The organism is Shewanella electrodiphila, from assembly GCF_023283985.1.
Lineage (GTDB): Bacteria > Pseudomonadota > Gammaproteobacteria > Enterobacterales > Shewanellaceae > Shewanella > Shewanella electrodiphila.
In genome coordinates, this window is record NZ_JAKIKU010000006.1 from 230,686 (window position 1) to 334,739 (window position 104,054).

Below are 104,054 nucleotides of genomic sequence, written 5' to 3' on the forward strand. Positions count from 1 at the left end.
AATGACTCGCCCCTAACAGTTGATGCTGTCGGGTATTTTTAAGCGGTAAGCTGCCATCGGTTAAAATAACCGCAACAGCACCGGAGCCACCAGTTAGCGTCGCCAATGATTGAGCAAAGTTTTGCATCGTCGGCTCATTCAACATATTGTCGATAGTGACTTCAACGATATCGCGGGCAGATTCACACGAAACCACCATGCCAGCTTTGATTTGTCCTAACTCAATGCGGTTAGCAATATCTAAAATGCCTGATAGCACGCCAAGACATGCGTTACTGATATCGTAAATCGCAGTATCTTTTGAAACACCTAGCTCAGCCGCAACACGACAAGCCGTAGCAGGTTCATGTTGGTCGCGACAGACACCGGTGTAAACCACAGCACCTAAATCACTAACACTGATACCTGTTTCATCTACAGCTTTACGCGCTGCACATAATGCGCCGTCAGATAATCGATAGCCTTTTGGCCACCAACGACGTTCTTTGATACCAGTTAATGCAGCTAATTGCCCCATTGGAATACGAAACTTTTGATAAAGCGGCGCAAGACGAGATTCTAGGTCTAGGCTAGACACCACTTGGGGTGCTAACTCATAAGCCATACTATTAATAAAAACGCGGGAATATTTCATGAAACCGTATCAATCGCTCACTTTAAGGTCGCTTACAGCAACCATATTTATTGGTATTTGTTATTAACCCGCCATTTGAGCAAGAAAAACCCAAATATTCAATATAAAACCACTTTTAGTCGTAGATAAATCTACCTACGCCACAGTTTATGGCAGTTAATTTTGTGATGGCATGAGTTTGTTTAAGTCTTAAGCTAGCAATTTAAAACTATATAACAGCAAGTTAGCTAACTATTCGAACAAACAAAAAATCAATTATCGCTTTTTAGCCTGAATAAGGCTATTTCTTGGAGTAATACTGTTCGAACAAAATTCAAGCACATCCACTTGGTAGTTATGTTGTTCTAAAAAACACATTCTATCTAAAATTAACCACTGTTCTAAAACGCGTCTAAACAGGTGTGCGACCAAATCAATTCTCTGTGTCAGTCTTTGTCTTTGCTTACCGATTTCTAAATAGTGTTCAATATCTGCAACCGAGGTTATATCGACCTGTTTTTGTACAGCTGCCCAATGACAGAAGTCCACAAAACGACCTGAAAGCTGACTACGTTTAATGCTTGGGATAGGTAAGTAGCATTTATTACCTGATGCGGCTCTTTGCAGGCTATCAAAGCCCAAACGCCAAGCAACTTCTTGATGCCTTAACGTTAACTGCCTTTCATTGGCGATAACGCTTTGCTGCAGAGGCAACTGCAAATCATGGCGAGAAAGCGTAAAACCCACTTGCTTAGCCACATCAGAAAGTGGCTGATATTGCTGCGCTTCAATTAAATGATAACAACAAGGTGAAAATGAAATGGCTTGTGTAGATGACTGAACGGCCAAATCAATTAACCTCACATGTAAATCACCGCATGCATGCAGTGCAATGGCATGTTGCTCAGCCTTTAAAGGATTCTCTGATAACTTAAATACATCGGTGCAACGAAACTGCTGTTGTAATTGCCAATGTTGAGCAAACTCATGACCTTGATCGCACAAGTTCTGTTGCCACTCTAAACTGGTCACCGGCAAGTTACGGCTTTTGGCGAGATAACGCCCTAAATGTCCTTTACCTGCACACCACTCTACAATCGGTAGGCGATCATTTGGAACATGTGCTGCAAACTGAGTGATCTGTTGCCATTTACGGCCTTTAATATGGGCACTAAAATGACTCAGCTCTGTTTCAGTAAGTTGTAAGTCAATCGGCTGATGGCTCGATGTCTCGCTTTGATTAGTATTATCGATACAACTAGCCGTAATGCCTTCAGTCAACAACGCGGCAAGCTCTTGTTCACTCCATTTAAAACAAGAGTTTGACGATAAATCTTCTATTAGACTCGGCAGTAAATAATTAACTAAGTTTTGTTGCTCAAGATCTAGTGTCTCAATATCAGCGTCATCTATTTGCCATACCGTTTTTGCTAACTTCGGAAACGCTTGTTGCCAAGGCAAAACCTCGCATTCAAACGCTTTTACTTGCCACAGAGCCTTGAGTGACGATAGACATTCACTGATCTGCGCAAGTTTAAGCTTGTTAGCTGAACGAATAGACAATACTGAACCCTTTTATGCTTGTTTTTTTACAGCCATTCGTTTGCCTAACCAGACACCGAATCCTAATGGCGCAAAAAATACCGCGATTAAGAACAAAATGAAATACAAAATCAAACTTTTAAGAGTTTCAGTGATTTGCTTAAACACTTGCTCAACTGTTTTCTGGGTCAAGTCATCAATATCTTGCACTGCAGCAATCCGTTCTCTGGTGACCATTTCGACTAAAGCTTCACGCTCATTAGTCAGTAGCAGAGTTAAGGTTTCACGCTCTTTACTGAGTTGCTGTATTTTATCATCGGTTAACTCACTTAACTCTGCCAGTAAAGGGCTAAGTTCAGTGCGCATATCCGTCGCCAACATAGTCATCATCTCAGGCGTTTGCTCCATTAACGCTTGAAATTTAACAGTAGTCTCACTGATATTTTTAAGGGCTTGTTCTACATCTGCTGCATTTACATCAGCATGCAAAGCATACAGCTCCGCTTTCCAGCCTAGAATTTTAGGCATTTGCTGAGTCGTCATGGCCATTCTATCGGACATATCACTCATCACTTCAGGCATCGAACCAAAAGTGGTTATGGCTTCAAATTCAGAAATATTGCTATAAGTTAACCAATCTTGAAAAGCAGAAGAACGGCTAAAACTGATATCTTTAATTGGATTATCAGCAACATATTGTTTTACAAATGCTTGATGCTTTCTAAAACTGCTTGGATCAACAAAGCCTTTTACGGTTTTAGCAAATTTAGTCGACAGCATCTGGCTAGCTTCAATGGCGATTGATTGTTGCTGTCCAAATACATCGCTACCTGCGCCGTCAGAAAAGTATTGATTCATCTGCTCGGTAAACACCCATGTATCTACCATTGCGGCAACTGGAGATGCTTGAAAAATAGCACGCTGAAGGTTTTGCTCAGAGTAAATTTTCCACATCAAAGTATTTGATTTTATAGCAACATCGTCAGTGCCATTAGCAATCAAATCGGCACTCGCCTCTACCTGAGTATAGAAACTATAACTAAACTCTCGGCTAAACATTCTCATGTTAATTTGCTCTTTAGGAAGCGGCTCTACGCCACTTTCAAGCTTAACTTCAAGTAATGAACAACCTGTCATTAACACTAAGCTTAAACTCATCAACAACATAAAAGAGCCACGTTTTACTGCTGAACATAGCGATGATTTCATGGTATTCTCCACACCAATTCTTAGCAATTTAGTTATTCCAAGCTAACAATAATTAGTCTAATGCGTTTACATCAAACACAATAATTAGACAAGCGAGCATTAAAAGTAACTAACTGATATATAATACATTTAATTCACACGAGACTAATTTTTATGACGTTTAGTGTCTAGTGTTATTCATAAATATATCAGCGTAATTGCGCCTTTAACTGTTAATTATAGGATGTTTATATGCACTCACCATGTGTTGCCAAGTGCGGGCTGAACGATGATGATTTTTGTATGGGGTGTTTTAGACACATCAATGAAATTGTTGGCTGGGGACAAGCCAGTGAAGAGAAAAAACAAGCTGTATGGCAACAACTACCACAGCGAAAAGAGCAAATGAAAGGTGGTAATAATAGCCAGATCATTAGCCGTGATAAGTGGATAAAAGCCCAGACTGAAATTGAACAAGCTTAAAGATAGAATAACGAACAGATTTAAATAGTGAACGGTTAGATTAATAAAAAGTTTAGCTAATTATTGTCATGTTTACCTTTTACTCATAACTAAACGTTAGATATGTAAAAAAAGAGCATGAATCAACATTAATTGCTCATGCTCTTTTAAATGACTATTTATTTTTTAACTGTTCTAAGTTATTAAATAACGTATAGAAAAAACCAATTGAGCGACCGTATTCTTTAACTAAAATACGCTCATTAACGCCATGAAAGCCTTTAAACTCTTCAGTATTTTCTAATTGAATCGCTGTCATAGTATATACATCAGGTGCAAAGCTTCTGGCTTGAAAATGTTTAGAATCAGATCCACCGACCACAAAAAATGGTGACACGATTAAGTCATTCCCCCAAGTTTGGCGAATGGTTTTTTCCAGCATTTTGTAACCAGGGCCACCTGCATTGGCAACATTGGTAGCAGGTGTTGACGCTGAAATATCTTTAATTTCAATGCGTTCGTCTGCTATTGCTTTTTTCACATGAGCAATAATAACTTCTGGAGTATCACCCGGCATTGGTCTGAAATTGACTATAGCTGCAGCTGTTGGTGGCAATACATTATCCTTAATCCCTGCATTAAACATAGTAACTGCAATGGTGGTGTGGATCATGGCTCGTGTCAGTTCATTCTTTGACATTAGGTCAATGAATTCTTGCTCCAACGGGGTAACTTCGCCATCTTTACCAAATGCTACAGCCGAGTATAAAGGCTGATTCGCTTTATCTAATTCAGGTCCCATATAGCGGTACTGAGCCCGCACAGCAGGGTGAATTCGGTAAGGGAATTGGGCTTTCTCTAATTTGGTTATCGCTTCAGCGACAATACCAATATTTGACTCCTCTGGTGGCATTGATGAATGTCCACCAATACCATTAATCGACAATTCTAGACTTATGAAGCCTTTCTGTGCAATTCCAATAAGTGCGGTATTTTCTTTAATCCCAGGGAAAATACCCGGTGTAATTGGTGCAGATTCATCCATTACGAATGCAAATCTTTCAATACCACGTTTTTCTAAAACATCGGCAATGTACCTAGCACCTTCAGGCCCGCCTACTTCTTCATCTTGTCCAAATACAAAATATAACGTGCGTGATGGCTGCCAACCTTCTGTTATCTTCATTTCAGCGGCTTCTAAAATGGCATGGATCTGGTTTTTATCATCTAATGATCCCCTTCCCCAAATGTAGCCATCTTTAATGGTGCCGGCAAAAGGATCGGCTTTCCATTGATCTCTTGAATCGGCAGGTACAGGTACTACATCTTGATGAGCATAAAAAAGCGCCGGTTGTAATGTTGGGTCTGTGCCTTCCCATGTATAGAGCAAACTGTAAGGTCGAGGATCTCCTAACACTTCCTTTTTCAATTTTGCATGTACCTTAGGATAACTTTTCTCGAGGTACGCGTGATAATCGGTAAAAGCTTTGGCATCAAAATCGTTTCGATCTTGATTAGAAATGGTTTTAAAGGTGACCGCCTTTGATAAACGTTTTGCAGCACCATCGAGGTCGACTTTGACCTCAACTTTTTCAACATTTTTCATCTGCATTGATGAAAATTCTTGTTCGCTAGCTGCGCACACTGAAACTCCAGCGCTCAAGGCGATTGCTGAAATAAGCCCAGTAAAAATTTTAGTATAACTAAACATGCATATTCCCTTATAAGTTGAGTAGTAAGTCCATATTTTTCTGATCAGTTTGCGATGTCCAAATATATTGCTTTCAACAATTATCGCGATAGCCAGTGAAACCATAATGACGCACTAGACACTACAAATATAGTCAAAATTTAACCATAAGTCTGACATTTACTTATCAAGCGGCCTGTTGGTTAAATCCTTTTCAAATAATCACCATTAACATGGTTAAGCCACGATTATGATGCAATAGCTGAGTTAATCCAATTCAACCATTTATTCGTTAATTCAACATCTTGGATGAATAAGTTCACAAATCAGCTTCGCAATAAAATGCAAAAAAAAGCCCATATAAATATGAGCTTTCTATTTAAATATGAGCAAACAATACTACTTTTTCATCATTGCTTTTAAATCAGCAAACGGATTATATGTCGCCGCTTCTTGTTTAACTTCGGTAGTGCTGCCGTAACGGATCAACTCTTCAAAACGAGAATGTTCATTATCGTGGCAATACAAACACAATAACTCCCAATTAGAACCATCTGATGGATTGTTATCATGGTTGTGATCCACATGATGAACTGTCAGCTCTGATAAATTTTTGTGGGTGAACTCACGGGTACAGCGGCCACACACCCAAGGATACAGTTTTAACGCTTGCTCGCGGTATCCCTTTTCACGGCTGGCTTTATAGTCTCTTGCTTCCGCTAATACTTTATCTAATTTACTTTGTGTGCCCGACATCGACTTTCCAACTTTGGTTGATGAAACATTGATTGATGAAACATGGGTTGATGAAACAACATTGATTAGTTCTAAAACATTACCCCAAGAATAATCTCAGTTATCACTCGGGGCAATGTTTTCTATCACAAACTGAATTTAATGATGACTGACAAACAAAATGGCCAACATTTTCTTTCAAGCTGAACGAGATTGAGTTAATGAAAATAAAATGACACTTATTAGTGCGGTTTATTTTTGAAACCGATTATTGCTTATTTGACGATATTTTTGTTCAAAAAACACAGCCACCCATAATGGATAAAAGCCTGTAGAGGCGCATTAACATTAATGACAAAGGGTAATACTTTAATCATTAATGCTATAAATTATGAATATTGTCACAAGCTGATGATGACAAAAAATAAGTGGTTATTGCGGTTTATCTGCAGGGGCATCTTGTTCAGAATTAGCCGTTTTAATGGCTTTTTTGTCATTCACAGCCGTTATCGATTTAGCGGAAATCCCTGCTGTTAAATTAAAACGCATCGCATCTTCAAAAGACCAATCCACTTCAATTAAATCTTCACGTTTTACTAAACTAGTGACACCGGCCATTTGGTAACTTAACTGGAATAAAACTGGCACCCATTCCCCTTCAGGTAGCGCATCAGTCAATGGTTTTGGCGCTGTTTGATTCATAATAAAGCCAACGACATAGCCACCATTTGCTTGTTTAATTAATACCGTCTTTTGGTTTTTCGGTTTTCCGTCGCGTTTCATCAAACCTGCAATATCTCGGATACTGCCATATACAGATTTAAACAAAGGAAACTTCATTAACTGCTGTTCAAGCCAGCCGTAAAGCCAAGCGAATGGGCTAAAAGAAAACAGCAGACCTGAAATAAACACTAACACCGCAACTAAGATAAACCCCGCACCGACAAAAGTGTTATCAAGCTCAACAATATCCAGTAGTAAATGGCCTAAACCATCTAACGAAATGAATAGCGACCAAAATAGCCAAAGGCTTAACACCATAGGAAGTAAATTGGTCAAGCCACGGGACAGGGTATTTTTCATTTAGCTCACGGAAAAGAAGAATCAAGACGAAAATGTTAACACAGTTTGCTCATTAGTCACTTCGCATATACCCCATGACTAATTAAGCAAACATGACATTGTGATCACTGTCACGCACAGAACCTACTAAGCGGCTGAACTGCTAAGCCAATAAGCAACGTCATTTTGTCTTTGGCGTGGATAGTGATTGCCATTGGTGACGTCCTAGCTCTAATACGACACCAACTGCTAAACCTGCTGCTGTATTAATCGCAAGGCAAGCTAATGCAGTGGTAAAAATTACGAATATACAAAATGGTTTGCCATCAATGAATCGTTTAGACCAGGCTAATTGGGTGCCAGCAATTGCAAGTAAGCTACCAAGCACAGCAAGTGGGATTAACGAAAGAACAGTGGCAATCCCCTGCCCCCAAAAAATAGCTATCAGCACACAAGTGGCGCCAAATATTGCTGGTGCTAACCAGGTACGCGCACCAAAATGATACTGAACAGCTAACCCGCCAGCGCCATGGCACATTGCTGCACCGCCAAATGGCGCCATTAATAAATTGGTCCAACCCGAGCTTTTTGCAAAAGCTTGTGGGGTAAACTTATCGCTATCTTCAGGAAATTTATCTTTTGCCATTGCAGAAATCGCAATCACCGCATTAGTTAAGGTGAGTGCTAATTGCGGCAAGACCAATAGTACAGCTGCCGAGCTCCATTCATAGCTCTCTGGCCAGCTAAACTGCCAAGGCGCGGCTTGCGCAAAATTAAAACTAGGGGCACTTTGACTCAGATACTGCCAAACTATGCCAAAAAAGATAACCAAGGGCATGACAATGTATTGCATTGGCATAAATCGACTTAAAAATAATGCCGCGAAAGCAAGTAAGCCTACGCCCCAAGTTTCACTCATCATAAAGCCACCCATCCACATTAACTGAATGCCAATAGCTAATTGGATGCCAATACTAATCGCGGGTGATAGTTGCTTTGCCATCCATTGAATGATGCCACTGTATGCCAATATCAGTAATATGACGCCCATTAACATTGCCGAAGCTTGTAACATCCCAGGCGTCAGGCCTTCAGCAATGACCAGCGCACTGATGACTTTCATCGGCTGGGTTGGAATAGGCCTTCGATAATAAAATGCGCTAAAAAGCGCAAAAAAGCCAAAGCCAAGAAATATGCCTTGGGGTGAGAATTGATTAAGCGCAATCAGGCCTAATACAAGTGGAAGGAAGGTACCTAAGTCAGCGAATGCACCGCTTAACTCTCCTGAAAGTTTGTTGACGTTATTTAAGCTATGGGTCTTACATCTCATATATCTTGCCGCAGGGATTGGATATATAAAGATAGCAATTTAAATGCCAATTATTTCTGTGATCGAGTTCAAAAAATATTGTGGTGTTAGTGACTTACAAAAAACAGTGCGACAAAGTGACTCAATTTTAATATTCAGACAAGGTCATTTTGTCCAACTCTAACTGTATTTTATTTTGCTTTGGGTATGTACTTATTGCTTAAAATTTCTTATTTAAGGCTTTCTGCTTGAGGTTTACTGCAGGTGTTTAGGGCGGCTGTTTAGGGTTATTGCTTAGGGCTTGTGTTTAGGACTGTTGCTTAGTGCTTTTGTTTAGGTTTAGGTTTAGGTTTAGGTTTAGGTTTAGCCAACAAAAAAGCCCCTAATTTTCATTAAGGGCTTTGAGATGCAAACCAATCAGTTTACATGTTTAAATCTTTTTCCATGTCTTCATAAGAAGTATGGCGAACATCTTTACCTTTCACGAAGAAGATAATGTACTCACAGATATTCTTACAGCGGTCACCGACACGTTCAACCGCACGAGCAGCCCAAAGTACGTCTAATACCGCTGGAATAGAGCGAGGATCTTCCATCATGTAAGTCATTAGCTGACGGATAATACCTTCATATTCTTTGTCTAGCTTAGCATCTTCTTTATGCAGCTCAAGTGCATTGTCAGCATCCATACGCGCTAGCGCATCAAGTGTTGCATGGAGTGTGCGCGTTGCATGACGCCCCATGTTTTCAATGCTCACAAGTAATGGCTGTTGATTATTTAAACGCTTATCTAAAGCAGCCTTTGCAATACGTACACAAGCATCGCCAATACGTTCTAGATCAGTAATGGTTTTGCCAATCGTAATAATTAAACGTAAATCACTGGCAGCAGGTTGGCGCTTAGCAATAATACGGGTACATTCTTCATCAATAGACACTTCCATGCCATTGACTCTGTGATCGCCGTCAATTACCTTTTGCGCAAGCTCTGCGTCAAGTGATGCAAGTGCATCAAGTGACTCTTCAAGCTGACGCTCAACTAAACCGCCCATAGCTAAAACACGGTTACGGATATCTTCTAATTCAGCATTAAACTGACCAGAAATATGCTTATTTAAACTTTTGTTTTCCATTACTGTATCAACCTTTATTCTTTAAAATATTGACCGAAGTCTCGGCTATTAATGCCTGTACTATTAGCCGTAACGACCCGTAATGTAATCTTCTGTCTTACGTTTTTTTGGCGTCGTAAAGATAGTATTGGTATCAGCGTACTCAATTAACTCGCCCATGTACATGAAGGCAGTTTGATCAGATACACGCGCAGCTTGTTGCATGTTGTGCGTAACGATAACCACTGTGTATTTTGATTTTAGCTCAGTAATTAGCTCTTCAATCGTTAATGTTGAAATTGGATCCAATGCTGATGTTGGTTCATCAAGTAACAAAACTTCTGGTTCAATAGCAATTGCACGGGCAATCACTAGACGTTGTTGCTGACCACCAGATAAACCAAAGGCGTTATCATGTAAACGGTCTTTCACTTCATCCCAAATTGCCGCGCCGCGCAGTGAACGTTCAGCTGCTTCGTCAAGTTCACGACGATTACTTACACCTTGTAAACGTAGCCCGTAAACCACATTTTCATAAATTGACTTAGGAAACGGGTTAGGACGCTGGAACACCATACCAACATTACGACGAAGCGCAGCAACGTCGACTTGCTTGTCATAAATATTTTGACCGTGAAGTAAAATCTCACCACTTGTATGACAGGTTTCAACTAAGTCATTCATACGGTTAATACAACGTAATAATGTTGACTTACCACAACCACTTGGGCCAATAAATGCTGTCACTTGGTTTTTCGGGATTTTCATGCTCACATCGAATAGAGCTTGTTTATCACCATAACGTAAATCTAAGTTACGAATTTCTAACGCAGTATCCTGTGCAGGTAGGTTAGCTAAATCGACAACTTCAGATTTAATAGCGCTTTGATCAATAGAAATCATTTTTCTTTTTTCCTCAGGATATCGCTAATTAATGTTCTAGCGAACGGAATTTTTCACGTAAGTGATTACGTACACTAATAGCTGTTAAGTTAAGTGTCACAATCACAGATACTAATAAGAATGAAGTAGCGTAAACCAGTGGTCTAGCCGCTTCTACGTTAGGACTTTGGAAGCCAACGTCGTAAATATGGAAACCTAAATGCATAAACTTACGTTCTAAATGGATAAACGGGAAGTTCATATCTATCGGTAACGTCGGTGCAAGTTTTACCACACCCACTAACATCAATGGCGCGACTTCACCCGCTGCGCGAGCTACAGCCAAAATAAGGCCTGTCATAATCGCAGGACTTGCCATTGGAATAATAATGCGCCATAAGGTTTCAAACTTTGTCGCACCTAACGCTAAACTGCCTTGACGAACTGCACTTGGGATACGGCTTAAGCCTTCCTCAGTAGATACAATCACAACTGGCAATGTCAAAATAGCTAAGGTCAGTGCAGACCAAATCACACCTGGCGAACCAAATGTCGGTGCAGGTAATGCTTCAGGATAAAATAGCTGATCTAACGAGCCACCAAGCATATAAACAAAGAAGCCTAAACCAAACACACCGTATACGATAGATGGCACACCCGCTAAGTTAATCACCGCAATACGGATCATCTTAGTAATTGGGCCCTTTTTAGCATATTCATGTAAGTAAATCGCGGCAATCACACCAAATGGCGTCACAATCACAGCCATCAGCATCACCATGAACACGGTACCAAAGATAGCTGGGAATACCCCACCTTCAGTATTCGCTTCACGTGGGTCGTGGCTAACAAAGCGACCTATTCCCACAAACCAATGAACCACTTTATCAAAGCTGTTCATTCGGTTGACATAACTCACATCTAAGACTGAATCTAACTTCAAGGTAACTTCTTCACCGCGCATATCACGGATAATGACAGAATCTCTTGCTGCTTCATCACGCAATGCAAACAAGTCTTTTTCCATCACTAAGTAGTCTTGGTTTAACTGCTCAGCTTGTGCGTCTAAATCTGCTTTTAATTCAGGGGTTAACTTGCCGTCTAACTCTAATCCACGCTCTTTTAAGCGAAGACGCTCTAGCGCATAGTTAACTGAACCAATTTCAGACTTTTGTAGTTTAAGCGCTTGCTCACCGATATCAACAGAACGTTCAATATGTTCTTCTAATGACGTTTCGATTTGCTCGCCATCAAGCGATAAACGTTGGCCATCTTCGATAACAGCAACAGGGTAACCATAAAAATTACCATTTTTAGTTCGCTCAAACATCGCTATATCTTCAGGCTTTTCACGACTAACAATGTCAGTTGCTAAAATCCAGCGGAAATCTAAGCCTACAAACTCACGGTTACCTGTTTTCACAAGGTAGCGAGTGACAAACTCACCCGGATGTTCATTAAACTTATGACCCGCTGAGATTAAGCGTTCAGTGGGTACTTCTTCACGGTCGTAGATCTCGCCTATTAGCGTTGATTTAACTCCATTGTTATCTTCAAGTTGCCATTGATAAATGTCAGCAGGCCAGAAGTAACTTAAGCCACGCCAAGCAATCAACAACAACAAACCCAGTACTGCAATCAAACTGATACTTACTGCACCACCAGTCATCCATATCCATGGAGATCCTGATTTAACCCACTTACCCATTGCTCGAACCTCTCAAAGCGATTGGCGAAATATTAACTATTGTTTTCATCTTCATTCCTTAAAGTGAGCTGTAACGTTCACGTAGACGTTGACGTACCACTTCTGCAATGGTGTTAAAGACAAAGGTAAATACAAACAAAACGAATGCAGCAAGGAACAATACGCGGTAATGCGAACTACCAATGGCTGATTCAGGCATTTCGACAGCAATGTTCGCGGCTAAGGTACGCATACCCTCAAACACACTCCACTCAAGGATTGCAGTATTACCCGTTGCCATTAATACAATCATGGTTTCACCTACTGCTCGCCCTAACCCCATCATCACTGCAGAGAAAATACCTGGGCTTGCTGTTAATAAAACCACCCGTGTTAATGTCTGCCAGTTCGTTGCACCTAGTGCTAATGAACCATTTGATAGATGACGTGGCACTGAGAAAATCGCATCTTCAGCAATCGAGAAAATCGTTGGAATCACCGCAAAGCCCATCGCAATACCGACAACAAACGCGTTACGTTGGTCGAAAGTAATCCCTAGCTCATTAGTAATAAATTGACGGGTGTTACCATCAAAGAAGGCGATTTCAATCACTGGGCTGATTTCAAATGAGAACCAACCTACAAACAAAATCACTGGGATCAACATGATCTCTTGATATGTTTCAGGTAAACGCTGCTTCCATTTAGCTGGTAACTTGCTCCAAGTAAATGCGCTGACCAAGATACTGGTTGGCAGTAATGTCAGTAACACTAATATGCCAGGTAAATGGTCTTCGATTAATGGGGCTAACCATAAACCCGCTAAGAAACCTAAAATTACTGTTGGCAATGCTTCCATAATTTCAATGGTAGGCTTAACAACACTACGCACTTTCGGTGCCATAAAGTAAGCCGTGTAAATCGCACCTGCGATAGCAATTGGCACAGCAAATAACATGGCATAAAAAGCCGCTTTCATGGTGCCGAATGCTAAAGGCATTAAGCTTAGTTTTGCTTCAAAATCATCAGAACCAGATGTTGACTGCCAAACGTACTGTGGCTCAGGGTAACCTTCATACCAAACTTTCTGCCACAATGCGCTCCATGACACTTCAGGATGGTCATTGTCGACAGCAAAAATATTCAGGCTGTTATTCGCTTCAACGATTAATGCATTTGAGCGAGGGCTGAAGGCCATTTCACCGGGTTGCGCAATATTGAATGTTTCAGTAAATAAGTTACGTTGACTGGTGGTATACAGTAGCGATAGTTCGCCCTCTGCACTGACAACAGCAAAACTCTTACGATAAAATTCTGTGGCAATGGTTTGCACAGGCGAGTCAATTTCGAAGTCACGAATTTTCTGGTACAAACGACCGTTGCGGCTACTTACCTGAAAATACTGGCTAATTGTGCCATCTTCATAATTAACTAATACCGAGCTCGCACCCGCTAATAAACTGACGTTAGATACCTTATTGCTGCCATCTTTTACATCAATCACTTGCAGCAAACTTGGCGTATCAGTATCGCGGATGCTGTAGATAAATATTTTACCTGACGTCGGTAAGATCAATTGGCGATGGTCTGGCGTCATTAATGCAGTGAAAGCCTCTTTTGGTGCATCTTCAATCACCGCTAAATCTGAATACCATTCAATTTCTTCGGTCATCATGTTTTCTTCGCCCTCAAGGCGATTCAATTTCCATGCACCGTCATTATCTTGATACGCAAAGCCAATACGACTATCGATATAATCAAACACCAAATTGTTCAATGGTTGACCTTCGTCGACCATTATCGGTGTTTCACCAAGTGGATAACGTAAACGAGGCGTAATTGTGCGGACGTTGTCTGGATAAGTCACACCAAAATCAACACCTACAACCAATGCTTCCCCTGAGCTTAACCCCAGTGCAAAACGTTGTTCATTCGGTTTTGCTTTAGTACTACTTACCACGGTTGCACCCGCCGGTAGAGGAGGATTAAAACTTTGGATTAGTTGTTTACTTGCAACTGAATAAAAATCAACTTGTCCATCAATTGTCACGCGATAAGCGATTTCATTCTGCTCATCACTACCGACCATTAATGTTGCTACATCCGTATTTTGATAGCTAATGGTTGAAACAGGCTCAACATCTGCACCATCAAAAATAGGTTTGATAACATACAATAAGTAAAAGAAAATCAACAACAAAGCGACAAAAACCATGGTACCACCCACAGTTACTCCGACTTCAGCTGCCTTATCCGTAAATGCTCTTCGATTCGTACGTCTGCTGACAAGCAAACTTTTCGTCTCAGAACCAGGCTGACTTACCTGACTTTCCATTCAGAACCTCTATAATTAATCGTCAGCGAAATTTCGCTATGATTGTTTAATCCGCTGTGTTACTAAATAAATAGCTGTTTTATTTACCTAAACTGACTGTTTTTCATTCCCAAGCGAATCGCTGGTTTAAAAAGTTGCAGTTTAGCGAGCTTATATGACATTTTTTGGATGCCAATTTTAATTGGCTGAATTATATGACGTAAATATGACAGTAGTGTTACAGCAGATTTATTTGTTAATAATTTGGGAGTTTCAATTATGTTGCGTTATCTCGTCACCTTGCAAGCCCCTGATAGAAAAGGACTAGTTGAGCAAATAGCAAATGTTATAAGTCGTCACAATGGTAATTGGCTTGATTCAGAAATGCGTCATATAGATGGTATCTTTGCCGCTATATTACAGTTAGAAGTTTCTGCATTAAAATGGGACGCCTTGCTAGAAGCATTAGAGTGTATTGACGGACTTAATTGCACTTATTGTAAAACAGGCCATATAGCACAGCCAATCAAACGCTTAAGCTTTAATCTGGTTGCTTATGATCGCGAAGGATTAGTGCTTGAAATATCTAATAAAATAAACGCTCTTGGTATTAACATTGAGCAATTTAGTAGCCAACAGGAAACAGCAAGCCACAGCGGTATTGCCCTCTTCAGAGCAACGATGGGCCTAGGCTTATCTGATCCTAGCCAAGAAGAACAGTTAACAGAATCACTTTATGAACTGGGTGATGATGTTGTATTAGATAAACTGAGTAAAAGCGCATAAAGCTTGCATTATCTGATACGCAAACACGACTAATATCCTGCTAAGCCATTCATCTTCAAGCTATATCACCAGCGTATTGGCCAATGCATTCGCTGGTGTTATAAGCATGATTCCAACCGCTTTACCCTCTACTCACTTCTATACAACCTCGTCTATAGACAAACTTAAAGTTTCATATAAGTGTCATAAACATCAACTGCACTTAACGGCTTATTCAATCTAAAAAACCGTTTAAATATCCCTACAAGCATCTGTTAGACTAAGCTCAAATGATAAAAACAATGAGTAAATGATGTTAGGAACGCTATCAAAAATGCGCACTCAGCTTGATGAGCAGAATGAAGTGCAATACAAACTGCCTGTGGGCGATGAAACCATTGACCTTAACCCTTTGATTGGTCAATCACTGACACTAACTCACACGGGCAATATCTTTTGTTGTAGTTGCGGTAAAAAAACCAAAAAAAGTTATTCACAAGGCCATTGCTACGTTTGCATGTCTAAGCTTGCCAGCTGTGATTTATGCATCATGAAGCCTGAAACTTGCCACTTTGATAAGGGGACTTGCCGCGAACCTGAATGGGCTCAAACTCACTGTTTTGTTCCTCATTATGTTTACCTATCAAATACCTCAGGGATCAAGGTTGGTATCACCCGCTACACTCAAATTCCAACGCGTTGGATAGATCAAGGCGCAACCCAGGGCTTACCTATCATTAAAGTTTCCACTCGCCAACTCTCTGGTTTAGTGGAAGTTGAGTTAGCTAAACTGATCAACGATAAAACGAATTGGCAAGCCATGCTCAAAGGCAATAATGAGGATGTGGATCTCATCGAGATGGCGAATCAATTAATCCCAGTTATTGAAGAGCGCTTATTAGAAATTAAGCAGCAGAACCCAGATTTTGTCATTGAACGTTTGGATAACTCAATTCAAGGAATTAAATTCCCAATCACTGAGTTCCCTAAAAAAGTGAAATCACATAACTTTGATAAAACGCCTGAAGTCACTGGTATTTTGCAAGGAATTAAAGGCCAATACCTGATCTTTGATACTGGTGTCATTAACATTCGTAAGTTTGGTTCTTATGAAGTGGATGTTTCTGTCTAGCACAAGTCAGTATATGACTAAAAAGGCCGTTGATAACAATCAACGGCCTTTTTATTTTGTAGCATGAAACCAGATGATTTACCCGATAACATTACATAACATGATTCGGGATTGAATTAAGCATCATCGAAGTGAGTTTATCAAAACGTTGCTCTCTATCTTCAACCGGTCTATCGGTATCAGTAAAGCCTTGCGCTAGGACCTTCCACACTGGTTGAATACTATTGGGATTGAATAACGCCACCAGCACAGAGCCTTTTTCATAATCGTCATCAACGCCTTTGGTAGATAAGCCTGCCACTAATCCCGCGCGTTTCATAATTTCTTTATCACTGATTTCAGACTCTAATGCCATACCAAAGCCCAATATAAGACTTGGAGACTGATCAGCCGACACATAATGATAACCCTTAGCATTCATTATTTTAGTAATCGATTGACGCATATGTCTGACTAACTCAGCATCATCTATCTTATTTGCACTATGGACAGTAAACATCGTTGGATGCCAACTAAAGGTTTTAGCATGTTCTGAAATCATGCCTAAATCACCTGAAGTCACCATAGTAATGCGACTTGGGACAGGATCGATTATTGTTTCATTACTTGCACAACCGCTTATTAATACGGCAACTAAGCTTATCCATAAACACCATTGTTTATTTATCATTTATCCGTTAATCCTATAATCAGAAACTGGCAAGTACCGCACAGGCAAGCACAATCGGTATAAAGCGCGAACTCTCGCATCAAAATTAATTTAACATATGAACCCTAACCTAACCTGACTCAAATTTAATAACAACAAATCCGAATATTTAAAGTATATTTTAAACACTTGAGAACAAATATTAAAAACACTTCCAACCACTTCGCCACATTTGTAACTCAGCAAAATCGATATAAATGCACTTTTTGCTTGTTCACTATGGGATAACGGCTAAAATGCAGGCCTGATAAAAAATTTCCGATTAAGAAAAACTCAATTTATGGAACTCGTCATTACCATTGCATTATTTGCCTTTTCTGCAGGTATTACTCCTGGTCCAAACAACATAATGTTGATGACTTCAGGGGTCAATTTTGGTGTAAAAAGCAGTATTCCACACTTATTGGGCATCATTGTTGGTTTCCCGAGTATGGTGCTTGCTATAGGACTTGGTCTTAGTGCTGTGTTTCAAGCTTACCCTGTCGCTCACCAAGTCATTAAAGTAGCCGGTATTATCTATTTACTGTATCTGTCTTGGTTAATTGCCAATAGCTCAAGTAATTTAGAAGGCAAGAAAACAGTCAAACCGTTTAACTTTTTTCAAGCTGCCGCGTTTCAATGGGTCAACCCAAAAGGTTGGATTATGGCCGTGGGCGCTATCGCGACATTTACTAACATTCAGCAGCCGTTGGCACCACAAATTATCACCATTGCAGTGGTGTTTTTCTTTGTCGCACTCCCTTGCGCGTCCATTTGGTTAAGTTTTGGGATTGGACTGAAAAAATTACTTAAAAATGCTCGTCAGCAACGCATCTTTAATATCAGCATGGCATTATTATTAGTGCTATCCATCATACCTATGGTGCTACCTAATTAACGCGTCGCCAAATAGTCATCAATATATCAAGAGCAACCAGCAGGAAGTCAGATGTCAGAATTAACCGAATACCACATTGAAACGGCTAACTGGGTCAGTAAAGTGATCATGAAATATAATATTTGCCCGTTTGCCCGCCGCGAAGTCGAGCGCAACAGTATTCGTTATTTTTGCAGTGAGCAGACCAAAGTCAAACAAGTGATGAAAGACTTTCTCAGCGAATGTCAGTTTTTAGACAACAATCCAGACGTTGAAACCACATTGTTTATCATGCCCCGTGGCTTTGAAGGGTTTTACAGTTATCTTGATATCGTTGACTTAGCTAATGACAAATTATTTGAACATGAGTATGAAGGGGTTTATCAACTGGCAAGCTTTCACCCTGACTACTGTTTTGAAGGCGAACCACAAGATAGTGCAGCTAATTACACTAATCGCTCACCTTATCCAACAATTCATATTATTCGCGAAGCCAGTATGGAAGCAGCACTAGCAGAATATGATGAACCCGAAACCATTCCTGAGCGCAATATTGCTTTTGCTGAGCGAAAAGGCAGTGATTTTTTTACTGCATTATTAAAACAATGTCAGGTCAATAAATAACAGACATAGGTAGCCGATATAGGTAGCTGATATAGTTGCAGATATAGATAACAAGGATAAACCTAAAGAGAATGAGTCAGGGTAAGTAATCGGTGAAGTTCAACTTAAGAGTATCAAATTGAAAAATCCACAATCGATACTGGGTCAAACCGGTATGCTATTTTTTCTCGTCATTATTAGCGCATTTCCGCCATTGACTATTGACTTGTATTTACCTGCTTTGCCCACCATGGTTGAGGCGTTAAACACTAATCAATCTATGGTCAACTTAACCCTGAGTAGTTACTTTGTCACCTATGCCACGGGTCTACTTTTTTGGGGACCACTAAGTGAAAAGTTCGGTAGAAAACCCATTTTACTCATCGGTATCTGTGGTTACATTCTTGCGAGTATTGGTTGTGCGCTTTCAGCTAATATTGAACAACTTATTGGTGTTAGAGTCTTACAGGCATTTGCAGCCAGTGCTGTCACTGTGGTTGCCACTGCCATTGTAAAAGACAGTTTTACTGGTCGAGAGCGCGAGAAAATCATGGCCACCATCATGTCTTTAGTGATCATCGCCCCCATGGTTGCGCCAGTGATTGGCGCTTTTTTGCTTCAAATAGCCTCATGGCGGATGATGTTCGTAGTGCTCGCCATATATGGCACATTTGCAGCAATATTAGCCCTGTGTTACCAGGAAACCTTAGAGAAAAAATATGTTGGCTCAGTGCTTCGCTCTTGGGGAAGACTGGCTGTGATAATTAAAAACCCGAGATTTGCTATTTTATTAGTGGTCTTTTCGATGACATCAATGGCATTAATGGGGTTTCTAGCAGCGGGTTCTTACATCTATATAAATGACTTTGGCCTCACTGAGCAGCAATTTAGCTATGCATTTGCCTTTAACGCTATGTGCGCCGCATTCGGGCCAATGATTTATATGCACTTGTCACGCTATATCACTGTAAAAAGAATCATTACCCTGTGCTTTATTTTACTTACTATCGCTGGTGTATTAACTCTCAGTATCGGTCATATGTCAGCATTAACTTTTGCGGTAATTGCGGCCCCTGCAACAGTGGCCATTATTACCATGAGAGTACCAGGTACTAACTTAATGCTAGAGCAACAAACTCAGGACACTGGCTCTGCAGTCGCCCTGATCCAATTCAGTAGCATGATGAGTGGTGCCTTGGGGATGGTTTTAGTCTCATTAAGCCAAGCATCTTTAATTAGCAACTTAGGCATAATCCAACTCAGTGTCGGTTTACTCGGTGCTACTTTATGGATAGTTATCAAGAACAAACCCTTCGTTACTGATAACTTAATAAATAAACATTAAACAAGTTTAGCCGATTTAGTGCTGATCACTTCATCGGTTAAATTCATCGATTAATTCTTGAGTTAACTCAAGAATTAGCTCAACGTTTATATCAAGATTTATATCAAAGTTTCATTGCTAATTGTTTGGCTTAAGGATTTGATGACAAATTTTCAGCCATTTTTGCAGCTATATTTTCGAACAACGCAAGCTCCTCTTCTGTAATTCCATTTGTCATTTGCTCATGTATTTTTTTATCTATTAGAGCAATATCCTCCATTATCAACTGGCTTTTTTCAGTTAAGCGTAAACATTGGCTGCGTTTATCTTCTGGATTAGGTTCTTTGACAATTAATTCTTGCGCTATTAATCCATTCAACAGTCGAGTGACTTGAGCTTTGTCACGATTTAAAAACTGCGCAATGTCTATTGCAGTACAGGGGATTTTTTTATTAATCACCTTAAGTACCCGCACATTCATCGGCGCCATATCTAGATTAAGTTTCTCAATATTATTATGTAATTGACGCTTTAAGCCATGTACCAATTGAAACAAGCTTTCTAAGGATTTTCGATCTTGCATAAATTAGCTCCGAATAAATTAGTTGACTTTATCAACTAAATCTTTATAGTTGACATTATCAACCATAATGATGGTTTTTTCAAGGTAGGAGTTACACAATGAACAATCAAACATCCATAACGTCGACCCTCGTCGCTGAAACTAAAACCCCGGTCTCTGTAAAAGTTCTGACAGTGTTAGGCATGATGACACTAATGGGTGGCACAATAACGGGGGTCATGACCTATATTAATCTCGGATATAGCAGCAGTTTTTTCAATCAGTGGTTAAGTGCTTTTTTACTCGCGACGGTAACTGTCATGCCTGCTGGTTTTATATTGATGACAGCATTGACAAAATTTGCTGAAAAGTTTCTACCTAAATTGAATAAGAAGTTTCAAAACATACTGATAGGTATCGCCATGGCGCTGATAATGGAATCAGGTTTAGCGCTATCGACGACCATCAATAACATCGGGATGACTGACCTTAATCAATTATTTTCAACTTGGTTTAATACAGTCACTGCCGCCCTACCATTTGCAGTAGCAATGATGCTGCTCGTGTCACTCACCATAAAACCTAAGGTCGAAGCTTTATTGAAAAGCTAAACAACCGTTACTTCATTGTCATATCAACATAAGGAATTCCCCATGAGTTCAATTATCCGCAAAAATCATCAATACCGTATTACCATTGAAGAAATCAACCTACCAGCACAACAAACTGGTCAGCAATTGGATTTTGAATTACAAGATAGAGAAGACTTGTTTAATGTCGTTAAAAACTTGCAAAAAGGAAGCGGCCTCGAAACATCGCTGGCGACCAAAGTTGCTGTTTCACTGCGTTTACTCGGACCTATAATGATGGAAAATAGAAAGCATCCATTATTTGTCGATTTTATGCCGCATTTTAAAGCTTTTATGCATAACCTTAAAAGCACAGTAAAAAGCGCCATCAAATAATCAAGCCAGACGTTACCGAAACACTCAACTTATATCTTTAGGAGCCAATCAATGAACATCGCTATTACTGCAGCAAGCGGACAATTAGGCAGCGCAATTGTTAACGCACTTTTAGATATCAATCCTAAAGAAAACATCATTGCTTTAGCGCGAACTCCTGAGAATGCTAAAGCCTTAGGTGTTGAAGTGCGTTCTGGAGATTACAATAACTCGGCGCAATTAGCCCAATCACTACAAACTGTAGACGTATTACTATTGGTATCAGGGATGGATGCACCAGATAAGCGAATACAGCAGCACCGTAATGTCATTCATGCTGCAAAAACAGCAGGCGTAAAAAAGATTGTGTACACCAGTGTTCAAGGTGCTGAAGAAAATACTGCTTTCTCACCTGTGATACAAAGTAACCGTCAGACAGAGCAAGACATTCGTGAAAGCGGTGTAGACTGGGTCATTGGCCGCAATGGGATCTATATTGAACCCGATATTGAATATATAGACAGCTACAAAAAATCAGGTGTGATTGCCAATTGCGCTAATAACGGAAAATGCGGTTACACCACTCGCAGCGAACTTGCCTACGCCTATGCCCGAATGCTTACCGAGAGTAAACACAATGGGCAAACATATAATCTCCATGGTGAATCAATGACTCAATACCAGCTGGCTGATTATATGAATCTAGCCTTTGGCACCTCATTGATTTACACCCCAATGACGGTTGAAGAATATCAGCAAGATAGAGTGGCAGAGTTGGGTGACTTTATTGGGACTGTTATTGCGGGGATTTATCAAGGTATTCTTGAAGGTAAAGCAGATAATCCAAGTCATTTTAATCTAGCTGCAGGCAGAGCGCACATCGGCTGGGATAAATACTTTACCGACTTGAAGCAAAGTTTGGCTTAATTCAGCGTGCTATACAGAGTACTGATTGAACCAATAAAAACGCCCTGCAATTGCAGGGCGTTATAATCAATGGAAGTTTTTTATTTACGAATGCTGAATAATTTCATAAAGCTTACTTCTTTCTTGCTTCTTGCTCACCCACTAAAGAAGCATTGCTAGCCCCTTCTGAGCCAATAACGAGTTTATCTTGCTGTACTAACCAAAAACCTAAGCCAACAAATACACCGCCACCGACAATATTGCCCAAAGTAACAGGAATGAGATTATTAAATACAAAGTTTACCAAGGTTAAATCGGCATACTGCTGTGGGTTAATATTTAACCCAAGATAAAAGCTCTCAGGTGCAAAAGCGTGAATCGCGACACCTAAGGGAACCATAAACATATTAGCAATACTATGCTCAAAACCACTACTGACAAACATAGCTACCGGTAGAATCATCAAAAAAGATTTAGTTAACAGATCTTTAGTGGCAAATGTCATCCACACAGCTAAACACACGAGCATGTTGCATAAAATCCCCAAAGTGAATGCTTGTAGCCAAGTATGATGAATTTTATGTTGGGCAATATTCAAAGCGTTTACCCCCCATTGTCCACCATTGAGCTCAAACATCCGCGACATCATAATCAACAACACCATAATCAATGCGCCAACTAAGTTCCCCGCGTATACACGTGCCCAGCACTGCAACTGCGTCGACGTTTTAATTTGTTTTTGTGCCCAAGGTATAGAGGTTAATACCGTACTGGTAAATAGCTCCGCACCGCATACCACAACAAGAATAAGACCTAAACTAAACGCAATACCGCCGATGAAACGCGTCATACCCCAACCACCGGTACTGCCCGTGGTCACAGTGACATAAAATACAAATGCAATGGCAATAAAGGCACCGGCAAATATCGACAAAATAAACGACTGCCAAGGACTTTTAGCCACCTTTGCTAAACCAAACTTTTCAGCTTGTTCATAAGTTGTTGGCGCTGGCGACTTATTTGTTAACTCGGTCGTTGAATTCGCCGAACTCTGGCGCTCTTCACCGGTTAATTTCTGCATATAAACCTCAAAACTTTTAACACTAAAATAGGATTAACAAAGTAAATCGCTTGTGCTATTTACCTAAACAAACTTGCGCTACAGACTTGAACTGAATCATTGCTTTATAACGTCATTTATAAATCATACAAATAAATTGGTAATACCAAGATTTCTCATATGAACTTAGCTAAGCACTTTCTTATATCTGCTAAGTTTTCGCTAATAAATGATCAGCTTATCTAAAAGATGCTATAAAACAGTATAGCAAAGCTATATAGCGATAAGAAGGCAACACAAAGCTAGCTAACAATAAGCTGCAAGAGTAGTGACTAATGAGTGATTAAAAAACTTTTTGCGCAAAAAGTGTTAGCCAGATAACATTTTTGTCCATATCTTATTCGATTTTGATTTAATTAAGTGAAGTTGCATAAAACCTATGCTAATATTCTTTAGGTAAATTGGTCTTACCAATTTACATTTGATGAATTATTCGCTTCTACAGTAACGATTTTATTGTAAAAGCTAACAGATTAGATGCCCTATCAATTATCCATTTATAGGGGTCTCAATTTTTTGATATGCCAATTGGTTGTAACAGTTATCCACTACCATCATATGGCACATCAGCAGTCAATTAACGAGAAGGTAAATTACCATGACCGATAAAACAGAATTATTTGCAAACGCTTGGCAAGGTTTTGAAGCTGGCGATTGGAAAACTGAAGTTAATGTTCGTGACTTTATTCAGAAAAACTACACACCTTATGAAGGTGATGAGTCTTTCCTAGCAGGTGCTACTCAAGCTACTGAAACACTTTGGGAAAAAGTGATGGTCGGTATCAAGCAAGAGAACAGCACTCACGCTCCTGTTGATTTCGACACTAAAATGGTTTCAACCATTACTTCTCATGATGCTGGTTACATCAACAAAGATTTAGAGACTATCGTTGGTTTACAAACTGACGCGCCGCTTAAACGTGCAATGCTACCTAATGGTGGTATTCGTATGGTTGAAGGGTCTTGTAAAGCATACGACCGCGTATTAGACGAAGATGTTAAGTACACTTACTCTGAATTACGTAAAACCCATAACCAAGGTGTATTCGATGTCTATACGCCTGAAATTATGGCATGTCGTAAATCAGGTATCTTAACGGGTTTACCTGATGCATACGGCCGTGGTCGTATCATTGGTGATTACCGTCGTATCGCGCTTTACGGTATCGATTACCTAATGCAAGATAAATTCGCTCAGTTCTCTTCTCTGCAAGCAGGTTTTGAAGCTGGCGAAGATTTATCAAGCACTATGCAACTTCGTGAAGAAATTGCTGAGCAACATCGTTCATTAGGTCAAATGAAGAAAATGGCAGCAAAATATGGCTGTGATATTTCTTTACCGGCAACGAATGCTAAAGAAGCAATTCAGTGGACTTACTTCGGTTACCTTGCTGCAGTTAAAAGCCAAAATGGCGCGGCAATGTCATTAGGCCGTACTTCATCATTCCTTGATATCTTCATCGAACGTGACATCGCTAACGGCGTTATCACGGAAGAACAAGCGCAAGAAATGGTTGACCATTTTGTGATGAAATTACGTATGGTTCGTTTCCTACGTACTCCTGAATACGATGAGTTATTCTCTGGCGACCCAATCTGGGCAACTGAATCAGTTGCAGGTATGGGTTTAGATGGCCGTACTTTAGTGACTAAGAACAGCTTCCGTTTCTTACACACTTTATACAACATGGGCCCAAGCCCTGAGCCAAACATTACTGTTTTATGGTCGAATGCTTTACCACAGGGCTTTAAAAACTTCTGTGCCAAAGTGTCTATCGATACAAGCTCAATCCAGTACGAAAACGATGACTTAATGCGTCCAGATTTCGAATCTGACGATTACGCAATCGCTTGTTGTGTCAGCCCTATGATTGTAGGTAAACACATGCAGTTCTTCGGTGCTCGCGCTAACTTAGCGAAGACCATGCTTTACGCTATCAATGGTGGCGTAGATGAAAAAATGAAGACACAAATTGCCCCCGTTGCTGACAAAATCACTTCAGAAGTATTGGAGTTTGATGATGTGATGGGTCGTTTAGACGGCTTAATGGATTGGTTAGCGACACAATATGTGACAGCACTTAACTCTATCCATTATATGCATGACAAATATTCTTATGAAGCAGCGTTAATGGCACTTCATGATCGTGATGTTCGTCGTACTATGGCATGTGGTATCGCTGGTCTGTCAATTGCTGCCGATTCATTATCTGCAATCAAATACGGCACAGTTAAGCCAATCCGTGACGAAGACGGTATTGCAATCGACTTTGATATTTCAGGTGACTACCCGAAATTTGGTAACAATGACCCACGCGTAGATGACATTGCTTGTGACTTAGTTGAGCGTTTCATGGCTAAGATCCGTAACAAGAAAATGTACCGCAATGCGATTCCAACACAGTCAATCTTAACCATCACTTCTAACGTTGTTTATGGTAAGAAAACAGGTACAACACCTGATGGTCGTCCAGCTGGTGCACCATTTGCTCCAGGTGCAAACCCAATGCATGGCCGTGACGAAAACGGTGCTATCGCTTCACTGACTTCAGTAGCGAAACTACCATTTGCTCACGCTCAAGATGGTATTTCATACACTTTCTCTATCGTGCCAAATGCGTTAGGTAAAGATGAGACTGGACGTCGTTCTAACCTTGCATCGCTAATGGATGGTTACTTCATGAGTAACGCTAACAGCGAAGGTGGTCAGCACTTGAACGTTAACGTTATGAACCGTGAAATGCTGGAAGATGCGATTGTGAACCCTGAAAAGTACCCACAATTAACCATTCGAGTCTCAGGTTACGCTGTACGTTTCAACGCGCTAACACCTGAACAGCAACAAGATGTAATTACTCGTACTTTCACTAAAGGCTTGTAATACTTCTTAAAATTGGTTGTACTAATATACCGTTATGTTCATCCATAACATTTAGTACAACCATTTTTTTTTTGCTTGTTTGGAGACATCATGACCACAGGTCGTATCCACTCTATTGAATCTTTTGGCACCGTTGACGGTCCTGGTATCCGCTATGTCGCGTTTATGCAGGGATGTTTAATGAAATGCCAATACTGCCATAATCGCGACACTTGGGATTTAGACGGCGGTAAGGAAGTCACTGTTGATGAGCTCATGGGGCAAATCATCAGTTACAAACCTTTTCTACAATCTGGTGGCGTCACAGCAACAGGTGGAGAAGCCATTCTCCAAGCTGAATTTGTGACAGAACTTTTCAAAGCCTGCAAAGAAAATGATCTCCATACTTGCCTTGATACTAATGGTTTTGTACGTAAATACACTCCGGTGATTGACGAGTTACTCGATAATACCGATTTAGTGTTACTGGACATTAAACAAATGGATGATGCCAAGCACATCGATTTAACCAAGGTCAGCAATCAGCGCACGTTGCAATTCGCAGAATATTTAGCCAAACGTAACCAAAAGACCTGGGTAAGATATGTCGTTGTAGATGGCTTTACTGAAGATCTCGTTTCAGCGAAAGCATTAGCCGACTTTATTGAACCAATGAAGAATGTTGAAAAGGTAGAGTTACTGCCATACCACCAACTCGGCACCCACAAATGGGAAGCATTTGGTGAGACTTACTCATTAACTGATACCAAACCACCTAGTAAAGAAACCATGGAATCCATAAAGGCTGTATTCACTGAGCGCGGTATAAAAGCTGACTATTGATAAATTAACCGAAACAGCGATTAAAGCTGTTCCCAGTAACTTTTATCTAAACGTTCAAACGCCGTTTTTAAAATAAGCGCCATATCTAAATAACACGCTTTAGCCCCTAAAGGTTGGCAAGTTATGCCCATGGAACTCATTTTGGTGGTTAATTGGTTGGTCCAATCAAACAGTGTTATTGGTAATGGGTGTTTAGCTCGTAAACCTAACCATAACAAGCCTTGAATAGGCAAACTGATAAAGAATAACAGTATCGCAATCGCCTGAGGCAGAAACGCCCAGCCATTGACATACACTTGGCTAATTGCAGCCAAGATAGCGAAAAATGGCATCAACATAATGCCAAGATGGGTTGCCCTAACAACGCGGTATTCAGGGAAATAAAACCCAAGTTGTCGAACCATAGGCCAAGCTTTCATATAACGACGGCCGTCACCTATGATTTTGAACACTTTTACGCTCAACGTTACGCCCTATAAGATTTGAAATATATATGCACCATAGCACACAGCGATAATTAGCCCCAAATTTACGGTAAATTTATCGGTTGTTTAGTCATTAATTAACTATGATTGATAGTTGAAATAACACATTTCACGTCAATTTAAATTTTGCACGACTCAGACGAAAAGGTCTCAACATGTCACAAAAACTCGTACTAGTACTCAACTGCGGTAGCTCATCTTTAAAATTCGCTGTAATTGATGCTGTTTCAGGTGATGATCACATATCAGGACTTGCTGAATGCTTCGGTTTAGAAGATTCACGCATCAAATGGAAAGTTAACGGCGCAAAAAATGAAGCCAAACTTGGCGCATTTACCGCTCACCGTGAAGCTGTTGAATACATAGTTAACAATATTCTTGCTGACCAGCCAGAATTAGCGGCTCAAATTGAAGCAATCGGTCACCGTATCGTTCACGGTGGCGAAAAATACTCTCGCTCTGTGATCATTAACGAAGATGTCATTACAGGTATTGAAGATTGTGCTTCATTAGCACCGCTTCATAACCCTGCGCATTTAATCGGTATTCGTGCTGCAATGGCTTCGTTCCCGGCTCTGCCGCAGGTCGCCGTGTTTGATACTGCATTCCACCAAACCATGCCTGAGCACGCTTATATTTACGCACTACCTTATAAGCTATATCGCGAACACGGTATTCGTCGCTACGGTATGCACGGAACTAGCCACTTATTTGTTAGCCGTGAAGCCGCTAAAGTGCTTAATCAAGACATAGCTGATACTAATGTAATTGTTGCCCATTTAGGTAATGGCGCTTCTGTTACTGCAGTTAAAGGCGGTAAGAGTGTTGATACTTCTATGGGATTAACCCCACTAGAAGGTTTGGTTATGGGCACACGTTGTGGTGACATGGACCCTTCAATTATCTATCACTTAGTTAACCAACTCGGATACACCATTGATGAAGTCAACAACCTACTAAACAAACAAAGTGGTTTGTTAGGTATATCTGAACTGACTAATGATTGTCGCGGCATTGAAGACGGCTATAAGGATGGTCATAAAGGCGCAACCTTAGCATTAGAAATCTTCTGCTACCGTTTAGCGAAATACATTGCTTCTTACACAGTGCCTTTAGGACGTTTAGATGCAGTGGTATTTACTGGTGGTATCGGTGAAAACTCTGACATTATTCGTGCAAAAGTATTGAACATGCTAGCTATCTTTAACTTCAACGTGAACGAAGAGAAAAACCTAGCAGCACGTTTCGGTAAAGACGGCATTATTACAGAAGAAGGCAGCACAGTCGCGATGGTTATCCCAACTAATGAAGAGTGGGTTATCGCAGAAGATGCTATTAAGCTGATCACTGCTTAATCACCATTGCCAATTCGTAACAGCCTGCCAAGCAGGCTTTACTTACGCTAAATTTAGAGGTCTTTATGTCTCGTAATATTATGTTAATCCCAATTGGGACCGGTGTTGGTTTGACTTCACTGAGCCTTGGGATGGTGCGCGCGCTTGAACGAAAAGGTGTTAAAGTTCAGTTCTTCAAACCAATTGCACAAATTCGCAATGGTGATAACGGCCCAGAACGTTCAACCACTATTTTAAGCCATTCACCGACTGTTAATCCGCTTGAGCCATTTTCAATGGAACATGCTGAGAACTTAATTCGTTCTGAGCAAATCGACGTATTAATGGAGCAAATTATTGCTCGTGCAAGCGAATGTGCAGCCAACACTGAAACGATTGTGATTGAAGGTTTAGTACCGACTCGCACTCACCCTTTCTCTGACGATATCAATTTTGAAATAGCTAAAGCACTTGATGCCGATGTGATTTTCATTGCCACACCAGGTAACGACTCTCCTAACGGGCTAATGAACCGATTAGAGATCGCTTACAACTCATGGGGTGGTCACAAAAACAAACGTCTTATTGGTTCAATTATCAATAAAATTGGTGCACCTGTTGACGATGAAGGACGTGCTCGCCCTGATCTTTCTGAAGTCTTTGATCACGCTGAAGCATCAACTAATGATACGTCTGCAATGTTCCAGCTTCCAGGTAAAAGCCCACTGCGTATTCTAGGTAGTGTGCCATATAACCTCGATTTGGTTTCACCTCGCGCATCTGATTTAGCTAAGCATTTAAATGCTAAAATCATCAATGCTGGTGAAATGAATACTCGTCGCCTGCGTAAAGTGACCTTCTGTGCTCGTAGTATTCCAAACATGGTCACGCACATTCGAACAAACTCTTTACTAGTTACCTCTGGTGATCGTTCTGATGTGATTGTGTCAGCTTGTCTTGCTGCAATGAATGGCGTGAAAATTGGCGCACTTTTATTAACCGGTGGTTACGAGCCTGAGCCTGAAATTATGGCCTTATGTGAACGCGCTTTTGAAACAGGTTTACCTGTATTCTTAATCGACAGTAACACTTGGCAAACCTCGCTTAATATTCAACGTTTTGATCATGAAGTACCTGTCGATGATGCAGTTCGCATTGATAGCGTTCAAGAATATGTCGCAAGTCATATTGACCAAAGCTGGATTGAAAGCGTGACTCAAAACTCACCACGCGAGCACCGTTTATCACCACCAGCATTTAGATATAAGTTAACTGAGCTTGCTCGCGCAGCAAAGAAAACCATTGTATTGCCTGAAGGTGAAGAACCTAGAACCATTAAAGCTGCATCTATTTGTGCTGAACGTGGCATTGCCCGTTGTGTACTGTTAGGTAACGTTGAAGAAATTTTACGTATCGCTTCATCTCAAGATGTCGTGTTAGGTGAAGGCGTACAAATTATCGATCCTCTAGAGGCTCGAGGTCGTTACGTTGAAGGTATGTTGGAGTTACGTCGCCACAAAGGGCTGACTGAAGTTGTTGCTAAAGAGCAATTAGAAGACAACATGGTACTAGGTACTATGATGCTTGCTCAAGACGAAGTAGATGGCATTGTCTCTGGCGCGGTAAACACCACTGCCAACACGATTCGTCCACCACTACAACTGATTAAAACCGCACCTGGTTCAAGCTTAGTATCATCAATTTTCTTCATGCTGATGCCGGATCAAGTTTTGGTTTACGGTGACTGTGCAATTAACCCAGATCCAAACCCAGATCAACTAGCCGATATTGCGATTCAATCAGCAGAATCTGCTGCTGCATTTGGTATTGAACCACGTGTTGCTATGATCAGTTACTCAACGGGTACTTCTGGTACGGGTTCTGATGTTGATAAAGTACGTGAAGCCACTCGAATCGCGAAAGAGAAGCGTCCTGACTTAATCATCGACGGTCCTTTGCAATACGATGCAGCTGTAATGGAGAATGTCGCTCGCTCTAAAGCACCAGACAGTCCTGTAGCAGGTAAAGCCACAGTATTTGTATTCCCAGACTTAAACACGGGTAACACAACTTACAAAGCGGTTCAGCGTAGTGCAGATCTCATCAGTATTGGCCCAATGCTGCAAGGTATGCGCAAGCCAGTAAACGATTTATCACGTGGCGCTTTAGTCGATGATATCGTTTATACGATTGCATTGACGGCTATTCAAGCCGCTCAAAATGAGCAATAAAAGCTAGTAAACTACCCAGTTCCATAAAATGGAAGCCTGGGAAGACAAAAAAGCACTCTCGTTAACACGTGAGTGCTTTTTTATTGTCTTTGATTCAAGCTGATTATAAAGAAACTAAACCTAACAAGTTAAAGGCCAAAAACGAGAGTTAACAACTTGATATTAGAGATTAGAGATTAGAGATTAGAGATTAGAGAATAGAGAATAGAGAATAGAGAATAGAGAATAGAGAATAGAGAATAGAGAATAGAGAATAGAGAGCTAACCTATTATGCAATTCACCAAATTGATTCTCATCTTAATAAACCACTTTCTATTCAAAAGAACACTTCTCATTCCTACAAACCAACAGTCATTTCAATAAGCTTTTATCAACAAATAGGCATTCAGCCGCAGAGTTTGGGTCAAAAAAGTTTCATCATACTTGGGATAAATATCACGTTATTAAACTGAGTTAATAATGGTATTTCAGAAAGTAGTTTTAATATAATTGCAAGGGGGAAAGAGGATAAAAAAGAAGAAATATTGAGATAATCTTAAAAACTTACACAAGTAAACTGAAGGGTGTTATTTTTTAACCACCACTTAAACTTGTTAAATATTATAACCTTACAAACACGGCTAATAGTATTCAACAAAGTTGTCCACAGATTTTGTGGATAACCCAAAGTTATCCACCAAACTTTATCAGCAAGTCAGGAATGGATAATAATACTTATTTTATAACTACTCTTAAGGTATGACATGTCTCCTTTTATCAGTCAAGATATTTATACAAAATTTGCAAAATCTAGTTTGAAACTTGTTTCTAGCTTCTGAAATAGCGATACTGGCTTATCACGTAGAAACAGCAATAAAATCATGCATAAATATTTTGTCATCTTCAGCTTATTACTCATAACGGCTTGCTCTCCAGCAGAAGACAGTCAACAAGGCAGATTAGAAAAAGCCTTAAGTCCTGAACAGGTCTCCATTGGTTTTTTTACTGCAATCTATGTTGAGCGTGATATAGAGAAAGCCAAAGTCTATGTAAGCCAAGAACTCAAAGATATCATGTCTCATTACCATATCGCTTCTGCGGTACAGCGGCATGTACTCGGTTTGTCTATGACTGACGTCAATATGAGTATTGATGATATCGATATTGACTTCTTTCGAAAATTCACCGACGAGGTTGATGTAAAGGTAAAGATGGAGGGTTTACGTGGTGGTAGCCCTTGGGTAGATGACCGCACCATTAAGCTGGTAAAAAATGGCAAACGTTGGACGATAGTTGAAGTATTAACTGAGAAAGGTCGTATAGACCTATAACATGCACTAGCTTTCATATCGCGTTACTGTGACAACAAGAAGCATTAATAAATGTCATTATTTAGAAATCGTCACAGATAGAACACCGAAGGTTTTAACTGTAAATAATCAAATTTTAAGCATAAAAAAAGCAGCTAGGCTGCTTTTTTTATGCTTGAGAAAGAGCTAATAGTATTAGTTCAATCTACTTATTCTTCATCAGTAGGTAGTGACTCTAGAACGTCATCTTTTACTTGATAATAAGCATTTTCGTATTCATGAACTTCCATAGTAACTCCTATCAACCTAAGGTCGTTTTGTAGGGGGTAAGGAATGTCTATTATTTAGGGGGTGACATTTTCCTTTACAGAGAAGCAGTAGCCATCATTACTTCTTGGTTCTGATTATACCAAGCATATAGTTCCAATCCCACCAATAATTACAAAAAACTTTCAGAAATGTATGTTCAATTTGTAAATAACTCGTTTTATAGTGCTTTTTAGTAGGGTAAAACTGTAAGTCTTACAAAAAAGATCACGAAAGCAGCATACTTATGTCACATTCAATCATCTCACCACACAATCTACTAACAACAGGTCTTTTTGTTTAAGATAATAAAAAGCGAATAATAGCGTACAGACTATTACTCGCTTAATTATCATTTAGGTGATAAATCTCTGAGTCGTTAAACTTGATTTATGTGCATCACAATCCGTTTTTCTGAAATAGGATAAGCTGTGCCAAGGACTTGGGCGAAACAAGATACGCGGTACTCTTCTATCATCCAACGAGCTTCTAATAAAGACTCAGGAATTGGCTGCATTTTAGGTACTTTAGCCAGCTGCGCTTTAAGCAAGTCTTCCACTTTAGCAATGCTTTGCATGTGCAATCGATCACGAGTAGGATCAACGGGTAACTTATCTAAGCGGTTTTCAATCGCCTTTAAGTAACGAGCGACATCGGCTAATCGACTCCAGCCACAGTGCTCAACAAAGCCTTTAAATACCAATTTATCCAGCTGGTTATTAATATCACTCATTGCAAAAGCAATATCTAAACTGATCTTGCCTTTTAAACGCTTTTTAATCCGCTGATAAATCGTCAATACTTGCTCAACTTGCAGTGAAATTTGCTCTGCATAGCCGTTTAGCTCTTGTCTAACCCAATCTTTAGCTTGTTCAAATTGCGCTTCATTTCGAACATCTAATTTTTTCTCATCAAGTAGCTGCTGCACCGATGCAGAAATAATGTCGTCAATCAGCAATTGCACTTGCCCGAATGGATTGAAATACATCGCAAGCTTAGCTTTATTTGGCAGCGCCTTTTGTAAATGCTTAACAGGAGACGGTATATTGATCAGTAATAAGCGGCGTAAACCAATACGATGTTGACGCTCAGCTTCAAATTCATCATCAAACAACTTAATTGATACTTGGCTTTTCTCGTCAATTAAAGCCGGATAAGCTTTAACTTCATAATTACCTTTACGTTTTTGATATTGCTTAGGTAAATCACCAAATGACCAAGTGGTTATCTCTTTCTTTTCAATACCATCTTCAGCCACGTTACGAATCGCTTTTGCCACAACGCCTTGTAATTTATCTTTAAGGCTGTCTAAATCGCGCCCTTGATCCACAAGGCGATGCTTATCATCCTCAACTTTGAAGTTAACGGCTAAATGAGCGCTTAACTGAGTTAAATCGAAATCATCACCGCTGATACGAGTACCTGTCATACGAAGTAACTGCTTACACATCGCATCAAGCAAAGGCATCGAAAACGGCTCCATTGCTTGTACACATGCGCGGGCATAATCTGGTGCGGGTACGAAATTACGGCGTAGATTTTTCGGCAGTGACTTAATCAATGCGACAACTTTTTCTTCTCTAAGCCCTGGTACTAACCAATCAAAATCATCAGTGTCGATTTGGTTGATTAACGCCACTGGAATATGCACTGACACACCGTCATCAACAGCTGCTGGCTCAAAGTGATAACTCACTTGTAGCCCTAAATTGGCTTTGTGCCACACTTCAGGGAAATCCAATGCTGAAATATGATCTGCACTGCGCTGCATTAATAAATCTTGATTGAAATCTAATAACTCAGGGTTTTGCTTACGGGCTTCTTTCCACCACTTAAAGAATAATGGCGCGTTATAAATACCCTGCGGGACTAATGGATCATAAAAGTCCACCAACACTTGCTCATCAACCAAGATATCGCGGCGACGAGACTTATGCTCTAGAGACTCGATATCATTCAGCAGTTGCTGATTCTTGATAAAGAAAGGTTCTTTAGTCTGTAATTGCCCTTCAGCTAATGCACTGCGAATAAATATTTCACGTGATTCCACAGGATCGATTGGGCCATATTGCACTCTGCGGCGATTCACCACTGTCAGCCCATAAAGCACTTGATTTTCAAAGGCGATAACACTGGCTGGTTTGGCCTCAAAATGAGGTTCTAAATGGTTTTTCTTAATGAGATGCGCCGCTAATGGTTCTAACCATTCTGGCTGAATTTTGGCGCAGCAACGAGCGAAAAGACGAGACGTTTCGGTCATTTCAGCCGCCATAATCCACTTTGGCCCTTTTTTCGCCAAAGGAGAACCAGGGAATACAAAGAACTTACGATTACGCGCGCCTAAATATTCGTTATTCGCATCTTTAAAACCAATGTGGCTTAACAAACCTGATAATAAGGCTTTGTGCAGGTCGTCATAGCTAGCAGGAGTATCATTTAAACGCCACTTTAAATCATGAACCGCTTGTTTTATTTGAGTGTATAAATCCTGCCATTCACGTACACGCAAATAGGCTAGGTACTCTTCACGACATTGTTTTCTAAACTGGCTTGCTGATAGCTCGTGTTTTTGATCTTTAATATGATCCCAAAGGTTCACCCAACTGACAAAATCTGAGTCCTTGTCGGCATAACGGCGATGACACTCATCGGCGGCTTGCTTCTTTTCAATCGGTCTTTCGCGCGGATCTTGAATCGATAAACCTGAAGCAATCACCATTACCTCATGTAAACAATTCATATCTTTAGCTTCAAGCACCATACGTGCTAAGCGAGGATCTAACGGTATTTTCGCTAAATTACGCCCCAGATTAGTCAATACTAAATCTTTGCGCTTTTGCTTAACGGCTTGCAACTCTTCTAGGAGTAAAAAACCATCACGAATATGTTTTTGTTCTGGTGGCTGAATAAATGGGAAACCAGCAATATCTCCTAAGCCAATCGCGAGCATTTGCAAAATAACTGAAGCAAGATTTGTTCGCAAAATTTCAGGATCGGTAAATTCAGGACGTTGAATAAAGTCAGTTTCATCGTACAGACGAATACAAATACCTGGACCAACACGACCACAACGCCCCTGTCGCTGATTAGCACTGGCTTGTGAAATTGGCTCAATTGGTAAACGTTGTACCTTGGTGCGATAGCTATAACGGCTAATTCGGGCGGTACCTGGATCAATCACATAGCGAATACCTGGCACGGTTAATGACGTTTCGGCGACGTTAGTTGCTAATACAATACGACGGCCTATGTGGCTCTTAAAGACTTTTGATTGCTCGCCATAAGACAGGCGCGCATAGAGCGGTAAAATTTCAGTATCGCGATATTTCTGCTTACGCAGCATTTCAGTGGTGTCACGAATTTCTCGCTCACCATTCATGAAAATCAAAATATCGCCAGGGCCTTCAGCAATCAACTCGTCAACGGCTGAGAAAATGCCATCACTGACATCTAAGTCAGCATCGGTATCGCGCACCAATGGACGATATCGGGTTTCTACAGGGAATGTACGGCCCGAGACTTCAATCACGGGCGCATTATTGAAGTGTTTTGAAAAACGTTCGACATCAATAGTTGCCGAAGTAATAATCACTTTTAAGTCAGGACGTTTTTTAAGAACTTGTTTTAGATACCCTAAAATAAAATCAATGTTTAAGCTACGCTCATGGGCTTCATCGATAATAATCGCATCGTACTGATTTAAGAATTTATCTGAGGTCAATTCTGCAAGCAAAATACCGTCAGTCATCAGTTTAACGTAGCTATCTTGACTAATAGAATCAGCAAAACGCACCTTAAAGCCAACAACCTCGCCTAGCGGACTATTAATTTCTTCAGCAACGCGATTAGCGACGCTGCGGGCAGCGAGACGCCTAGGTTGGGTATGACCAATTAATCCACGGGTACCTAAGCCCAGCTCTAAACATATTTTTGGTAACTGGGTTGTTTTACCTGAGCCTGTCTCACCCGCAACAATCACCACTTGGTTATTGGCTATCGCATCGGCAATATCGCCGCGTTTTTGTGAAACAGGTAACGCATCTGGATAGGTCACTGCAGGGCTATTTTTAAGCCTTAACTGCGCCTTTTCATAAGCTTGAGTCGCTTGCTCGGTTAACTTTGCTAAGACTTGATCTTTCTTTTCAGACTGAGGCTCTTTATTTAATTGATACAAACGACGACGAATTCTTGCTGCATCGGTTTGATAACAAGAGTTTAGGTATGCTTTAGAGAGCGGGTGTTGGTCCGAATTCAAATCTAATTCCTAGCAAGTATTTCAAAAACTGCGATCCTAGCAAGGAACTAGACTGAATGGTATTAGTTTAAAAAAAACAGCGGCGTAAATACTTAGATTATGCAGGCGTTAAGTAACATTGCTGCATATAGATATTCATTGCTTTGAGTACATCGGTACGATTAATGGTGCCGATAACTTTCGAGCCTTGTACTACGGGATAAATTTTCGGTTTAGCACCAAGCATTTGTTCTGCTAACTGTAAAATACTGCCATCAGGTGATGCGGTTAATACATCTGTCTTCATGCAATCTTTCACTGTTTCTGTCATATCACAGTGATAACTACTTTTAAGCATCACAGACAAACAATCTTGCTGTGATAAAAAGCCCACCAAGGCGCCGTCATTATCAACCACTGCAGCACCTGCTTTATTCTTGCCTAATAAATGTTCCACCGCCGTAGCCAGTGACATATTGGCTTTTAATAAAACTGGCTGACGATCCATATATTCTGAGATTTTGATTGAATCCATAGTGATACCCCTTAAACCTTTACTTGCGCAAGCCACATGAGTTAACAACAAAAGCTAACAACACGCTCTAGTATTATTTTTGGTCTTCATATTGATTGTAGTCAAAATCCTAATAAAGCGATGATTGAATTAATAGATTGTGATATTCGATTAAACCTTTCTTTGACTAAAGCATCTTTGAATGGACCATAAAAAAGCACCAGGTAATCTGATGCTTTTCATTTAGCTAAGCCCAATCCATTCTAACCATTAACGGCAGTATGAGCTCATTACTGGTCACGCCAAATCATAATGTTAGCTTGTTCGCCACTTTTTCGAGTCGCGCGGTACATGCCTTCTGTATTGAATAGCGTGGCAATATTACCGCGATGGTCAATAGCAATAACCCCGCCTGTTCCACCAGCAGTGATTAAGCGTTGGTTAATCACTTCATCAGCGGCTTGAATAATCGATTTTTGTTGGTATTTCACTTTAGCGCAAATATCACCTGCCACTTGGTAACGGATGAAATATTCACCGTGTCCTGTAGCTGATACTGCGCAAACACCATTTTCAGCATAGGTGCCAGCACCAATAACAGGGGCATCACCAATTCGGCCATAGCGTTTGTTTGTCATTCCTCCAGTTTAAGTCAAGGCAATTAACCCTAACATTGCTATCTAAAATAATGGGACATTAACGCTCTAGCAAGAGAATGACTGTTTCACCAAGTAATTGATGTAGTACTACTATTCTGCTGGTGTAAAAGCAATAAACAGAACCATAGAACTAGGAATGCCAATTAGGAAACAAGCTACCTAATTCGATAAATCAGTTGGGATCGTTGCGATTTGAGCAACAACGTTTATTTCAGACACAAAAAAGCCCTAGCTGTTTGGGCTAGAGCTCGAATTGTTTATAATTTATTCAGGTGCATGTTTAGCACATAAGGGATTATCATCATAAGTTGAATATGTTCTTTCGTAACATCCTTCATGTTTACATTGCAAGCTCATATCTAACTTTAATTTACCTTTTTTTGTTATTTTAGCTGCTACTTTTTCTTTAACTTTGGGAGTACTAGATATTGTTTCACCTGTTGCTGTGTTCTCTGCTATCTGTACAGCACAGTAACCAACACCTAGTACTAGGTTTATCAAAATATAGAAAATACCAGCACCTAACACAGCAAAAACTACAGCAATTGGGTTTCCACTAGCCCCAATGATTCCGACAGCCAAAATTAAAATAACAATCACCCAGTTCACTACTTTAAATATATCTAATGCAGATTTAAATTTTCTAACTTCATTCATTATTCTTTATCTCTGTTTAAAGAGGTTAGAGTTCCGCAGCAGTTGCTTTACAAGCCTGTTGTTCTAACTTCACTTATTTCACGATCTGGACTAGACCTAAAACCCTGATAATATGATTAATTATCATCATATTATAACATAGCCGCAAACCATCAGTATACACACCTGTCTAACCAGTAAAGCGTTCACGCTTCAACATATTGAAATAATTATTTATCTCGCCAAATCATCACTTGTGCTTCTTCACCATTCTTGCGAGTCGCGCGGTACATGCCTTCGGTATTGAATGGCGTGGCAATATTACCGCGATGATCAATAGCAATAACCCCGCCTGTACCACCAGCAGTGATTAAGCGTTGGTTTATGACTTCATCAGCGGCTTGAATAATCGATTTTTGTTGGTATTTCACTTTAGCGCAAATATCACCTGCCACTTGGTAACGGATGAAATATTCACCATGTCCTGTGGCTGATACTGCACAAACACCATTTTCAGCATAGGTGCCAGCGCCAATAACAGGGGCATCACCAATTCGGCCATAGCGTTTGTTTGTCATTCCCCCTGTTGAGGTACCTGCGCTAATGTTGCCTTGTTTATCTAATGCCACAGCGCCCACGGTGCCCACTTTGTATTCTGTGTCTAATTGTTGGTGCGCCGCTTGGTAATCAGCACTACTCTTGGCTTCGGCCATTTTAGCTTTAGCTCGCTGTAATCCTTCATAGCGTTTTTGAGTATTAAAGGTTTCATTGGCAACCAATGGCACACCTTGGGTTAAAGCAAACTCTTCAGCACCTTGGCCGTACAACATAACGTGCACAGATTCATCCATAACTAATCTTGCCAAATCAATAGGATTTTTTATGTGCTTAACGCCCGCAACTGCGCCTGCATTCATGGTATTACCGTCCATGATAGACGCATCCATTTCATGCTCTTCATTATGGGTATATACCGCACCTTTACCTGCATTGAAATACGGTGAATCTTCAAGCACATTGATGGCTGTTGTGACTGCTGTAAGGCTTGAACCACCCTTTTCTAGTACCGTGTAGCCAGCATCTACTGCCTCTTTTAATTTGGCACGATAGGCTTGTTCTTGTTCTGGCGTAAAACTGGATTTTTTGATCGTACCAGCCCCACCATGAATGGCTAATGCAAATGGCTTGTCATTATTAGCAAAAGATATACTGGAAAAAAGTGTCATTGAAATAGCGAAAGCGAGCGTTATTGTTTTCATTTTAAGCAAGTCCTTGATCGGTTTGTATCTTTGTAACCATTTCAGGCGGTAATTTCAATCATAACCTTGCCTGTTAGCAGTATTCTGGCGACAATAGGTTATAAGTAATTGGCCGTTGATAAGCATTCATTCATTGTTATCCAAATCGTTTAAGTATTGCCTAGTCATATGCGTTGCTCTCGTTTCGATAGCATCGAATTTCGCTTGGGCAAAAGATGATTGGCTAAATATCAAATTAACAGGTGCCTCTGACAAGCTTAACAAGAATATTCGAGCTCATCTGGGTGAAAGCCCCAACTCTGCAGTACAACGCCGTGCCTTCTTATTTACCGTCGAAGACAATGTTAATGCCGCTTTAGAATCGATGGGGCATTATCACGCAAAAGTCGATATTGAAGTAACCGAAGCAGAAAAAGGCCCGTGGACATTAAATGTGTCGATTGATGAGGGCAAACCTACCATCATTGAATGGATAGACATAAAGTTCAGTGATGAGATGCTCGATGACAGCAGTTTTAATCGATGGATGAACCTGCTGACAATCAAACCTGGCGATGTATTAAATCATGGTGTTTACTCTGAGCTTAAATCTCAACTGGTTACCTTAGCGCTAGCTCGCGGCTATTTTGATGGTTCATTCACACGCTCAGACATTGAAGTCAATCGAGATTTGAATACCGCACGGATCCACCTCTATTTTGAATCTGGTAAACGCTATTCAATTGGTAATGTCGAATTTTCAGGTCAAACCGTTAACGACGATATTTTAGAAAACCTTATCCCGTTTGATCCCCATGCCAAATATTCAACTCAGCGGCTAAATCGTTTAAATCGAAACCTGATTGATACAGGGTATTTCGCTGGCATTAAAGTCTTACCGCAACTTGATGGAATGTCGAATACTGAAATACCCATTAAAGTAGAATTAAGCCCGCGCCCGACACATTCATTTGAAGTGGGTTTAGGTGCTGACATTGGTAATAACGCCGAGAAATCTTCGATTGATCCAAGAGTACGACTCACTTGGCGTATGCCGCAGATTAACCGCTATGGACATACTCAAGAAACCACCATGGAGTGGTCACCGGATAAACCTAAATTCTTAACCACCTACACTATTCCATTGACTCATCCTTTAGATGACCAACTGAAATTTCGAGTGGGTTTATTACGAGATAAATACGGGGTAACACAGGACTATAATCCTGATGACCGTAGTTACGATTACACGGGCCAGCTTGAGTCAGAAAAACGTTTAATAGGGGTGATCAGACAACAGAGGTTAGATAATGATTGGTTGTTTGGCTACTCGGTAGAATTTAACCAAGAGTTTTATAACCAGTCCGACACCGATTATGATCCAAAGTTTTTATTATTTGGCATCGGGATTGGTAAAACCACTCGAGGCGATAATACACTCGACCCTAAATCTGGTTTCAGGCAGGTCTACAGTATTGAATACGGTAACTCAAGTTTAGGCTCAGAAATTAATTTGACTAAAATTGAAGCTAAATTTAAGTGGATTGACACTTTTTTTGACCGTCACCGCATTGTCACTCGACTCGATATGGGTGCAAATATCGCTGATTCTGATGAGATTGCTCAAATTTCACCTTCTTTGCGATATTTTGCAGGTGGCGACCAAACCATTCGTGGTTATGGTTACCAAGAACTTGGTCCTTACATCGAATATATCAACTCTGAAGGCGGTGTATCACGTCAGGTTGTAGGTGGACGTTATCTCGTGGTGGGTAGTTTAGAATACCAGTACTATTTAACAGATACATGGCGAGTCGGCACTTTTGTTGATGCGGGTAATGCATTTGATACAGAGCAGTTTGAACCTGTTGTGTCAGTCGGCGGCGGGATCCATTGGATTTCACCTATTGGTCCGATCAAATTGGACGTCGGCGTCGGCCTAAAAGAAACCACCACGATTGATCGTTCTTGGCGAATTCACTTAACAATGGGGACAGATCTATAATGACTGAAAAATCTTCCCCAACGGCAGACAATACACGTTCAACGAATGGGACAATTCCTGCGGCGACACCGCCAAAGTCAGCTTTAAAAAGATGCTGGAGTGCTTTTAAACTGTCCACGCGTCTTTTTATCTACATTCCTTTACTGATACTTATCATTGTAGCCGTCTTACTTGGCACCCCTATCGGCGCTCGGATTAGTGTTTTGCTTGCCAATCAATTTGTTCCTAATCTTGAATTGGATATTCGTTCGGGCACCATTAACAAACACCTCGAGTTTGATTATGCCAGTTGGTCAATGAATGGGGTATCCGTTGAAGTTGAAGATTTATCTTTATCCTGGGTACCTACTTGTTTGTTCAATAAACAAATTTGTGTCGACAGCTTAACAGCGAGCAAGGTCAATGTACGTGTTGCAACCGATGAATTTGATGAAGCACCTGAAGCACCTGAAGCACCTGAAGCACCTGAAGCACCTGAAGCACCTGAAGCACCTGAAGCACAATCAATTGATGCTGAACGTCTTAATGCTGTCAACATTACACAAGACGATAATCAGCAAAGCGTAAATATACAAAACTTGGATGCAAGTGTAATTGATGCTGCACTTAATACTGATGAAACTGATGAGCCCTCACCTCTTATTTTGCCAGTGATCATCGGACTTAACCATTTGGACTTGAATAACGTCAAAGTCAGTGTCAATGATATGCGTTACAACGCTGGACGTCTGCAGGGCAAAGCACTGTGGAATAAAAGTGGCCTTCGTGTCAGTTACCTTCACAGCCAAGATTTATTGGTAGATATTCCACTTGGCTCTGATGAGACTGATATTGATACCAAATCTGAGCAAAGTAATGCGACAGACAAGCAGGATATAGAAGAATGGGCAATGGCAAATTTGCCGGCTGTTTACATGACCTTCCCTATCTATGTTGATGAATTAACGACCACAGATAGTGTGATGCTTTTAGGCGAACGTGAAGATACTTTTGCTCATATTGCTTTAAAAGGTAGCTACGTAGAATACTTAATCGATATTCAAGAGTTAGCAGTTACTCACCAATATGGCGATGCAAAACTGATTGGCGATATCAGTTTAAATGATGATTACCCGATGACAATTGATGCTCAGTTCTCACTCAACAATGTCACAGAGCTTCCTGAGTTATCCAATCAAACCTTAAGCATTCAAGCTGAAAATGGCTTCGATGATTTAGCCGTAAAAGTCTCAGCATCAGGTGATATCAATATCGACTTTGAGGGTACTATTGCCTTAAGTCGTCCTGAAATGAATTATCAATTAGAAATAGCAAAGGCAGATCTGCAGTGGCCATTGGATAAGCCTGACTATTTTGCCAAGATTGATAAGTTAACCAGTAAAGGCGATATCAACAGTCAATCAGCCATATTTGACGCCGAATTATTAAGCCCTTTTCATCCACTACTGGATGTGAACGCCAACATTAGTTTTGAAAGTGAACAACTCATTATCTCAAGCATTAATATCCTATCTGATGCAGGTAACATCAAAGGTAATGGTTTACTTAACTTCAAAGATGAATTTAGCTGGCAAGCAGAACTTGAAACTGAAACCTTACAATTAGAGAAAATCAGTTATCTATACGAACTCACCGAGTTGACCAGTAACATCAATGGTCAATTATCATCTGCCGGCACCATTGGCGATGAAACATGGCACATTGAAATCGCTGATGCCGCGCTCGATGGCTCGTTAAATGCGTTTCCATTAACTGTCAGTGGCAATATTGAGTTAAATGAGCAACTGGCGGTCAATGCCGATAACTTACATGCAACCGCACTAGGTGCTGAGCTTATTATTAATGGTCAAGCCAATAAAATTTGGGATGTCGACGCAGAGCTTACTGTGCCCGACCTTAGCCAGTGGTTGCCCCAATCTACTGGCGGCATTTACGCAAAAATTGATGTGACTGGTGATGATCAACAACCGATTGTCGATATCACAGGTAAGGTGTTTGATTTTGAATACCTAGATATGGAAGTTGAACTGTTAAATCTTAATGCTCACTACTTACCGTTAAGCCAGCATCAATTTAAACTTAATATCACTAATGACCAGTTTACTTGGCAAGAAATCGATTTATCACAGCTGTTAATCAACGCATCAGGAAACCTAAATCAACAACACCTTGAGTTTTCTACCGCTGGTGAATTCGCTATCAATACCATTATCGATAATAAATTCGATGAGAATAGCCAAGTATTTGATGCACAGATAAAGTCTTTATCAGTCACTCACTTTTTAGGTACATGGGCCACTGATAGAATTGTGGAGGTTATGTGGGATCAAAAAAATGGCCAAGGTAGCGTCAATCCTTTTTGTATTAACCACCCCAACAATCACTTATGCATAGAAACTCCTGCGACGTTTGGCAAAATGGGGGATATTCAATTAACTGCTCAAGGTACGCCAGGGTTACTATTAAAGCCTATATTGCCCACTAAATTCTCTTGGACTGGGGATTCAGATATTTCAGTCTCAGCAACTTGGTCTGAGACAGAAAAGCTTCAAGCAAATGCTGATATCAATTTTTCAGAAGGTCAACTTGAGCTTAGGCGCACCAGCAAAGATTTTATCAATTTACACTACGATATTATACAACTCACCGCATCGCTAAACGAACAAGTACTGCAAGCAAAACTTATTGTAGAGGCTGAAGAAATTGCCACTATCAACAGCCAAGTTACCGTCAACACAGATCCAAGTCGGGCATTAAAAGGCAATATTAATGTTGATGCATTAAACCTATCTCACTTACAAGGTTTTTTCCCAAAACTTGAAACACTCGAAGGGATATTTGCCGCTGACTTATCACTTGAAGGCAACCTTGAAAAGCCAATGGCTAAAGGCAGTATTTCATTATCTAAAGGTGCTATTGCAACCACCAGTAATCCAACGCTTATTAATGATATAAATCTCGCCATGGCGTTAAAGGGGCAAAAAGGCTTGCTTGATGGCAGTGTAGCGATGGGAGACGGCCAAGCACAAATCAATGGCACTTTATCTTGGCCTCAAGGCAGTTTCAGCGGTGACATTGATATTAACGGCGACAAACTGGCTGTTATCGAGCCGCCTATTGCTATTTTACAAGTATCCCCAGATATCAATCTCAAATTCAATAAAGAACAACTTACTTTAACCGGTAAAGTTGACATCCCAACGGGTGAAATCGCCGTTGTGCAGCTTGCTGAAGGTGGTGTGGCGGTGTCATCTGACGTCGTATTTAAAGACTCTATCTCTGAACAAGAGCAAAGGGTTAGCCCTTATGCCATCGTCTCAGATTTAAACATTAACCTTGGCCCAGAAGTATCCATTGACGGTATGGGGCTTAGCGGAAAACTAAACGGAACCATACTGTTGCAACAACAAGCTTTTAAACCACCGTTACTGTTTGGGGACATTAGAGTTAGCCGAGGTACTTATAAGTTTATGGGGCAAACCTTAACCATAAGCACAGGTGATGTGCAGTTCTCAGGCCCTACTGAAGTGCCTAACTTAAATATTGAAGCGGTTCGTGAAATAAAAGAGGAAGATCTCACTGCAGGTGTCAGAGTCACAGGTACTGCAATGCGCCCTATCGTGACGTTATTTTCGAGCCCAGCTAAAGAACAAGCGGAAATTTTATCTTACATCGTGACTGGCGCTGGGTTTGGCAGTTCCACTAATGAACAAAACAGTGCTTTGATGATGGGAGCTGCACTGACATTAGGTTCGCAGTTTGGTGGTGGAGCAATCAATAACATTGGCTCTACTGCGACAGGCTTAATTGAAAAGTTTGGTTTTTCTAATGTTCAGCTCGATGCAAACGATGAGGGCCGCGTTGCAATTAGTGGTTATATTGGCGAAGACTTAATGGTGAAGTATGGTATCGGGGTATTTAACCCAGGTTACGAAATGACCGTACGATATTACATATTATCGCAATTGTACCTAGAAACGGTATCGGGCACATTGAACCAATCACTCGATATTTATTATAGCTTCAACGTCGATTAGCGTCAGTTTGCTATTCTCTATTCTCTATTCTCTATTCTCTATTCTCATAATTAGAACTTTAATATTTAATCCCTTTACCATTAATTTTCTCAGTAAAATTCAGACATAAAAAAAGCGCCATTAGGCGCTTTTTTCATTCAAATTAACGATTAAGCAAATTTGAAGTCAATATGTTCAACTAAAGTTTTGAACGCGTGGCGTTGCATAGCTTGAACACGTACTTTAACTTCTTTACCATCGATAACTAGAGTTAAATCTGTGTTGTAGAAATCGTCATTCAATTGAATGTTTACGATATCTTTTTGAGCCATTTTGATTGAGATAGGCTCTTTACCTGGACCGTAGATTACAGCAGGAACTAAATTCGCATGACGTAGGCGGCGGCTCGAACCTTTCCCGATTTCAGTACGGATTTCAGCTTGGATAGTGTAAGACATGTGTTTCTCACTTAATAAAAAAAATAAATTGATGTTGTTATTTTCGACCAATAACAACTCGTGCTTGTTTAATACATATGCTGGTTACACAAAAGTTGGTATTTGAACCAAATCGATTGATTAAACTAAAGCTAATTAAACCAAAGCGCGCAGATTCTAACACAGCTCATTAAGCTCAACAAGTTATTAGCATTGATTTCATACCATTCGCTCTGTTCATTAAGCGTAAAAAACGCATAGTTGCATGACTAAAAGCTACTTTACTTAACACTTGAACCAATACTTTGATTATTAATGACAGAAATGAAATTTTACCAACTTCTGACCGGGCCACAATCCACATGGATAAAACCAGAACGAGGATAATAACCTACACCGCCGAGTTCTAAAGAGCGTGCAGCATCACGTAATGTTTTAAGCTCTACTCCGGGGATGGCAAGATCCATCGCCATGCCTTTCATATGATAGCTTTTTTTAGCCACTCCGTTACTTTTCGAAGCTAACATATTGTTAGTCACCGGAGAACGATAGCCTGAGATAACATGCACTTCATCAGTGTTGCCAATGGTTTGTTGTAAATTATAAACAAACTCATAAAGACGTTTATCCATAGGAGCTGATTGGTTTTGACGATGATCACGAAGTACTTTACTAAATAAAGATAAAGTCTCCTGGTTGTATTCGCCTTCAGCCCAGAACTGTCCTTGTTCGCGCTCGCCAGTGTGACGATTATAAAAACTCAACTCCCTAAAACCTTGGGTTGAACGACTTGCTTGAGCTGGGGTTGAAAACATTGATGCGACTGCAACACCACTTAAACCTAACAATACTTGCCGACGGGCAGGACAAACTAAAGACATTAACTCACCACTTTCTAACAATATAAACCTGTGTGTTTTTCACACAACTGAAAGGGAAGTTAAACGGAAAGGAAGGCAATAGCAAGCGATCAAGCCGACAAAATCAGCTTAATTTTTGTACATGTTAGTAAGTTATAATCAGGTCAATCACTTATCGAGAGGCACTTTGAAGTCTAGATGTTGAATTATTCGCCACTATTGTTTGTTTGGTGTTGTTCAAATGATAAATATCATTACGGTACTGAGCGAGGTTAGCGTCATCTACCCAAGCATTCCAATAAACAAAATGAATCGGAACTGTTTGAGATAAAGAAAACCACTGGGTTTTGCTGGCATCTGTTTGCATGCGCTGCCAAGTTCGTTTATCGATAACGACGTTGCTTGCAAACCACTCCGCAAGCTCTTGGATTTTTTCAATCCTGACACAACCAGATGAAAGCGCTCTATCATCTTCTGCGAATAAATTTTTATCGGGCGTATCATGCAAATAGATATTCAAATCATTCTTGAAATGAAACTTATAGCGACCTAAAGCATTAATCTCCCCAGGTCGCTGCACTAAACGATAAGGAAATGGTTCAGTCCTTACAACTTCTTGCCATTCTTGTGGGGTTTTATTCACCTTAGTACCAGTGACATCAAATACATCAAACTGCCTATCGCTGATATAACTGCCGTCTTCGGCGACCTTAGGCAAGATGTCACGGCGCATGAGTTTTTTGGGTACTGTCCAAGTCGGGTTAATGACAATGTTCGATATCTGCCCTTTCATTACTGGGGTTCTTCGATACGAACGCCCCACTATGACTCTTGAGGTTAAGGCAACTTGACTGTCACTAACAAGTATCATTTCAAATGCAGGAATGTTGACTAATAGGTATTGCTCGCCTAAGTCACTTTTATAACTGGTTTTATCGACAAAATTAGCGGCAAGTAATTCAGCTCGTTGCATTGGTGTTTGATTCAACCAGTGCAAGGTTTGTGGGCCAATAACAGAATCAGGCTTTAGACCGTGACGCGACTGAAACTTTGCGACAGCTAGGGCAATAGTATTATCGAAAATATATTGCGTTTCAGAGCGAGAAGACAAATCGCCTAAAAGCCAAAGTCGCTGGGAAATAGCGCTAATCGTTTTATGGCTGTCACCTGGGCGCAATAACCCTCCGGGTTGGATGCTGGCCCATTCGTGCCTAGTATTAAGCCACATCAATCGTCGGATATGATTAAGCACACTTAAATAGTCTTCAGCATTGGGTTCCAAAGCAAAGGTTTTACGTTTTAACGAGGCATTACTCGCTAATTTCTCATAAGAAAGAGCAACCCCTCGCTGATGCCAGAATTCAGCAATGTCAGCTTGAATAGCATCAATATACTCAAACTTCTCGGCCTCACTATTACCTTTTAAAATAGCCAAATACTGCTGTCTGTCAGCGGTAGGTTCAACTAACGAAATTAACATCACATGTTGGGCGAGTGTTTTATAGGTAGCTTGATTTTCAGAAGAGGCTTTAGCAGGCAAACTCAACAGAAGTGACATCATAAACAACATGGCGAAACCTAAACGCCAACAACGCAATACTTTCATTCAGCCCCTCCTCTTTCAAACGAATATATTCAGTATGGCAAAAAATTATCAACCTTGTGTTACAGACAGTGTTAAGTCGTTACAAGTTACTACGAAAGGTGGATGAATTTAGCGCAACTACATAAACAAGGAGCCACTAAACATATAATTGTCCTTAAGAAACTAGGAATGCTTTAGCAGAACTGATATAAACGTGCCCCGCAAAAATATTTTATCTATTTATCGCAGTAGTTTTATGAATAAGAAACAACTTGTACAAACCATGGCATCTGACATGGGTATTTCACAATCTCAAACTAAACCACAATTAGAGCAGATCCTATTACAGCTTCATAAAGCCTTAACAGAAGGTGAGAAAGTGTATTTACCACAATTTGGCACCTTTGAACTTCGTTACCATTTAGCAAAAAATGGCCGTAATCCAAAAACAGGTGAGAGCATAGAAATTCCTGGCTTCAATCAACCTAGCTTTAAACCTGCTCCTGCATTTAAAAAGCACATAAACAGCTAATTTAATATTTGTAACGCTGCACGACTTGTTTAAACAAAAAGCCTTTGACTGAGAAAATCAACCAAAGGCTTTTTTGTATTCTAAAAACGGCTTAAATACCCAAAACAAAAACTTGTGACCTGCATTTGTAAAATGAATGGCTATATTAGTCTGTGCGCTTAACCTTGGCTAAATAGCCCAAGAATAGAATCACAAAAATAGAATCCAACGTGATAGTTAATAAAGATTTATCAATATATTGAGCCCCAAACAAAACGATTAGAGAAATAAATGCGACTTTACTTGTGCTAGCAAGCACTAACGCTAAATTTCGATATATGGGTCGAAATGCGCCATAAATGAGCAAGGCTCCGATCATAAAAATAAGAAAGCCCCAACTTCTAACAACAACCTGAGCTAAAGGTTCTGTTAGCGATTCTCCAAACATACTGATAAGCGCTTCTTGGGGAGCAAATACTGCAAAGATCATTGAACAAGTCAGCCCACCAGCAACAATCATTATCCATTTCATATAATCAATCGAGATCAAATTAACTCCTTACAATCCATGTTAGTTAACGTTAACGCTTACTAAGAATATCAGCTTAAAGTCGATGCATGGTTATACCGTATCAACAATGCATAACCTGAGTCGCTGATAATACTCATGTAAATTATTTTTGATGTACATCAAAATGATGAGTTACTAGATCTCCTCAATGCGTATTTATCTCTACGCGTAGCGTTATTATCAGTATTTATCTGCCTATGTTAATAAAAATGATAAAACCACTGAGTAACGTCTATGAGTTACGTCTAAATCAGCCTTAAATTCATATCTGGGTAATTTACGGGTTTTTCTTTAGCTCATTTGTTAGAATCCCCCATTATTTTGGCAACCGCATTGTTGCTACACTTTGAGTGACTACGCTAAACGCCCCTCAAAGCATGAAAGTTTGACTAAATTAAAGGCAGGATATGACCGTTCTTCTAATGACTCCACCGATGACTCAGCTAAATACGCCCTACCCGGCAACCGCGTATTTAACTGGTTTTTTACGCTCACGTGGCTATGAGGCGGTGCAGAGAGATCCTGCGATTGAACTTTTTTTAGAGATGATGACAGCTCCAGCCCTTGATATCATCCGCCAGCATGTAGAAGAAAACTACCAGCACTTTGAAGACGATGAACTGCCTGAAGTTATTTTTAATTTCCTCGCTGAATTCGACCGCTACCACTTAGCTGTTGAACCTGCGATTCGCTTTTTACAAGGTAAAGATCCAAGCCTTGCTATGCGGATTAATTCACGTCGATTTTTACCTGAAGGACCAGCTTTTGATACGATTGCACAGATGGAAGCCGTGTCTGGTGATGTATTACAAGCCGCTTTTGGTAACCTAGGGGTACAAGATAAAGCGAAGTATTTAGCCACGCTATTTATCAATGACTTATCAAACGTCATTACTCAAGGGGTAGATCCTTATTTTGAAGTCAGCCGTTATGGTGAGCAATTAGCCGCAGCTAACCCAAGTTTCGATAACCTCTACGATACTTTGATGGGTGAATCGAGCTTCAGCTCAGATATATTAGAACAATTAGTCGAGCAATACTTAGAAGAAACTCAGCCTAGCGTTGTCGCGTTAACAGTTCCTTTTCCAGGCAATATGCTTGGTGCATTACGTATTGCGCAAACCTGTAAAAGTATTAACCCAAGTATTCCTATCGTCATTGGCGGCGGCTTTATCAACACAGAACTTCGCGCGCTAAAAGATCCTCGAGTATTTGAATTCATCGACTTTATCTGTCTTGATGATGGCGAGCGACCGTTAATCACCTTATTGGAATACTTCCAAGGGGAACGAGAGATTGACGACTTAGTGCGTACTTATTTCCTTGCTGAAGATGAAAATGGTACTCCCTACGTTCACTTTAATGAAAACAAAGAGCTGCACGATATACCGCAAACTGATGTTGGCGCGCCAATATACGATGGTCTGCCATTAGGCGAGTACTTATCTTTGTGTGAAATGCTTAACCCTATGCATCGCATTTGGAGTGATGGCCGCTGGAATAAACTCACTATCGCTCACGGTTGTTACTGGCGTAAATGCAGCTTCTGCGATGTCAGCTTAGATTATATCGACCGTTACGACGCCGCAGGCGCTGACGTTCTCGTTGACAGAATTGAGCAACTCATCGAAGAAACGGGGGAAACTGGTTTTCACTTTGTTGATGAAGCCCTGCCACCAAAAGTGTTGTTCTCATTGGCCAAGCGATTGATTGAACGTAATGTAGTGATTAGTTGGTGGGGTAATATTCGTTTTGAAAGAACCTTCAGCCAAGCGCGCTGTCAATTACTTGCAGACTCTGGTTGTATCGCTGTCAGCGGTGGCCTTGAGGTTGCATCCGATCGCTTATTAAAACTGATGAAAAAAGGCGTGAGCGTTGAGCGTGTGGCTCATGTGACTAAAGCCTTTAGTGATGCAGGTATTTTGGTACATGCTTACTTGATGTATGGTTTCCCGACACAAACAGAGCAAGAAACCATTGACTCCCTTGAAATGGTGCGCCAGATGATGGCACAAGGCTGTTTCCAATCAGCTTACTGGCATCGCTTTGTTGCCACAGTACATAGTCCTATAGGCATGAACCCTGAGGAGTTCGGAATTACTCTTGCTGAGCGCCCTGATATCATGTTTGCAGAAAACGACGTGGACTTTACCGATCCAACGGGTACGGACCATCAGATGTTAGGTGAAGGGCTTAGAAAGGCAATTTATAACTATATGCACGGCATTGGTTTTGATCAGCCGATGAGCTTTTGGTTTAACCAAAAAGTCACTCCAACAAAAATGAAACCAGATTTAATTTTAACTGCAATTAATAACTTTATAGCCAGTAACGAAGAATAGTCAACTCAACAAGAAAACAAACAGAGCCTGAATATGTGCTCTGTTTGTTTCACTTTTCAAAAAAACGTTAGAATCAATCAAGCAAACTCACAAGCCACTTTTGCAATGGATCGTCATTGTATCTGGGATGCCACGCTGCAATCACATCAAAGCTATCTGGTGACTCTTCAAGCTCAATAGTGACAACATCTAACCCTTTGATTGCTCTAGACGGTAAAAACGCAATTGAGTCTGTTGTATTAAGATACATTGGCACAATAGAAAAACACGGAGCTGACACCACTACGTTGCGTTTTAAGCCAAAGGTTGAGAACCATTCATCGATTGAACCTTTAAAATTAGGCCTTGATGGAGATGCGATAATGGTTGGAAATTCAGCCACTTCAGCTAATGTTGGCGTTAATTGGGCTATCGATGAATGGGTCGATGTGACGCAAACATGATGCTCTTCAAATAGTTTAACGACCTTGTAGCTCTCAGGAATATAGTCAGGAAATGCCACCGCTAAGTTAATTTTGCCGCTTTCCATCAACTCATGTAGTTTATCTAATTCGAAATCTCGAATAATCAGCTTTAAATTTGGAGCTTGTTGTCTTATTTTGGCAATCAAACTAGGTAAGATAATTTGTTGAGCATAATCTGTCGCAGCAATAACGAAAGTGCCTTTGGCCTTCTCAGGTGAAAAGTCTTTAGCTGACAATAACGAGTTAAAATCTATAAGCAGTCTATCTACGCCTATAGCGAGTTCTTCCGCAAATGGAGTTGGGACAAAGCCATTGGTCTTTCTCACAAATAACCTGTCATCAAACACGTCTCGTAGTTTCTTCAAATGCTCGCTTACAGCTTGCTGAGTTAACCCCAGCTGATTAGCAGCTTTAGAAGCGTTCTCTTCACGAATCAATGCCTGAAACACTCTAAGTTGTTTCATATCTAAACGGTCTAATTTACTCATACTAACCACCTTCAGAGTTTGATGATGGTAGCAGTTTAACACTCCACAATAAAAAATTGTAACACCTACAAATAACATTTGTTTCCGCTTGTTTTGATTCCCACCTAAGATACATCCATCGAAAAAACACAGGTTAAGGATCAAATATGAAAACAGTTATTTTAATCGGCGCACTAGGTAAAATGGGACAGGCTGCACTAACAGGGCTTGGCAATCACAAGGTTATTACCGCTGGTCGATCAGGCGATGTTGATCATATTGTCGACATCACAGATGAACAATCAATTGAGTCACTTTACGAAAAAGTAGGCCACTTTGATGCTGTAGTGAATACTGTCGGGTTTTGTGAATATGAAACCTTTGAGGCAATGACTGAGTCTCAATGGTTAACAACCATAATGAGCAAAATGATGGGACAGATTAACTTAGTCCGAATTGGTCAAAAATATATTGCTGATGGCGGCTCATTTACGCTTATCAGTGGCATATTAAACATGAAGCCAATTCCGTTTGCCATTGCAGATGCGACCACCAGCGGCGCCATAGACACTTTCGTAAAATGTGTTGCCCATGAGATGCCAAGAAATACCCGTATTAATGTGGTAAACCCAACTGTGTTAACTGAAGCGTGGGATGTCTACGGCGAAATGATGCCAGGGTTTGAGCCCGTACCTGGAAGATTAGTCGGTAAAGCTTTTGAGCGCTCAGTAGATGGTTTCATCAATGGTGAAGTTATCATCGTAGACGCCTAGTCACCATGAAGTCTGTCTAAAACGACAAATGGCTTCTAACGTGCAGTTATAAAGATGTACCCTTGCAATTTTTGAACATAAATAAGCCCCGACTAATATCGAGGCTCATTCTCTTAATAAAAGCATAATGGTACCCGAGGCCAGACTTGAACTGGCACGCCCAATTTTAAAATGACGAGGGATTTTATCTTTTTTCAATTACTCAAATTTTGGACACAAGAAAGCCCTGTTAACATCAAGAGTGTTGAGGCTTTTTCGCACCATACTCTTTAATAATAAATCGTATGTAAGCTCTTCATGGAAGAATAATAGTACCCGAGGCCAAACTTGAACTGGCACACCCGATTTTAAAACGACGAGGGATTTTATAATCTTTTGAACTTTTAAACTTTTAAACTTTTAGATATAAAAAAGCCCCGACTAATGTCGAGGCTGTTTTATAATGGTACCCGAGGCCAGACTTGAACTGGCACGCCTATTAAGCGAGGGATTTTAAATCCCTTGTGTCTACCGATTCCACCACTCGGGCAAACTCTGGTAACTCGTCGTAACGCGTTACAAAATTTGATATTCAACGAAGCAATCGGTTGCCGCCGCTGATGTGGTGCATACTTTACTGATTTTTCAGATAGGATCAATAAAAAAATGAAACTTATTGTTTGAATGCCCATTTTACAATCAAATAGCACGAAAACACGGCATTAAAGCACCATTTAACGCCAAGTCTTTATAACTAATCCTTTAAGGCGTCGTTAACTCGGCATTTAAGCTCAGGGAGTAATTGCTCCGAAAACCATGGATTTTTTGCTAACCAAATATTATTTCTCGGACTCGGATGCGGTAATGGTATCAATGACCGAGGATAATCAGCCCAGTTTCTAACGGTTTGCGTTAATGATTGTGTAGCTGTACCTAAATGATAGTCTTGCGCATACTTTCCAATCACTATCGTAAGCTGTACTCGCTTAAGTTCGGCAAGCAGGCGTTCACGCCAAGTTGCGGCACAAATTTTTAATGGCGGCAAATCTCCACTTTTACCTTTTCCTGGGTAGCAAAAACCCATGGGAAGAATGGCCACTTGCTCAGGATCGTAAAAAACCGTTTTATCTATCCCAAGCCACAGCCTTAGGCGCTCACCACTGGCGTCATCAAATGGCACACCTGACTGATGAACCGCAAGACCAGGAGCTTGACCAGCTATCAGCAACTTAGCATTAGCGTGCAACTGTACAACAGGATTAACACCATGGGTAAGCGAAGACTGGCATAACTGGCATTGTTTAACCTTGGCAATTAAGACGTTCAATTCCGCTTGGCTCATTCGCTCTCCTTGTCCCAGTATATTGCTCAGTGCTATTGGTTCAGTGCTATTGGCTCAGTACTATTTCCACATTGCTTCTTTACAGGGTTCTATGTGCGCAGTACTTTCAGACAGTATTTTTACAGAGAACTATTTGCTAAGTACTATGCTTAAGCTTACTGACTCAGACTCTCTTCTAGTGCCTTTAACTGCTGATATATTTGGTCAAATCTTGGTCTTAATACGCTGTTGTGTTCCAAGCATTGCTGAGACAATACAGAGAGTGCTTTAAAGCAATCTGACGCCGATGATTTACCAAGCTCAATTTGTTGGCCTAACAAGTCATCTAGCATATTACCAAAGGCTCTGACTTCAATACTTTGCATCATATTTGCTTGCCTAGAACTGAGCAACGACAAGTCAGTTGCTGCGCCAAAGTCACCAAATAGCATATTTCCTTCTATATCAATCATAGTGTTATGGGCATATATATCCCCATGACTGACTTTATTTTGATGTAAATGAGACAATGCTGCAGCCATGCTCCGCATCACTTTTACAATGTGTTCGAGCGATATGTCCATACCATCTGAAAAAGTATCTCTAGTACAAGTCACTAAAGAAGGTGGTAAGCCTAGATTATAGAAATATGCCGGTATAAGCTCCATGACGAGACCCAAATGATCTGGCTCTGAGATTTGCGCTAGCACTTTAATCAAATTCGGGTGATGCCCCGCACTCAAACAGCAATGTAACTCGTCTTTTGGGTAACCGTCTGACGTCACATCCCCTCTGAACATTTTAACTGCGACGCTTGAATACTCTTTATCAATACTCTTTTTGTTTTCTATAACCTGCTGTTGTGTCGTTTGTTGCCAATTAGCTTGATAGATAACACCTGACGCCCCTTGCCCAAGCTGTTCACCTAGTTGCAGTTCAGTCATTTGGGCATATGGGAACGTATCATGAGACACATGACTATCGGTAACTGGGTTGCCACTAAAAGCCAGCCACGCTAAATTAGGTAGCGATAACAGCCAATCAGGAATTACGCTTAAATTGTTGGCTGAAATTCGTAATAATTCTAGCTCTTTACAATTAGCCATTGTGGCAGGTAAAGCGTTAATTTTATTCCCAGCTAAGGCACATTTCTTTAAGCGATGTAAATCACCAATTGAGCTAGGTAACTGAGAAATCTTATTATCAGTTAAAATTAGCCAACGTGTATCAATCGGCAAACAGTTTTCGGCAACTGTATTGATCTGGTTAGCTTTAAAACCAATCATCTCAAGTTTTGGGCACTGGGCAATGATTGCAGGCACTTCAGTAAAACAGTTAAACGAAAGAAATAAAATCTTCAACTCAGACAATTGTGCAAACTCATCTGGTAAACAACTTAAGCGGTTGTTAGAAAGGTCGAGCACTTCAAGGGTATCTGCAAAAGCCAACACTTCTAAAGGAAACTCGGTTAATTGTTCAGCTATTTGTATTCTTTTGAGTTGTGTACCGTTTAATGCGCCTGATGTTAGCTGTGCCAGTGTGTGCAAATGACCTTCCTGAATAGTTATTTGATGTAAATTTCGCACATGATAAGTCATCGCCAAGCACAAGTTAAGACAACATATTCACGCAAACCAAAAACTGACCTGTCGGCGTAAACAAAATCAACGTCATACTGTCATTTAAGCCAATCTTAGCGCAAAATATTATTATGAAGATCAAACGAACACCAAAGGCCATCAATGAGTGAATTAACCCCTATTAGCTTTTTCAGCCGCTTTGAAGACGATATTTTATCTGGCGCTAAAACAATTACTTTACGAGATGAATCAGAGTCTCATTTCAAAGTGGGTGAAACCTTGTCAGTTTCAACCTTTGAAGAGGATCGTTGGTTCTGCAATATCAAGGTCTTATCAGTCACTAAAGTCGCGTTTCATCACTTAACTGAAGACCATGCTGAACAAGAAAACATGTCATTGGAGTTTCTGAAATCATTGATTCAAGAAGTTTACCCAGGCGTCGAAGAGTTATTTGAAATCAAGTTCCAGTTGCTAAACTGATCTTAACATTGAGTTTCGTTTTTATTTGCTGATGAAACTACGGCTCAATTAGGATATAACTTAAAGTATTTCTGATAAAAGTAATTAAAAGAAAAGTAATTTAACGGAAAGGATTGCCGACATTGCATTATTTAAGCTTAATTTTTTTATGGCCAATTTACTTACTCCAAGCCATTTGGGTAAAAAAAACCACACTAAAACTGCCTGAACCTAAAGGGTTACGTGAAGGTATTGTCAGACTAAATAATGCTGATGATTCACAATTAAGCATAGATACTGAAGTCGTTTCCAGTTCAGAGCCCAATACATTATCGATATTGGTTATTGGTGATTCTGCGGCCGCTGGGGTTGGGGTTGAAACTCAGCAACAAGCCCTAACAGGCCAAACGGTTCAATCCCTTACCGCGTTAACGAGTCAACAAACCACAATGACTAGTCTACAAACAGAGCCTGCAACGCAAGCTAGCTATCACAAACTCAAATGGCGATTAATTGCTAAAAGCGGATACAGTACTAAGAATTGCTTAAACAAGCTCAACCACATATTAAGTCAAGCTCATCAAATTAGCGCCGATACTGTGATTATTTCTTTAGGTGTGAACGACGTTTTAAGCCCGATTTCAGTCAAAACTTGGATTAGCCAACAGCAGCAATTATGTGAGCTGCTTTATACATCATTAGGCTGCAGCCAAATTATTATCACCAGTGTTCCACCTATGTCAGCCTTCCCCGCTTTGCCCCAGCCTTTTAGGTGGTTTCTTGGTAGTAGAGCCAATGAGTTTAATCATGCTTTAACCCAGTGGATTGACCATAGCTCACTCCCATGTGAGCAATTAGATATGCGGGAATCATTGTCTAACGCAACCATGGCTGAAGATGGATTTCACCCCAGTGCAGAAATCTATCAACACTGGGGGAAAATGGCTGCTAGGTTAATTCAGGTGAATACACAAGCTAAAGATAATCACACCTCAGCGAATACCGTTCAGAATAAAACTAGCGACCGATAAAGCGGCCTGTTTTTATCTAACCAATTACTCTAAACAAGAGTTATTCTAGGCGACTGTTATTCTAAACAAGAGTTATTCTAAACAACAGTGAGTACAATCTTGCCTACATGATGCTTTTCCTGAAACACTTGCTGGGCAGTGGCAATGTCAGCTAAGGAAAATGTGTCAGCCACAATTGGTTTTATTTTTCCAGACTCAATCGTTGCAACTAAGTTCGAAAATACTTCAGGCTCCAATACCGTACAGCCAAAGAAGCTCAAATCCTTTAAATAAAGGATTCTTACATCAAGTTCAACTAGTGCGCCGCCAATGGCACCTGAAACTGCGTAGCGGCCACCAGGCTTTTAACACATCAATTAACTGCGGCCATTGCTTACCAGCAACTAAATCAATCACCACATTAACGCTATTTCCCCCCAAGGTTCCAACTAAGTTCGCATCTATTGGCAATACTTTGTTGGATGGGTAAATAAGTTGTGATTTGAGTCAAACTTCATTTGTATTATTATACGTCAAATGTAATATTTAGCGTTATATTGTCCATAAGCAATAACGATAATCACAGGTATTATTCATATAAGTGCACAGATGCTCATAAGTGAAATGCCGACACCATTTACTAAAACTCTCACAGATAATAAGAAGTAGGAATGTAGTTACCATGAAAAAATTATCAGTAATTCCTTTAACGATCCTTGTGTCAGGCTTTTTGACGGCATGTGCATCGACCACTGAACCATCGATTAATCCATATCCTGACGCTACAGGCGAACGAACCCCACCAGCAGATTACGCACAATTCTCAAACATTCTGTCAGCATCAAAATTGCAAATTTCAACGCCTAACTCAAAACCTGGTAGCAAGTATGAACTTGCTAGAGACAGTAATTTTAGCGGTATCGTTAACGAACACTTCTATGTTGATAAAGGTTCTAGTGCACTCGTGATGAACATGGAAGGTTATAAATTACGTAATGAACTTCGCGTTATTGAAAACTTCAAATCTGATAGTCCAAACACTTTCTATCATCTTTCAGCTGAATTGATGCCAATTAACCCACGTGATTCAGTAAAAGACAGCCCATCTAAAAATGATGCTATGACCTTTTTACAAGTACACAATAAAGGCACATTTGATGACGGTAAGCACGGCGTTGGGTACATCCCTCACCCACTATTACGTTTAGTATATGAAGCTGATCGCAAAGGGGTTAAAGATCATTATTGGGCCATCATTAAAAACAATAATGTAAACTGCAGTAAAGATAGCGGTAACCGTGAATCTTCAGCCTGTAAAAATGCTTACGTTCGCTTTGACTTAGGCGCTTACGATCCTAACGCCCCAACCAAGTTCGATATTATTGTCGGTGATTCAAAATTAGTGATTAACAGAGACGGTGAAAATCAAGTCACACATGACATCACTTACTGGAAAGAAATGCTTAATTACTTCAAAGCGGGCGTTTATAACCAATTTGAGAATGGTAAGAGCGAAGCACACTTCTATCAATTAGATTATAAAATTGAGACTAAATAACTTACAGGTTTCTATCTAGACTTTTATCAAAACTAGAACTTAATTAACGGGCGTTGATGGATTAAACCATCAACGCCCGTTTTTTTGGCCTTAAGGTTTACACCATACACTTCGATGTTTATCAAATAACACCTCCCGAGCTGACTTGAACTGGCACGCCCGATTTTAAAACCTCGAGGGATTTTTTCTTTCTTCAATTACTCAAATTTTGGACACAAAAAAAACCAGTTAACATTAAGAGTGTTGAGGCTGTTTTGCACCATACTTACGTATGTAAGTTTCTTATAAAAGAATAATGCTACCCGAGGCCAGACTTGAACTGGCACGCCCGATTTTAAAACGACGAGGGATTTTTTCTTTCTTCAAATACTCAAATTTCAGATATAAAAAAGCCCCAACTTTCGTTGAGGCTTTTATGCACCATACTTACGTATGCAAGCTCTTTAAAAGAGAATATGGTACCCGAGGCCAGACTTGAACTGGCACGCCTGATTTTAAAACGACGAGGGATTTTACCTTTCTTCAATTACTCAAATTTTGGACACAAAAAAGCCCCAACTTTCGTTGAGGCTTTTTTGCACCATACTTACGTATGTAAGTTTCTTGTAACAAGAATATGGTACCCGAGGCCAGACTTGAACTGGTACGCCCTATTTTAAAACGACGAGGGATTTTATCTTTCTTCTATTACTCAAATTTTGGACACAAAAAAGCCCCAACTTTCGTTGAGGCTTTTTGCACCATACTTACGTATGCAAGCTCTTTAAAAGAGAATATGGTACCCGAGGCCAGACTTGAACTGGCACGCCTATTAAGCGAGGGATTTTAAATCCCTTGTGTCTACCGATTCCACCACTCGGGCATAAGTGTTGTTTTAACCGTCTAGTTTAAAGCACTAAACAATTAAACAAAAATTGTGGAGGCGCGACCCGGAGTCGAACCGAGGTCGACGGATTTGCAATCCGCAGCATAGCCATTCTGCCATCGCGCCGTATAGATAATGATTGGAGCGACATATCGGGTTCGAACCGATGACCTATACCTTGGCAAGGTATCGCTCTACCAACTGAGCTAATGTCGCATCTTTATGCTTAATTAATTCACTTAACAAGGTATCGTCTGATACAAGGCCAACTGAGCTAATGTCACATCTTTTATGCTTAACTAATTTAATTAACAATGTATCGTCTGATACAAAGCCAACTAAGCTAATCTTGCAATCATTTGCCTATCTTCGCAGATTAGGCCTCGATGTCATCAAGTTGCAACCTTTCGGTTATACGCTGAAGCATCGCTGTCTACGGGGGTGCATTCTACCGATTTCAGTGTCGGTGTCAATTGCTGTTTTCAATAAAAATGACTGAATGCGCACTAAATAAACTCATTGAACTTTTATTGCACTACTCGGCAGTTAAGTCTTTCCAAGCTGCTGAAATATAACTCATCATTGACCAGAAAGTCAGCACTGCAGCAATATAGAATAGACCATAAGACACATTGGTCAAAAATTCATTCGGTTGCCAAATCAAACCTACTATCGCCACCATTTGTGCTGCGGTTTTATATTTGCCAATCCATGATACGGCGACAACCCCACGTTTACCTATTTCTGCCATCCATTCACGTAGCGCAGAAATGACGATTTCACGACCAATCATAAACAATGCAGCTAGAGTCAGGTAAATATTATCATTTTGCTGAACCAACAACACCAAAGCGGTAGTCACCATAATCTTGTCAGCAACGGGGTCTAAAAATGCGCCAAAACGCGTGGACTGTTTGAGTTTTCTTGCTGCATATCCATCTAATGCGTCTGTCACAGCCGCAAGCCAGAATATTAATGCCGACGCAAAAGGCGCCCAAGAATAAGGAAGATAAAAAACCACGACAAAAACCGGCAAAAGCAACAACCGGAATAATGTTAGCGCTATAGGTAAATTAAAAGGCATGAAAGAAACCAAATAGTCAGAAACAGCGCCAATCTTGCCTTAATTTTATCCCCCTCGCAATGCATCATGGATTGTTTGTGCCATTTCTAGGCTAATTCCGGGCACTTTTGTTAATTCTGCTACACTCGCCCCCTTTACTTCCTGTATTCCACCGAGATGTTGTAACAATAGTTTGCGACGTTTAGGGCCAACACCAGCAATTGATTCTAATGTCGAGGTGTTACGTGTCTTCTGTCGCTTATTCCTATGTCCTGTAATCGCAAATCGATGTGACTCATCACGTATGTGTAAAATTAAATGAAATGCTGGAGAGTCACTGGCAAGTTCAAAGGTTTGTTCATTGCCACCAAATACAAAGGTTTCTAAACCGGCTTTACGGCCTTCACCTTTTGTTACGCCTATTAGTAGAGGCGGCTTGTCTAAATGAACGCACTTTTCATCAACAATTTTTTGCGAAATACGTAGTTGACCAATACCGCCATCAATAAAGACGATATCAGGCACTTTGCCATTATTATCGATTTTATCGAATCGACGCTTTAATGCCTGCTCCATTGCCGCATAATCATCACCGCCGGTAATGCCATTGATGTTATAACGTCGGTAGTCAGCTTTGTGTGGGCCTTCTCGGTTGAATACCACACAAGAAGCCACGGTACTTTCGCCCATGGTATGACTGATATCAAAACATTCCATACGTGTAATTGGATGCCCTAACTCTAAGGCTTCTTCTAATAGCTGAAAACGTTGCTCAACGGTGTTTTTATGAGATAAACGGGTATTGACTGCATTTGTTGCATTAGTCAGTGCTAAGCGCAAGAAGTTAGCCCGCTCGCCTCGCACTTGAGTCTTAATTTCAAATTTACGATCTAACGCCTGTGAAATTGTACTTTCAAGTACTTTCTGTTCGCTAAAGGATTCGCTTATCAGCACTTCTTTCGGGATCGTTCTTTGAATGTCGGCATTTAAATAGAATTGGCCAATGAACGACACTAACACTTCTTCAAGTTCAGTTTGTGGCGGCACTGTAGGGTAATAGCTACGGCTACCAAATATTTTACCATCTCGGATAAACAATAAGTGAAAACAGACGATACCAGAGGCGTAATGCACCCCTATGACATCCATATCGCCTTTGTGGTTCGATACCTCTTGCTGCTCCGCCACTCGTCTTAATGCGGTAATTTGGTCACGAAATTGCGCTGCTGACTCATATTCCATCTCATTAGCTGCAGTGTCCATTTTAGCCACTAACTCAGTGATCACTTGCTTATCTTTACCTTTTAAAAACAGGCTCGCCAATTTAACTTGCTCGGTATAATCGTCATCAGAAATCCGCCCAACACAGGGAGCACTGCAACGTTCTAACTGATATTGCAAACACGGACGAGAGCGAGACTTATAATACAAGTCATCACACTGGCGAATAGGAAATAGCTTTTGCATCAAGTTTAAGCTTTCACGCACCGCCCCACCATTTGGGTAAGGTCCAAAATAATGACCTTTTTCTCGCTTAGGGCCGCGATGGTAAGCTAAACGCGGATGCTTGTGACCGCTAAGTAATATATAGGGATAAGATTTATCATCACGAAGCAATACATTGTATTTCGGCATGTATTGCTTGATGTAATCATTTTCAAGCAAAAGCGCATCGGTCTCGCTGTGAGTCAGGGTGACATCAATATTGGCAATACGGGCAACAAGCGCTTGTGTTTTTACATTAGGCAGGTTCGCCCGAAAATAAGATGACAGGCGTTTTTTAAGATCTTTAGCTTTACCGACATAAATGACCTCACCTTTTTCATCGTACATACGATAAACACCTGGCGAAGATGAGACGGTTTTTAAAAACAATTTTGAATTAAAGCAAGCAGGCATCAACTATCCTAAAAATAGGCGTCAATACCTTTGTATGAACACCTAATGTCTAAAAAGAACTGGCATCGAGCATTTTGTAGCGAATAGCGAGACGGGTCAACTCAACATCACCACCAATATCTAATTTGGCAAATAAACGATAGCGATAACTGTTCACTGTTTTTGGACTTAAGTTTAGCTTTTCTGAAATATCATTCACCTTCTCACCATTGGTGATCATCAGCATGATTTGCAGTTCTCGCTCAGATAAGCTGCTAAATGGATTTTCATCAGAATGACTAAATTGGCTCAACGCCATTTGCTGGGCAATTTCAGGGGATAAATAACGCTGTCCACGTGATACTTGCTGAATAGCACGTAATACTTCTGGCGAGGTCGAACCTTTGGTTAAATAACCTGACGCTCCTGCTTGCATTACTTTTGTAGGAAAAGGGTCTTCTGTTTGTACTGTAAGCACAATGATTTTAGCTTCTGGCTGATAGCGAAGTATTTTACGCGTGGCTTCTAATCCACCCATACCTGGCATATTCATGTCCATGAGAATGACATCGGCTTCGCTTTGTCGTGACCATTGTACAGCTGTTTCGCCGTCGGGCGCTTCGCCAACCACCTTAATACCCCGCTCGTCTTCTAACAAACGACGAATGCCGGTTCGTACTAATTCATGGTCATCAACTAAATATACTGAAATCAACTTCTATCCACCTTAAAAACACATTCATCCTGAACTTTATTCTTATGCTTACATGAGTAATTTAGCTTATTGCGCGACTGACTGAAAGAGAAATAAGCGTTTAAGCTTGTAGGAATGACTTAGTTAATGGTTTCTTTTGATAAAAGTGCCCAACAAATTTAATTATGATTAAAAAACAATCTTCTAACTTTATATGGCGTGATACGAATCAAACTATTTTTTATCACGAAATCAGCATAATCCACTAAAATACACGCTCAAAACTCAAATATAGAAATGTCAGTTTCAGATTACACATACCATCTGACTAACTAATAAAAAAACTTAATTGATTAAAAATTAGCAGCTTGCCCTCCATCAAGGAGTGAAATTAGTCCGTCATAAAAATAAAAACCGCAATCGAATAATCAATTGCGGTTTACTATCTCATCTGATTTTAAGCTATCAATCTCATAGCTTAAAACCTTATACCCTAAAAACGATTGAAAACACCGTTTTATTATTCGTCGTTTTCTACGAAGTCATCAGAAAAATCTGTTTCCCAATACTTATAACCTTGAACAGTTGCCTGAGCTGCAGCTCCCATTAGGTTAACTTGATAGGTTTTTACGCCACTGACATCTACAGACTGATTAGCAGAAGCCTGGTCACCGCTATCTTCATATTTAGCACTGGCTTCAGCTTGTGCTTGGCCTTCATAGCCAGACTCTTTAAATCGTGTCATGGCATCGTTATCCATAAAGGCTTGAACAAAAGCCATTTGTTTCCATCCGATACCAGCACCGACGCCACCTGTAGCGAAGCGATAATATGAGTTTCGTCCATTTGCAGTCAGAACACACACTCCGCCGCCAGTAGATAAAGCAAATAAGTAGCTGTTACTGCCTGTACAAACAACATAGCCTACTGATTGCGCCACAGCAGTTTTAGCCCCACTATGTTCAGCATAAATTTCTTGCAACGCTGATTGAGTTTCTTTACGTGCATTGGCTTTTTTAGACTCTGGGTTATCACCTGTCGCACAGCCTGTTAGTAAAGCTGGCACCATCACTGCTGCTAAAAGTAATTTTTTATTGATTAAAGTCTTAGACATGTAAGTTTCCTCTGTCAAAGTGGATATAAATTGGCCTTTATTGGCAAGTTACACAGATATATCATTCCACTCATCAATATGAGTGGGTAATGCTTTCAGAAATAAGCCACCTAGTGGGCCACTGTGTCACTTAACCGCTTCTGAATACGCTCTATAGGTTATGCGCTCAACTCGATATAGGGCTATTATAATTGAACGCCACCACATTAGTTACCATTTTACGCCACGAGCAACTATGCTTAATTACTGTCTTTAAATTTAGCCTTTATTTGTAAAATCTCATCTAATTTATCAATAAATAACGGCACTAATTTAGGATCAAAATGACTGCCTGCTTCACGCTCGATTAGTGCAAGAGCGTCTTCAACTGTCCAGGCTTTTTTATAGGGCCGTTCACTGGTAAGTGCGTCAAATACATCAGCAATGGCAACAATCCTGCCGTATAACGGAATATTTTCACCACTTAAGCCATTAGGGTAACCACTGCCATCCCATTTCTCATGGTGCGTCAGTGCCACTTCTTTAGCGATGGTCATTAACTCCGAATCTTTATCACCAAGGATTTCAGCACCAATTTCACAATGCTTCTTCATCTCTTCAAACTCTTCAAATTCAAGCTTGCCTGGTTTCTTTAGAATGGCGTCTGAGATACCAATTTTACCCACATCATGCATGGGCGCTGCATTCATCAATACTTCGGCATCTGCTTCATTAATCCCAGCAGCAAGCGCTAAAACATGAGTGTAATAACTCATGCGGATAACATGCATCCCTGTTTCATTATCTTTATATTCAGCTGCACGCCCCAAGCGACGAATAACATTCAATTGGTTTTGGGCAATTTCTGCAGTTTTTTGCTGTACTTTAATGGCAAGTAATCGGTTTTGATCGGTTAAAGCGAGTTGGGTATGAACACGTCGTTGCACAATAGGTGGATTGAATGGTTTAGTAATATAATCAGCAGCGCCTAACTCTAAGCCTTTTAACTCATCGGCAGCAGAGATTTTAGCCGTCACAAATATGACTGGGATATGACGAGTTCTTTCGTCTAGTTTTAACTGTCTACACACTTCAAAACCATCGATACCTGGCATCATAATATCTAATAAGATTAAATCCAGCTTGATACTACGGGCAATTTTTAACGCTAGCTCACCATTTTTAGCAATCTTAATATGATATTCAGACTTTAAAACACCAGCTAAAACATCAATGTTCTCAGGAGTATCATCCACGACTAAAATAGTCTGCTTTTCCATCGGTATTCCTTATCGTTGCTGAGCTTACTCGCATATTTTCGTAACGTATTTAATCAGAATTAATTAAGCGCCTTTAATTGCTCAATCATTTGCTTAGCTATTTCCATCGCTGTGTCCAGTTCATACTCGCTTAATTGTTTTTCAAGTAGCTTATAGTTATGTATTAATGGATCTATATTCAAACATTCGCCATGGGTGTCGAGGTATTCCGTGGCCTCCATGTCGAAACTTTCTAACATCGTCACTAATACTTCTAACGTCCTGATTGCTAATGGCTTATCTAATAATAGTTGAGTTTTTTGAATTTGTTCTTTTGGCATCAGCAAGGTGATCTCTTCGCAAACGTGTGTTAGTTCAGCACCTACTTCAGACAATAGGCTAAGGTCACTCTCAGTTAATCCGTGCTCAAGTTGCGCAGCGAATTCAGCTAACTTCTCAGCACCGATACTGCCCGCAACGCCTTTAAGGGTATGCACTAAACGTGCTGCCAATGACTCATCGTTAACAGCTGTTACACGTGAAAACGCGCCAACAAATCCTGACTGACCGCTAACAAATTTAACCAATAACTTAAGGTATAACCCTTCATTACCTTGGGTGCGCATTAACCCCATAGCTTTATTGATATGAACAGTATTGATAAATGTCCCGTTCTGAGCTTCACTGCGCCCCCCATCAGCGCTGATATTGTCAACTCGCGAAGATGTAGTATTAGATGTGTCAGCAGGAGTGGCCACTGGCGTTATTGGCTTGGCAGGTGTTATCCACTTTGCCATCGTAATAAACATCGCCTCGACATCAATCGGTTTTGGAATATGGTCATTCATGCCAGCATTTAACGCTTTCTCTCGGTCTCCCGCCATCGCATTCGCCGTCATCGCTAAAATTGGCAAATCGCTATTTTCTGGTATGCCACGTAATACTGATGTAGCGGTATATCCATCCATAACTGGCATTTGGCAGTCCATAAGAACGCCATCAAAATGTTCAAGGGCAAGCTTCTCTATTGCTTCCTGTCCATTATTAGCAATCGTTGTCTGAATATGTTTACTGTTAAGTAACTCCTCAACCAACTCTTGATTTAAATCATTATCTTCTGCAATCAAAATGTTTGCGCCAGCTAATTTGACTAACGCCTTGGAGAGTTCCGATTCATCACGTAAATGACTCAATGGATTGATAGACTCAGCCATAACATAAGACAGCGCTTTCACTAAACTCGATTGCGTCTGGGGCTTAGTTAAAATACTGTCAAAATGTACATCCGCTGCGCTAAAGAGTAAGTCCTCTTTGCCGTATGCAGTTATCATAATGAGCTTTGGTTTACGATTAGCAGGGAGCTCGCCAATAAATCGAGCAACGTCAACACCAGTAACGTCAGGCATTTGCCAGTCAACAATAGCAACATCAGGACTGTCACCTTCCGCTAGAATATCTATCGCTTGTTGACCTCGTTCCAGCGCGTTAACTTTCATTCCGATACGACTGAGTAAATTCGATAAGATCTCTCTTGCGACCTGGTTATCATCAACCAGTAATACACTTTTGCCTTTAAGATCAGTTATATCTTCGTGATATATAGTCGAAGACGTAATTGGGCTTAAATCAAATGGTAAGTTGAAACTAAAGGTACTGCCCACGCCAGGTTCACTGGTTAAGCTAATTTGACCACCCATTAACTCTGCAAGGTTTTTACAAATCGCTAGGCCTAATCCCGTACCACCGTACTTACGAGTCGTTGAGGCGTCAGCTTGTGAGAACGCATTAAATAGTCGAGACTGCTGCTCTTCTGTCATACCTATTCCAGAGTCCGTCACTGAGAACGTAATGAACGCTTGCTCTGTGGTCAGTTTATCCAGTTTGACAGAAATGATGATGTTGCCTTTTTCGGTAAATTTAACCGCATTATTGGCTAAATTTATCAATACCTGACTAACTCGCAGTGAATCACCGAGTAAATTTTCAGGTATGGCATCGTCAATATCAAACAGCAGTTCAAGCCCTTTTTCGGACACCTTTATGCCAATTAGATTACTGACATTATTGAGCAGTTCATCAATACTGATGTCTATATTTTCAATATCTAACTTGCCCGCTTCAATTTTTGAAAAGTCGAGAATGTCATTAATAATCCCTAATAATGATTGCGCGGAAGCATTGGTTTTTTCGATATAGTTACGTTGCTGACGATTAAGGTCTGTTTCTAAGGCAAGATGAGACATGCCGATAATGGCATTCATTGGAGTGCGTATTTCATGACTCATATTGGCTAAAAAGTCACCTTTAGCCTTATTGGCACTATCCGCTTCTGAGATGGCTTTAGCTAGTTCACGTTCTAACTCTTTCGCCGCATTTACATTAATATGAACACCGCTTATCCGTTCTGGGGTGCCATCTTCGCGATACTGATAGGTTTGGCCAATGCTAAGGATCCAATCATAACCGCCATCTTTTCGCAGCATTCTGAATTCTTGGCGTAAAACTTTATTTTCACCTTTTGAAGCAGTCAACTGTTCATTGAGGATCTCAGCTTTATCGTCAGGGTGGATCATATTGGCAAATGTTTCAGCCCCATTGATAAGAGCAGACCATTTATCTGCGTTGATACATATATCAAGGCGGTCATAACCTAACATTTGATTGTACATTCGATTAACGACAACGCGGTTCTCATGGGGGTAGAAATCCCACATGCCCATTTGCGCACTTTTGGCGGCCACTTCGAGTTTTTCTTCCGAATCAAGCAATAAGTTTTCGGCTAACTTTTGTTCAGTGATATCAAATATAGTGCCATCAAAATGGCCTTCGCCGTGATTCTCTCCTGCTTCAAATTGCGCCATAATTTGCACATATCGCAACTCACCGAATCGATTCAGAATGCGCATGTCTACAAGCACTTTTTCGCGATTTAATACGGCATTACGCACAACTTGAAAAAACTTCTCCCCGTCACCATCAATAGCTAAATCAATAAAACGTCTTGAGGCACTTTTACCAATAAAATCACTTACAGGATAACCAGTAATATGCTCAAAATTAGGGCTTAAATAGAATATAGTGAAATTATTAGTGTCTATATCAACATAATTACACCGAAATACAGCTCCCTGTATGTTCTCTACCAAGGTTTGATATTGTTGCTGATTTTTCAACATTTCAGCTCTAACAATTTCTTGATCGTTAATATCAAGCAGTGACAAGCGAATTTCAGTTAACTTGCCCTCTTCTGTAAACTCTGTGCGCACGGTTAACGAAACTGCCAATACTTTTCCTGATTGAGAGATTAAATCTAGTCGAGCATCAGAAGTATCAATACCTTTTATTGCAGCATCAAAAATCTGTAGACCTTCACCATCTTTGGCCCCTAACACATCATGCCAAGTTAAATCGGTAAAAGCGGTTCGGTCATAGCCAGTAATATCAGCAAATTGTTTATTATGTTTAGTAAATTTACCGTTAATATCTAAAGTGGCATAGGCCACTGCAGAGTTCTCGTATAAATCCCATAATCGATGCTCACGCTCTTGCAAATCTTTGGTGCGAATGGATATGGTTTTTTCCAGCCTTTCATTACTCACTTGTAATCGAAGCAGCACGTGGCGACTCAGCCATAAAGTCGCCAAGGTAATTAAAATGCAAGACACAGCAATAACGCTTATCAGGATAAGAATAATCGCTTTAAAGTACTGATAATTGCTGCTTGCTTCTTTAATAGACATTTCAGTGACAATGCCAAAACCATAACGGTTATCCCATTTCCAAGCGCCAATGACATCAACGCCTAAATAGTTTCTATAACGCTCGTTACTATTGCCATTCAACTGTAGAGTTACCTGCTTAGCGGCATAGGTCAGTGTCTTATCATCATGGTTTTCATCTGCTGGTGACGCTAAGGTCAATTTTTTTAAGGGGTCTGTGACGCGAAAGTTTAATACTGACAATTGGCCTTGTTCAAGCAAGCCAAGAGGAACTAAGTCTTCCTCAAAACGGCTATGGGATAACATTCGCCCTTTAGAATCGACAAAATAAGATTCGCCCGTATCCCCTACTATAGCGCTCTGAGTAAGTGTAGAAAACTCTAAATAAGGGTCAATTCTTAAGGCTAGTACTGCGCTGATAGTGCCATCATCTTGGGCAATAGGACTGAGTACAAACATGGTAGGTGTATCTTCACGCTCAACTCCATACGGGTTTTTTAATATAATGTCTGAACGCATTGGCGGTGTAATTACGATATTTCCGCTGACAGCTTCGGCAAACAAATTCGGATGTTCGCGCTTAACAATATTAGTTACGCCAAGGTTGCTATCTCGACTTGAAGCAATATTGTCTCCTTCTAGCGTGATGATAAAAAAACCTAACGAGCCAAAAGACAAGCTATAACGGTTATAAGCATCACGAGACCATTGGAGGTGCTCGCTATCCAACAATAATTCGGAATCGGTACCAATTTCTATAAGTTCCTTTGTTCGTAATTGCAGCAAAGGATTTGTAGCAACCGTTCTGACTCTGTCTTCCCAGCCTTTAACCCAAGATGACAACGCGGCATCCGTCGTCAAGGCAACTGACTTTAATGCAAGTCCACTCCTTTGCAAATCATGTTTATAAGCCACATTTAGCCCAATCGCAGAAATAGAGGATATCAATGCTAGAAAACAGAACACAATAGAACCGATATAAACTCGATTACGACCATTTTCAAAAAAACGAGAAATATCTTCATTCGCTTCAGAACGTAATCGAACGAATAACCAGAACAAGTAAAACAAGAGCCCCAGTGACAAAAATAATAACGTGCTATTCATATCCATCTGCAATCCTAAACCTGCTCATTCGACTTAACCCTATAAAATCAACTTGGTTAATGCGGTAAAAAAACTGAAATATTAGTGGTATTGTTTTCATCATCGACGCTCAGCGACACTTTACCTCGTTGAGCTTCTGCAAGGAGTTTAGCTGAGTAAGTACCTATGCCTGTGCCATTATCCTTTCCAGCTGAGGTATATTTTTGCCAAAAGGTGTCACGGATCTCTTTATCAACAACGCCAAGGTTTTGAATGCTTATTCGCAGCATAGGTGCAGCGTTATCTTCATCTTCTGAGCGAGATAGAGAAATTGATACTCGAGTTTTATTTGGCGCAGCCTCGCAGGCATTTTTAAGCAAGTTAAATAACATCGAATAACTGAGGCTCTCATCCCCCATCACTTGATAATCTTCATCACCATTTTCTTCGCAATCTAGGTATATCAGTAGATGTTTTACTTGGAAGGTTTTCTTCAACACTGCAATCATTTTTTGCAGCAAGTTGATGATTGAAAATGGTTTTGGCTGCAAGTTAAATCGACCGGTTTCAATCTTGTAAAGCTCACTAGACATATTGATCATATTCAGTAATTGAAATGACATGTCTTCAGCAATATCAGCATTTTCATGGTTGCTTTTAGAAATATGGGGGTCATGTTTGATTTGCTCAATCAGTGCCATCAATCCAGCTATTGGACCTTTTAAATCATGCTGTAACACCTGTTGAACCTCTTGTTTCAACTTTTCGGTGGCCACCATATTGTCAAAGTCGGATTGCAGATTCTTATGCATCAGCACATAAGCCATGAGGTTTCTAACCCTCAATCTTAATAACTCTGGTTGTATCGGCTTACTAATAAAATCTACAGCGCCACCATCAAGTCCTTGCACTTGATACTTATCTTCTGTCAGTGCTGTTACAAAGATAACAGGAGTATGGGTGGATTGAGGGTGCTCACGAAGCCGTTTTAATACTTCGAAGCCGTCCATCTCTGGCATCATAATATCTAGCAAAATTAAATCAGGCGGGTTATCAGACTGAGCAATCTCAATGGCTTTTTGACCATTTTTTGCCAGCTTAACTTGATAGTCATCTTTTAGTAGGCCGCCAATTAAAGTGAGGTTTTCAGTGGTATCGTCCACCACTAATACTGAAGACTTTTTGATTTTATTTGTCGTTGAGATGTCTTGTGGATGCTCATCTTGTTGTAAGCTGTCTAGCGGATTATCAACTAACTCTTTTGCAGTAATTGAAGAAACTTTATTACTGATTTGACCTTGTAAGCATTGCAACACTCTTTGCTGCAAGGTAGCAGTAGTAAAAGGTTTAATAACAAGATCAGTAACCCCTTTACTAATGGCGGCGCTAACCCTTTCTCTTGCAGCTTCGGCCGTTATCATTAAAAAAGGCAGGTGTTGCCACTTAGGAGTCTGCCTTACTTCGCAGAGCAATTCGATACCTGTCATCACCGGCATATTCCAATCAGAAATGATCAGATCGATATGATAGTTTTGCAGTATTTTTAGTGCCTTGGCACCATTCTCTGCTTGATAAACATGACCAATACCAAAACGTTTGAGCTGATCGGAGCTGATTTTTCGGATGGCATCCATATCATCAACAATTAACACATTTTTCTTTGATAACTCCATGTGACCTCTTCTAAGCAGATTCAATCACTTTACTCAACGAAAGGTAAAGTTTGAGTCACTTATTATTCTTTTTCATTCTGAGACATTTTGGCACCCACTAAACTTGCAACAATAATCGCCATATAGAACTGGCCAAATATGGCTTCAAAGAATGCAAAAAAACGGGCTATTGGTATCGCAGGGGTTATCTCTCCATACCCCACAGTAGAAAGCGTTATATAGCTGTAATAAATCACCAAAGATAAATTATCAGTCCACTTTTTCACTTCTACGCCATTAAAGGCGACACCAAATATTTCAATAATCAGTAGGTAAATAAATGCCCAAATAAGCCCTAAAAGTAAAAATATACAGATAGAGCCAATAATTTGGTTTGATGAAATTTTGCCGCTAAAAATAACTTGTTTGGCCGCGCGCCAAGTTGCTGCAATTAAGAAAGATAATATGGTGAGTAAACCAAGAATATCGAGGTTCAATAATTCAAAAACTGAACCAATGCTGGCAAATAATAAGGTTGTTATCATTAAGCCAAAAGTTGAGCGTATCCATTTTTTGTTGGCGCCTAAGCCAATAACTGAAATGGATAAACTCATTACCGTTGTAGCAACAACGATCATTTGCCCCGAATCAAAAAACTGCTCGACGAGTGCCGCACTTAATAACACTAAAACTAAAGACCCCAGTAAATAACTAAAGTTGTCTTCTTGCGACATAGGGGTACCCATCAACTATTATCCTTCGGTTTTTTCAATTTCTGGAAGTAATGCTTCAGTATCCACTTCTGCAGTTTCGACCACTAACCATGCAGTAAATAACTTGTAACTCAATGCCAGTACAACAGCACCAACAAACAAGCCAACAATCCCTGACAAAATCATTCCGCCAATGGCACCTAATAAGATGACTAACATTGGAATATCAACACCACGCCCCATGAGCATAGGTTTCAAGAAGGCATCACTTGCGCTCACAAGAATACTCCAAATCATAAACAGAATTGCCGTTGTTGAAGACTCAACACTGAATACATAAGCAATGATAGGACCTAAAATTAAAATTGGCGGCAATTGGATAATGGCTAAAATAAGTACCATAAGCATCCAGATCCCAGTACCAGGGACACCTGCTAGCCCTAGGCCCACTCCCGCGAGAATAGATTGAATAAAGGCAACACCAATGACCCCTTGCACCACACTTCTGACTGTCGCAACAGCAAGAGCTGAAAACTCTTCGCCGTGTTTTCCAGCAAGTCGCACTGACACTTTGTGGAACATTTGATTTGAGCCTTCAGCTTTGCCCATAAACACGCCAGCAATAATAATGGATATTAAAAACTGTAATACGGTCATGCCAAAGCTACCAAAAGCACCCGCGGCCTTGGTTGAAAAAGCTTTTATCTCGTCAGCGTAGGTTTTTACCAGCATCTCAATATCTGAATTGGCAGAAGACCAAAAGTTATATAACTTGTCACCGATTAACGGTAAGTCTGCGACAGACTCTTTTGGCGCTGGGATCTCCAAAGTGCCATCATGCACTTCAGCGACAAAATCTTGTGTACTTGACACTATTGCGCCAGAAAACAGTACTGTGGGTGCAATTAAAGAAGCTAAACATAGCAGCGTGATTAATAAACTAGACTTAGCCACTGTCAGTTTAAGCTTGCGGCTAATAAGCTTAACGACTGGATATAAGGCAATCGCAATAATACCGCCCCACAGAATAGGCATAATGAAAGGCTGAACAATTTTAAAACACCACACCACCATGATAAAAATTAGTACAATTTTTATCGCGGCATCTACAGCTGCATGAGTAAACTCTGCAGAGGTCGAAATTGGTTTATCACTCATATATGTCTATCCCTGGTTTAGTGTCATTCCATTTAAAAGTAAATTTAACAACTCAAGATGTCAGCACTGCGTTGCTAAGCTATTTAAACAAAAGTAATTTCGAAACAATTCTGATTAAAAATATAGCGCAACTGAGGCAATAAAACATCCGCAACAACACAAAAACATTTCATTATCCATCAGTAGTTTAATAAAAGAACATTAAAATCTGCATATGTGTATTTTTACGATATAAAACGATGAGTTAATCCACTAAATTAAAGCGTTTAAATAGGGCGCCTTAGATCGCTATTAATCTATTGAGATGTTTTGACGAAACACTCTAGGAGAGTGCCCAGACATTCGCTTAAATGCCCTTGAGAAGTGAGCAACATCAGAATAACCTAATGTCGCAGAGATTTGAGTCACTGAAATGGCACCATCAGACAGCATTTCTTTTGCCTGTTTAAAACAAATGCCCTCTACCATTTGCCTATAACTCATTCCTTCTTCGCTTAATCTTCTTTGAAGCGTGCGGACACTGAGCCCAAGTAAATCGGCAGCCGTTGTAACGGGAATGCGCCCCAAAGACAAATAAGGCAATAAAGCAAATTGCAGGCTTTCAACAAAACCTTTAGGGCCTTCAACAACCGGGCTCATCAACTGTTGCCAGCCATTTTTCAGCTTCACTTTTCCAGCAAGTACCGAGTCAGAAATGCTCAATGCGGTAACTTGCCTACCATAAAACACCTGTGGCTGATTAAGTTTAAGGACGTTGAGGTAATCGACTTCAGTTGCTGACTGCAAAGCAATATCAGCAGGCTGCCATTGAGCCTGAGTGAGTGAGCGTACAAGCTCCACCATCATGGTAAGCGCAAATTGCTCAGCCACACTACTTTCAATAGGATCATTTTTTAAGCGATGCCTAACAAACCAGACTTTACCCAAGCCTGTTTTAAGATGAACATTGGTTTGCTTTGACTCTAAATTAACCACATGGGTAAAATCGACAATAGCTTGTTTAACAGTGCCATTCAGCGTGATCTTAGCTAAGTGCTGAGGAACAAAAATAGTGCGAGCGACTTGAAATAACCACTCAGAAAAGCGCTTACTGCCAAGTTTAGCAGAGATTAATTTAAGTAAATTGAGTACTGCTTGTTCAGAAACATAATCATGATTAGAAGTTAATAAACTGGCAGGTAAACCAGCTTGCTCAATGAGTGGATAGACATTGTTATCAAAGTCTTTAAGTCTAGCGACAAAGGGCGCAATATACTCAGCTCTTAATAGCGGAATAAAAGCGCCTTCTAATCCCGCATCGACAGCAGCGATTGAAGTCTCAACTTTGTTTGAGCTCATAACGCCTGTTGAAGAGGTAAGCTTTTTAGCATGACGTTTTGACTGCATTATTATTACCTCTCACTTAGCTGCGTTTACAACAAGGTTAAGCTTCCTTATTTCCATATTTATTTACTTATACAGCGCTTCTTTTAGTCAAAAACTTCCAATTACGAGTCTCTAAAAAGAAGGATGCAACAACCATATAAACTCCCACCATAAACAATTGCGCTATACGGATATAAAAGTTTGTCGCAACATCCGCATCGGTGGAGGATGCAGTCGAACCAACGACCACAAGCAACGCAGAAAATATACCAGCAAAGATAGGCGCTTTAGCGGGATCGGAATATATTTTTTGACTGAAAAAAAGTGCGCATATCATCGCTAAGCCAACATAAAAAACTAACTCAGGCACGATAACAAGCAGGTTATAAAACACCACTGCCAATGCACCGCCAATGCCATTAGTTATCAATAAAAACAGGCTGACTTTTACACTTTTACTTCCTGCTGATTGCAACGATAAAATCGCAATAAAAATCATCGTTAATAGTGCACCTGTGATTTCAAAAAAATAGAAAAAGGTGATAACTGGAAATGCGATGATTAACGCCCTAACAGACTCATAAAGGCGTTGGTCATTGGTCAAACCTGCGGCAATATGCGTTTCACGATTGGGAGATAAATCAGGTAATAAAATATGCAGCAGAGTAAAAATCAATACCGCCACTACACCAGAGAAGCTCAACCCGACTCCAACAACAATCGCTGCACCTGGGTGCAATATACCCAAGTAAGGTAAAACCAAAGTTGAAACAATCAAAATAGTGGCAAAGAAATTCCACTTAGGATCAGAAAATAAGTAATAAGCCCACAGCATCAATAACGCTAATAAAGGTAGTAAGACTAATGGATACTGCACCGGCCCAAAGCTGACCAACCAAGCAATGGCAATCGTAACCACCATTGATATTAATAATTCATAGACTGTTTGTACCGTAGGCTCAGTTCTATCCACTAAAAACTTAGCCACAAGCACGGGAACAATAAAAGCCAATTGCCAAGCAAATATCGCTGAAATAGTCACAGCTAAACCGATACCCAGAGTGAAGCGAAGCACTCGACGTGTAAAAATCGCTTCTTCTAGGACAGGATCAATTGTAGCTGCTGCTTTATCTGACATAAGAGAACCAACTGACTAGGCGGATCCAAAATTTGCCAAATAAATTCATCATTGAGCTTTCTTGGGTATATACCATCACATCAACTTGACCACCAACACGACGTAATCCTTTGGCTTCATCTTCATCAAATACAATGGTCACAGGAAAACGTTGTGATTGTCTTAACCAGCCTGTTTGCCCTGTAGTTTGTGCAAGTTTACCTGTTTGTTCGTTCTGGCCCCAATCAACACCATAGTCAATATATGCCACTTTACCGCTAAACACTTTTCCTGGCGCATAGTCGAGTGCAAACTCAACTTTGTCGCCTGTTTTCATGTTACCTATACTGTTTTCTCTAAAGTTGGCTTCAATCCATACATCTTCTGAAGATATAAAGGTCATCACAGGTTGACCAGCACTGGCATAAAACCCTTCTTTTAAACGAAAATTAGAAGCCACGCCATTGGTTGGCGCTTTGATTTGTGTTCGTGCAAGGTTAAGTTCTGCTTGCTCAAGTGCCAGTAACGCTGATTTGACTGCGGTATTATTTTCACCTTCTGAACCTAAACGTTCTTCTGCTTTAGCAAGGTCAGCATTTGCGGCAGCTACGCCTGCCTCTGCGCTAGCTAATTCAGCTCGGGCATTATCGGCATCCGCTTTTGACATGACATTTTGTTCAACCATGGTAAAAATACGTTTGGACTGAACTTTCGCATTTGTTAGGTTGGCCTCAGCATTGGCAACCTTGGCTTTTGCGGCTGTCACATTAGCCGTTAACGCCCCCATATTTTGCCCCGCTTGAGTCACATTTTGCTCAGCGGTATAAAGTGCAATTTCGTAATCCCTTGGGTTAATCCGTGCGAGGACTTCTCCTTCTAAAATGAGGGTGTTTGGCGTTGTCAGAATTTCAATCACTTCACCTGAAACTTGCGGCGTAATCGGTACCACATAGCCACGCATACGTCCTAAATCGGTTGAAGGAATATAACGGTCTGCAAAAAGATGAAACACAAACAAAAAAGCAACCACAAGAAGGATCATGTTAGTTACTTTTCTAATTTTTTGATTTTTGGCTTTTTCAGCAGGCGTATCGGCCTCGGGAGCATTGTCGACTTGAGGCTGAGCTTCTTCTGCCTTAACAGCCACCTCAGTTGAAGAAACTTCTTTATTCTTATCAGTCATAACCTTCCCTTGAATCCATGCATTGAACGCAGCTAAATAACGTGACTAGCTCACCAAAATGTTAACAACAAATTGGTGAGTTGTTACTGTTAATGCAGTATAGAATTATTTCGATGTAGAACTCAAATATAACCATAAAATTAGCCAGTTATATTCATTGTTAATTGGGCGAATATGTTTCGCTAGTTGCTAATGAATCAATAGCTATGTTAAGAAAGGTGATGACAAATCAGGGATGTTCTTTATTAAGCTGCAAAATTAAGCAGCAAACTCTTTTAATGCTTGCATGGCCAATGACGCTTTATCAGCTGGTACAAATATATGGTCATGATAGTAAGCCGCGATGACATTAGCGCTAATGCCATAATCCGTTAACTTGTGAGAAATTGCTGCTGTTAAGCCCACGGCCTCAAGGCTCGAATGTACGCTTAACGTAATTTGTTTAAACCGAACGTCAAATGCCAGATAACCCTGAATAGCAGCTTCTACAGTTAATACTAACGTTAAGCCTTCTTGTTCTTTAAAACAGCAAAGCGGTTCTAAATGTGCATAATCTGCAAGTTGTCCATTCACACTGCAAAACACAAACTCGCCTGCTTGTAACTCTGGCGACATGTCTGCCAGAAGTTGTGATAATTCTGTAATGCCCGATGTCATTGCATTCCCCTTAATTTCATACAACACCTTTAATCAGGTAACCAACAAACTTTAATCAGATAACCAACAACCTCTATGATTTATTATTGGCTGTAATGTCTAATCACAGACACTTTTCCGTTTTCAATTTCAAGCACTTCGAACGATGAATTATCGTGCTGAATTACTTTGCCATTATCTGGATGTGTTCCTTTAGCAACGGTATCAAACTCAATCATAATGACATTGTGACCAAAAGCTGAATTAGTCAGTGTGGCAGAATACTCATCGTGTGACGCAAGGTAATAGGTCATTCCTTTGCGAAGTGCAGCTTTGCCATCTGGCTGACGGCTATCATCATCACTCCACGGTAAATGTTGATAACCAATATCATCGGTTAATAGCGATAAGTAGTTTTCTAAGTCTTGCGCGGTAGCATTTGGCTGTTGTGTCCCCTTCCAAGCCTCAAAGTAAACTTGGGTAAATGCAGCGTAATCAAAATCAGATTTTTGCTTCACTTCATCTGCGATAGTAGACAATGGCATCAATATTAATACTGATAAAAAGCCTAATAAGACTCGGGTTGAAATCCTTGTTTTCATAACACTTCCTTTTACGTTATTCACAAATGATTGCACTAGTGACTCAACTAGCGACTTAACACATTGGTAAATATACTTAACACATAAGCAATCACTAATTAAATATGTAACCTACTGAATTAAAGTTCAAATCGCAACTCATCAGTTGCCATATTCATTTTTGATTTACAGCCAAAATCCTATTAAATAGTCTTCTGATATTCAAACAACCAAAAAGGCTCATTAATATCAGGCTGCACTTCACCCACTTTGACATAGCCGAGTTTTTCATAAAAATGGTGATTTCGAAATGCTTTAAAGGGAGTAACCAGTGACCAACAAGTCACTCTTGGGTAGTGACTCTCAAGTTGTTTAACCACTTGAGAACCAATGCGCTTATCTTGAAAATCTGGCGTAATAAAGAAGTATTTTATTTCAATTTCTTGATGGTTTTTAATCACAGCAAGAATGCCACCAGCAACTTCATCACCATATTTAATCAGGTAGTAATGCCCAGCTTCCACACTTTGTAAATGCCACGCTGTTGACTCAATATGCGGAGGGAAACTGCCATATTGTTCAAAATCGGCTTGAAAAGCATCTACAGCTAAATTCTTTAACTGTAACGCATCTTCAGCACTTGCTAACACTAACCTTGATTTGGGCATGCTTTCACTCATTTATATAAGAGAAACTCAACGGCAGCGATCAAAAAAACAATTAACCTCAAAGACCGCAGACGGATAAGCCTCTTACGTTGCCAAAGCTAAGTGATAAAATCAATGTTTGTAGTGGTCAATACCGTTTATACATGGCTTATAAAGCGGGGAAATTTGAAATTAAATATCCCCGAGCCAAAAGATGACAACAGTTCAATATAAAGGGAGTAAAGAGGAAAATCAGAAGGAGTATAGAGGGTTTGTAATAGTCAATTAACCCCGTTCAACACTTAGGGATAAGCACACAAATCCGCGCGACCAGTCCTTATTAACTAAGAGATTTGTCTCGACATGTAAAAGAACCTATCTTCTTCTTTATCTACCTCAAAGTTATTCCTAATGTATAGGTGATATGCAGGACTAATTTTAAGAACTCGTAACCTAAGTTGATTTACACCAGCTTTGATTGCTAACCGTTCACACTCTGCCAGGGCAGCTGCACCAATACCTTTATTTTGAAATGTTTCACTAACCTGTAGATCTCGGATATAACAGCCATCACTATCAAAGGCTAAACGAATTGCACCCACCACCGATCCGTTGAAAAAAATGTCCCAGTTTTCTAGGTCAACAATTTGCTCATGTATCGTAGACTGTTCCCAATTTACAGAATGGTGTTCATAGTATGAACGCATGTTTTTAAATGTAATATCTGCCGATGCATAAAGATCGGCTGTTGGTTGATATGAAATCATCAAAATCTCCTAATACCGTAATAAGCCAACTAAAGCAGCGGATTAAAATGTGGAGAAAATCGCACCTTAAGCCACTGTTTCAGCTTAGTTAAACGACCTTTCCATGCTTTTAGGCTTATACGGAGTTAAGTCGGCTTTTCTTCTTTGACAAGCATGTCCATGAATTTTTTAAATCGCCTTTGTCTAGTCTCTGGTTTCTTCGCACTTGTTAAGCCGTAAGCGATAACATAGCGACTCGACTTATTGAGCTTTTCAAAAAACAATTTTGTCTTAGGCTGATTTTCCACAGCAGTTAAGAAATCTGCTGGGACTTCCATTTTACTCACTGTATAGGCATTCTCCCAACGACCATCCGCTTTCGCTGCATGAACATGCACAAGACCAGCTTCTTTCATCCGGTTTTCGCTTATTAAACGGTCAACATGTTCTGTGTTCCTTTTAGACCAGTTGCTTCGTATCGTCCTAGGAGTTATGCGCTGCAGATAAGCTTGCTCGTCAATTGACTTTTTTATGCCATCAATCCAGCCATAGCATAAAACCTCTATCACTACATCATTCCAAGTAACACTCTGGGTTCCAGAATTTTTCTTGAATATTTTTACCCATAATTCGCTTTCAGTTGCATGATGCTCAGCGAGCCACTCACTGAGGTCATTTGATGTTACAAATGTCTTGATTCTCGACAAATCTACTTCAGGCATCTAATTAGGTTCTCTTTGGCATAATATGCACTTAAACACCACTATACCCCATAAACTTTAGCCAAGAATTCCTCTCTGTTTTTAATTGTGCAGAAAGAAAACTATATGCCCATGCTCGTTTAGTGTTAATGGTATCTGAAAAATTTAAGTCTTCGCAAACCGCATTTCTTATTAACTCATGTAGTGCTTTATTACCATTTTGGTAATACTTATCTAAAAGGATAAGTGCTAATTTCGTCTGTTCCAGTGAGCTTGAGTCAATCTGGTTCTGCGTAAATTGAACAAAGACATCTACCTCAAAAGAAAGTAAACCATCTTGCTGGTTGAATTTATCTGTAACTTCAGGAAAGAATTTTTTAACCTCGTTCAAAAATTCGCTTCGATGCAGATTACTCATGCTTCTCCGTGCATATAACGCTCAATTCAGCTGCACCGTAGGCGTCAGTCGGAATTGTTTGTTCTGCCTAATTTTTTACACCCTTTACCATTGCTGTTTCTGAGATCGATTGACCATCAATTCTGTATTGATCTTGGAACTCGCCAACAACGGTAAAGCCTAATTTTAAATAAAGGTTTTTAGCAGGAGTATTTTCAGAAAGCACACACAAATCAAGCCAGTCAATAGCTGGAGCCTCATGACAAAAAGCAACCACTGTATCAATCAGTTTTTTGCCAACTCCCTGCTTACGGCAAGTGCTATCAACACCCATACCGAGTAAAACTCTATGCTTTATGTTTTCATCACTATGATTACGCAGATCAATATGACCTTTAATTGAACCGTCTTGACCTTTTGCAAGCCAGAGCTTTCTCCAACTAGACTCTCCAAAACTCACATCAAAGCCTTTTTTGAACTTTTCTCTACTGGTTTTTGAAAGCTCGTTTTCATATTTTGATAGAGGCTGAAAAGTGGATTTTCTCTACAACCATTTTCTGAGATCTGATTCTCAAGATACGAAAAGAATAACTCTAAATCTTCTTTTTCTGCTGGAACTACTTTCATACTCTGAACTCGATTAAATTGTTGGCTAAAATTAAGTGAGGCATGAACGAAAAGCCAACTGTTTTAAGTACAATTGAATGTCTTGTTAGCTTTAATTAAACCCAGATGTCGTTATCAGCAGTTAACTCGCCACCTGCCTCTCCAGTGTTTGTGACACCTTGGGGCTCAACAAGTAAAACCTGACAAAGTCCTTTAGCAAATGGTTTATGCTCAACACCTTTTGGTATTACGAACATTTCACCGTTTGTAAGAAGAACTTTACCATCTCTAAATTCAATTTCTAAAGTGCCATCAATAACAATAAAAACTTCGTCGGTATCGTCGTGCGAATGCCATACAAACTCGCCCTCACCTTTAGCTAATTTAAATTGATAATCATTCATTTCAGCAATGACTCTTGGAGACCATAACTCATCAAATTTCGAAAGTTTATTTTTAATATTTATCGGAGAATATTTCATATCGACCTTGCACCTAACGTTTTAGTATTTATGCGTTGCGCTGTTTGCAGGGCATAAATCGCTTGTTGGACTTGGCCGATGCCAGTCTAGGTTAATTTGGTATGCTTTATGCTAAAGAAATTTGCTTTTTTTGATACTGGCTCTGGGCTGTAGAGCTGTTTTGAATTGATTGTATGGCTTGGTATGTACTTTTTTCATTGAAATTTCCTTATCATTATTGTGTTCCATCACATCTTTTTAATTCTAGTTAATTCAATGAGGATAATATACTCGATTAAGTCCTCATTTGGCTCCGCGCAGCGGCTTAGTTCAACAGCTGTATAGTGCCATGTGCATTTATCACTTCAGGCCTGTGAAAATATGTAACACTAAATAATTGAATTTAATTACACTACTCAAAAAAACATCAATATACCAGCCGTAAAAATGCGCATGTGTATTTATTTCGAACAATAACCCTGACATTAACTTTTAAAGTGTTGACTTTATTTTTGTCAAAATAGTAAACAAACTTTCCCATCAACGGAGCTTGGAAGCTCTATTCAACAAAGCAAAAAGCCCACTATAAAGTAGCGGGCTTCTTTAAATATGGCGAAGAGATAGAGGTTTGAACCCTACATTGATGCGCTACAAACCTATGTTGTTTTATTTATTAATATTTAGATAGCAAAAAGCCCGCTAATAAATTAGCGGGCTTTTCTTAATATGGCGGAGAGATAGGGATTTGAACCCTAGATGGGCTACAAACCCATGCCGGTTTTCAAGACCGGTGCATTCGACCACTCTGCCACCTCTCCGAACGAGCGAGATAATAGCTATCTCCCTCGCTGCTGTAAAGTAGAAATTGAATAAATTTGTTCATTTGGCTATTTGAGCATCAATTTGGGTCCTAATGCTGAAAAATACACCTATTTATCCATTTTAACTGGCGTAAGGCCTTTAGCACGATCATCAATGGCATCATCTAATTTAAAACCTGCTTGTTTCCATGTTGCCGCTTCTTCAGGGTTAAACTTCTCTTTAGACCAATCCATAGCCGACTCAACATCAAAGCTAGCTTTACTCCACAGCTGAGACTGCTCAGCGTTAAAACCTTTCTTACTCCAAGTTTGTGCTTGAGCTGCATCGAAACCAATAGCCTTCCACTCAGCGATATCTCTCTCTGACATCCCTTTCCATGTTGGGGCTGACGCACAGCCATATAAAAGACAAGCTACCAATATGACGATTAACTTATTCATTAAATACTCCCTTATTTGTAAGTACACGCAAGTGATGAAAATATCATCAAATTAAATATAGTTAGCGATATACTCAGTTTCAAGAAACTCACTGATAATTGTGTAGTTCCCCCTATATGCCGGGCAATAAAAAAGGTCGCACTAGGCGACCTTTGTTTAACTGACGTTTGTCATCACTGTATGACTAACACTGCATGACTAACACTGTATATAACAATGTAGACTTAGCTGCGTTGACGTGTCGTTTTAGGACGTGCAGCGGCAGTTTTATGCTTACGTACTGCGCGGCGAATTTTAGCGCCTTTAACTTGAGCACGTGCAACACTGTGTTTATCGGTACCCAGTAATGTACGTGTTTCTGGCTCTAAACCGGCTAATTGACGCAAGTAGTTTACTTGCTCCATATCAAGCTCAGTCCAACCACCACGAGGTAGCGCTTTTGGCAATTCAACCATGCCGTAACGAACACGGATAAGACGGCTGACTTGTACTTCTTGCGACTCCCATAAACGACGAACCTCACGGTTACGTCCTTCTTTAAGTGTCACATGCCACCACTTATTCAGGCCTTCGCCACCCGCAGGTTTAATGCTATCAAAGTTAGCAGGGCCATCTTCTAAGGTCACGCCTTTACGCAGACGTTGAACAGCTGCTTCTGATACATCACCGAATGTACGAACCGCATATTCACGGTCAACTTCATTTGACGGATGCATTAAACGGTTTGCAAGCTCACCGTCTGATGTAAATAGTAATAAGCCTGAAGTATTAATATCCAAACGACCTACCGCTACCCAACGTGAATCACGAATTTTTGGTAAACGTTCGAATACGGTAGTTCTTCCTTCAGGATCTTTTCGACTACAAATTTCGCCCTCTGGCTTGTGGTAAGCCAAAACACGACAAATGATGTCTTCTTCAGTTTTGATCACGATGGCACGGCCATCAATGCGGATTTTGGCATCTGCTTCAACGCGATCACCTAAACTGGCAATTTCTCCGTCTACACTAATACGGCCTGCAGCAATCCATGCCTCCATCTCACGACGGGAGCCATGGCCTGCACGGGCCAAGACTTTCTGCAATTTTTCGCTCATCTAGTTCGACTCTTCTGTTTGTTGTGGCACCATTGAAACTTTCTCAAATAGTGCCTGCAATGACTCTTCATCCGTCAGCGACGGTAAATCCGCTAACGCTTTCAAGCCAAAATAGGATAAAAACTCTGTGGTAGTTGCATAGAGTGCAGGTCGCCCTGGCACTTCTTTATGACCTACTGTTTTTACCCAATGTCTATCAGCTAAACTCTTTATTATGTGGCTGCTGACGGCCACACCTCTTACATGTTCAATATCACCGCGCGTTACTGGTTGCTGATATGCAATCACCGCTAGGGTTTCTAACGTCGCCCGTGAATATTTAGGGGATTTTTCTTGCCACAAAGGTTGTAAGAATTCACTTAACAGCTCTTGGGTTTGAAAGCGATAACCGCTGGCCACTTCAACCAGTTGTACCCCTCGCTCTTGATAATCTTGTTGCAACTCATCCAAGCAAGCTTTAATTCTTACCCGTGAGACATCAAACTTAACTAATACGGTATCTTTTATCATTTTAATACTGAGCGGTTTTCCCATTACAAATAGACTGGCTTCGATTAATTGCTTTAATTGAATGTCATTTATTTGCATGATGCCCTTTCTCGTATCTTGTGAAAGCGGATTAAAACGCTTTGACATAAATCGGTGCTAACGGCTCATTTTGAACCAAATCGACTAACAGCTCTTTGACTAACTCCATCAAGGCTAAAAAGCTTACTACCACTCCGGCTTTGCCTTCACTCACATCAAATAAGTCAGTAAAAGGAATAAAATGTTCTGTCGATAGTTTGGCTAAGATCTGACTCATACGTTCGCGAGTTGATAACAATTCACGTTTTACATGATGATGTTCGTTAGCATCAATTCGTTTTAACACCTCAGAAAACGCCTGAGCGATATCAACTAATGATACTTCAGGTGGCATGATCACAGGCTTAATATTCGGCGCAGCTTTAGCCTGTGCTAAATAAACATCTCGCTCTAATCTTGGCAAAGCGTCTATATCTGCCGCAGCCTGCTTGATCACTTCATAGGCCTTTAACTGACGAATGAGTACGACGCGAGGATCTTCTTCCTCTTCATCTGCCGTGACTATTTTTGGCAACAATAGCCGAGACTTAATTTCCGCGAGTGTCGCTGCCATCACTAAATAATCTGCAGCTAGCTCAATACGTGCTTCAGTTAAAATATCAATATAAACTAAATATTGAGTGGTAATTTTCTCAATCGGCAAGTCAACAACATCAAGTTTTTGCTTACGAATTAAATATAATAATAAATCCAACGGCCCTTCAAATGTCTCTAAAAACACTTCAAGCGCTTCAGGCGGAATAAACAAATCCGTCGGCATTGCATCAATTGCTTCGCCGCGAACAACCGCGAGGGGTAAACTTTTTTGTATACCCTGCATTTGTTCATTCCTTAAATTAATGACTGAATATCAGAAGGTTAAAACAAGCATTAACACCCATTGAATGCCAAAGCGCTTTACCCTTTCCTCTGGCTACTACGTCAAAATTATAGCTAGAAATTACCGAACGCGCGATTATACGCACTATTGCTTAGGGTTGAAACAACTATCCCACAAACTTGCAGGTCAAAAGTTATACAGCTTCAATAAATGCCCAGTAATTTGAGCAGAAGCCTTATTCAAATGAGCTGATATCACCAGCGCCTTCACGCACAATAACCATGTCCCCATCAGACATATCGATCACTGTCGTTTGGTTTTCAGCAAGGTAACCACCGTGAATAATCGCATCAACACTGTGCTCTAGTATATCGCGGATATGCTCAGGATCAGATTCTGCAAACTCTTCGTCTGGCATCACCAAACTGGTGGACATAATCGGCGCTTCTAATGCTTCTAATAGTGCTAAAGCAATCAGGTTATCAGGCACACGAATACCAATGGTTTTCTTTTTATCGCACTGTAATCTGCGCGGCACTTCTTTACTGGCCTTAAAAATAAACGTGTAAGGGCCAGGTGTGCAGCTTTTAAGTAAACGATAAGCTTGGTTATCTACGCGGGCAAAGTTCGCAAGCTCAGATAAATCACGACACATTAAAGAGAAGTTATTGTCGTTATCGATTTTACGAATGCGTGCCATGCGCGTCATGGCATCTTTTTCGCCAATCATGCAGCCCAGTGCGTAACCTGAGTCAGTAGGGTAAACAATAACCCCACCTTGTTTTAATATGTTTACCGCCTGGCTTATTAATCTTGCCTGCGGGTTTTCATCATGTATGTAGAAGAATTGGCTCATGTGCGCTCCGTCCAAGATTCTGATTGCCAAACCCACTGAATACCAGCAGGTTGGAATAAATTTTTACCTAACTCAATCCAATTACTCGGAAAGTGAAAATCACTGCCGATTGAACCCATCAGGTTGTTCATATGGCTTAAAGCGACTAAGTTAGCGCGATCATCAATGCTTTGTTGGCCTAACACGACTTCCATCGCATCGCCGCCTGCTTCTTTGTATTCACGCACTAAACGCTTAAGCCATTTCGCTGACAACTTGTAGCCACTAGGGTGTGCTAAAACAGAAATGCCGCCAGATTGATGAATAATCTCAATAGCATTGGCCATGTCAGCCCAGTTATTAGGGACATAACCGGTTTTACCGCGAGCTAAATAGCGCTTAAAAACACTGGGCATATCTTTCGCGTAGCCATTTTCAGCTAACCAGCGCGCGTAATGTCCGCGACTGATTGCTGCGCCATCAGCATAATGTTTTGCACCTTCGTAAGCGCCTTCAATTCCCGCTTTTTCAAGGCGTATCCCAATTTCTTGGGCACGTTCTTCTCGAAGCTCACGCTGGCGAGTCAAAAAATTGAGCAAAATTGGGTCTTGTTTATCCATATTTAGCCCCACAATATGAATATCGAAATTGTTCCAGCGAGTAGATATTTCTACACCATCAATAAGTTTCAATGGGGTTGCGTGTTGGCGATTAAATTCATGTGCTTCAGCTAAACCGGCGACAGTGTCGTGATCGGTTATCGCTAACATTTCAACGCCCTTTGTAATCGCGCGTTCAACAAGTTCAGATGGAGTGAGTACGCCGTCAGATGCGGTCGTATGGCTATGCAGATCGGCCAAGAGAGTGTCTGTTATCATAACGTTATTGTACTTTAATCTTTGTTGAAATGCTTAACCAGTCTCGATTATTTGCTACATTTTCAGCAAATTGATGCAGCTTTTACCATCGTGGATAAAAAAATGCCAAATTTGAGAAATATTCAATTGACATTAAAGGCCAGCTAAGGTCTTCTATAAGGCATACGTTAGCCAAACGCATTTTGCTAACCTTTTAGATATAAGACCTAAACTCAAGAGATTTAATTTAAATGACTAACTTTAACGCACGTAACATCAATTGGTGGTGGCACTTCCCAAATTAACGGGTGGTGTGAAGCGTTGTGGTTATTTAAATAACACAAGATTTTACTAGAAAGCCCGCAGAGATGTGGGCTTTCTTGCTATTTACGGCTTGCACTCTTCGAAACAACTAACGCAAACCGAATCAGAAATAGAGACCTTAGTATGAAAAATCAACATATTAGAGAGGCGCAATAAGCATTATGGAACATCAGTTCGCCCATGTAATCACGCAAAAACAATCATTAGCGTATCACGCTGATCCATTGAGCCTTTATCAGCATGTTACCGCAAATGCGCCGCATACTATGTTGCTTGAGTCAGCTGAAATTGACACCAAAGATCATTTAAAAAGCATCGTGCTCACCCATGCAGCCATGATGGTACGATGTGATGGGTATCAACTCACCTTTGCAGCATTAACAGATAATGGCGCAAGCTTACTTTCTCCTATCAGTGAGTTCTTTAAATCGAGTCAGCAGCAACAGCAAGATAATGAATTAATTATTACCTTAGCTAAAGCCTGCGAGTTACAAGATGAAGATGCCCGTTTAAAGTCGACCTCACCATTAGATGGTTTAAGAATGCTGATCCAGCACATTCAGACAGATCAGCAAGATGCGTTTGAAGATTTATTTTTAGGCGGCGTGTTAGCCTATGATTTAATCGATACTGTAGAGCCGCTACCAGCTGTGCCTAATGCAGATAACGATTGCCCTGACTATCTATTTTATCTCGCTGAAACCTTAATTTTGATTGACCACCAGCAGCAAGATGCTGAAATCATCACTCATCAATTCTCTCAAGACCCACTATTAGCAGATACGCTGGCAAAGCACGCAGCAAAAGTGAAACAACAATGCCAAACATTGGCCCCCGTTGCGGACCTTGTGCCGGTTGACGCTGAAACCCAAGTTAATATTAGTGATGCCACGTTTAAGCAAACCGTGGTTGATTTAAAAGAGCACATTGTTGCCGGTGATATTTTCCAAGTTGTGCCTTCAAGAAGCTTTAGCTTACCTTGCCCAAATACACTCGGTGCATATAGAGCACTGCGTTTAACTAATCCAAGTCCTTACATGTTTTACTTTCGCGGCCCAGATTTCACCTTATTTGGCGCTTCACCAGAAAGTGCATTGAAATACGACGCTGCCAGCAATCAAGTTGAGGTTTATCCCATTGCAGGTACCCGCAAGCGTGGTAAGACCGCTGATGGCGACATTGATTTTGATTTAGACAGTCGTATCGAACTTGAACTGCGTCTAGATAAAAAAGAGCTTTCAGAGCATTTAATGCTGGTTGATTTGGCCCGTAATGATATTGCCCGCATTAGCCAAAGTGGCAGTCGTAAAGTGGCTGAGTTATTAAAAGTTGACCGTTATTCTCACGTGATGCATTTAGTTAGTCGCGTGACAGGACAATTACGTGATGATTTAGATGCGCTCCATGCCTACCAAGCTTGTATGAATATGGGCACCTTAGTCGGCGCACCAAAAGTGCGAGCGTCACAATTAGTTAGACAAGCGGAACAAGCAAGGCGCGGCAGTTACGGCGGCGCTGTAGGTTACCTTAATGGTTTAGGCGATATGGATACCTGTATCGTTATCCGCTCTGCTTTCGTTAAAAATGATGTTGCCTTTATTCAAGCTGGCGCAGGTGTGGTGTTTGATTCAGATCCGCAAGCCGAAGCGGATGAAACTCGCCAAAAAGCCCAAGCAGTGATATCTGCCATCAAAATGGGAGGTGGATTGTAATGACGACTTCTCAGAGCACCAATAACATGAAACTGTATTTATTAGATAACTTTGACTCATTCACCTATAACCTTGTGGATCAATTCCGCAGTTTAGGCTTTGAAGTACTCATCTACCGTAATGATGTGAGCGCAGAATATTTAGCTGAAAAACTTATCGAAGAATCAGGCCAAGCCGCATTAGTATTATCACCAGGCCCAGGAGCCCCCCACGAAGCGGGTTGCATGATGGAATTAATAAGCAAAGTGGCAGGCAAAGTACCTATGCTAGGTATTTGTTTAGGTCATCAAGCTATGGTTGAGTATTACGGCGGTAAAGTCGAACGCGCTCCTTTTGTGGTGCACGGCAAAGCCAGCCCCACGATTCATAATGGCGAAGGCGTATTTGCTAACTTACCTTCTCCGCTTCCAGTTGCCCGTTATCACAGCCTAGTGGCTACCCGTGTACCTGAGTGCTTAGAGGTGATTGCTACCACTGAAGATATGCCAATGGCGGTAATTCATCCGCAAGATAAAGCGGTAGGATTCCAGTTTCATCCAGAATCCATTTTAACTACTTTAGGTAGCACGCTATTAACGCAAACACTGACCTACCTAACTCAATCTGAATCAAATAAAGGCGCATTATAATGTCTCAATTACAACCTCTATTAGACTCTCTTTATCAAGGTAATGCGCTCACCCGAGCTCAAAGCGCCACATTATTTAGCGCGATTGTTGCAGGCGAAATGGATCCTGTGGCGATGGCAGGTATGTTAGTTGCACTAAAAATGCGCGGTGAAACCATTGAGGAAATCACAGGTGCAGCGGATGCACTTCGTCAAGCTGCTAAGCCTTTTCCACGCAGCCCACAATCCTTAGCCACTGGTGTGGTTGATATTGTCGGTACTGGCGGCGATGGTCATAACACCATTAATATCTCAACCACTGCATCATTTGTTGCCGCTGCTGCAGGCGCAAAAGTGGCTAAACATGGCAACCGCGGCGTATCCAGTAAATCAGGCGCATCTGATGTATTATCTCATTGTGGTATTGCTCTTGATATGAGCCCAGAAGCTGCTAGCCAGTGCATTGAAGACTTTGGATTATGCTTTTTATTCGCGCCGCATTATCATGCCGGCGTTCGCCATGCAGTACCTGTAAGACAAGCACTTAAAACCCGCACTATTTTTAATATCTTAGGCCCGCTGATTAACCCAGCAAAACCTGAAGCTATGCTACTAGGTGTGTATTCGCCAAAGCTGATTGCCCCTATCGTTAATGTGTTAAACGCATTAGGTGTTAAACGCGCCATGGTGGTTTACGGCAGCGGACTTGATGAGGTCGCCCTACACGGTGAAACTCAAGTGGCGGAGCTTAACGACGGTAACATTCGTTTTTATAAGTTAACTCCGCAAGAGTTAGGGGTAGAACCTGCTGACATTTCGGCCCTTGAAGGCGGTGAACCCAGTGATAACGCCCTTATTACTCAAGCCATTTTAAAAGGTGAAGGCAAACCTGCCCATCGCGATGCGGTTGCCATTAACGCAGGTTGCGCCCTTTATGTTAGCGGTGTGTGTGACACAGTGCAGCAAGGCACCAAACTTGCGCTTGAAACCATCAACAGTGGTAAAGCTTTTGACGTGTTGACTAAATTGGCTGATGCAAGCCAACAAGAGGATGCAAAATAATGGCAACTGTCACCAATAATACAGCTAAAGAATCTAACGTATTAACCAAAATTGTTGATACCAAAGTGGCCCATATTGCCTCGCTTAAATTGCGTTACCCAGAAGCGAGCTTACAACCTAAAATATCTGACCGCAGTTTATTTGATGCCCTCAAAGCCCCCAATGCCGGTTACATTTTTGAATGTAAAAAAGCCAGTCCATCAAAAGGGTTAATCCGTCCAGTATTTGATGTTGAAGCGATTGCTGATATTTACGGTAAATACGCATCGGGTATCTCGGTATTAACCGACGAGCAGTTCTTTCAGGGTGATATTGATTACATTCCATTAGTGCGTGCACGTGTTAGTCAGCCAATCTTATGTAAAGACTTCTTTGTTGACCCATACCAAATCAAACTGGCCGCTCACCAAGGCGCAGATGCCGTATTGTTAATGCTTTCAGTACTCGATGATGACCAATATAAATTGTTGGCTACCGAAGCCGCTAAATACAATTTAGATGCGCTAACCGAAGTCAGTAACCAAGAAGAACTTGAACGCGCGATTGATCTTAATGCGCGCATTGTGGGTATTAACAACCGCAACTTACGTGACTTAAGTACCGATTTAGCCACCACAGAAGCGTTAGCGCCGCAAATACCCACTGACCGAGTGATTATCAGTGAATCTGGCATTTATAATAACCAGCAGGTTAAGCGTTTAAATCCTCTGGTAGATGGTTACCTCGTTGGAAGCTCTATCATGGCGCAAGACGATATAGACTTGGCTTGTCGTCAGCTGATTTTTGGCAATAACAAAGTGTGTGGCTTAACCCGCATTGAAGATATTAACGCTGTCGCTGAAGCAGGTGCTGTATTTGGTGGATTAATCTTCCACCCAAAATCACCACGCAACGTGAGTGTTGAGCAAGCGGCTGAATTGGTTAATAAAAGCAAACAAAATAACCTTGCTTTGAACTTTGTCGGCGTATTCGTCAACAAGTCCAATGCTGACATTGTTGCAACCGTAAAAGCGGTCGGTTTGTCTGTAGTGCAATTGCACGGCAGCGAAACCAGTGAAGATATTAGCGAGTTAACACAATTACTCACTGACGCTAACCTTGATTGCCAAATTTGGAAAGCGGTCAGCGTTGATAACGGCACAAACTCTGTCGGTGATAAACCACAGGGCTGCGATCGTTACTTATTTGACAGTAAAAATAGCACCGGATTTGGCGGCACAGGTGAGAGCTTTAACTGGCAAGCGTTACTCGATGCTTCTGCAATAACAGCTGCAGAACGAGAAAACAGCATGCTTGCAGGTGGGCTAACACCTGAAAACGCATTTGATGCCAACCAACAAGGTTTTTATGGCTTAGATCTTAACTCAGGAGTTGAGTCACAGCCCGGCATAAAAGATGCGCAAAAGGTTGCTCAAGCTTTTACTGCAATCAGAAAGAATTAGTACATTACCCATTATTAAAACCAGACTTTTATACAGAATTAAGAAATAGCCAACATGGGTATTTCAGACAATATTGATAAGGAAAGATCCAATGACAAAGCTTAAGCTTGACCCTTATTTCGGCGAATATGGCGGCATGTATGTTCCACAAATCCTTGTGCCAGCATTAAAGCAATTAGAAACTGCGTTTGTTGAAGCCCAAGAAGATGAAGCCTTTCAAAAAGAATTTACCGATTTACTAAAGAACTATGCAGGTCGCCCTACCGCATTAACCTTAACCCGTAACTTAAGCCCTAACCCTATGGTTAAAATCTATCTTAAACGTGAAGATTTACTCCATGGCGGCGCGCACAAAACTAACCAGGTACTTGGTCAGGCGCTATTAGCAAAACGTATGGGTAAAAAAGAAATCATTGCAGAAACAGGCGCAGGTCAACACGGCGTAGCAACGGCATTAGCTTGTGCATTATTAGACCTTAAATGTAAGGTTTACATGGGCGCAAAAGATGTTGAACGTCAATCACCAAACGTATTCAGAATGAAACTAATGGGCGCAGAGGTTATCCCTGTGACATCGGGTTCAGCAACCCTTAAAGATGCTTGTAACGAAGCCATGCGTGACTGGTCTGCAAGTTATGACAAAGCGCATTATTTACTTGGCACTGCAGCGGGGCCGCATCCATTCCCAACGATTGTGCGTGAATTCCAGCGCATGATTGGTGAAGAAACCAAAAAGCAAATTCTTGAAAAAGAAGGTCGTTTACCTGATGCAGTTATCGCCTGTGTTGGTGGTGGCTCAAATGCTATTGGCATGTTCGCTGACTTTATCGATGAAAAAGACGTTGAATTAATTGGCGTTGAACCTGCAGGTAAAGGCATTGATACGCCAATGCACGGCGCACCACTTAAACATGGTAAAACGGGTATTTTCTTTGGTATGAAAGCGCCACTAATGCAAGACAGTGACGGCCAAATTGAAGAGTCATATTCTGTATCTGCGGGCCTAGATTTTCCATCTGTTGGACCACAACATGCACACTTAAATGCCACAGGCCGCGCACGTTACGAGTCTGCAACCGATGATGAAGCTTTGGAGTGTTTCCAGCTGTTAGCGCGCACTGAAGGGATTATCCCAGCGCTAGAATCAGCGCACGCTATTGCCTACGCGGTGCGATTAGCAAAAGAAGCGACTAAAGAAACCATTTTAGTGGTCAACTTATCAGGTCGTGGCGATAAAGATATCTTCACCGTATCTGACATTTTAGAACAAAAAGCTTCTGCTGAAGCTGCGAAATAAGGACTTATCATGACTAATCGTTATCAAGCAGCTTTTGACCAATTGGCTCAAAAACAACAAGGCGCATTTGTGCCGTTCGTGACCCTTGGCGACCCAACCGTTGGGATCTCGTTAAAAATCATTAAAACCTTAGTGGACAATGGCGCTGATGCCCTGGAACTTGGCTTTCCATTTTCAGACCCGCTTGCTGATGGACCTGTTATCCAAGGCGCGAATTTACGTGCATTAGATTCAGGCACCACTGTGGCTGATTGTTTCTCACTACTAACTAAAGTACGTGAGTTATATCCTGATACACCCATTGGCTTATTGCTATACGCTAACTTGGTTTTCGCTAATGGTATTGATGAGTTCTATGCAAAAGCCAAACAAGCTGGCGTTGATTCAGTATTGATTGCTGATGTGCCTGTTGAAGAGTCGGCTCCGTTTAGTGAAGCCGCTCATAAACATGGGGTTGCGCCGATTTTTATTGCGCCGCCAAATGCTGATACTGACACCATCAAAATGGTCAGTGAACATGGCCAAGGTTATACCTATTTGCTATCTCGTGCGGGTGTAACTGGCACAGAATCAAAAGCAGGTGCGCCAATTGGTGAAGTGCTTGCCAAACTGGCTGAGTTTAATGCCCCGCCGCCGTTATTAGGTTTCGGTATTGCTGAGCCTAAGCAAGTAAGCGAAGCCATTAACGCTGGTGCTGCAGGTGCTATTTCTGGTTCTGCGGTGGTGAAAATTATCGAGCGAAACAAAGACGACGAAAAAGCTTTGTTAAGTGAATTAGGCGAGTTTACTCGTAATATGAAAGCTGCGACTCAAAAAGCATAATACGCATTTAAATCATCTTATTAGGCTTAATAGTAACAATGCCGCTCATTTAAAATGAGCGGCATTTTTGTTAAGTACTAATTTAAATCTAATCCAGATGAATGTTTATATGGATAAAATTTATATCATTGCAGTGGCTGACGTATTAAAACGTTACTGCAACACCAACAAAGTGAATGCTTGAATCAAAGTAGCCATTTAATAGATTACCTGTTGGGTCAACACCCGGTATAAGCCCATCTTGACGAATTTCAACATTTCCTAAATCAGCATACTCATAAAAAACATCTAACTTACTATCGCCAATATGAGTACTCACACCAACAGAGTAGCGCTTTTGCACACCCACGGGGATATCAGGGGTTTGTAAATAAGGATCATCTTGCGGTGATGTTTCATAAGAGAAACCGAGTTTTAGATTCCAATCTTTATTAATCGCATAATCTAAACCTACGCCATAATGCCAAACATCATCCCAATCTCGGTCTTGTGATAGATCAAAGCTGTGATCTTGTCCCAACAATGAACCATTAAATGTAATTGGGCTGCTATCCCAATCACTCCATTGATGCCACTGAATGGTGGTCAATAACGCTAACTGCGGTGTGACTTGATAGCTAGCACTCAAATCAACCAGGGCAACTAAGCTACTGTCCATTGAAAAATCTGTCAGCTGCAGGTTATCTAGGCGGATATCTGAATTGAGGTTACCTTGAAAATCATGCTCAAGTTTTGAGCGATAACTAAGGCCTACCATTAACTGTTCGCTAGGTTGATAAACAACGCCAGCGTTATAGCCCATGGTCCAGTCAGAGGCGCTTTCAATTTCAGTATTAGCCATCCTACCGTCAAGCACAGCGTAGTTTATTTGCAATCCCGCACCTACCGACCATTGGTCATTAATGCGATAACTTAAGGCTGGATTGACTTGCAGAGTCAGAAGGTTAATGTCTTCTAATTGTAACTGCCCAGCCCAGTTAGCACTGTAATCTAAGCCAGAACCACCTGCTGTACCAAGGCCTACGCCAAAATGCAGATCATCCGTTAATTGAACAACATGAAAGGCTGCTACCGAACCAAGATAGTTATTGCTACCACCACCAGAAACGCCATCAACATCATAAAAATCGACTCCCAAATCAAACGCTAGGCCATTTACAGTGGTTTTATTCTCCCCCATAAACGACATAATGGCGGGATTGACCCACATCGCAGCAGCTGATTCAGTATAAACACCATCACCCGCACCAGCAGTGCCTTGGTTTGCGTAAACAGCTTCTTGTAAAAATAAACCGCTCGCATTTACAGGTAATGAAAATAAAAGGGCTAGTGGAGCCAGCTTTATAATGTTTTGAGTCATGTATATTGCTCTACAATAGAATTTACAAGAATAATACCATTACCTAATATTCCATATAGAATATCGTTTATTCTATTTGTCGCATTGACTGTTGGTATATGAGCCGCCATTAAGCATAGTTCATCTTATCTCAAGCTGATCACCTTCATATCACTGACCGTTGCTGGTACAATTTGGCGCAATCATTCCTATTAGCAAATGGACTGCTAAACTCACCTTTAGGCTATAGCTTCTAATGAAACAACTGCTTGATTTTCTCCCTTTGGTAATCTTTTTTGCCATCTACAAATTTTATGATATCTACACTGCCACTGGCGCACTTATTGCGGCCACTGCATTGCAGTTAATTGTCACTTACATCTTATATAAGCAAGTCGAAAAGATGCATTTGATCACTTTTGCTATGGTGTCATTTTTCGGTACGTTAACTTTGGTCTTCCACGATGATGCCTTCATCAAATGGAAAGTGACCATCGTTTACGCCTTCTTTGCTATCGCATTACTAGTAAGTCAGTTAATCAACAAACCTATTCTTAAAAGCATGTTGGGCAAAGAAATGAAATGCCCTGACAAGATATGGGCTCATGTCACTTGGTACTGGGTCACTTTCTTTGTTGCATGTGGTATTGCTAACATTTATGTTGCCTTTAGCTTGCCATTAGAAACCTGGGTGAACTTTAAAGTGTTTGGCTTAACAGCTCTTACCTTAGTCAATACTGTTATTACCGTTATGTACCTGTATAAACATATGGAACATGATGAATCGGAACAAATAAAATAATTCAAGGAACCTATCTATGTGGTACATGATTTCGTCACAAGATGTTGAAAACAGCTTAGAAAAGCGCATGAGTGCCCGTCCTGCACATATTGCTCGACTTGAAGCACTTGCCGCTGAAGGCCGTTTATTAGTCGCAGGCCCACATCCTGCGATTGATAGCGAAAACCCAGCTGAAGCGGGTTTTACAGGCTCTTTAGTTGTTGCTGAGTTTGATTCATTAGCTGCAGCGCAAGCATGGGCTGATGTTGACCCGTACATTGAAGCTGGCGTATATGCTCACGTAATTGTTAAGCCATTCAAGCGAGTACTTGTCTAATGAAAATTGTCTCATTTAACATCAATGGTATTCGCGCTCGTTTGCATCAATTACAAGCGTTAATCGATAGCCATCAACCTGACGTCATCGGCCTACAAGAAACCAAGGTTCACGACGAAGCATTTCCAGTAGCAGACGTTGAAGCTATGGGTTACCACGTGCATTATCATGGTGGTAAAGCTCACTACGGTGTGGCTATGCTGTCAAAAGCTGAGCCAATTGAAATTATCAAAGGTTTTAAAGATGATGCAGAAGATGCGCAGCGCCGGATGATCATGGGTAAATTCAAGCAAGATAATGGCCGTGTCATTACCGTCATGAATGGTTATTTCCCACAAGGTGAAAATATCACTCATGAAACTAAGTACCCTGCCAAGCGTAAGTTTTATCAAGACTTAATGCAGCACCTTGCTGACAACCACACACCGGATGAAGACATTGCCATTATTGGTGACATAAATATCTCGCCTGTTGATTTAGATATTGGCATTGGTGAAGTCAATGCCAAGCGCTGGCTTAAAACCGGTAAATGTAGCTTCCAACCTGAAGAGCGTGAATGGTTGCAGCGTTTAAAAGACTGGGGCTTAGTCGATAGCTTCCGCGAATTGCACCCAGAGCGTACAGAACGTTACTCGTGGTTTGATTACCGCAGTAAAGGCTTTGTCGATAACCGTGGTCTTCGTATTGATGTGGTCATGGTCACTAAGTCATTATTACCACGTCTGACTGAATCAGATGTAGATTACGATTTGCGTGGTATAGAAAAACCATCTGATCATGCGCCAATTTGGAGCACTTTTTCTGACTAATTGGTCCTGATTAGCTTAATTTGCTGGCAACTTTATTAGTGCCACAAAATGATTACTTAAAAGCTTAACGTGAATGCGTTAAGCTTTTTTATTGGCTTCGATAAAGTTAATAGCCCTAATCAGTCATTAAAATTAAAGGATTACATTTCAAGCGCTTAATTTAAGCATCTCTCAAAATCACTACTGCGCTTTATATTCTCTAGAACAATCAAAAAACGGTTCGCTCCCAATAAAGAGGTATAGAAGCTAGGTTATCCGTAGGCTAGACTAAAATATCAGTTACTCTGCCTTACTTTGTATTCGTTATTTATATTGCCTTGTGTGAAAGAGTAATCCAATTAGCTGGACGCTGAGTGACAACTTTAAAAGGATTTCTAGGTTGAAGCATATTAAATATTACAAGTATTCAAAAAGTAAATTGATGCCATTCAGCTTCTCTATCTGCTTGATTTTTCTACTCATCGAAAAGCCTGTTTCAGCTTCCCACGATAAAGTAGTCAATTTTACCACCAGCAGCAGTATCAAACCTTTCTTCTTTGTTGACGAGCAACGTGGGCTGCAATACGAATTATTACAAGCTGCGTTAGCAACAAACCATGTAAAATTAGGCCAAGTCACTTTTGCCTCTAACCTGCGCGCTTTACGATTGGTTAAAACCAAAAAAATCGATTGTATAATCAACTCCCCCGCTAATAGCGAAGGGCTATTTTTAACCCAGAGCTTAATTGATTATCAAAATAGCGTGTTTTATCTGAGTAAAAACCAATTAGCCATCGATTCGGTACAAGATCTTAAAAACGTCTCCTTGGTTGGTTTTCAAAATGCGAGTCAGTATCTAGGCCAAGAATTTTTAGAAATAGCAAAAACACATAGCAATTATATTGAAGTTGCTAATCAAAAAAACCAAGTGTTAATGCTGTTTCGTGAACGTATTCAAGCTATTATTCTTGAAGAACGAATTTTTGATTATTATCGCAGCCAAATTGACAGCCAAATTAAATCACCTGTTGAAGTCACCAAGGTCAAATTATTCGGCCAAGCCCCGCGCTATATTGCTTGTCACGATCCAGAAACGGCTATTCTGGTTAATGAGGCTATTTCGCAATTAAAACAAACCAACTTATATCAAGATATCTTGCTTAAGGCTGAGCGCAGCTATAGCGGTGTTTCTGAGTTAACAAAGTAACTAGCCCATGTAGGGCTAATCGCAACAACACTGGTTGTAGCAATGGTTACAGTACAGGTTGTAGCAATGCTTACAGTACGGGTTGCAGTACATAGCTACATAGCCGCATAGCACTTGGCCACATGACACTTGGCTAAATGATACTCCCTCACCCCCAAATACCGATGTTTTGTAACAAGCCCCGCCTATTGAAAAGTCACCGTATTAGATTCAAAACCTATTTTAGTATTTAATGATTTTAATTGATTGAGCCCGATAATCCCGATGACCTGGTGATTAAAGCTATCGTTAACAATGACCGAATCGAGGTCGGTAACAATAAAGCGGTTTTCAAATAATGAAGCCTTACCATTAGAGACCGCGATAGAGTCACTCATGCTAATGGGGATCTGTTTGCCATTAATATCTTGGCCATAGGCATTAGGAATAAGTTCAGAAGAAATAGATAAGTCGACAGCATTCTTACGGTTAATTATCGAATATTGTGAGCCTGTATCTAAAATGAGTCCCACTTCCTGCTCGTTAATATTAACCACAACGTAAGGTATGCCAAAGCCTGATGAAAATAAGCTGAGGTTATTCTTGGTTTCATCAAGGGTATATTGGGCCAATAATTGAGTTTGTAGCTCAGAAAATTGCAGCCCTTTAGCGATTAATTGCAGCAGGTCAAAACCCAACAAGCCTAAATACTTTCGATTAATACCCGACAAATTATGAGTATTTAAATTAACGCGAGAGAGTTCATATCCTGATACGGTAAAGCCTGATAGCTGTATTTTCTCACTGACCATCATCGCTTGCTCAGACCCAAAGCCATAGCCTTTTTCAACATCCAAAGAAGTATAATCATCAATACTGGATAAATACCTGCGGTCTAAAACAGAGCTTGAAGAGCCTGTATCTATAATCATCCGACCTGACAAAGCCTGAATCATCACATCCAAATGGAGTTGACCATCTTCTGACTCAACAAGTGGTAAGTTTTGTTGTATTTGAGTTGCCCAAACTGTGGCTGTATAGAAAAACAAACTAAGTAATATAGCGCTTATTTTTATTACAAAAGGAATTTTTATTACTGAAGAAATATTTGTAATTGAAGAATAGCCCATAGCTTAAAAAGTCCTTTTCAGTATCATAAATCTAGCATGAATCTATCATTGCCTAAGATGTCGCTCAGGTGGGCTTTGACGATAACACTTATGGGCTACTTATTCTAAAGATCGATGGAATGATGTTTTATCCTGGTGATTTGGGCACGTAAACAACGCCAATAAATAATCTACACTGTAAAAGAATCTCAATCCCTGAATGCGTTTATTTATATGCCTTGCTAGCTGTACTTTAGCGGACTGCGGTAACCGTAATTTCAATTAACACATCACCTTCAAGATCTACACCCAAGCAGGCTCTTTGCGGCCAATCTTGAGGATTATCACCAAACCAATCACACCATACAGAGTCCATCGCCTGCTTAGAGTTCATATTTGTAATAAAGACTTGAGCAGATACTATTCGAGTTTTATCGCTACCAAGCTCAACAAGATTATCTTGAATTGTATCTAGCGTTAGTTGGGTTTGTCCTTTTATATCTAATGATGTATCTGACGAAGTAGCAACTGTCCATACTAGATCTTTGTATGCAGACGACTTATTACGTCCATTATAAATACCGCGTTTTCGTTCAATCACTTGATTACCCTGTACTTATTACGCCTAATTAACAGGTAAAAAATAGTTGATTAAAATAAGCGGGGAAGGAGAAAAAACCAACTATTTTTACTGCTGGATTGGCTTGTTAGGTTTTACGTCTAAATGAAATAGGTAAAACAAAGAATACAGTAATAATTATTATCAAGTCAGCAATTCTTGCAACTACATCAAACGCCTCTTTGAATACTTCTATATCACCAGCTTTAGTTTCTTCATAAGCATTGAATATGTTTGCTAGATCTCCAGTATTTTCGGATTGATTCAAAAACGATTCTGTCACAGCTTTATTACTTGTTTCACTATGAGAAATTATTTCGTTAGTTGACATGAACTCACCATTTATTTCAATAAATGGTATAGACAAAAATGATCTTATAATTAATGCCAATAGAATAATTATGGCGGGATAAATAATATGTTTAATTTTCGCCACGGATTCTCCAGTAAAATATAACGCCTCGTTAAGAGGCGAAAAATAGTTGGCTAAAATTAGCGACGAAGGAGCAAAAGCCAACTGTTTTTTGTCCTGCTTTAATGACTTGTTAGGCAATACCAGCACCTAGAAGCATTAAATATATTGAACTCACGGCAATCACACATATAGTTGAAAACATGCCAAAAACTCTAAACTTCAGGTTCTCTTCAGTTTGACTTACGCCATAAGCATGGACAACTCTTGCGATAAGTAGAAGTGCAGCAAGAAAGTGAACAACAATTGCATTAGCATTGTGCGTTTCAAGAAAATATAAAAGTAATAAAGTTAAAGGAACATACTCCGAAAAATTAGCATGTACTCTGATTGCACGATTTAACTCATTACTCCCGCCATCACCAATTGATGCTCTGACTTCTTTTCGAATACCAATAATTCGTAAGCTTAAATAGATGTAAAATAACGCAAGAAATGATGCGTAAAAAATAGTAATTGGCACAAGACCTCCTTGTATGCCTAACGCCCCGCTAATGGGCAAATAATAGTTGGTTAAAATAAGCGACGCAGGAGCAAAAACCAACTGTTATTTGTCCTGTTGAGCGACTTGTATGGATAATAAACCCACCTAACCCCAATTCAATGATGGGCAAACTTTTAAAGCATACTCTTTTGCTGAATTGATACTTGTGTAACTTCCACTAAGGTGTGCCTCACCTTTAATGTATTTACCGATATGAATATCATAAAACTCTCCAAATTGATCTTCTCGAACTTCTGGGTCATCTTCGTAGTCACCCGATCCCGGCTTAAAGTTGCTTTTTATAATATGAACTTCCATTTCAGTAATGCCACCATAGATCCAACTACCACTCAACATCAACTTTTCATGAATTTGACTCAAAATGTACCCTAGGCATATAGACATAATGACTCCCCACTAAAGATGCTGATCTCCAATTAATCGTGGGTTAGCTGAAAGCCAGAGCCATAATAGTTTTGTTAAAGAAACTAAATCGGAGATCAGCATGA

Annotated in this window: 91 protein-coding genes, 5 tRNA genes and 2 pseudogenes (1 of these 98 running past the window's edge); 32 read left to right on the top strand and 66 right to left on the bottom strand. The window is 40.5% G+C overall.

Annotation, left to right across the window (positions count from 1 at the left end; translation table 11 throughout):
• The 3 genes from L2737_RS12955 to L2737_RS12965 form a co-directional block, all read right to left on the bottom strand.
• Positions 1-634, bottom strand: the 5' portion of a protein-coding gene (locus L2737_RS12955; RefSeq protein ID WP_102527075.1) for a 3-oxoacyl-ACP synthase III. 416 nt of this gene lie to the left of the window's left edge; 634 of the gene's 1,050 nt are visible here — the first part of the coding sequence; its start codon is at positions 632-634; its stop codon lies beyond the left edge, outside the window.
• A 255-nt stretch (positions 635-889) separates the two neighbouring features.
• Positions 890-2,176 (bottom strand): methyltransferase, encoded by a 1,287-nt coding sequence (locus tag L2737_RS12960; protein WP_248955979.1) that lies wholly within the window; start codon positions 2,174-2,176, stop codon positions 890-892.
• 12 nt (positions 2,177-2,188) lie between these two features.
• Positions 2,189-3,364 (bottom strand): chemotaxis protein, encoded by a 1,176-nt coding sequence (locus L2737_RS12965; protein WP_102527077.1) that lies wholly within the window; start codon positions 3,362-3,364, stop codon positions 2,189-2,191.
• A 231-nt stretch (positions 3,365-3,595) separates the two neighbouring features.
• On the opposite strand from L2737_RS12965, the gene L2737_RS12970 reads away from it, so the two are divergent.
• Entirely contained in the window at positions 3,596-3,826 is a 231-nt protein-coding gene (locus tag L2737_RS12970) for a DUF1289 domain-containing protein (RefSeq protein ID WP_102527078.1), read from the top strand.
• A gap of 154 nt (positions 3,827-3,980) precedes the next feature.
• Here L2737_RS12970 and L2737_RS12975 read toward each other — a convergent pair whose 3' ends face one another.
• From L2737_RS12975 to L2737_RS13010, 8 genes are all read right to left on the bottom strand, one after another.
• Positions 3,981-5,516, bottom strand: a complete 1,536-nt coding sequence (locus tag L2737_RS12975; protein ID WP_102527079.1) for a M20 family peptidase — start codon at positions 5,514-5,516, stop codon at positions 3,981-3,983.
• Positions 5,517-5,894: 378 nt separating this feature from the next.
• A complete protein-coding gene (locus L2737_RS12980) occupies positions 5,895-6,251 on the bottom strand; it encodes a YajD family HNH nuclease (RefSeq protein WP_229369937.1) in 357 nt (118 codons plus the stop codon).
• A gap of 411 nt (positions 6,252-6,662) precedes the next feature.
• On the bottom strand, positions 6,663-7,313 hold the full coding sequence (locus L2737_RS12985; RefSeq protein WP_229369940.1) for a DUF502 domain-containing protein: 651 nt from the start codon (positions 7,311-7,313) through the stop codon (positions 6,663-6,665).
• 160 nt (positions 7,314-7,473) lie between these two features.
• Entirely contained in the window at positions 7,474-8,622 is a 1,149-nt protein-coding gene (locus L2737_RS12990; RefSeq protein WP_248955980.1) for a putative sulfate/molybdate transporter, read from the bottom strand.
• Between the two features lie 401 nt (positions 8,623-9,023).
• Positions 9,024-9,734: a phosphate signaling complex protein PhoU gene (gene phoU, locus L2737_RS12995; RefSeq protein ID WP_102527083.1), complete on the bottom strand. Its 711-nt coding sequence runs from the start codon at positions 9,732-9,734 to the stop codon at positions 9,024-9,026.
• 63 nt (positions 9,735-9,797) lie between these two features.
• Positions 9,798-10,616 (bottom strand): phosphate ABC transporter ATP-binding protein PstB, encoded by an 819-nt coding sequence (gene pstB, locus L2737_RS13000; RefSeq protein ID WP_102527084.1) that lies wholly within the window; start codon positions 10,614-10,616, stop codon positions 9,798-9,800.
• 28 nt (positions 10,617-10,644) lie between these two features.
• The gene (gene pstA, locus L2737_RS13005; protein ID WP_102527085.1) at positions 10,645-12,303 is read right to left on the bottom strand and encodes a phosphate ABC transporter permease PstA; all 1,659 of its coding nucleotides are present in this window, start codon (positions 12,301-12,303) and stop codon (positions 10,645-10,647) included.
• A gap of 58 nt (positions 12,304-12,361) precedes the next feature.
• Complete coding sequence (locus L2737_RS13010; RefSeq protein ID WP_102527086.1) at positions 12,362-14,617, bottom strand: ABC transporter permease subunit; 2,256 nt, start codon at positions 14,615-14,617, stop codon at positions 12,362-12,364.
• Positions 14,618-14,875: 258 nt separating this feature from the next.
• Here L2737_RS13010 and L2737_RS13015 point away from each other — a divergent pair, with 258 nt between their 5' ends.
• Both L2737_RS13015 and L2737_RS13020 read left to right on the top strand, forming a co-directional pair.
• Complete coding sequence (locus tag L2737_RS13015; protein ID WP_229369949.1) at positions 14,876-15,382, top strand: glycine cleavage system transcriptional repressor; 507 nt, start codon at positions 14,876-14,878, stop codon at positions 15,380-15,382.
• 292 nt (positions 15,383-15,674) lie between these two features.
• Entirely contained in the window at positions 15,675-16,493 is an 819-nt protein-coding gene (locus tag L2737_RS13020; protein ID WP_248956029.1) for a DUF2797 domain-containing protein, read from the top strand.
• 91 nt (positions 16,494-16,584) lie between these two features.
• On the opposite strand, the gene L2737_RS13025 is transcribed toward L2737_RS13020, so the two are convergent.
• Complete coding sequence (locus L2737_RS13025; protein ID WP_248955981.1) at positions 16,585-17,163, bottom strand: DUF4136 domain-containing protein; 579 nt, start codon at positions 17,161-17,163, stop codon at positions 16,585-16,587.
• A gap of 319 nt (positions 17,164-17,482) precedes the next feature.
• Here L2737_RS13025 and L2737_RS13030 point away from each other — a divergent pair, with 319 nt between their 5' ends.
• From L2737_RS13030 to L2737_RS13040, 3 genes are all read left to right on the top strand, one after another.
• Positions 17,483-18,079: a LysE family translocator gene (locus L2737_RS13030; RefSeq protein ID WP_229369954.1), complete on the top strand. Its 597-nt coding sequence runs from the start codon at positions 17,483-17,485 to the stop codon at positions 18,077-18,079.
• Positions 18,080-18,130: 51 nt separating this feature from the next.
• Positions 18,131-18,682, top strand: a complete 552-nt coding sequence (locus L2737_RS13035; RefSeq protein ID WP_102527091.1) for a DUF1415 domain-containing protein — start codon at positions 18,131-18,133, stop codon at positions 18,680-18,682.
• A 118-nt stretch (positions 18,683-18,800) separates the two neighbouring features.
• Complete coding sequence (locus tag L2737_RS13040; protein ID WP_248955982.1) at positions 18,801-20,006, top strand: multidrug effflux MFS transporter; 1,206 nt, start codon at positions 18,801-18,803, stop codon at positions 20,004-20,006.
• Between the two features lie 130 nt (positions 20,007-20,136).
• Here the strand turns inward: L2737_RS13040 and L2737_RS13045 are convergent, their stop codons facing one another.
• On the bottom strand, positions 20,137-20,568 hold the full coding sequence (locus L2737_RS13045) for a MarR family winged helix-turn-helix transcriptional regulator (RefSeq protein ID WP_102527092.1): 432 nt from the start codon (positions 20,566-20,568) through the stop codon (positions 20,137-20,139).
• Between the two features lie 98 nt (positions 20,569-20,666).
• Here L2737_RS13045 and L2737_RS13050 point away from each other — a divergent pair, with 98 nt between their 5' ends.
• The 3 genes from L2737_RS13050 to L2737_RS13060 are packed head-to-tail and all read left to right on the top strand — an operon-like array spanning position 20,667 to position 22,418.
• Positions 20,667-21,158 (top strand): DUF2798 domain-containing protein, encoded by a 492-nt coding sequence (locus L2737_RS13050; protein ID WP_248955983.1) that lies wholly within the window; start codon positions 20,667-20,669, stop codon positions 21,156-21,158.
• 42 nt (positions 21,159-21,200) lie between these two features.
• Positions 21,201-21,512: a DUF3861 domain-containing protein gene (locus tag L2737_RS13055; RefSeq protein WP_102527094.1), complete on the top strand. Its 312-nt coding sequence runs from the start codon at positions 21,201-21,203 to the stop codon at positions 21,510-21,512.
• 51 nt (positions 21,513-21,563) lie between these two features.
• The gene (locus tag L2737_RS13060; RefSeq protein WP_248955984.1) at positions 21,564-22,418 is read left to right on the top strand and encodes an SDR family oxidoreductase; all 855 of its coding nucleotides are present in this window, start codon (positions 21,564-21,566) and stop codon (positions 22,416-22,418) included.
• Between the two features lie 112 nt (positions 22,419-22,530).
• Here the strand turns inward: L2737_RS13060 and focA are convergent, their stop codons facing one another.
• Positions 22,531-23,478, bottom strand: coding sequence for a formate transporter FocA (gene focA / locus L2737_RS13065; RefSeq protein ID WP_248955985.1), 948 nt, complete (start codon positions 23,476-23,478; stop codon positions 22,531-22,533).
• A gap of 637 nt (positions 23,479-24,115) precedes the next feature.
• On the opposite strand from focA, the gene pflB reads away from it, so the two are divergent.
• Both pflB and pflA read left to right on the top strand, forming a co-directional pair.
• Positions 24,116-26,398: a formate C-acetyltransferase gene (gene pflB, locus L2737_RS13070; RefSeq protein WP_102527097.1), complete on the top strand. Its 2,283-nt coding sequence runs from the start codon at positions 24,116-24,118 to the stop codon at positions 26,396-26,398.
• An 87-nt stretch (positions 26,399-26,485) separates the two neighbouring features.
• A complete protein-coding gene (pflA, locus tag L2737_RS13075; RefSeq protein WP_229369996.1) occupies positions 26,486-27,220 on the top strand; it encodes a pyruvate formate lyase 1-activating protein in 735 nt (244 codons plus the stop codon).
• A gap of 20 nt (positions 27,221-27,240) precedes the next feature.
• On the opposite strand, the gene yfbV is transcribed toward pflA, so the two are convergent.
• A complete protein-coding gene (gene yfbV, locus L2737_RS13080; RefSeq protein WP_102527098.1) occupies positions 27,241-27,684 on the bottom strand; it encodes a terminus macrodomain insulation protein YfbV in 444 nt (147 codons plus the stop codon).
• Between the two features lie 176 nt (positions 27,685-27,860).
• Here yfbV and ackA point away from each other — a divergent pair, with 176 nt between their 5' ends.
• The 3 genes from ackA (at position 27,861) to L2737_RS13095 (ending at position 32,581) form a co-directional block, all read left to right on the top strand.
• A complete protein-coding gene (gene ackA / locus L2737_RS13085; protein WP_248955986.1) occupies positions 27,861-29,060 on the top strand; it encodes an acetate kinase in 1,200 nt (399 codons plus the stop codon).
• A 65-nt stretch (positions 29,061-29,125) separates the two neighbouring features.
• On the top strand, positions 29,126-31,270 hold the full coding sequence (pta, locus tag L2737_RS13090; RefSeq protein WP_102527100.1) for a phosphate acetyltransferase: 2,145 nt from the start codon (positions 29,126-29,128) through the stop codon (positions 31,268-31,270).
• A gap of 861 nt (positions 31,271-32,131) precedes the next feature.
• Entirely contained in the window at positions 32,132-32,581 is a 450-nt protein-coding gene (locus tag L2737_RS13095; protein WP_102527101.1) for a hypothetical protein, read from the top strand.
• Between the two features lie 664 nt (positions 32,582-33,245).
• Here the strand turns inward: L2737_RS13095 and hrpA are convergent.
• From hrpA to L2737_RS13120, 5 genes and pseudogenes are all read right to left on the bottom strand, one after another.
• The gene (gene hrpA, locus L2737_RS13100; protein ID WP_248955987.1) at positions 33,246-37,121 is read right to left on the bottom strand and encodes an ATP-dependent RNA helicase HrpA; all 3,876 of its coding nucleotides are present in this window, start codon (positions 37,119-37,121) and stop codon (positions 33,246-33,248) included.
• Positions 37,122-37,218: 97 nt separating this feature from the next.
• On the bottom strand, positions 37,219-37,635 hold the full coding sequence (locus L2737_RS13105) for a CBS domain-containing protein (RefSeq protein ID WP_102527104.1): 417 nt from the start codon (positions 37,633-37,635) through the stop codon (positions 37,219-37,221).
• A 269-nt stretch (positions 37,636-37,904) separates the two neighbouring features.
• Positions 37,905-38,261: pseudogene (locus tag L2737_RS13110) on the bottom strand (isoaspartyl peptidase/L-asparaginase); the annotation flags it as partial.
• 276 nt (positions 38,262-38,537) lie between these two features.
• A complete protein-coding gene (locus L2737_RS13115) occupies positions 38,538-38,930 on the bottom strand; it encodes a hypothetical protein (protein ID WP_248955988.1) in 393 nt (130 codons plus the stop codon).
• Positions 38,931-39,139: 209 nt separating this feature from the next.
• Positions 39,140-40,168 carry an isoaspartyl peptidase/L-asparaginase family protein gene (locus tag L2737_RS13120; RefSeq protein WP_428848388.1) on the bottom strand — a complete coding sequence of 343 codons (1,029 nt, stop codon included), beginning with the start codon at positions 40,166-40,168 and terminating at the stop codon, positions 39,140-39,142.
• Positions 40,169-40,301: 133 nt separating this feature from the next.
• Here L2737_RS13120 and L2737_RS13125 point away from each other — a divergent pair, with 133 nt between their 5' ends.
• The gene (locus tag L2737_RS13125; protein ID WP_248955989.1) at positions 40,302-42,152 is read left to right on the top strand and encodes an autotransporter assembly complex protein TamA; all 1,851 of its coding nucleotides are present in this window, start codon (positions 40,302-40,304) and stop codon (positions 42,150-42,152) included.
• Positions 42,152-46,189 (top strand): translocation/assembly module TamB domain-containing protein, encoded by a 4,038-nt coding sequence (locus tag L2737_RS13130; protein WP_248955990.1) that lies wholly within the window; start codon positions 42,152-42,154, stop codon positions 46,187-46,189. Before L2737_RS13125 ends, L2737_RS13130 begins: the two co-directional genes overlap by 1 nt.
• A gap of 149 nt (positions 46,190-46,338) precedes the next feature.
• Here L2737_RS13130 and rplY read toward each other — a convergent pair whose 3' ends face one another.
• The 3 genes from rplY to L2737_RS13145 form a co-directional block, all read right to left on the bottom strand.
• Positions 46,339-46,626, bottom strand: a complete 288-nt coding sequence (gene rplY / locus L2737_RS13135; RefSeq protein ID WP_102527108.1) for a 50S ribosomal protein L25 — start codon at positions 46,624-46,626, stop codon at positions 46,339-46,341.
• Between the two features lie 311 nt (positions 46,627-46,937).
• On the bottom strand, positions 46,938-47,486 hold the full coding sequence (gene mepK, locus L2737_RS13140) for a peptidoglycan L,D-endopeptidase MepK (protein ID WP_229369973.1): 549 nt from the start codon (positions 47,484-47,486) through the stop codon (positions 46,938-46,940).
• A gap of 151 nt (positions 47,487-47,637) precedes the next feature.
• The gene (locus L2737_RS13145) at positions 47,638-49,071 is read right to left on the bottom strand and encodes a L,D-transpeptidase family protein (RefSeq protein WP_248955991.1); all 1,434 of its coding nucleotides are present in this window, start codon (positions 49,069-49,071) and stop codon (positions 47,638-47,640) included.
• Between the two features lie 217 nt (positions 49,072-49,288).
• Between L2737_RS13145 and L2737_RS13150 the strand changes: the two genes are divergently transcribed.
• On the top strand, positions 49,289-49,582 hold the full coding sequence (locus L2737_RS13150; protein WP_346349196.1) for an HU family DNA-binding protein: 294 nt from the start codon (positions 49,289-49,291) through the stop codon (positions 49,580-49,582).
• A gap of 145 nt (positions 49,583-49,727) precedes the next feature.
• On the opposite strand, the gene L2737_RS13155 is transcribed toward L2737_RS13150, so the two are convergent.
• Entirely contained in the window at positions 49,728-50,081 is a 354-nt protein-coding gene (locus tag L2737_RS13155; protein WP_248955993.1) for a hypothetical protein, read from the bottom strand.
• Positions 50,082-50,539: 458 nt separating this feature from the next.
• Between L2737_RS13155 and L2737_RS13160 the strand changes: the two genes are divergently transcribed.
• Positions 50,540-52,474, top strand: a complete 1,935-nt coding sequence (locus tag L2737_RS13160) for a B12-binding domain-containing radical SAM protein (protein WP_248955994.1) — start codon at positions 50,540-50,542, stop codon at positions 52,472-52,474.
• Positions 52,475-52,547: 73 nt separating this feature from the next.
• Here the strand turns inward: L2737_RS13160 and L2737_RS13165 are convergent, their stop codons facing one another.
• A complete protein-coding gene (locus tag L2737_RS13165) occupies positions 52,548-53,426 on the bottom strand; it encodes a LysR family transcriptional regulator (RefSeq protein ID WP_248955995.1) in 879 nt (292 codons plus the stop codon).
• Positions 53,427-53,572: 146 nt separating this feature from the next.
• Here L2737_RS13165 and L2737_RS13170 point away from each other — a divergent pair, with 146 nt between their 5' ends.
• Complete coding sequence (locus L2737_RS13170; protein WP_248955996.1) at positions 53,573-54,178, top strand: short chain dehydrogenase; 606 nt, start codon at positions 53,573-53,575, stop codon at positions 54,176-54,178.
• 443 nt (positions 54,179-54,621) lie between these two features.
• Here L2737_RS13170 and L2737_RS13175 read toward each other — a convergent pair.
• The 3 genes from L2737_RS13175 to L2737_RS13185 form a co-directional block, all read right to left on the bottom strand.
• Positions 54,622-54,707, bottom strand: a tRNA-Leu gene (locus L2737_RS13175).
• Positions 54,708-54,911: 204 nt separating this feature from the next.
• Complete coding sequence (locus L2737_RS13180; protein WP_248955997.1) at positions 54,912-55,499, bottom strand: uracil-DNA glycosylase family protein; 588 nt, start codon at positions 55,497-55,499, stop codon at positions 54,912-54,914.
• Between the two features lie 155 nt (positions 55,500-55,654).
• Positions 55,655-57,025, bottom strand: coding sequence for a leucine-rich repeat-containing protein kinase family protein (locus L2737_RS13185; protein WP_248955998.1), 1,371 nt, complete (start codon positions 57,023-57,025; stop codon positions 55,655-55,657).
• Positions 57,026-57,220: 195 nt separating this feature from the next.
• Between L2737_RS13185 and yqfB the strand changes: the two genes are divergently transcribed.
• Together yqfB and L2737_RS13195 are read left to right on the top strand one after the other, a co-directional pair.
• Complete coding sequence (yqfB, locus tag L2737_RS13190) at positions 57,221-57,538, top strand: N(4)-acetylcytidine aminohydrolase (protein ID WP_248955999.1); 318 nt, start codon at positions 57,221-57,223, stop codon at positions 57,536-57,538.
• Positions 57,539-57,651: 113 nt separating this feature from the next.
• Positions 57,652-58,548 carry an SGNH/GDSL hydrolase family protein gene (locus tag L2737_RS13195; RefSeq protein ID WP_248956000.1) on the top strand — a complete coding sequence of 299 codons (897 nt, stop codon included), beginning with the start codon at positions 57,652-57,654 and terminating at the stop codon, positions 58,546-58,548.
• A gap of 77 nt (positions 58,549-58,625) precedes the next feature.
• Here the strand turns inward: L2737_RS13195 and L2737_RS13200 are convergent.
• Positions 58,626-58,989: pseudogene (locus tag L2737_RS13200) on the bottom strand (zinc-binding dehydrogenase); the annotation flags it as partial.
• Positions 58,990-59,209: 220 nt separating this feature from the next.
• Between L2737_RS13200 and L2737_RS13205 the strand changes: the two are divergent.
• Entirely contained in the window at positions 59,210-60,085 is an 876-nt protein-coding gene (locus L2737_RS13205) for a polysaccharide lyase family 7 protein (RefSeq protein WP_102527118.1), read from the top strand.
• 776 nt (positions 60,086-60,861) lie between these two features.
• Here the strand turns inward: L2737_RS13205 and L2737_RS13210 are convergent.
• From L2737_RS13210 to rnm, 31 genes are all read right to left on the bottom strand, one after another.
• A tRNA-Leu gene (locus tag L2737_RS13210) sits at positions 60,862-60,947 on the bottom strand.
• A 55-nt stretch (positions 60,948-61,002) separates the two neighbouring features.
• Positions 61,003-61,076: transfer RNA gene (locus L2737_RS13215), tRNA-Cys, on the bottom strand.
• 14 nt (positions 61,077-61,090) lie between these two features.
• A tRNA-Gly gene (locus tag L2737_RS13220) sits at positions 61,091-61,166 on the bottom strand.
• Positions 61,167-61,485: 319 nt separating this feature from the next.
• Positions 61,486-62,034: a CDP-diacylglycerol--glycerol-3-phosphate 3-phosphatidyltransferase gene (gene pgsA, locus L2737_RS13225; RefSeq protein ID WP_102527119.1), complete on the bottom strand. Its 549-nt coding sequence runs from the start codon at positions 62,032-62,034 to the stop codon at positions 61,486-61,488.
• A gap of 45 nt (positions 62,035-62,079) precedes the next feature.
• Positions 62,080-63,912: an excinuclease ABC subunit UvrC gene (gene uvrC / locus L2737_RS13230; RefSeq protein ID WP_248956001.1), complete on the bottom strand. Its 1,833-nt coding sequence runs from the start codon at positions 63,910-63,912 to the stop codon at positions 62,080-62,082.
• A gap of 49 nt (positions 63,913-63,961) precedes the next feature.
• Positions 63,962-64,606, bottom strand: coding sequence for a UvrY/SirA/GacA family response regulator transcription factor (gene uvrY / locus L2737_RS13235; RefSeq protein WP_102527121.1), 645 nt, complete (start codon positions 64,604-64,606; stop codon positions 63,962-63,964).
• A 499-nt stretch (positions 64,607-65,105) separates the two neighbouring features.
• A complete protein-coding gene (locus L2737_RS13240; protein WP_248956002.1) occupies positions 65,106-65,699 on the bottom strand; it encodes a lipid-binding SYLF domain-containing protein in 594 nt (197 codons plus the stop codon).
• 239 nt (positions 65,700-65,938) lie between these two features.
• Complete coding sequence (locus L2737_RS13245; protein ID WP_248956003.1) at positions 65,939-66,958, bottom strand: HD-GYP domain-containing protein; 1,020 nt, start codon at positions 66,956-66,958, stop codon at positions 65,939-65,941.
• Between the two features lie 59 nt (positions 66,959-67,017).
• Positions 67,018-71,769: a response regulator gene (locus L2737_RS13250; RefSeq protein ID WP_248956004.1), complete on the bottom strand. Its 4,752-nt coding sequence runs from the start codon at positions 71,767-71,769 to the stop codon at positions 67,018-67,020.
• 50 nt (positions 71,770-71,819) lie between these two features.
• The gene (locus tag L2737_RS13255) at positions 71,820-73,415 is read right to left on the bottom strand and encodes an ATP-binding response regulator (RefSeq protein ID WP_248956005.1); all 1,596 of its coding nucleotides are present in this window, start codon (positions 73,413-73,415) and stop codon (positions 71,820-71,822) included.
• A gap of 62 nt (positions 73,416-73,477) precedes the next feature.
• A complete protein-coding gene (locus tag L2737_RS13260) occupies positions 73,478-74,140 on the bottom strand; it encodes a potassium channel family protein (protein ID WP_102527126.1) in 663 nt (220 codons plus the stop codon).
• A 6-nt stretch (positions 74,141-74,146) separates the two neighbouring features.
• A complete protein-coding gene (locus L2737_RS13265; RefSeq protein WP_229372517.1) occupies positions 74,147-75,265 on the bottom strand; it encodes an AI-2E family transporter in 1,119 nt (372 codons plus the stop codon).
• 291 nt (positions 75,266-75,556) lie between these two features.
• Positions 75,557-76,651: a helix-turn-helix domain-containing protein gene (locus L2737_RS13270; RefSeq protein ID WP_248956006.1), complete on the bottom strand. Its 1,095-nt coding sequence runs from the start codon at positions 76,649-76,651 to the stop codon at positions 75,557-75,559.
• Positions 76,652-76,718: 67 nt separating this feature from the next.
• Positions 76,719-77,768 (bottom strand): DUF2955 domain-containing protein, encoded by a 1,050-nt coding sequence (locus L2737_RS13275; RefSeq protein WP_248956007.1) that lies wholly within the window; start codon positions 77,766-77,768, stop codon positions 76,719-76,721.
• Positions 77,758-78,930, bottom strand: a complete 1,173-nt coding sequence (locus L2737_RS13280; RefSeq protein ID WP_248956008.1) for an HlyD family secretion protein — start codon at positions 78,928-78,930, stop codon at positions 77,758-77,760. The genes L2737_RS13275 and L2737_RS13280 overlap by 11 nt, the downstream gene beginning before the upstream one ends.
• 258 nt (positions 78,931-79,188) lie before the next feature.
• Positions 79,189-79,587, bottom strand: coding sequence for an ACT domain-containing protein (locus L2737_RS13285; protein ID WP_248956009.1), 399 nt, complete (start codon positions 79,585-79,587; stop codon positions 79,189-79,191).
• Between the two features lie 83 nt (positions 79,588-79,670).
• Positions 79,671-80,168 (bottom strand): nuclear transport factor 2 family protein, encoded by a 498-nt coding sequence (locus L2737_RS13290; protein WP_248956010.1) that lies wholly within the window; start codon positions 80,166-80,168, stop codon positions 79,671-79,673.
• A 182-nt stretch (positions 80,169-80,350) separates the two neighbouring features.
• Positions 80,351-80,815 carry a GNAT family N-acetyltransferase gene (locus L2737_RS13295; RefSeq protein ID WP_248956011.1) on the bottom strand — a complete coding sequence of 155 codons (465 nt, stop codon included), beginning with the start codon at positions 80,813-80,815 and terminating at the stop codon, positions 80,351-80,353.
• A 323-nt stretch (positions 80,816-81,138) separates the two neighbouring features.
• A complete protein-coding gene (locus L2737_RS13300) occupies positions 81,139-81,561 on the bottom strand; it encodes a GNAT family N-acetyltransferase (protein WP_248956012.1) in 423 nt (140 codons plus the stop codon).
• A 125-nt stretch (positions 81,562-81,686) separates the two neighbouring features.
• Positions 81,687-82,262, bottom strand: coding sequence for a YdeI/OmpD-associated family protein (locus L2737_RS13305; RefSeq protein ID WP_248956013.1), 576 nt, complete (start codon positions 82,260-82,262; stop codon positions 81,687-81,689).
• A 31-nt stretch (positions 82,263-82,293) separates the two neighbouring features.
• Complete coding sequence (locus tag L2737_RS13310) at positions 82,294-82,659, bottom strand: DUF7674 family protein (RefSeq protein WP_229372533.1); 366 nt, start codon at positions 82,657-82,659, stop codon at positions 82,294-82,296.
• Between the two features lie 67 nt (positions 82,660-82,726).
• On the bottom strand, positions 82,727-83,098 hold the full coding sequence (locus L2737_RS13315) for a GNAT family N-acetyltransferase (protein WP_248956014.1): 372 nt from the start codon (positions 83,096-83,098) through the stop codon (positions 82,727-82,729).
• The gene (locus L2737_RS13320) at positions 83,095-83,265 is read right to left on the bottom strand and encodes a hypothetical protein (RefSeq protein ID WP_248956015.1); all 171 of its coding nucleotides are present in this window, start codon (positions 83,263-83,265) and stop codon (positions 83,095-83,097) included. Before L2737_RS13320 ends, L2737_RS13315 begins: the two co-directional genes overlap by 4 nt.
• A gap of 95 nt (positions 83,266-83,360) precedes the next feature.
• Positions 83,361-83,726, bottom strand: coding sequence for a cupin domain-containing protein (locus L2737_RS13325; RefSeq protein ID WP_102527137.1), 366 nt, complete (start codon positions 83,724-83,726; stop codon positions 83,361-83,363).
• A gap of 706 nt (positions 83,727-84,432) precedes the next feature.
• A tRNA-Ser gene (locus L2737_RS13330) sits at positions 84,433-84,523 on the bottom strand.
• A 111-nt stretch (positions 84,524-84,634) separates the two neighbouring features.
• A complete protein-coding gene (locus L2737_RS13335) occupies positions 84,635-84,967 on the bottom strand; it encodes a hypothetical protein (RefSeq protein WP_248956016.1) in 333 nt (110 codons plus the stop codon).
• 224 nt (positions 84,968-85,191) lie between these two features.
• On the bottom strand, positions 85,192-86,064 hold the full coding sequence (gene rluB / locus L2737_RS13340; RefSeq protein ID WP_102527140.1) for a 23S rRNA pseudouridine(2605) synthase RluB: 873 nt from the start codon (positions 86,062-86,064) through the stop codon (positions 85,192-85,194).
• Positions 86,065-86,652, bottom strand: a complete 588-nt coding sequence (scpB, locus tag L2737_RS13345; protein ID WP_102527184.1) for an SMC-Scp complex subunit ScpB — start codon at positions 86,650-86,652, stop codon at positions 86,065-86,067.
• 31 nt (positions 86,653-86,683) lie between these two features.
• Positions 86,684-87,472, bottom strand: coding sequence for a segregation and condensation protein A (locus L2737_RS13350; RefSeq protein WP_102527141.1), 789 nt, complete (start codon positions 87,470-87,472; stop codon positions 86,684-86,686).
• Between the two features lie 235 nt (positions 87,473-87,707).
• Positions 87,708-88,328 (bottom strand): L-threonylcarbamoyladenylate synthase, encoded by a 621-nt coding sequence (locus tag L2737_RS13355; RefSeq protein WP_102527142.1) that lies wholly within the window; start codon positions 88,326-88,328, stop codon positions 87,708-87,710.
• Positions 88,325-89,185, bottom strand: coding sequence for an RNase RNM (gene rnm, locus L2737_RS13360; protein WP_102527143.1), 861 nt, complete (start codon positions 89,183-89,185; stop codon positions 88,325-88,327). The genes L2737_RS13355 and rnm overlap by 4 nt, the downstream gene beginning before the upstream one ends.
• Positions 89,186-89,649: 464 nt before the next feature.
• On the opposite strand from rnm, the gene L2737_RS13365 reads away from it, so the two are divergent.
• The 6 genes from L2737_RS13365 to trpA all read left to right on the top strand — a co-directional run bounded on the left by L2737_RS13365 (position 89,650) and on the right by trpA (position 96,430).
• A complete protein-coding gene (locus L2737_RS13365) occupies positions 89,650-91,200 on the top strand; it encodes an anthranilate synthase component 1 (RefSeq protein ID WP_248956017.1) in 1,551 nt (516 codons plus the stop codon).
• A gap of 26 nt (positions 91,201-91,226) precedes the next feature.
• Positions 91,227-91,829 carry an aminodeoxychorismate/anthranilate synthase component II gene (locus tag L2737_RS13370; protein WP_248956031.1) on the top strand — a complete coding sequence of 201 codons (603 nt, stop codon included), beginning with the start codon at positions 91,227-91,229 and terminating at the stop codon, positions 91,827-91,829.
• Positions 91,829-92,869 carry an anthranilate phosphoribosyltransferase gene (gene trpD / locus L2737_RS13375; RefSeq protein WP_102527145.1) on the top strand — a complete coding sequence of 347 codons (1,041 nt, stop codon included), beginning with the start codon at positions 91,829-91,831 and terminating at the stop codon, positions 92,867-92,869. The genes L2737_RS13370 and trpD overlap by 1 nt, the downstream gene beginning before the upstream one ends.
• The gene (gene trpCF, locus L2737_RS13380) at positions 92,869-94,311 is read left to right on the top strand and encodes a bifunctional indole-3-glycerol-phosphate synthase TrpC/phosphoribosylanthranilate isomerase TrpF (RefSeq protein WP_248956018.1); all 1,443 of its coding nucleotides are present in this window, start codon (positions 92,869-92,871) and stop codon (positions 94,309-94,311) included. Before trpD ends, trpCF begins: the two co-directional genes overlap by 1 nt.
• A 91-nt stretch (positions 94,312-94,402) precedes the next feature.
• Positions 94,403-95,608, top strand: coding sequence for a tryptophan synthase subunit beta (gene trpB, locus L2737_RS13385; RefSeq protein WP_102527147.1), 1,206 nt, complete (start codon positions 94,403-94,405; stop codon positions 95,606-95,608).
• 9 nt (positions 95,609-95,617) lie between these two features.
• Positions 95,618-96,430, top strand: coding sequence for a tryptophan synthase subunit alpha (gene trpA, locus L2737_RS13390; protein WP_248956019.1), 813 nt, complete (start codon positions 95,618-95,620; stop codon positions 96,428-96,430).
• A gap of 145 nt (positions 96,431-96,575) precedes the next feature.
• Here the strand turns inward: trpA and L2737_RS13395 are convergent, their stop codons facing one another.
• Positions 96,576-97,790, bottom strand: coding sequence for an OmpP1/FadL family transporter (locus L2737_RS13395; RefSeq protein ID WP_102527149.1), 1,215 nt, complete (start codon positions 97,788-97,790; stop codon positions 96,576-96,578).
• A 235-nt stretch (positions 97,791-98,025) separates the two neighbouring features.
• On the opposite strand from L2737_RS13395, the gene L2737_RS13400 reads away from it, so the two are divergent.
• From L2737_RS13400 to L2737_RS13415, 4 genes are all read left to right on the top strand, one after another.
• Complete coding sequence (locus tag L2737_RS13400) at positions 98,026-98,571, top strand: septation protein A (RefSeq protein WP_102527150.1); 546 nt, start codon at positions 98,026-98,028, stop codon at positions 98,569-98,571.
• A gap of 16 nt (positions 98,572-98,587) precedes the next feature.
• On the top strand, positions 98,588-98,887 hold the full coding sequence (locus tag L2737_RS13405) for a YciI family protein (protein WP_229372562.1): 300 nt from the start codon (positions 98,588-98,590) through the stop codon (positions 98,885-98,887).
• Complete coding sequence (gene xthA, locus L2737_RS13410) at positions 98,887-99,696, top strand: exodeoxyribonuclease III (protein ID WP_102527152.1); 810 nt, start codon at positions 98,887-98,889, stop codon at positions 99,694-99,696. Before L2737_RS13405 ends, xthA begins: the two co-directional genes overlap by 1 nt.
• A 379-nt stretch (positions 99,697-100,075) precedes the next feature.
• The gene (locus L2737_RS13415) at positions 100,076-100,882 is read left to right on the top strand and encodes a substrate-binding periplasmic protein (RefSeq protein WP_248956020.1); all 807 of its coding nucleotides are present in this window, start codon (positions 100,076-100,078) and stop codon (positions 100,880-100,882) included.
• Between the two features lie 185 nt (positions 100,883-101,067).
• Here L2737_RS13415 and L2737_RS13420 read toward each other — a convergent pair whose 3' ends face one another.
• The 5 genes from L2737_RS13420 to L2737_RS13440 all read right to left on the bottom strand — a co-directional run bounded on the left by L2737_RS13420 (position 101,068) and on the right by L2737_RS13440 (position 103,950).
• A complete protein-coding gene (locus L2737_RS13420) occupies positions 101,068-101,991 on the bottom strand; it encodes an aspartyl protease family protein (protein WP_248956021.1) in 924 nt (307 codons plus the stop codon).
• 232 nt (positions 101,992-102,223) lie between these two features.
• Positions 102,224-102,571, bottom strand: coding sequence for a RidA family protein (locus tag L2737_RS13425; protein WP_248956022.1), 348 nt, complete (start codon positions 102,569-102,571; stop codon positions 102,224-102,226).
• 106 nt (positions 102,572-102,677) lie between these two features.
• On the bottom strand, positions 102,678-103,142 hold the full coding sequence (locus L2737_RS13430; protein WP_248956023.1) for a hypothetical protein: 465 nt from the start codon (positions 103,140-103,142) through the stop codon (positions 102,678-102,680).
• The gene (locus tag L2737_RS13435; protein ID WP_248956024.1) at positions 103,135-103,524 is read right to left on the bottom strand and encodes an MAPEG family protein; all 390 of its coding nucleotides are present in this window, start codon (positions 103,522-103,524) and stop codon (positions 103,135-103,137) included. Before L2737_RS13435 ends, L2737_RS13430 begins: the two co-directional genes overlap by 8 nt.
• A 126-nt stretch (positions 103,525-103,650) precedes the next feature.
• Positions 103,651-103,950: a hypothetical protein gene (locus L2737_RS13440; RefSeq protein WP_248956025.1), complete on the bottom strand. Its 300-nt coding sequence runs from the start codon at positions 103,948-103,950 to the stop codon at positions 103,651-103,653.
• Between the last annotated feature and the right edge of the window lie 104 nt (positions 103,951-104,054).

Coding starts and splice junctions, on each gene's coding strand:
- L2737_RS13420 (WP_248956021.1), bottom strand. CDS start 101,991: ATGGGCTATTCTTCAATTACAAATATTTCTTCAGTAATAAAAATTCCT.
- L2737_RS13145 (WP_248955991.1), bottom strand. CDS start 49,071: ATGAAAGTATTGCGTTGTTGGCGTTTAGGTTTCGCCATGTTGTTTATG.
- L2737_RS13105 (WP_102527104.1), bottom strand. CDS start 37,635: ATGGATTCAATCAAAATCTCAGAATATATGGATCGTCAGCCAGTTTTA.
- L2737_RS13250 (WP_248956004.1), bottom strand. CDS start 71,769: ATGGATATGAATAGCACGTTATTATTTTTGTCACTGGGGCTCTTGTTT.
- L2737_RS13370 (WP_248956031.1), top strand. CDS start 91,227: ATGAAACTGTATTTATTAGATAACTTTGACTCATTCACCTATAACCTT.
- L2737_RS12975 (WP_102527079.1), bottom strand. CDS start 5,516: ATGTTTAGTTATACTAAAATTTTTACTGGGCTTATTTCAGCAATCGCC.
- focA (WP_248955985.1), bottom strand. CDS start 23,478: ATGCAGAAATTAACCGGTGAAGAGCGCCAGAGTTCGGCGAATTCAACG.
- L2737_RS13120 (WP_428848388.1), bottom strand. CDS start 40,168: ATGAAAACAATAACGCTCGCTTTCGCTATTTCAATGACACTTTTTTCC.
- L2737_RS13155 (WP_248955993.1), bottom strand. CDS start 50,081: ATGATTGTTGCTGGTGGGCTGACTTGTTCAATGATCTTTGCAGTATTT.
- scpB (WP_102527184.1), bottom strand. CDS start 86,652: ATGCAAATAAATGACATTCAATTAAAGCAATTAATCGAAGCCAGTCTA.
- rnm (WP_102527143.1), bottom strand. CDS start 89,185: ATGATAACAGACACTCTCTTGGCCGATCTGCATAGCCATACGACCGCA.
- trpA (WP_248956019.1), top strand. CDS start 95,618: ATGACTAATCGTTATCAAGCAGCTTTTGACCAATTGGCTCAAAAACAA.
- L2737_RS13320 (WP_248956015.1), bottom strand. CDS start 83,265: ATGAAAGTAGTTCCAGCAGAAAAAGAAGATTTAGAGTTATTCTTTTCG.
- L2737_RS13325 (WP_102527137.1), bottom strand. CDS start 83,726: ATGAAATATTCTCCGATAAATATTAAAAATAAACTTTCGAAATTTGAT.
- L2737_RS13365 (WP_248956017.1), top strand. CDS start 89,650: ATGGAACATCAGTTCGCCCATGTAATCACGCAAAAACAATCATTAGCG.
- rplY (WP_102527108.1), bottom strand. CDS start 46,626: ATGTCTTACACTATCCAAGCTGAAATCCGTACTGAAATCGGGAAAGGT.
- L2737_RS12980 (WP_229369937.1), bottom strand. CDS start 6,251: ATGTCGGGCACACAAAGTAAATTAGATAAAGTATTAGCGGAAGCAAGA.
- trpCF (WP_248956018.1), top strand. CDS start 92,869: ATGGCAACTGTCACCAATAATACAGCTAAAGAATCTAACGTATTAACC.
- L2737_RS13280 (WP_248956008.1), bottom strand. CDS start 78,930: ATGACTGATAAGAATAAAGAAGTTTCTTCAACTGAGGTGGCTGTTAAG.
- L2737_RS13025 (WP_248955981.1), bottom strand. CDS start 17,163: ATGATAAATAAACAATGGTGTTTATGGATAAGCTTAGTTGCCGTATTA.
- phoU (WP_102527083.1), bottom strand. CDS start 9,734: ATGGAAAACAAAAGTTTAAATAAGCATATTTCTGGTCAGTTTAATGCT.
- L2737_RS13355 (WP_102527142.1), bottom strand. CDS start 88,328: ATGAGCCAATTCTTCTACATACATGATGAAAACCCGCAGGCAAGATTA.
- L2737_RS13045 (WP_102527092.1), bottom strand. CDS start 20,568: ATGCAAGATCGAAAATCCTTAGAAAGCTTGTTTCAATTGGTACATGGC.
- L2737_RS13265 (WP_229372517.1), bottom strand. CDS start 75,265: ATGAGTGATAAACCAATTTCGACCTCTGCAGAGTTTACTCATGCAGCT.
- L2737_RS13350 (WP_102527141.1), bottom strand. CDS start 87,472: ATGCAGGGTATACAAAAAAGTTTACCCCTCGCGGTTGTTCGCGGCGAA.
- L2737_RS13300 (WP_248956012.1), bottom strand. CDS start 81,561: ATGATTTCATATCAACCAACAGCCGATCTTTATGCATCGGCAGATATT.
- L2737_RS13395 (WP_102527149.1), bottom strand. CDS start 97,790: ATGACTCAAAACATTATAAAGCTGGCTCCACTAGCCCTTTTATTTTCA.
- pstB (WP_102527084.1), bottom strand. CDS start 10,616: ATGATTTCTATTGATCAAAGCGCTATTAAATCTGAAGTTGTCGATTTA.
- rluB (WP_102527140.1), bottom strand. CDS start 86,064: ATGAGCGAAAAATTGCAGAAAGTCTTGGCCCGTGCAGGCCATGGCTCC.
- ackA (WP_248955986.1), top strand. CDS start 27,861: ATGTCACAAAAACTCGTACTAGTACTCAACTGCGGTAGCTCATCTTTA.
- L2737_RS13310 (WP_229372533.1), bottom strand. CDS start 82,659: ATGAGTAATCTGCATCGAAGCGAATTTTTGAACGAGGTTAAAAAATTC.
- L2737_RS13260 (WP_102527126.1), bottom strand. CDS start 74,140: ATGGGTACCCCTATGTCGCAAGAAGACAACTTTAGTTATTTACTGGGG.
- L2737_RS13285 (WP_248956009.1), bottom strand. CDS start 79,587: ATGACATCGGGCATTACAGAATTATCACAACTTCTGGCAGACATGTCG.
- L2737_RS13405 (WP_229372562.1), top strand. CDS start 98,588: ATGTGGTACATGATTTCGTCACAAGATGTTGAAAACAGCTTAGAAAAG.
- L2737_RS13170 (WP_248955996.1), top strand. CDS start 53,573: ATGAAAACAGTTATTTTAATCGGCGCACTAGGTAAAATGGGACAGGCT.
- trpD (WP_102527145.1), top strand. CDS start 91,829: ATGTCTCAATTACAACCTCTATTAGACTCTCTTTATCAAGGTAATGCG.
- L2737_RS12990 (WP_248955980.1), bottom strand. CDS start 8,622: ATGAGATGTAAGACCCATAGCTTAAATAACGTCAACAAACTTTCAGGA.
- L2737_RS13270 (WP_248956006.1), bottom strand. CDS start 76,651: ATGCAGTCAAAACGTCATGCTAAAAAGCTTACCTCTTCAACAGGCGTT.
- pflB (WP_102527097.1), top strand. CDS start 24,116: ATGACCGATAAAACAGAATTATTTGCAAACGCTTGGCAAGGTTTTGAA.
- L2737_RS13050 (WP_248955983.1), top strand. CDS start 20,667: ATGAACAATCAAACATCCATAACGTCGACCCTCGTCGCTGAAACTAAA.
- L2737_RS13275 (WP_248956007.1), bottom strand. CDS start 77,768: ATGTCAGATAAAGCAGCAGCTACAATTGATCCTGTCCTAGAAGAAGCG.
- pstA (WP_102527085.1), bottom strand. CDS start 12,303: ATGGGTAAGTGGGTTAAATCAGGATCTCCATGGATATGGATGACTGGT.
- mepK (WP_229369973.1), bottom strand. CDS start 47,486: ATGTCTTTAGTTTGTCCTGCCCGTCGGCAAGTATTGTTAGGTTTAAGT.
- L2737_RS12970 (WP_102527078.1), top strand. CDS start 3,596: ATGCACTCACCATGTGTTGCCAAGTGCGGGCTGAACGATGATGATTTT.
- L2737_RS13010 (WP_102527086.1), bottom strand. CDS start 14,617: ATGGAAAGTCAGGTAAGTCAGCCTGGTTCTGAGACGAAAAGTTTGCTT.
- yqfB (WP_248955999.1), top strand. CDS start 57,221: ATGAGTGAATTAACCCCTATTAGCTTTTTCAGCCGCTTTGAAGACGAT.
- L2737_RS12965 (WP_102527077.1), bottom strand. CDS start 3,364: ATGAAATCATCGCTATGTTCAGCAGTAAAACGTGGCTCTTTTATGTTG.
- L2737_RS13020 (WP_248956029.1), top strand. CDS start 15,675: ATGTTAGGAACGCTATCAAAAATGCGCACTCAGCTTGATGAGCAGAAT.
- L2737_RS13335 (WP_248956016.1), bottom strand. CDS start 84,967: ATGAATAAGTTAATCGTCATATTGGTAGCTTGTCTTTTATATGGCTGT.
- L2737_RS13240 (WP_248956002.1), bottom strand. CDS start 65,699: ATGTCTAAGACTTTAATCAATAAAAAATTACTTTTAGCAGCAGTGATG.
- L2737_RS13205 (WP_102527118.1), top strand. CDS start 59,210: ATGAAAAAATTATCAGTAATTCCTTTAACGATCCTTGTGTCAGGCTTT.
- L2737_RS13130 (WP_248955990.1), top strand. CDS start 42,152: ATGACTGAAAAATCTTCCCCAACGGCAGACAATACACGTTCAACGAAT.
- L2737_RS13290 (WP_248956010.1), bottom strand. CDS start 80,168: ATGAAAACAAGGATTTCAACCCGAGTCTTATTAGGCTTTTTATCAGTA.
- L2737_RS13180 (WP_248955997.1), bottom strand. CDS start 55,499: ATGAGCCAAGCGGAATTGAACGTCTTAATTGCCAAGGTTAAACAATGC.
- L2737_RS13055 (WP_102527094.1), top strand. CDS start 21,201: ATGAGTTCAATTATCCGCAAAAATCATCAATACCGTATTACCATTGAA.
- L2737_RS13400 (WP_102527150.1), top strand. CDS start 98,026: ATGAAACAACTGCTTGATTTTCTCCCTTTGGTAATCTTTTTTGCCATC.
- L2737_RS13295 (WP_248956011.1), bottom strand. CDS start 80,815: ATGCCCAAATCAAGGTTAGTGTTAGCAAGTGCTGAAGATGCGTTACAG.
- L2737_RS13245 (WP_248956003.1), bottom strand. CDS start 66,958: ATGGAAAAGCAGACTATTTTAGTCGTGGATGATACTCCTGAGAACATT.
- trpB (WP_102527147.1), top strand. CDS start 94,403: ATGACAAAGCTTAAGCTTGACCCTTATTTCGGCGAATATGGCGGCATG.
- L2737_RS13095 (WP_102527101.1), top strand. CDS start 32,132: ATGCATAAATATTTTGTCATCTTCAGCTTATTACTCATAACGGCTTGC.
- L2737_RS13440 (WP_248956025.1), bottom strand. CDS start 103,950: ATGTCTATATGCCTAGGGTACATTTTGAGTCAAATTCATGAAAAGTTG.
- L2737_RS13305 (WP_248956013.1), bottom strand. CDS start 82,262: ATGCCTGAAGTAGATTTGTCGAGAATCAAGACATTTGTAACATCAAAT.
- L2737_RS13030 (WP_229369954.1), top strand. CDS start 17,483: ATGGAACTCGTCATTACCATTGCATTATTTGCCTTTTCTGCAGGTATT.
- L2737_RS13015 (WP_229369949.1), top strand. CDS start 14,876: ATGTTGCGTTATCTCGTCACCTTGCAAGCCCCTGATAGAAAAGGACTA.
- uvrC (WP_248956001.1), bottom strand. CDS start 63,912: ATGCCTGCTTGCTTTAATTCAAAATTGTTTTTAAAAACCGTCTCATCT.
- L2737_RS13035 (WP_102527091.1), top strand. CDS start 18,131: ATGTCAGAATTAACCGAATACCACATTGAAACGGCTAACTGGGTCAGT.
- L2737_RS13060 (WP_248955984.1), top strand. CDS start 21,564: ATGAACATCGCTATTACTGCAGCAAGCGGACAATTAGGCAGCGCAATT.
- pta (WP_102527100.1), top strand. CDS start 29,126: ATGTCTCGTAATATTATGTTAATCCCAATTGGGACCGGTGTTGGTTTG.
- L2737_RS12985 (WP_229369940.1), bottom strand. CDS start 7,313: ATGAAAAATACCCTGTCCCGTGGCTTGACCAATTTACTTCCTATGGTG.
- xthA (WP_102527152.1), top strand. CDS start 98,887: ATGAAAATTGTCTCATTTAACATCAATGGTATTCGCGCTCGTTTGCAT.
- pgsA (WP_102527119.1), bottom strand. CDS start 62,034: ATGCCTTTTAATTTACCTATAGCGCTAACATTATTCCGGTTGTTGCTT.
- L2737_RS13115 (WP_248955988.1), bottom strand. CDS start 38,930: ATGAATGAAGTTAGAAAATTTAAATCTGCATTAGATATATTTAAAGTA.
- L2737_RS13160 (WP_248955994.1), top strand. CDS start 50,540: ATGACCGTTCTTCTAATGACTCCACCGATGACTCAGCTAAATACGCCC.
- L2737_RS13255 (WP_248956005.1), bottom strand. CDS start 73,415: ATGGAGTTATCAAAGAAAAATGTGTTAATTGTTGATGATATGGATGCC.
- L2737_RS13165 (WP_248955995.1), bottom strand. CDS start 53,426: ATGAGTAAATTAGACCGTTTAGATATGAAACAACTTAGAGTGTTTCAG.